The sequence below is a fragment of the Brachybacterium vulturis genome (assembly GCF_043641765.1).
Taxonomy (GTDB): domain Bacteria; phylum Actinomycetota; class Actinomycetes; order Actinomycetales; family Dermabacteraceae; genus Brachybacterium; species Brachybacterium vulturis_A.
On sequence record NZ_JBHZRO010000001.1, the window covers coordinates 56,247 to 166,372 of the forward strand.

At 72.0% G+C, this 110,126-nt stretch carries 106 protein-coding genes and 1 pseudogene (1 of these 107 only partly in view); 62 read left to right on the plus strand and 45 right to left on the minus strand.

Going from position 1 to position 110,126, the window contains the following annotated elements:
• The 3 genes from ACHUEU_RS00245 to ACHUEU_RS00255 form a co-directional block, all read right to left on the minus strand.
• Positions 1–1,568, minus strand: the beginning of a protein-coding gene (locus tag ACHUEU_RS00245) for a S41 family peptidase (protein ID WP_394213856.1). Its footprint begins 1,975 nt before the window's first position; the window shows 1,568 of its 3,543 coding nt (coding positions 1–1,568); the start codon lies at positions 1,566–1,568; its stop codon lies beyond the left edge, outside the window.
• Between the two features lie 61 nt (positions 1,569–1,629).
• Positions 1,630–2,349, minus strand: coding sequence for a hypothetical protein (locus tag ACHUEU_RS00250; protein WP_394213857.1), 720 nt, complete (start codon positions 2,347–2,349; stop codon positions 1,630–1,632).
• Complete coding sequence (locus ACHUEU_RS00255; protein WP_394213858.1) at positions 2,346–3,311, minus strand: hypothetical protein; 966 nt, start codon at positions 3,309–3,311, stop codon at positions 2,346–2,348. Before ACHUEU_RS00255 ends, ACHUEU_RS00250 begins: the two co-directional genes overlap by 4 nt.
• Positions 3,312–3,640: 329 nt before the next feature.
• On the opposite strand from ACHUEU_RS00255, the gene ACHUEU_RS00260 reads away from it, so the two are divergent.
• The 3 genes from ACHUEU_RS00260 (at position 3,641) to ACHUEU_RS00270 (ending at position 7,133) form a co-directional block, all read left to right on the plus strand.
• A complete protein-coding gene (locus tag ACHUEU_RS00260) occupies positions 3,641–4,993 on the plus strand; it encodes an MFS transporter (RefSeq protein WP_394213859.1) in 1,353 nt (450 codons plus the stop codon).
• A 59-nt stretch (positions 4,994–5,052) separates the two neighbouring features.
• Positions 5,053–6,168, plus strand: a complete 1,116-nt coding sequence (locus ACHUEU_RS00265; RefSeq protein ID WP_394213860.1) for an NAD(P)-dependent alcohol dehydrogenase — start codon at positions 5,053–5,055, stop codon at positions 6,166–6,168.
• A 77-nt stretch (positions 6,169–6,245) separates the two neighbouring features.
• On the plus strand, positions 6,246–7,133 hold the full coding sequence (locus tag ACHUEU_RS00270; RefSeq protein WP_394213861.1) for an AraC family transcriptional regulator: 888 nt from the start codon (positions 6,246–6,248) through the stop codon (positions 7,131–7,133).
• A 319-nt stretch (positions 7,134–7,452) separates the two neighbouring features.
• Here the strand turns inward: ACHUEU_RS00270 and ACHUEU_RS00275 are convergent, their stop codons facing one another.
• The 4 genes from ACHUEU_RS00275 to ACHUEU_RS00290 form a co-directional block, all read right to left on the minus strand.
• Positions 7,453–9,099 carry an ABC transporter permease gene (locus ACHUEU_RS00275; protein WP_394213862.1) on the minus strand — a complete coding sequence of 549 codons (1,647 nt, stop codon included), beginning with the start codon at positions 9,097–9,099 and terminating at the stop codon, positions 7,453–7,455.
• A complete protein-coding gene (locus ACHUEU_RS00280) occupies positions 9,096–10,079 on the minus strand; it encodes an ABC transporter ATP-binding protein (RefSeq protein WP_394213863.1) in 984 nt (327 codons plus the stop codon). Before ACHUEU_RS00280 ends, ACHUEU_RS00275 begins: the two co-directional genes overlap by 4 nt.
• Positions 10,080–10,085: 6 nt before the next feature.
• Positions 10,086–10,763 (minus strand): TetR/AcrR family transcriptional regulator, encoded by a 678-nt coding sequence (locus tag ACHUEU_RS00285; protein ID WP_394213864.1) that lies wholly within the window; start codon positions 10,761–10,763, stop codon positions 10,086–10,088.
• Between the two features lie 159 nt (positions 10,764–10,922).
• Positions 10,923–11,990: an LLM class flavin-dependent oxidoreductase gene (locus ACHUEU_RS00290; protein WP_394213865.1), complete on the minus strand. Its 1,068-nt coding sequence runs from the start codon at positions 11,988–11,990 to the stop codon at positions 10,923–10,925.
• A 276-nt stretch (positions 11,991–12,266) separates the two neighbouring features.
• Here ACHUEU_RS00290 and ACHUEU_RS00295 point away from each other — a divergent pair, with 276 nt between their 5' ends.
• Positions 12,267–13,964 carry a BCCT family transporter gene (locus ACHUEU_RS00295; protein WP_394213866.1) on the plus strand — a complete coding sequence of 566 codons (1,698 nt, stop codon included), beginning with the start codon at positions 12,267–12,269 and terminating at the stop codon, positions 13,962–13,964.
• A gap of 125 nt (positions 13,965–14,089) precedes the next feature.
• On the opposite strand, the gene ACHUEU_RS00300 is transcribed toward ACHUEU_RS00295, so the two are convergent.
• On the minus strand, positions 14,090–14,611 hold the full coding sequence (locus ACHUEU_RS00300) for a ferritin (protein ID WP_394213867.1): 522 nt from the start codon (positions 14,609–14,611) through the stop codon (positions 14,090–14,092).
• Positions 14,612–14,811: 200 nt separating this feature from the next.
• On the opposite strand from ACHUEU_RS00300, the gene ACHUEU_RS00305 reads away from it, so the two are divergent.
• The 3 genes from ACHUEU_RS00305 (at position 14,812) to ACHUEU_RS00315 (ending at position 18,698) form a co-directional block, all read left to right on the plus strand.
• The gene (locus ACHUEU_RS00305) at positions 14,812–15,552 is read left to right on the plus strand and encodes a glycerophosphodiester phosphodiesterase (RefSeq protein ID WP_394213868.1); all 741 of its coding nucleotides are present in this window, start codon (positions 14,812–14,814) and stop codon (positions 15,550–15,552) included.
• Between the two features lie 301 nt (positions 15,553–15,853).
• Positions 15,854–17,197 (plus strand): NADP-specific glutamate dehydrogenase, encoded by a 1,344-nt coding sequence (gene gdhA / locus ACHUEU_RS00310; RefSeq protein ID WP_394213869.1) that lies wholly within the window; start codon positions 15,854–15,856, stop codon positions 17,195–17,197.
• 154 nt (positions 17,198–17,351) lie between these two features.
• The gene (locus ACHUEU_RS00315; protein WP_394213870.1) at positions 17,352–18,698 is read left to right on the plus strand and encodes a hypothetical protein; all 1,347 of its coding nucleotides are present in this window, start codon (positions 17,352–17,354) and stop codon (positions 18,696–18,698) included.
• 17 nt (positions 18,699–18,715) lie between these two features.
• Here ACHUEU_RS00315 and ACHUEU_RS00320 read toward each other — a convergent pair whose 3' ends face one another.
• Positions 18,716–19,504, minus strand: a complete 789-nt coding sequence (locus ACHUEU_RS00320) for a fructosamine kinase family protein (protein ID WP_394213871.1) — start codon at positions 19,502–19,504, stop codon at positions 18,716–18,718.
• Positions 19,505–19,595: 91 nt separating this feature from the next.
• Positions 19,596–20,687: a phosphotransferase family protein gene (locus ACHUEU_RS00325; protein WP_394213872.1), complete on the minus strand. Its 1,092-nt coding sequence runs from the start codon at positions 20,685–20,687 to the stop codon at positions 19,596–19,598.
• Positions 20,688–20,861: 174 nt separating this feature from the next.
• Here ACHUEU_RS00325 and ACHUEU_RS00330 point away from each other — a divergent pair, with 174 nt between their 5' ends.
• Entirely contained in the window at positions 20,862–21,821 is a 960-nt protein-coding gene (locus tag ACHUEU_RS00330; RefSeq protein WP_394213873.1) for a sulfite exporter TauE/SafE family protein, read from the plus strand.
• A gap of 189 nt (positions 21,822–22,010) precedes the next feature.
• Here the strand turns inward: ACHUEU_RS00330 and hutG are convergent, their stop codons facing one another.
• Positions 22,011–23,033: a formimidoylglutamase gene (gene hutG, locus ACHUEU_RS00335; protein WP_394213874.1), complete on the minus strand. Its 1,023-nt coding sequence runs from the start codon at positions 23,031–23,033 to the stop codon at positions 22,011–22,013.
• 120 nt (positions 23,034–23,153) lie between these two features.
• Between hutG and ACHUEU_RS00340 the strand changes: the two genes are divergently transcribed.
• A complete protein-coding gene (locus ACHUEU_RS00340) occupies positions 23,154–23,927 on the plus strand; it encodes an IclR family transcriptional regulator (RefSeq protein ID WP_394213875.1) in 774 nt (257 codons plus the stop codon).
• Positions 23,928–23,943: 16 nt separating this feature from the next.
• On the opposite strand, the gene ACHUEU_RS00345 is transcribed toward ACHUEU_RS00340, so the two are convergent.
• From ACHUEU_RS00345 to ACHUEU_RS00355, 3 genes are all read right to left on the minus strand, one after another.
• The gene (locus ACHUEU_RS00345; RefSeq protein ID WP_394213876.1) at positions 23,944–24,411 is read right to left on the minus strand and encodes a DoxX family protein; all 468 of its coding nucleotides are present in this window, start codon (positions 24,409–24,411) and stop codon (positions 23,944–23,946) included.
• A complete protein-coding gene (locus ACHUEU_RS00350; protein WP_394213877.1) occupies positions 24,404–24,826 on the minus strand; it encodes an organic hydroperoxide resistance protein in 423 nt (140 codons plus the stop codon). The genes ACHUEU_RS00345 and ACHUEU_RS00350 overlap by 8 nt, the downstream gene beginning before the upstream one ends.
• A gap of 63 nt (positions 24,827–24,889) precedes the next feature.
• On the minus strand, positions 24,890–25,330 hold the full coding sequence (locus tag ACHUEU_RS00355; RefSeq protein WP_394213878.1) for a MarR family winged helix-turn-helix transcriptional regulator: 441 nt from the start codon (positions 25,328–25,330) through the stop codon (positions 24,890–24,892).
• Between the two features lie 209 nt (positions 25,331–25,539).
• Here ACHUEU_RS00355 and ACHUEU_RS00360 point away from each other — a divergent pair.
• The 3 genes and pseudogenes from ACHUEU_RS00360 to hutU form a co-directional block, all read left to right on the plus strand.
• Positions 25,540–26,835 (plus strand): annotated as a pseudogene (locus tag ACHUEU_RS00360) (flavin-containing monooxygenase); the annotation flags it as partial.
• A gap of 110 nt (positions 26,836–26,945) precedes the next feature.
• On the plus strand, positions 26,946–27,803 hold the full coding sequence (locus ACHUEU_RS00365) for an SDR family NAD(P)-dependent oxidoreductase (RefSeq protein WP_394213880.1): 858 nt from the start codon (positions 26,946–26,948) through the stop codon (positions 27,801–27,803).
• A gap of 107 nt (positions 27,804–27,910) precedes the next feature.
• Positions 27,911–29,593 carry a urocanate hydratase gene (gene hutU, locus ACHUEU_RS00370; protein ID WP_394213881.1) on the plus strand — a complete coding sequence of 561 codons (1,683 nt, stop codon included), beginning with the start codon at positions 27,911–27,913 and terminating at the stop codon, positions 29,591–29,593.
• Positions 29,594–29,612: 19 nt separating this feature from the next.
• On the opposite strand, the gene ACHUEU_RS00375 is transcribed toward hutU, so the two are convergent.
• Positions 29,613–30,119: a hypothetical protein gene (locus ACHUEU_RS00375; RefSeq protein WP_394213882.1), complete on the minus strand. Its 507-nt coding sequence runs from the start codon at positions 30,117–30,119 to the stop codon at positions 29,613–29,615.
• Between the two features lie 163 nt (positions 30,120–30,282).
• On the opposite strand from ACHUEU_RS00375, the gene ACHUEU_RS00380 reads away from it, so the two are divergent.
• The 8 genes from ACHUEU_RS00380 (at position 30,283) to ACHUEU_RS00415 (ending at position 38,823) form a co-directional block, all read left to right on the plus strand.
• Positions 30,283–30,588 (plus strand): hypothetical protein, encoded by a 306-nt coding sequence (locus tag ACHUEU_RS00380; protein ID WP_394213883.1) that lies wholly within the window; start codon positions 30,283–30,285, stop codon positions 30,586–30,588.
• A complete protein-coding gene (locus tag ACHUEU_RS00385; protein ID WP_394213884.1) occupies positions 30,585–31,637 on the plus strand; it encodes a C2 family cysteine protease in 1,053 nt (350 codons plus the stop codon). Before ACHUEU_RS00380 ends, ACHUEU_RS00385 begins: the two co-directional genes overlap by 4 nt.
• A 96-nt stretch (positions 31,638–31,733) precedes the next feature.
• Complete coding sequence (locus tag ACHUEU_RS00390) at positions 31,734–33,026, plus strand: amidohydrolase family protein (RefSeq protein WP_394213885.1); 1,293 nt, start codon at positions 31,734–31,736, stop codon at positions 33,024–33,026.
• Between the two features lie 57 nt (positions 33,027–33,083).
• Complete coding sequence (locus ACHUEU_RS00395) at positions 33,084–34,457, plus strand: YjiH family protein (protein WP_394213886.1); 1,374 nt, start codon at positions 33,084–33,086, stop codon at positions 34,455–34,457.
• A gap of 54 nt (positions 34,458–34,511) precedes the next feature.
• On the plus strand, positions 34,512–36,053 hold the full coding sequence (hutH, locus tag ACHUEU_RS00400) for a histidine ammonia-lyase (protein WP_394213887.1): 1,542 nt from the start codon (positions 34,512–34,514) through the stop codon (positions 36,051–36,053).
• 70 nt (positions 36,054–36,123) lie between these two features.
• Entirely contained in the window at positions 36,124–37,317 is a 1,194-nt protein-coding gene (locus ACHUEU_RS00405; RefSeq protein ID WP_394213889.1) for a M4 family metallopeptidase, read from the plus strand.
• 157 nt (positions 37,318–37,474) lie between these two features.
• Positions 37,475–38,494, plus strand: coding sequence for a TerC family protein (locus tag ACHUEU_RS00410; protein ID WP_394213890.1), 1,020 nt, complete (start codon positions 37,475–37,477; stop codon positions 38,492–38,494).
• Positions 38,495–38,634: 140 nt separating this feature from the next.
• Entirely contained in the window at positions 38,635–38,823 is a 189-nt protein-coding gene (locus tag ACHUEU_RS00415) for a hypothetical protein (protein WP_394213891.1), read from the plus strand.
• A gap of 30 nt (positions 38,824–38,853) precedes the next feature.
• On the opposite strand, the gene ACHUEU_RS00420 is transcribed toward ACHUEU_RS00415, so the two are convergent.
• The 5 genes from ACHUEU_RS00420 to ACHUEU_RS00440 all read right to left on the minus strand — a co-directional run bounded on the left by ACHUEU_RS00420 (position 38,854) and on the right by ACHUEU_RS00440 (position 43,673).
• Positions 38,854–39,648: an SDR family oxidoreductase gene (locus tag ACHUEU_RS00420; protein ID WP_394213892.1), complete on the minus strand. Its 795-nt coding sequence runs from the start codon at positions 39,646–39,648 to the stop codon at positions 38,854–38,856.
• A gap of 58 nt (positions 39,649–39,706) precedes the next feature.
• Complete coding sequence (locus ACHUEU_RS00425; protein ID WP_394213893.1) at positions 39,707–40,270, minus strand: DUF488 domain-containing protein; 564 nt, start codon at positions 40,268–40,270, stop codon at positions 39,707–39,709.
• Positions 40,267–40,497, minus strand: coding sequence for a hypothetical protein (locus ACHUEU_RS00430; protein ID WP_394213894.1), 231 nt, complete (start codon positions 40,495–40,497; stop codon positions 40,267–40,269). The genes ACHUEU_RS00425 and ACHUEU_RS00430 overlap by 4 nt, the downstream gene beginning before the upstream one ends.
• The gene (locus tag ACHUEU_RS00435) at positions 40,484–42,052 is read right to left on the minus strand and encodes an isochorismatase family protein (protein WP_394213895.1); all 1,569 of its coding nucleotides are present in this window, start codon (positions 42,050–42,052) and stop codon (positions 40,484–40,486) included. Before ACHUEU_RS00435 ends, ACHUEU_RS00430 begins: the two co-directional genes overlap by 14 nt.
• Positions 42,053–42,164: 112 nt before the next feature.
• Complete coding sequence (locus ACHUEU_RS00440) at positions 42,165–43,673, minus strand: purine-cytosine permease family protein (RefSeq protein ID WP_394213897.1); 1,509 nt, start codon at positions 43,671–43,673, stop codon at positions 42,165–42,167.
• 306 nt (positions 43,674–43,979) lie between these two features.
• On the opposite strand from ACHUEU_RS00440, the gene ACHUEU_RS00445 reads away from it, so the two are divergent.
• Complete coding sequence (locus ACHUEU_RS00445; RefSeq protein ID WP_394213898.1) at positions 43,980–44,396, plus strand: hypothetical protein; 417 nt, start codon at positions 43,980–43,982, stop codon at positions 44,394–44,396.
• A 48-nt stretch (positions 44,397–44,444) separates the two neighbouring features.
• On the opposite strand, the gene ACHUEU_RS00450 is transcribed toward ACHUEU_RS00445, so the two are convergent.
• A complete protein-coding gene (locus ACHUEU_RS00450) occupies positions 44,445–45,308 on the minus strand; it encodes a hypothetical protein (protein WP_394213899.1) in 864 nt (287 codons plus the stop codon).
• A 106-nt stretch (positions 45,309–45,414) separates the two neighbouring features.
• Positions 45,415–46,155, minus strand: coding sequence for a hypothetical protein (locus tag ACHUEU_RS00455; RefSeq protein WP_394213900.1), 741 nt, complete (start codon positions 46,153–46,155; stop codon positions 45,415–45,417).
• Positions 46,156–46,400: 245 nt separating this feature from the next.
• On the opposite strand from ACHUEU_RS00455, the gene ACHUEU_RS00460 reads away from it, so the two are divergent.
• Entirely contained in the window at positions 46,401–46,925 is a 525-nt protein-coding gene (locus tag ACHUEU_RS00460) for a PH domain-containing protein (RefSeq protein WP_394213901.1), read from the plus strand.
• A 277-nt stretch (positions 46,926–47,202) separates the two neighbouring features.
• On the plus strand, positions 47,203–47,514 hold the full coding sequence (locus ACHUEU_RS00465) for a 2TM domain-containing protein (protein ID WP_394213902.1): 312 nt from the start codon (positions 47,203–47,205) through the stop codon (positions 47,512–47,514).
• Between the two features lie 51 nt (positions 47,515–47,565).
• Here ACHUEU_RS00465 and ACHUEU_RS00470 read toward each other — a convergent pair whose 3' ends face one another.
• Entirely contained in the window at positions 47,566–48,849 is a 1,284-nt protein-coding gene (locus ACHUEU_RS00470) for an RNA polymerase sigma factor (protein ID WP_394213903.1), read from the minus strand.
• Positions 48,846–49,196 (minus strand): YciI family protein, encoded by a 351-nt coding sequence (locus ACHUEU_RS00475; RefSeq protein ID WP_394213904.1) that lies wholly within the window; start codon positions 49,194–49,196, stop codon positions 48,846–48,848. Before ACHUEU_RS00475 ends, ACHUEU_RS00470 begins: the two co-directional genes overlap by 4 nt.
• Before the next feature lie 262 nt (positions 49,197–49,458).
• On the opposite strand from ACHUEU_RS00475, the gene ACHUEU_RS00480 reads away from it, so the two are divergent.
• The 4 genes from ACHUEU_RS00480 to ACHUEU_RS00495 all read left to right on the plus strand — a co-directional run bounded on the left by ACHUEU_RS00480 (position 49,459) and on the right by ACHUEU_RS00495 (position 53,537).
• A complete protein-coding gene (locus ACHUEU_RS00480; protein WP_394213905.1) occupies positions 49,459–50,463 on the plus strand; it encodes a siderophore ABC transporter substrate-binding protein in 1,005 nt (334 codons plus the stop codon).
• 140 nt (positions 50,464–50,603) lie between these two features.
• Positions 50,604–51,605 carry an ABC transporter permease gene (locus ACHUEU_RS00485; RefSeq protein WP_394213906.1) on the plus strand — a complete coding sequence of 334 codons (1,002 nt, stop codon included), beginning with the start codon at positions 50,604–50,606 and terminating at the stop codon, positions 51,603–51,605.
• Positions 51,598–52,785, plus strand: coding sequence for an iron chelate uptake ABC transporter family permease subunit (locus ACHUEU_RS00490; RefSeq protein WP_394213907.1), 1,188 nt, complete (start codon positions 51,598–51,600; stop codon positions 52,783–52,785). The genes ACHUEU_RS00485 and ACHUEU_RS00490 overlap by 8 nt, the downstream gene beginning before the upstream one ends.
• Positions 52,782–53,537 carry an iron ABC transporter ATP-binding protein gene (locus ACHUEU_RS00495; protein ID WP_394213908.1) on the plus strand — a complete coding sequence of 252 codons (756 nt, stop codon included), beginning with the start codon at positions 52,782–52,784 and terminating at the stop codon, positions 53,535–53,537. The genes ACHUEU_RS00490 and ACHUEU_RS00495 overlap by 4 nt, the downstream gene beginning before the upstream one ends.
• Before the next feature lie 42 nt (positions 53,538–53,579).
• Here ACHUEU_RS00495 and ACHUEU_RS00500 read toward each other — a convergent pair whose 3' ends face one another.
• Positions 53,580–54,428 carry an aldo/keto reductase gene (locus ACHUEU_RS00500; protein WP_394213909.1) on the minus strand — a complete coding sequence of 283 codons (849 nt, stop codon included), beginning with the start codon at positions 54,426–54,428 and terminating at the stop codon, positions 53,580–53,582.
• A gap of 113 nt (positions 54,429–54,541) precedes the next feature.
• On the opposite strand from ACHUEU_RS00500, the gene ACHUEU_RS00505 reads away from it, so the two are divergent.
• The 13 genes from ACHUEU_RS00505 to ACHUEU_RS00565 all read left to right on the plus strand — a co-directional run bounded on the left by ACHUEU_RS00505 (position 54,542) and on the right by ACHUEU_RS00565 (position 71,005).
• Complete coding sequence (locus ACHUEU_RS00505) at positions 54,542–56,176, plus strand: DHA2 family efflux MFS transporter permease subunit (protein ID WP_394213910.1); 1,635 nt, start codon at positions 54,542–54,544, stop codon at positions 56,174–56,176.
• Positions 56,177–56,263: 87 nt separating this feature from the next.
• A complete protein-coding gene (locus ACHUEU_RS00510; RefSeq protein ID WP_394213911.1) occupies positions 56,264–57,841 on the plus strand; it encodes an LssY C-terminal domain-containing protein in 1,578 nt (525 codons plus the stop codon).
• A 138-nt stretch (positions 57,842–57,979) separates the two neighbouring features.
• On the plus strand, positions 57,980–59,431 hold the full coding sequence (locus tag ACHUEU_RS00515) for an APC family permease (protein ID WP_394213912.1): 1,452 nt from the start codon (positions 57,980–57,982) through the stop codon (positions 59,429–59,431).
• A 50-nt stretch (positions 59,432–59,481) separates the two neighbouring features.
• Entirely contained in the window at positions 59,482–59,892 is a 411-nt protein-coding gene (locus ACHUEU_RS00520; protein WP_394213913.1) for a universal stress protein, read from the plus strand.
• Positions 59,893–60,073: 181 nt separating this feature from the next.
• Positions 60,074–63,199 (plus strand): DUF4040 family protein, encoded by a 3,126-nt coding sequence (locus ACHUEU_RS00525; protein ID WP_394213914.1) that lies wholly within the window; start codon positions 60,074–60,076, stop codon positions 63,197–63,199.
• Positions 63,196–63,528, plus strand: a complete 333-nt coding sequence (locus ACHUEU_RS00530) for a sodium:proton antiporter (RefSeq protein WP_394213915.1) — start codon at positions 63,196–63,198, stop codon at positions 63,526–63,528. Before ACHUEU_RS00525 ends, ACHUEU_RS00530 begins: the two co-directional genes overlap by 4 nt.
• Positions 63,525–65,063, plus strand: a complete 1,539-nt coding sequence (locus ACHUEU_RS00535; RefSeq protein WP_394213916.1) for a proton-conducting transporter transmembrane domain-containing protein — start codon at positions 63,525–63,527, stop codon at positions 65,061–65,063. The genes ACHUEU_RS00530 and ACHUEU_RS00535 overlap by 4 nt, the downstream gene beginning before the upstream one ends.
• Complete coding sequence (locus tag ACHUEU_RS00540) at positions 65,063–65,560, plus strand: Na+/H+ antiporter subunit E (protein WP_394213917.1); 498 nt, start codon at positions 65,063–65,065, stop codon at positions 65,558–65,560. Before ACHUEU_RS00535 ends, ACHUEU_RS00540 begins: the two co-directional genes overlap by 1 nt.
• Positions 65,557–65,817 carry a monovalent cation/H+ antiporter complex subunit F gene (locus ACHUEU_RS00545; protein WP_394213918.1) on the plus strand — a complete coding sequence of 87 codons (261 nt, stop codon included), beginning with the start codon at positions 65,557–65,559 and terminating at the stop codon, positions 65,815–65,817. Before ACHUEU_RS00540 ends, ACHUEU_RS00545 begins: the two co-directional genes overlap by 4 nt.
• Positions 65,814–66,209 carry a cation:proton antiporter gene (locus tag ACHUEU_RS00550; protein WP_394213919.1) on the plus strand — a complete coding sequence of 132 codons (396 nt, stop codon included), beginning with the start codon at positions 65,814–65,816 and terminating at the stop codon, positions 66,207–66,209. The genes ACHUEU_RS00545 and ACHUEU_RS00550 overlap by 4 nt, the downstream gene beginning before the upstream one ends.
• Positions 66,210–66,329: 120 nt before the next feature.
• Positions 66,330–68,504: a dipeptidyl-peptidase 5 gene (locus ACHUEU_RS00555; RefSeq protein WP_394213920.1), complete on the plus strand. Its 2,175-nt coding sequence runs from the start codon at positions 66,330–66,332 to the stop codon at positions 68,502–68,504.
• Positions 68,505–68,569: 65 nt separating this feature from the next.
• Positions 68,570–69,085, plus strand: a complete 516-nt coding sequence (locus ACHUEU_RS00560; protein WP_394213921.1) for a hypothetical protein — start codon at positions 68,570–68,572, stop codon at positions 69,083–69,085.
• A 114-nt stretch (positions 69,086–69,199) separates the two neighbouring features.
• A complete protein-coding gene (locus tag ACHUEU_RS00565; protein ID WP_394213922.1) occupies positions 69,200–71,005 on the plus strand; it encodes a serine hydrolase domain-containing protein in 1,806 nt (601 codons plus the stop codon).
• An 8-nt stretch (positions 71,006–71,013) separates the two neighbouring features.
• Here ACHUEU_RS00565 and ACHUEU_RS00570 read toward each other — a convergent pair whose 3' ends face one another.
• A complete protein-coding gene (locus ACHUEU_RS00570; protein ID WP_394213923.1) occupies positions 71,014–71,505 on the minus strand; it encodes a glutathione peroxidase in 492 nt (163 codons plus the stop codon).
• Positions 71,506–71,641: 136 nt separating this feature from the next.
• Between ACHUEU_RS00570 and ACHUEU_RS00575 the strand changes: the two genes are divergently transcribed.
• The 3 genes from ACHUEU_RS00575 (at position 71,642) to ACHUEU_RS00585 (ending at position 75,174) form a co-directional block, all read left to right on the plus strand.
• On the plus strand, positions 71,642–73,318 hold the full coding sequence (locus ACHUEU_RS00575; RefSeq protein ID WP_394213924.1) for an HNH endonuclease: 1,677 nt from the start codon (positions 71,642–71,644) through the stop codon (positions 73,316–73,318).
• A 99-nt stretch (positions 73,319–73,417) separates the two neighbouring features.
• A complete protein-coding gene (locus tag ACHUEU_RS00580; protein ID WP_394213925.1) occupies positions 73,418–74,155 on the plus strand; it encodes a glutamine amidotransferase in 738 nt (245 codons plus the stop codon).
• A gap of 134 nt (positions 74,156–74,289) precedes the next feature.
• Entirely contained in the window at positions 74,290–75,174 is an 885-nt protein-coding gene (locus tag ACHUEU_RS00585) for a glycoside hydrolase family 25 protein (protein WP_394213926.1), read from the plus strand.
• Positions 75,175–75,199: 25 nt separating this feature from the next.
• On the opposite strand, the gene pdxH is transcribed toward ACHUEU_RS00585, so the two are convergent.
• The 6 genes from pdxH to ACHUEU_RS00615 all read right to left on the minus strand — a co-directional run bounded on the left by pdxH (position 75,200) and on the right by ACHUEU_RS00615 (position 80,883).
• Positions 75,200–75,910, minus strand: coding sequence for a pyridoxamine 5'-phosphate oxidase (gene pdxH, locus ACHUEU_RS00590; protein WP_394213927.1), 711 nt, complete (start codon positions 75,908–75,910; stop codon positions 75,200–75,202).
• Positions 75,911–76,011: 101 nt separating this feature from the next.
• A complete protein-coding gene (locus ACHUEU_RS00595; protein ID WP_394213928.1) occupies positions 76,012–76,362 on the minus strand; it encodes a transcriptional regulator in 351 nt (116 codons plus the stop codon).
• Positions 76,359–76,865, minus strand: a complete 507-nt coding sequence (locus ACHUEU_RS00600; RefSeq protein WP_394213929.1) for a hypothetical protein — start codon at positions 76,863–76,865, stop codon at positions 76,359–76,361. Before ACHUEU_RS00600 ends, ACHUEU_RS00595 begins: the two co-directional genes overlap by 4 nt.
• Before the next feature lie 366 nt (positions 76,866–77,231).
• Positions 77,232–77,765, minus strand: coding sequence for a GNAT family N-acetyltransferase (locus ACHUEU_RS00605; RefSeq protein WP_394213931.1), 534 nt, complete (start codon positions 77,763–77,765; stop codon positions 77,232–77,234).
• Positions 77,766–77,857: 92 nt separating this feature from the next.
• The gene (locus ACHUEU_RS00610; RefSeq protein WP_394213932.1) at positions 77,858–79,375 is read right to left on the minus strand and encodes a GntP family permease; all 1,518 of its coding nucleotides are present in this window, start codon (positions 79,373–79,375) and stop codon (positions 77,858–77,860) included.
• 290 nt (positions 79,376–79,665) lie between these two features.
• Entirely contained in the window at positions 79,666–80,883 is a 1,218-nt protein-coding gene (locus ACHUEU_RS00615; protein ID WP_394213933.1) for a PucR family transcriptional regulator, read from the minus strand.
• Between the two features lie 146 nt (positions 80,884–81,029).
• On the opposite strand from ACHUEU_RS00615, the gene ACHUEU_RS00620 reads away from it, so the two are divergent.
• The 3 genes from ACHUEU_RS00620 (at position 81,030) to ACHUEU_RS00630 (ending at position 84,500) form a co-directional block, all read left to right on the plus strand.
• Positions 81,030–82,247: an acetyl-CoA C-acetyltransferase gene (locus ACHUEU_RS00620; protein WP_394213934.1), complete on the plus strand. Its 1,218-nt coding sequence runs from the start codon at positions 81,030–81,032 to the stop codon at positions 82,245–82,247.
• Entirely contained in the window at positions 82,247–83,590 is a 1,344-nt protein-coding gene (locus tag ACHUEU_RS00625; RefSeq protein WP_394213935.1) for an acyl-CoA dehydrogenase family protein, read from the plus strand. The genes ACHUEU_RS00620 and ACHUEU_RS00625 overlap by 1 nt, the downstream gene beginning before the upstream one ends.
• Before the next feature lie 295 nt (positions 83,591–83,885).
• Positions 83,886–84,500 carry a 3'-5' exonuclease family protein gene (locus ACHUEU_RS00630; protein WP_394213936.1) on the plus strand — a complete coding sequence of 205 codons (615 nt, stop codon included), beginning with the start codon at positions 83,886–83,888 and terminating at the stop codon, positions 84,498–84,500.
• A gap of 17 nt (positions 84,501–84,517) precedes the next feature.
• Here ACHUEU_RS00630 and ACHUEU_RS00635 read toward each other — a convergent pair whose 3' ends face one another.
• The 7 genes from ACHUEU_RS00635 to ACHUEU_RS00665 all read right to left on the minus strand — a co-directional run bounded on the left by ACHUEU_RS00635 (position 84,518) and on the right by ACHUEU_RS00665 (position 88,705).
• Entirely contained in the window at positions 84,518–85,339 is an 822-nt protein-coding gene (locus ACHUEU_RS00635) for a hypothetical protein (RefSeq protein WP_394213937.1), read from the minus strand.
• Complete coding sequence (locus ACHUEU_RS00640; RefSeq protein WP_394213938.1) at positions 85,317–86,294, minus strand: hypothetical protein; 978 nt, start codon at positions 86,292–86,294, stop codon at positions 85,317–85,319. Before ACHUEU_RS00640 ends, ACHUEU_RS00635 begins: the two co-directional genes overlap by 23 nt.
• A gap of 309 nt (positions 86,295–86,603) precedes the next feature.
• On the minus strand, positions 86,604–86,777 hold the full coding sequence (locus ACHUEU_RS00645; protein ID WP_394213939.1) for a COG4315 family predicted lipoprotein: 174 nt from the start codon (positions 86,775–86,777) through the stop codon (positions 86,604–86,606).
• A gap of 39 nt (positions 86,778–86,816) precedes the next feature.
• Positions 86,817–87,002 (minus strand): hypothetical protein, encoded by a 186-nt coding sequence (locus tag ACHUEU_RS00650; RefSeq protein ID WP_394213940.1) that lies wholly within the window; start codon positions 87,000–87,002, stop codon positions 86,817–86,819.
• A 152-nt stretch (positions 87,003–87,154) separates the two neighbouring features.
• The gene (locus tag ACHUEU_RS00655) at positions 87,155–87,514 is read right to left on the minus strand and encodes a hypothetical protein (protein ID WP_394213941.1); all 360 of its coding nucleotides are present in this window, start codon (positions 87,512–87,514) and stop codon (positions 87,155–87,157) included.
• A 79-nt stretch (positions 87,515–87,593) separates the two neighbouring features.
• Complete coding sequence (locus ACHUEU_RS00660) at positions 87,594–88,358, minus strand: CDP-alcohol phosphatidyltransferase family protein (RefSeq protein WP_394213942.1); 765 nt, start codon at positions 88,356–88,358, stop codon at positions 87,594–87,596.
• Positions 88,359–88,420: 62 nt separating this feature from the next.
• Entirely contained in the window at positions 88,421–88,705 is a 285-nt protein-coding gene (locus ACHUEU_RS00665; RefSeq protein WP_394213943.1) for an antibiotic biosynthesis monooxygenase family protein, read from the minus strand.
• A gap of 175 nt (positions 88,706–88,880) precedes the next feature.
• Here ACHUEU_RS00665 and ACHUEU_RS00670 point away from each other — a divergent pair, with 175 nt between their 5' ends.
• A complete protein-coding gene (locus ACHUEU_RS00670) occupies positions 88,881–90,242 on the plus strand; it encodes a DUF2254 domain-containing protein (RefSeq protein ID WP_394213944.1) in 1,362 nt (453 codons plus the stop codon).
• Complete coding sequence (locus ACHUEU_RS00675) at positions 90,239–91,084, plus strand: mechanosensitive ion channel family protein (protein WP_394213945.1); 846 nt, start codon at positions 90,239–90,241, stop codon at positions 91,082–91,084. Before ACHUEU_RS00670 ends, ACHUEU_RS00675 begins: the two co-directional genes overlap by 4 nt.
• Before the next feature lie 11 nt (positions 91,085–91,095).
• Here the strand turns inward: ACHUEU_RS00675 and ACHUEU_RS00680 are convergent, their stop codons facing one another.
• Positions 91,096–92,235, minus strand: coding sequence for a PLP-dependent cysteine synthase family protein (locus tag ACHUEU_RS00680; protein WP_394213946.1), 1,140 nt, complete (start codon positions 92,233–92,235; stop codon positions 91,096–91,098).
• 26 nt (positions 92,236–92,261) lie between these two features.
• Complete coding sequence (locus tag ACHUEU_RS00685) at positions 92,262–92,966, minus strand: GNAT family N-acetyltransferase (protein ID WP_394214106.1); 705 nt, start codon at positions 92,964–92,966, stop codon at positions 92,262–92,264.
• A gap of 217 nt (positions 92,967–93,183) precedes the next feature.
• On the opposite strand from ACHUEU_RS00685, the gene ACHUEU_RS00690 reads away from it, so the two are divergent.
• From ACHUEU_RS00690 to ACHUEU_RS00700, 3 genes are all read left to right on the plus strand, one after another.
• On the plus strand, positions 93,184–93,537 hold the full coding sequence (locus tag ACHUEU_RS00690) for a hypothetical protein (RefSeq protein ID WP_394213947.1): 354 nt from the start codon (positions 93,184–93,186) through the stop codon (positions 93,535–93,537).
• Between the two features lie 125 nt (positions 93,538–93,662).
• Positions 93,663–94,610, plus strand: a complete 948-nt coding sequence (locus ACHUEU_RS00695; RefSeq protein ID WP_394213948.1) for a hypothetical protein — start codon at positions 93,663–93,665, stop codon at positions 94,608–94,610.
• 167 nt (positions 94,611–94,777) lie between these two features.
• A complete protein-coding gene (locus ACHUEU_RS00700; protein WP_394213949.1) occupies positions 94,778–96,982 on the plus strand; it encodes a 3-hydroxyacyl-CoA dehydrogenase NAD-binding domain-containing protein in 2,205 nt (734 codons plus the stop codon).
• Between the two features lie 113 nt (positions 96,983–97,095).
• On the opposite strand, the gene ACHUEU_RS00705 is transcribed toward ACHUEU_RS00700, so the two are convergent.
• The gene (locus tag ACHUEU_RS00705; RefSeq protein ID WP_394213950.1) at positions 97,096–98,328 is read right to left on the minus strand and encodes an aminotransferase class I/II-fold pyridoxal phosphate-dependent enzyme; all 1,233 of its coding nucleotides are present in this window, start codon (positions 98,326–98,328) and stop codon (positions 97,096–97,098) included.
• 105 nt (positions 98,329–98,433) lie between these two features.
• On the opposite strand from ACHUEU_RS00705, the gene ACHUEU_RS00710 reads away from it, so the two are divergent.
• A complete protein-coding gene (locus ACHUEU_RS00710; RefSeq protein WP_394213951.1) occupies positions 98,434–98,955 on the plus strand; it encodes an O-acetyl-ADP-ribose deacetylase in 522 nt (173 codons plus the stop codon).
• Between the two features lie 248 nt (positions 98,956–99,203).
• Here ACHUEU_RS00710 and ACHUEU_RS00715 read toward each other — a convergent pair whose 3' ends face one another.
• Positions 99,204–99,725 (minus strand): GtrA family protein, encoded by a 522-nt coding sequence (locus ACHUEU_RS00715; protein ID WP_394213952.1) that lies wholly within the window; start codon positions 99,723–99,725, stop codon positions 99,204–99,206.
• Between the two features lie 236 nt (positions 99,726–99,961).
• Here ACHUEU_RS00715 and ACHUEU_RS00720 point away from each other — a divergent pair, with 236 nt between their 5' ends.
• The 6 genes from ACHUEU_RS00720 to ACHUEU_RS00745 all read left to right on the plus strand — a co-directional run bounded on the left by ACHUEU_RS00720 (position 99,962) and on the right by ACHUEU_RS00745 (position 104,710).
• A complete protein-coding gene (locus tag ACHUEU_RS00720) occupies positions 99,962–100,762 on the plus strand; it encodes a hydroxymethylpyrimidine/phosphomethylpyrimidine kinase (protein WP_394213953.1) in 801 nt (266 codons plus the stop codon).
• Positions 100,763–100,959: 197 nt separating this feature from the next.
• Positions 100,960–101,832, plus strand: a complete 873-nt coding sequence (locus ACHUEU_RS00725; RefSeq protein ID WP_394213954.1) for an ABC transporter ATP-binding protein — start codon at positions 100,960–100,962, stop codon at positions 101,830–101,832.
• Positions 101,829–102,479 (plus strand): ABC transporter permease, encoded by a 651-nt coding sequence (locus tag ACHUEU_RS00730; RefSeq protein WP_394213955.1) that lies wholly within the window; start codon positions 101,829–101,831, stop codon positions 102,477–102,479. Before ACHUEU_RS00725 ends, ACHUEU_RS00730 begins: the two co-directional genes overlap by 4 nt.
• Positions 102,476–103,147 (plus strand): ABC transporter permease, encoded by a 672-nt coding sequence (locus ACHUEU_RS00735; protein WP_394213956.1) that lies wholly within the window; start codon positions 102,476–102,478, stop codon positions 103,145–103,147. The genes ACHUEU_RS00730 and ACHUEU_RS00735 overlap by 4 nt, the downstream gene beginning before the upstream one ends.
• Before the next feature lie 38 nt (positions 103,148–103,185).
• Positions 103,186–104,130 carry an ABC transporter substrate-binding protein gene (locus ACHUEU_RS00740; protein ID WP_394213957.1) on the plus strand — a complete coding sequence of 315 codons (945 nt, stop codon included), beginning with the start codon at positions 103,186–103,188 and terminating at the stop codon, positions 104,128–104,130.
• 91 nt (positions 104,131–104,221) lie between these two features.
• Positions 104,222–104,710, plus strand: a complete 489-nt coding sequence (locus tag ACHUEU_RS00745) for an SRPBCC family protein (RefSeq protein WP_394213958.1) — start codon at positions 104,222–104,224, stop codon at positions 104,708–104,710.
• A gap of 82 nt (positions 104,711–104,792) precedes the next feature.
• Here the strand turns inward: ACHUEU_RS00745 and ACHUEU_RS00750 are convergent, their stop codons facing one another.
• On the minus strand, positions 104,793–105,407 hold the full coding sequence (locus tag ACHUEU_RS00750; RefSeq protein WP_394213959.1) for a dihydrofolate reductase family protein: 615 nt from the start codon (positions 105,405–105,407) through the stop codon (positions 104,793–104,795).
• A gap of 130 nt (positions 105,408–105,537) precedes the next feature.
• Between ACHUEU_RS00750 and ACHUEU_RS00755 the strand changes: the two genes are divergently transcribed.
• The 4 genes from ACHUEU_RS00755 to ACHUEU_RS00770 all read left to right on the plus strand — a co-directional run bounded on the left by ACHUEU_RS00755 (position 105,538) and on the right by ACHUEU_RS00770 (position 108,885).
• Positions 105,538–106,041 (plus strand): SRPBCC family protein, encoded by a 504-nt coding sequence (locus tag ACHUEU_RS00755; RefSeq protein WP_394213960.1) that lies wholly within the window; start codon positions 105,538–105,540, stop codon positions 106,039–106,041.
• Positions 106,042–106,097: 56 nt separating this feature from the next.
• A complete protein-coding gene (gene fdhD, locus ACHUEU_RS00760) occupies positions 106,098–106,970 on the plus strand; it encodes a formate dehydrogenase accessory sulfurtransferase FdhD (protein ID WP_394213961.1) in 873 nt (290 codons plus the stop codon).
• A 266-nt stretch (positions 106,971–107,236) separates the two neighbouring features.
• Positions 107,237–108,319, plus strand: a complete 1,083-nt coding sequence (locus ACHUEU_RS00765; protein ID WP_394213962.1) for a hypothetical protein — start codon at positions 107,237–107,239, stop codon at positions 108,317–108,319.
• A gap of 98 nt (positions 108,320–108,417) precedes the next feature.
• Positions 108,418–108,885 (plus strand): ASCH domain-containing protein, encoded by a 468-nt coding sequence (locus ACHUEU_RS00770; protein WP_394213963.1) that lies wholly within the window; start codon positions 108,418–108,420, stop codon positions 108,883–108,885.
• 240 nt (positions 108,886–109,125) lie between these two features.
• On the opposite strand, the gene ACHUEU_RS00775 is transcribed toward ACHUEU_RS00770, so the two are convergent.
• Entirely contained in the window at positions 109,126–110,085 is a 960-nt protein-coding gene (locus ACHUEU_RS00775) for a sugar-binding transcriptional regulator (RefSeq protein WP_394213964.1), read from the minus strand.
• Between the last annotated feature and the right edge of the window lie 41 nt (positions 110,086–110,126).

A 110,126-nucleotide genomic window follows, 5' to 3' on the forward strand; every position in this document is an offset into this window, starting at 1 on the left:
CCGGTGGGCTCCTGGTCCTCGGTGTCCGAGATCATCAGGCGGCTGAGCTGCCAGGAGTTGGGCTCGGCCCACACCAGCCAGCGACCGTCCGGCGACCAGGCGAGGTCCCGCACCTCGCCGCCGGCGGAGCGGCCCACCTCGCGCACGTGGTCGAGGCGCGGCGCGGGGACCGCGTGCTCGGCGTCCTGCTCCCAGGCGGAGGCTGCGGCCTCCTTCGCCGACGGCTGATGGGAGGTCCTCGCAGGATCCTCGAGGCCCCGCAGCGTCACCAGGCGCACCACGTTGTCGTGCGTGGTCAGCGCGACCTTGGAGCCGTCGGGGGAGGCGATCGCGTGCAGGATGCGACCCACCTCGCCGAGGTCGAGCCGGATCTCCTCGCCGCCGCCGTCCAGCCGTGCGAGGGCCAGCACGTCGGAGCCGACGCCGCCGGACTCGCGGTCGCCGAGCGCCTCCGCGTCGGAGACGAACAGGGCGAAGTCGGAACGGCCCAGCGGGTGCGCCTCCCGCAGCCGCAGCCCGCAGGCCCCGGCGAGCAGACGGGAGGGGCCGCCGCGGTGGGTGAGGGCGTGGACGCTGCCCCGCCATTCGACGACGCTCGCCCGGGCGTCATGGAGCGGGCGCATGGCCAGCACGTTCTTGGTCGCCGGTGCGGGGCGCGGCAGCCGTGCGGCGCCGACGCCGGAGACCAGGATCTCGACCTCGCGCGGACTCGCCCCCAGGGAGTCCATCGCGAACACGCGGCCGCGGGAGCTGAAGACGATGGTGGAGCCGTCGGTCGCCGGTTCGCGCAGATAGCCCTGCGCGGAGGTCAGCGAGGTGTGCGCGCGCAGGTCCGAGCCGTCCCGTGCCACCGACCAGAGGTTCGCGGAGGCGCGATCGTTCCGGGCCGCATCGGGGCCCGGGGTGTCCGAGGCGAACAGCAGCCGGTCCCCGTACCAGGCGATCCGCAGCTTCGAGGCGAGGATCTCGTCCAGCAGCGGCTCCCAGGAGCGCTCGGCATGAGCCTCGGCAGGGGCGTCCAGCGGCACCTCCTGGCGGGAGATCCACAGCTTCACCGCGGTGCCGCCCTGGTAATGCTTCCAGGAGGCCTGGTCACGGCGCCACGGGGTGGAGACCACGGTGGTGCCGGAGGGATGGATCGCGGCCTCGCCGCTGCGCCCCAGCGGCAGCAGCTCAGCGGTGCCCTCGAGGTCGATCGCCCACAGCTGGGCATCCCGCGCGATCGGGGCGCCGAAGCTGCTGGTGGCGAGGATCCGGCCGTCCGGCAGCCAGCCGGCGACCTTCGTGGAGGGGCGGCCCCAGGCGGTGAGCCGACGCGGGGCGGTGTCGCCCTCGGTGGGGATCACCCACACCTCCGGGCCGCCGGAGGTGCGGGAGGTGAACGCGACCTGGGTGCCGTCGGGGGAGAAGCGCGGGTAGGCGACGGGGGCGCCCTCATCGGTCAGCCGCCAGGCGCGCCCGCCGGCCAGCGGGGCCAGCCAGACATCGTTCGCGGCGGTGAAGGTCAGGAGATCTCCGCGGACATCGGGATGGCGGAGATAGGCGGCATGGGCAGGCGTCATCGGCATGCGTCCAACCCTACGCGCGGCGAGGGCCGGCTCACACCGATCTCTCGGGGCCTGCGGCAGGTCAGCCGAGCGCGTCGGTGATGATCGAGTTCGCCCGGTGCAGGGAGACGGCCAGGTCCGCGCGGGTGACGACGGAGCCCCCGTCCGCGGACCGGGGCGGCGGGACCTCGGCCGAGGCGTCCCAGGTGACGCCGACCCCGGCCAGGGCAGGGCGCAGCAGCGCCGTGAGCATCATCGCCGTGCCGTCCCAGGTGATGGGCTCCTCCGGACGCACCCGCAGCTCGGCGTCCCCCCACAGCGCACCGCGACCGTGCAGCCACAGCACGGCGGTGACCCGGGCCGGCTCCGCACCGAGATCCGTGAACAGGGCGGGGATGCTCCGGAGGTCCACGGCCGGGGCGCCCGCCAGACGGTGCAGCGCGACGGCCGCCTCACCGCGGGTCACCTCCACCTGCGGGAAGTAGCCGGCGGGGGAGAGGGCGGGCTGCACCCCGGTCTCGTCCGCCCAGCGCATCGCCTCGGCGCCGGGATCCTCCGCGGCGACATCGAGGAAAGGGGCGGCGGGGCCACCGGCGCGCAGCCGGGCTCCGGCACCGACGGCGCCGCCGACGGCCGCTGCGGCGCCGACCAGCAGCACCGCACGACGGCCGGTGCGGTGCAGGCTCGACGGTCGCGGAGTCGTCGATCCGGGCGCGGCCTCCGCCGAGGGGGCGGAGGTGGTCCGGGGCGCCGGGGCGCCGGGACGACCGGCGCGCAGATGCGGGGCGGCAGGTCGTCTCACAGCCACCTCAGCTCCCGCATCCGATGCACGATCGCCCAGCTCACGGCCAGGTTCCCCCAGCCGTTGAGGTGGATCTCGTCCGGCGCCCGCAGGCCGTCCGGCACGATCCGCCGGGCGAGCGCCTCGTGGGTGGTGGCCTGCTCGAGCAGGCGCAGCGGCGCGAGCGGCGGGCAGCGGAGGCCGTCCTCGGAGGTGAGCAGGCCGCCCAGGTCCAGGAAATGGTCCCCGTAGCGGCGCTGCTGCTCCTCGTTGACGGCGTCGACGGCGTCCGCGGTGGCGGAGCCCACGGGGTCGTGCGGGGTGGGCCACTGCCCGAGCACCAGCGTGTCCCGTGCAGGATCCGCGGCGGCGTCCCACATCCGCTGCGTGTCCTCGAGCACCCCGGGCACGTCCAGGATGTTGTTCTTACCCATCCACAGCACCTGACGGGACCCTGTGGCGACCAGGGCGAGCGCGGAGCGGAACCGACCGGCGGCGAGCGGGCGCGCGGCGTCGTCGGGGAGGAACATCCAGCTCTCGCCGCTGCCGTCGAGCACACCGCGCACTCCCCCCAGATCACCGGGGATCCGGAGGGGCCCGGCGGGGGAGAGTTCGGAGTCGAGAGCGACCGGCACCGCTCCGGTCCCGGGGGCGGGATCGCCGAGCAATCGCAGCTCGGGGGCGTCCAGGCCGCGCATCAGCAGGGTGTGGCGGGAGCGGGTGGCGCCGACGCCGTAGCCGTGCACCACGGCGGGGGCGGCCGCCAGGGCGAGGTGCTCGTGGATCCGCACCGCCACCGGGGTCGCCGCGGCGCCGCCCTCGGAGCTCATCGAGGAGGAGCCCCACAGGGTCAGCGGGCGGGCGTCGGGCCGGGGGGCGAGCAGGTGGCGGGCGGCCTCGGTGCCGGGGGCGGAGGGGGACCCTCCCGCAGGACGGGGGACGGCAGGCGCGGCCGGGGCGGCGGCGGGCTGCGGCGCGGGCATCGTGGTCCTTCACGGTGGTGCGGAACGAGCGCGTCGTCCGGCGCCCACGATTTCTTACTCTACGGGAACCCGGTGGTGCGGACCAGGGCTCACGGCGTGATCTGCGGGGGAGCTCCCCTCGCACCGATGCCATTCTGCGCGAATCTCATGGCCGCTGCGATGCGCACTGCAGGAAAGTATCGGTTCCTGGGCGTATTCGGGCTGGATCTGCGAGGAGCACGGCTGGGACTCTGGCTCCAGCCGGACATTCCGTTCGGTCCCGTCAGCGGCTCCGAGCCGCCGTCCGCTCGATCCGCCGCACGAGATCACGGCGAGCACGAAGGAGTGCAATGGTTCTGGGAATGCCGCGAAAGCTGGTCTTCGGCTACATCGCGCTCGCCATCTTCATGGCCGGGGACGGCTTCGAGCTCACCTTCCTCTCCCGGTACTTGGTGACCGCGCACGGGTTCACCCCGCAGCAGGCCGGGCTGTGCTTCACGGTCTACGGCCTCGTGGTCGCGATCTCCGCCTGGACCACCGGGGTGCTGGCCGAGACCTTCGGCCCCAAGCGGCTGATGCTGCTGGGCGGCATCCTCTGGATCGCCCTGCACGCCCTGTTCCTCTCCGTCGGGATCACCGACCCGGTTCTCGCCGTCGCCACCTACGGCCTGCGGGGCATCGCCTATCCGCTGTTCATGTACTCGTTCGTGGTGCTCATCGCCGAATCGACCGAGCCCGGCCGGCTGGCGAGCGCGATGGGATGGTTCTGGGCGGCCTTCTCCGTGGGGCTGGGCACGCTCGGGGCCTTCATCCCGTCGATGACGATCCCCGCGATCGGCGAGCTCGCGACGTTGTGGATGGCGCCCGCATTCGTCGGCACCGGAACCCTCATCTGCCTGTTCCTCGTGCCCGGCGCCCCGAAGGGCGCCCTGTCCGAGCAGGTGCTCACCCGGCAGGAGAGGACGCGCGAGCTGCTGCGCGGCGTGACGATCCTCGCGGAGAGGCCGCAGATCTCCCTCGCCGTCGTGATCCGGGTCCTGTGCAACCTCACCCTGTACGGGTTCCCGCTGATGATGCCGCTGTACCTGACCGGCGTGTACCCCGACTCCCAGGAGTGGTTCACCCAGGCGCAGTGGATCCGCCTGTGGGCGGTCATCTCCGCGATCCAGATCCTCACCAACATCCTCTGGGGCCGACTCGGCGATCGCTTCGGCTGGATGCGCCAGATGCGCTGGTTCGGCTTCGTGGGGATGGCGGCGGCGACCCTCGGCTTCGGCTACTTCCCTCACCTCTTCGGCAGCAATCTGGTGATGATGTACGTCGCCGGAGTGCTCTTCTCGATCTCCGTGACGGCCTTCGTGCCGATGGGCGCGATCTTCCCGGCCCTGGCTCCCGAGCACCGCGGCGCGGCGATCTCCGCGCACAACCTGGCGTCGGGGCTGACCACCTTCCTCGGCCCGGCGGTCATCACCGTCTTCCAGCCGCTGCTCGGGTCGCTCGGCGTGATCTGGGTGTACGCGGTGCTCATGCTGCTGGGCACGGTGACCACCGTCGTCATCCGACCCCCGCAGCCCGGCATCACCGATGCCGCCGGCCGCCCGCTGAGTCGCGCGGAGAGGGCAGGTGCTCGCGCCGCGGCCGCCGCCTCCGCCGCGTCCGGTACCGGTGCGGAGGAGGAGCCCCGGCTCGTTCCCGCGTCCTGACCCTGCGCCCCGACCTTCTCCATGCCCAGCCCGTACCGCCCCGACGAAAGGTGCGTCCCATGACCGACGCGACACCGACCACCGCCGCGAGCCCCGCCGCGGACCCGGCGAGCCCGAACGGCGCCATGCGGGCCGTCGTCCTGCAGGAGCCGGGGCGCATCACGATCGAGGACGTCCCGCGGCCGGGTGAGCCAGGACCCGGTGAGGTGCGCATCGCGATGCACACCGTCGGCATCTGCGGCTCCGACGTGCACTACTACACCCACGGGGCGATCGGCGACTTCGTCCTCGAGGCGCCGATGATCCTCGGCCACGAAGGCTCCGGCACCGTCATCGCCGTCGGCGAGGGGGTCGCGCACCTCGCCCCCGGGGACCGCGTGTGCATGGAGCCGGGCATCCCGGACGCCCGCTCCCGTGCCGCCCGCGAGGGCATGTACAACGTCGATCCCGCGGTCCGCTTCTGGGCCACCCCGCCGTACGACGGCTGCCTCGCCGAGGAGGTCGTCCACCCGGCCGAGTACACCTACGCCCTGCCCGAGGCCCTCTCCTTCGCGGAGGGTGCGCTCATCGAGCCGTTCGCGGTCGGCATGCAGGCGGCGACCAAGGCCCGTCTCCGGCCCGGCGACATCGCCGCCGTGGTGGGCTGCGGAACGATCGGCATCATGACCGCGATCGCCGCGCTGAACGGCGGCGCCTCCCGGGTCTACGTCTCCGATCTCGCCCCCGAGAAGCTTGCCCTGATCGACGGGATCTCCGGGCTGATCCCGGTCGACGCCTCGCGGGAGGACCTGGGTGAGCGCGTCCGGCAGGACACCGGGGGCTGGGGCCCGCAGGCCGTCTTCGAGGCCTCGGGAGCGGCCGGCTCCTACGCGTCGATCTGGGACGTGCCCGCTCCGGGCGGTGTGCTCGTCGTGGTCGGCATGCCCGCGCGCCCGGTCAGCTTCGACACCACCAAGGCACAGGTGCGCGAGCTGCGCATCGAGACGGTGTTCCGCTACGCGAACGTCTACCAGAAGGCCGTGGACCTCGCCGCCGGGGAGGGCGTGGACCTGGGACGCTTCGTCACGCAGACGTTCCCGGTCGAGGAGGCGGTCGCGGTGTTCGAACGAGGCGCGCAGGGGCGGCCGACGGACACCAAGCTCCAGCTCACCTTCGCGGACATCGCCGCCGGATGAGGTCGCGTCCCCCCGGCGACGTCCCGGGAGCGGACTACAGTGGTCCTGTCCCCGTGATGCCTCCGGGAGGAGGGCAGATGGCCGCCTCGGCCGATCTCGTGGAGTCCGTCCGCGAACTCGTGCTGATGGACTCGGCGAGTGCTCTGCGCTGGTTCCAGCACGACTACCCTCATCCGCTCGCGCGCTGGCACCACCATCCCGAGATCGAGATCCACCTCATCACCGGCTCGTCCGGAACGGCGCAGATCGGCAGCGCGGCCCGGGCCTTCGGTCCTGGCGCCCTGTACCTGATCGGCTCCGAGCTGCCGCACAACTGGGTCTCCTCGGTCCAGGACGGCGAGACCGTGCCCGGACGTGACCTGCTGATCCAGGCCGATCCCGAGCTGCTCATCCGGCTCGCGGAGCTGGTGCCGGACCTGAACCGGATCCCGCCCCTGCTCGCCACGGCGCGGTACGGGATCCAGTACGCGGGGGCCACCCGCGAACGCGCGGTGCAGGTCCTCGGGGACATCCGCGACCGGCGCGGGGCGATGCGGTTCGCGGGCCTGCTCGAGCTGTTGGACCTGCTGGCCGGAGCGCCGGCGCACGAACGCGAGGTGCTCTCGGAACAGCTCATCGACACACCGCTGGGCACCGACGACTCCGAGATCTTCCACTGCGCGGTGACCTACCTCCACGAGCATCTGGGCGAGCGCGTCCAGCTGGCCGACGTCGCCCACGAGATCCAGATGAGCGAGACCCACGTCTCGCGCCTCTTCTCGCGGGCGACGGGGGTGGGGTTCGCCCGCACCGTGATCCGGCTGCGGGTCTCCGAGGCCTGCCGCCTCCTGCTGCGCACCGATCTGCCGGTGGCAGACGTCTGCTTCCGCGCGGGGTTCACCAACCTGTCGAACTTCAACCGTCGCTTCCGGGAGGAGACGGGCATGACGCCGCGGGCGTACCGGGCCGCGCAGCTGATCGAGTAGCCGACCCGGCCCCGACCCCCGGAGGGGCCTCGCCGCACTGCACGCTCAGCGCCAGTCGTCGTCGACCAGCACCGGGAGTGGTCCGACAGTCGCCGACCGCGGGACTCCCGATCGACCTCGACGTGCTGCGCGGTGCGGGCGGGCGGGGCGTGGCCAGGTGGTGGTCGAGGCGCCAGCCGGCGTCATCGGCGAACGAGCGTCCTGGCCAGGACCACCATCAGTGCGGGCGATGTTCAGGTCCCCCATCAGCAGGAACTCCCGGCCCGCTGCCGCGGCGGCGCGACGGGTGCGGGTGAGGTGACGGGTCCGGCATCGCAGTTCAGGTCACGTTCAGCTGGCGGCGCCGCAGTCCGAGCAGCCCGATCACCACCGCGGCCACGGCGACCGCGGTGACCACCAGGAACGGCGTCAGAGCGAACTCCTCCACCGGCACGGCGGCGAGGTGGTGGAGCGGGGAGAGGCTCCGGAGCCAGTCCGGCAGGTCCAGGAGCGCGGCGAAGAGCTCCACGACGCCCAGCACCGCCACGGCGACCCAGCCCAGCGCCGCCATCAGGCGCGGCAACCAGCCGAACAGGGCTGTGCACAGCCCGAGCACGCACAGCGCGGCCGGTGCCACGGCCAGGTGGGCGAGCAGGACCTCGCCCAGCAGGTCCCCGTCGCCGGTCACCAGTGCCGTGGCGAGTCCGGTACCCAGACCGGTGACCGTCGCGAGCAGCAGGATCCCCACGGCGATGACCAGGACGTGCGAGGCGCTCCAGACGACGCGGCTCACCGGGGTGGCCAGCACGGCGTCGGCGCGACCGGAGCCCTCCTCGGCGCGGAGGGTCTGCATCGCGTACACGGCGTAGGCGGCGGCGAAGATGATCACGAACGAGCCGAGGAAGGCCGTGTAGCCCTGCACCAGCGCCTCGGTGCCGAAGATGGCACTGAGCTCATCGGGCATCCCGTCGCCGGCATCGATCATCGCCTGGGTGAAGGCCCCGTCGATGATGCCGAGCAGGAGGATCGCGGTCCCCCAGCCCAGGAGCCCTCCGCACTGCAATCGGGCGGCGAGACCCGTCGGAGTGCCGAGCCAGGGGTGGGCATGGGCCCTCCCGGGACGGGTGGCGACGAAGCTGGCGCTGAAGTCGCGGCGTCGCTGCAGCTCGAACGCGAGGGCCACGGCGGCCAGGGCCAGGGCCGCGGACAGCACCAGCGGAGCCCATCGGTCGTGGACGTACGGAGCGGTCTGCGCCGCCCAGCCGAGCGGTGAGACCCACGACAGCGCACTCCCGCCCACCGCGACCATGTCGCCCAGGGCACGCAGCAGGAAGGCGACGCCGAGAACCGCCCCGGCCATCCCGGAGGCGGCGCGGGAGAACTCGCTGAGCTGCGAGGTCACCGCCGCCACTCCGGCGAAGACCATCCCGGTCAGGCTGGTGGCGAGACCGGCCAGGAGCGAGCCGGGCACCGCATATCCCACGGCGACCGCGAGGACCGCCACCACGGGGGCCACCACGGCGTTCGCGAGCAGGGCGACGGCGAGCGCCGCGGTGAGGGCGGTGTGCCGGCCGGTGACATTCGCCCGGATCAGCTCGGCGCGCCCGGACTGCTCCTCGCCGCGGGTGTGCCGAGTGATCAGGAAGATGTTCATCAGGGCGGACAGGAGGAAGAGGTACGGCATGTAGCCGGCGGCGAAGAACCGCTCATAGGTGGGGGCGTCCAGTCCGAAGGCCGGGCCGGTGAACATCCGTCCCACCGGCTGCGCGAGCATCACGGTGAGGTTCCCCAGATCCTCTTCCTGCGGCGCGAGCTGCGGCAGGGCGGCACCGATGTAGACCACCAGCAGACCGTGGCCCGCGATCCAGGCGGGCAGGCGGATCCGGTCCCGACGCAGCACGAGCCGGATCAGAGTGCGCAGGCCGGAGAGCGAGGAGGCGGCACCGTCGCCGGTGCTCGGGGCGGCGCGGTGCGTGGGGGCGGTCATCGGGCCACCTCGCGGTGGGGAGCCGTCTTGGCGCTGTGCACCGCGGTGTCTTCCACCGATCCCCCGTCGGTCGTTCCGCCGCGCGCGTCCGCGTCGTCCCCGTAGTGCCGCATCAGCAGCTGCTCGAGCGTCGGCGGGTGCGCCACCAGTGACCGCACCCCGAGCGGGGCCAGTGCCCGGACCACGCCGTCGACCCGGTCGCCGTCGACCTGGAAGGAGACGGTGCCGTCCTTCGTGGAGAGGTCATGGATCCCGTCGAGCCGCTCCAGCGCGGCCGCCGACTGCTCCAGCTCGGCGACGAAGGTGGTGCGGGTCATATGGCGCAGCTGCGAGAGGGAGCCCGTCTCGACGATCTGTCCCTGGCGGACGATGGAGAGCCGGTCGGCCAGCGCCTCCACCTGCGCGAGGATGTGGCTGGAGAGCAGCACCGTCCGTCCGGCGTCCTTCACCTCACGGATCGCCTGCTGGAACACCACTTCCATCAGCGGGTCCAGCCCGGCGGTCGGCTCGTCCAGCAGGAGCAGCTCCACCTCGGAGGCGAGCGCCGAGATCAGCGCCACCTTCTGCCGGTTGCCCTTGGAGTAGGTGCGGGCCTTCTTGGAGGGATCCAGGTCGAAGCGCTCGCACAGCTCGTCGCGCTTGCGCCGGTCCAAGCGGCCGCGCAGGCGCGCCAGCAGGTCGATCGCCTCGCCTCCGGTGAGGGTGGGCCACAGCTCCACGTCACCGGGAACGTAGGCGAGTCGTCGGTGCAGGGTGACCGCGTCACGCCACGGATCGCCGCCCAGCAGGCGGACGGTGCCGCCGTCGGCGTGCAGCAGTCCCAGCAGCACGCGCATGGTGGTGGATTTGCCGGCCCCGTTCGGGCCCAGGAAGCCGTGCACTTCGCCGGGGGCGACCTCGAGGTCGAGGCCGTCCAGCGCGCGGGTGCGGCCGAAGTGCTTGCGCAGACCCTGCGCGGAGATCACGGGTGCGGTAGTCATGGGCGATCAGCGCTCCTCGTCGGGGTGGGTCGGGGGTGCTCCCGGGCTTTCCGGGAGCATGGAGAGCAGCCCGTCGAGGCTGTGCTCGGCCACCAGGCCCTGGGAATAGAGCTCGATGGCCGGGTGGAGGTAGCGGCTCAGCTCCGCCGGGGAGGTGCTGCCGGACAGGAAGTCGACACCGAGCAGGCGGGCGACGTGCTCGTGAAGTGTCAGTGCGCCGAGGGACCAGATCAGAAGCAGGGCAGCACGGTCCCGAGGCGTCGCGCTGGGCAGGATCAGCCCGGAGCGCTCACCGAGCGCCAGGTACTCCACAGCGTCCTCGAGCATGTCGTCGACCAGCCCCGCGGTGCTCTCCCCGCCCTCGGTCAGCGCGCGCGTGAGATAGCGCAGCAGGTGAGGCGCCTCCTGCAGCCGGCGCATGGCGGGGAAGGGGTCGACGCCCTGCGGGCCGTCGACCACCTCCTCCTTCCGTGAGCGCACGAGATGCGCCACGTGTCGGTCGCAGGCCGTGCGGAGGCCCGCCTTGGACTTGAAGTGGTGGACGATCAACGCCTGGGAGACCCGGGCCTCGGCCGCGATGGACTTCAACGTCGTCGCGCGGAATCCGTGCGCGCCGAAGAGCCAGATCGCGGATTCGCGGATCCGGTCGATGCTGCTGACATCCTCGTCCCCGGTGGACTGCATGACACCCCTCCGCGCTGACTGACTGTTCAGTCAATCTAGGGCTGACTGAGCGGTCAGTCAAGGGGGGTGGAGCGTGGGGTGCGGGTGCGGTCGTGACCGCCCTGGTCCGCAGGGGCGGCGTGCCGAGGTGGCAGCGGGGATGCGATCGGGCCTGCGGGGTCAGGCCACCGGATCGCCCTGCACGGGGCCCTCGGTATTGGCCTGCCAACCCAGCGCCGGGGCGACATGCGTCGCGAAGCTCTCCAGGATGCGCAGGTTCAGCTCGACCCCGGCCTGCGAGGGGATGGTGAGCATCAGGGTGTCGGCGGCGTGCACGGCGGCGTCGGCCTGCAGCTGTTCGATGAGCCGGTCCGGTGCGCCGACGTAGGTGCGGCCGAAGGTCGAGCGGTGCCCGTCGATGATGCCGATCTGGTCGGCGTCCTCGCCCGGTCGCATCCCGAACAGCATGCGGTCCTGCTCGGTGACGATCGGGAACACGCTGCGGGAGACGGAGACGCGCGGTGCGTGCGTGTGCCCGGCCGCGCGGAAGGCGGCGCGGTAGCGCTCGATCTGCTCGGCCTGGAGATCGCCGAAAGCCGCGCCCGTGGCTTCGGTGAGCAGGGTCGAGCTCATGAGGTTCAGGCCCTGCCGGCCCGTGCTCTCGGCGGTCTCGCGGGAGCCCGCGCCCCACCAGATCCGACGGATCAGCTCGGGGGAGTGGGGCTCGATGCGCAGATCGGATCCTGGCGCGGCGTTCGACATGTAAGGCCGCTCCGCCGCGCGGGCCATGCCCTCGCCCTGGATGGCCTGCAGGAAGACCGCGAACTTCTCACGGGCGATGTCCGCACCGCGCGGATCGGTCGATCCGGTGTAGCCGAAGGCCTCCCAGCCGCGGTCCGCGGGTTCGGGGCTGCCGCGGGAGACCCCGAGGGCCACCCGGCCGTCGGCGATGTGGTCCAGGGCCGCGGCCTCCTCGGCAAAGTACAGAGGGTTCTCGTAGCGCATGTCGATCACACCTGTGCCCACCTCGATCCGCTGCGTGCGCGCGGCGACCGCCGAGAGCAGCGGCATCGGGGAGGCGGACTGCTGGGCGAAGTGGTGGACCCGGAAGTAGGCGCCGTTCACGCCCAGCTCATCGGCGCCGACGGAGATGTCGATCGCGTCGTGGAGCATCTGGCGGGCGCTGAGACCGCCCTGGGCAGGGCGGCCGCCGTAGTGGCCGAAGCTGAGGAATCCGAAGGCTCGCATGGACCTATCCTAGATCATAGTTGAAGATTCCACTAGGGAGCGGCTCCCGCTGCCGCCCCCGCCGACGCTCGAGCGCGAGTGTTCAGCGGACCGGGACGAGACCTGCACCCCATTGTGCGGGTGGGCGCCCGCCGCGAGGTGCTCCGCCCCGTAGGGTGGAGCGCTCTGTAAGCGATCCCCGCCGTGCTCCCCTCGGCATGCTGGCCGCCACAGCCCCCTCTTCTCTCGCTGCCTGCCTCCATGCCGTCGCAGCACCCTCACGGAACGGACCGCGCCATGTCGCCGGACGCCCCTGCCACCCCTGTCCCCGCTGATCCCGGTGACGACCCCCGATCGCGCCGCACCCGACGTGAGACCGAGCGCTTCCCGAGCGCCCCACACCTGCCGGGCGGCTCCCCGGGCGGGGTCTTCCGGGTGGCCGTGGCGCTCATCGCCGCCCTCCTCGTCGCCGCCGGGTTCTGGCCGGCGCAGATGAGTTCTGCCGCCGGCGCGGCGACGCACTGGGTGACCACCATCGGCGGCTGGTCGCTGCTGCTGATCCCGCTGTGCCTGATCGGACTGCTCCTGGTGCTGGCCTGCACCCGCTTCGGCGCCATCCGCCTCGGCCCTGATGATTCGCGGCCCGAGTACCCCACCTTCGCCTGGATCGCGATGCTGCTGGGCGCGGTGATGGGCATCGGATTGGTCACCTATGGCGTGGCCGAGCCGATCGCCCACCTGTTCACCCCGCCGCACGGCCTCACCGAGCCCGGCAGCGAGGACGCCGTGGTCGATGCTCTGCGCTTCACCTTCCTGGACTTCGGACTGCACGCCTGGGCGGTGTTCGCCACCTTCGGCCTGGCGATCGGCTACTCCACCCACCGCCTCGGCAACAAGGGGCTGGTCTCGCCGATCCTGCGACCGCTGATCGGGCGCCACGCCGATGGCCTGGTGGGCAAGGCGATCGACGTGCTGGTCATCCTCTCCACACTGTTCGGTACCACGACCTCGCTGGGACTCGGAGCCGCCCAGATCAGCCAGGGGCTGAGCCGGATGGCCGGCCTCGACCTCACCGGCACCGGGGTGCAGCTCCTCGTCATCGCGCTGGTCACCGTGCTGTTCACCGCCTCGGCGATGAGCGGGATCGGGCGCGGGATCCGCTACCTGAGCCAGACCACGATGGTGATCGCCGCAGCCCTGCTGCTGTTCGTCCTGGCCACCGGCCCCACCAGCTGGCTGATCAACCTCTTCCTCCGCTCGCTCGGCGGGTACGCCGGCGGCTTCCTCGAGATCAGTCTGATGCTGCCCACGGACGGTGCGGACCTGGAATGGATGCAGGCCTGGACCTACTTCATGATGGCCTGGTGGATCTCCTGGGGCGCCTTCGTGGGGATCTTCCTGGCCCGCATCTCGCGCGGTCGCACCATTCGGCAGTTCGCGCTGGTCGTGCTCGGTGTGCCGAGCCTGATCTTCTCCGCCTGGTTCACCGTGTTCGGCGGATCGGCGATGTTCATGGATCTCGAGCGCGACGCCGGGATCGGCGAGGCCGCGAGCGAGAACGTCAACACTGCCTTCTTCGCCCTGCTCGATCAGCTGCCGCTGAGCGGACTCACCTCGACGGTGGCGGTGGCCCTGGTGATCATGTACTTCGTGACCAGCGCGGACTCGAACACCTACGTGCTCTCGGTGATCTCCTCCGACGGGCGCATGAACCCGAGCCGTCCGCTGCTGGGCATGTGGGGTCTGCTCACCGGCGCCACGGCCTCGGTGCTGCTCTACGCCGGTGGCCTGGAGGCGCTGCAGACGGCCGTGATGCTCTCGGCGGCGCCGTTCATCTTCGTCATCCTCGCGCTGGCGATCTCGCTGGTGATGATGCTGCGTCGTGATCCGCTGATCCGGGACGGCGCGACGGGCCGCCGGTCCGTCCCGGTCGCGGAGGAGGCCGGCGCGGCCGGCGAGGCCGACCCGGCCCCGCAGCCCACCCTGGGGCGGTGAGCATCGGGGGCTGTGCGGAGCGGCTCGACCCGAGCGCTGTTCTGCACGGAACGCGGCACGCGCCACCCGGATCGGGGACGCGTGCCTCTGCGCGGGGCGCTCACAGGGCGTCCGCTGCCGAGTGCTCAGCTGCCGTCGGCCTCGGTGGTCTCCGCCGGGCGCGAGCCCAGCTCGGAGTCCAGGCGCAGCAGACCCGCGCCGTCGTCACCGATCAGCTTCACGCGGCCGATGATCTCCGAGACGGTCGCCTCCTCCTCGATCTGCTCGTCCACGAACCAGTTCAGCAGCGGCCGGGCGTCGTAGTCGCCTTCCTTGTCGGCGCTGCGGTACAGCTCGCGGATCGACTCGGAGACCTTCTCCTCGTGGGCGAGCGCCGCCTCGAAGATCTCCAGCACCGAGAGGCCGGGCTTCACGCCGGGAGCCTCGATGGCACCGATCGTGGCGTGGTTGCCGCGGTCGGAGGTGTGCTGGATGAACTTGTTGGCGTGGACGATCTCCTCGTCGGCCTGGTGGCGGAGCCATCCGGCGATGCCGGGGAGATCCTGCTCATCGGCCTCGATGGCCAGCTGGCGGTAGGTGATCGACGCGGCGAACTCGAGCGTGATCTGCTCCTGGAACTTCTTCTCAAGGTCATTGCTCATCTTCATGGCCTCGACCATAGTCCTCTCCGACACCCTTGTCACGTATGGAAAGGCTCGCCTGACCTGCGAAGATGCACTTCGGGCAGGCTTGCCTGGCCGGCGCTGGGAGGGATCGGTCGAGGAGACTCGTGTCGGTGCTCGCGAATCCGGGGTGCGCACCGCCATGCTGGAGGTCCTGGGTGATGTCCATCTGAGCAGGAGAACCCATGTCCGAGCAGTCCGTCCCGTCATCCTCGCAGCGTCCCGCCCTCGTCGGCCATCGCGGCGCCTCCGCCCACGCGCCGGAGAACACCCTCGCCGCCTTCCGTCGGGCCCTCGAGGACGGGGCGCAGCTGCTGGAGTGCGATGTGCACCTGAGCGCCGACGGCGAGGTGGTGGTGATGCATGACGAGACCATCGATCGCACCGCCGCGGCGGATTCGCCCCTGCGCACCGGGGCGATCGGCGATCTCACCCGGGCCGAGCTCGGCACCGTCCTGCTGGAGGGTGGGGAGCGCATCCCTTCGCTGGCCGCGCTGCTCGCGATGACCACGGCCCCGGTGTTCATCGAGGTCAAGGTCGCCGCCGCCGCGAAGGCCGTCGCCGAACTGCTGCAGAGACTGCCCGCCGGCACCCCGGCCGCCGACTCCACGGTCATCTCCTTCCATGCCGAGGCGCTCGCCGAGATCCGCCGCGCCACCGACACCCCGGTGTCCTACCTGGTCGAGCAGGTCGACGAGCAGGCGATCGAGACCGCCCGCGAGCTCGGGGCGGCGGGGATCGGGCCCTCGATCGACGGGCTCAGCCTGCGCGCGGCGGCAGCCGTGCACGAGGCCGGGATGACGGTGAACCCCTGGACGGTCAACACCGCCGCCCAGCTCGAGGTGGCCCTCGCCTGCGGCGTGGACACGCTCACCACCGACGACCCCGCCTGGCTGCAGCGCGAGCTGGACGTGCGTCTGGGGTGACGGCGTCGCGCGGCACGTCCGTCGCGAACCCTCGCGAGGCGGGCGCCGGACCCGCGGCCCCTGAGCCGCCCCGCCGCGGTCCGCTCCGGCGCCCGCCCGCTGACGCCACGGCTGTGACCTGCGCGACAGGCCCCTCGTGGACATCGCCGCAGGTGCATGGCCGGACACCGCCCTGCATGCTCACGCATCGAACGTCCCGTGCTCCCGCGGGAGCGCCCCGCGTACTCTGGTCCGCGCCATGACCTCCGTTTCCGCGGAGGCCCCCGTGACTCGGGGCCCCGGGCCCCCTGAAAGGACCGCGATGCTCGACTCGACGCTCCAGGCGACCTACGACCAGGTTCTCCACCGCAACCCCGGAGAACCCGAGTTCCACCAGGCTGTCCGGGAGGTGTTCGAGTCGCTGGAGGCCATCCAGGATCGTCATCCCGAGTACCAGGACCACAGCATCCTGATGCGTCTGTGCGAGCCGGAGCGCCAGATCATCTTCCGCGTCCCGTGGGTCGACGACCAGGGCTCCGTGCAGATCAACCGCGGCTACCGCGTCGAGTACAACTCCGCGCTCGGCCCCTACAAGGGCGGCCTGCGATTCCACCCCTCGGTGAACGTCGGCATCGTGAAGTTCCTCGGCTTCGAGCAGATCTTCAAGAACTCCCTCACCGGCCTGCCCATCGGCGGCGGCAAGGGCGGCTCCGACTTCGATCCGCACGGTCGCAGCGACGGCGAGGTCATGCGCTTCTGTCAGTCCTTCATGACCGAGCTGCACCGCCACATGGGTGAGTACACCGATGTCCCCGCCGGCGACATCGGGGTGGGCGCCCGCGAGATCGGCTATCTCTTCGGTCAGTACAAGCGCCTGACCAACCGCTACGAGGCCGGCGTGCTCACCGGCAAGGGCCTGGACTGGGGCGGCTCCCTGGTGCGCAAGGAGGCCACCGGCTACGGCGCGGCCATCTTCGCCGACGAGATGCTCAGGGCCCGCGGCTCCTCCGTCGACGGCCGTCGCGTGGCCGTCTCCGGCTCCGGCAACGTCGCGCTGTATGCGATCGAGAAGGTCGCGCAGCTCGGCGGCATCCCGGTCACCGCCTCGGACTCCTCCGGCTACGTCGTGGACGAGAACGGGATCGACCTCGCCCTGCTGCAGCAGATCAAGGAGGTCGAGCGCGGCCGCATCCACGAGTACGCCGAGCGTCGCGGCGCTGGAGCCCGCTTCGTCAACGGTGGCAGCATCTGGGACGTCCCGGTGGACATCGCACTGCCCGGCGCCACCCAGAACGAGCTCGACATCGAGGCGGCGCGCACCCTGGTCAAGAACGGGGTGCTGGCCGTGTCCGAGGGCGCGAACATGCCCTGCACCCCGGAGGCCGTCTCCGTCTTCCGCGCCGCCGATGTCGCCTTCGGCCCCGGCAAGGCCGCGAACGCCGGCGGTGTGGCCACCAGCGCGCTCGAGATGCAGCAGAACGCCAGCCGGGATGCCTGGAGCTTCGAGCACACCGAGCAGCGGCTCACCGAGATCATGAAGGGCATCCACGCCCGCTGCCTGGAGACCGCCGACGAGGTCGGGCGGCCCGGTGACTACGTGGTCGGCGCGAACGTGGCGGGCTTCCGCAAGGTGGCCGACGCGATGATCGCCTTCGGCGTGATCTGAGTCGACGGCGTCGCGCCGGTGACGACCGGTGCGCGTGCGAGGGCCCTTCCGGGTCGCTGTTCCGCCCGCCGGGCGAGGACGGTCCGGAGGGGCCCTCGTCGTGCGCACCTGGCCGTTGGTGAGAAACGTTCTCAACAGCTGCTAGTCTTTCCGCATGATTCAGATGAGAACCATTGTCATGAAGCGGCGTGCCGCCGTGCTCCTCGGTGCGGGTCTGCTCGCGCTCTCGGGCTGCGGCGGCTCGACGGGCGGCGCGCCCGGCGACTCCTCGGACGGCGGCGGCGAGGCCGCCCCGGCCTCCGATCGCACCGAGGTCGGCGCGCTGACCCCGCGCATCGTGCTCGCCCACGAGGGCGGGGTGACCACGCTCGACTCGGCCGACGGGGCGACCCTCGGCAGCGCCGACCTCGACGGCTATGTGCGCCTGAACCCCGCGGGCGACGGCCGCCACGTCGCCGTCAGCGCGGCCGACGCGATCACCATGTACGACACCGGGCTGCTCGCCGAGGGCCACGGCGACCACTTCCACTACTACGTGCAGGACCCCGCCCTCACCGACCTCTCCCTCCCCGCCCCGCACCCCGGGCGCGTGGTCCCTCATGGCGACCGCACCGCGCTGTTCGCCGACGGCACCGGGGCGATCACGATCATCGACCCCGCGGCCCTCGGGGAGGGCGAGCTCGAGGTGCTCGAGGAGACGACCACGGAGGCGCCGCATCACGGGGTGGCGGTGCCGCTCACCGATGGCGGCCTGCTGATCACCCAGGGCACCGCGGAGGCGCGCAGCACCGTCCAGGTGCGCGACGCCGAAGGGAACCTCACCGCCGAGACCACCGACTGCCCCGGCGTGCACGGCGAGGCCGCCGCCCGGCCCACCGAGTCCGGGGACGTGATCACCCTGGGCTGCGAGAACGGTGCCGTGATCTACCGCGACGGAGAGTTCCACGAGGTCGAGAGCGAGGGCAGCTACCAGCGCTCCGGCACCCAGAAGGGGCTCGAGAGCTCACCGATCGTGCTCGCGGATCACAAGGTCCAGGCCGATCCCGCCGGCGGGAAGGAGCGCCCCACCGAGATCGCGCTGATCGACACCCGGGACGACTCGATGCAGCTCGTCGACCTGGGCTCGGAGTACTGGTTCCGCTCCCTGGACCGCGGCCCGGACGGCGAGGCCCTGGTGCTGACCACCGACGGCGAGCTGAACATCCTGGACCCCGGGACCGGCGGGATGCTCCACGAGGTCCCGGTGACAGGGGAGTGGACCGAACCCGAGCAGTGGCAGCAGGCCGCCCCGATGATGGCCGTCGCCGACGGCACCGCCTTCGTCGTCGACCCGCAGGCGAAGACCCTCTCCATGGTCGACATCGCCGGCGGGGAGATCTACCGTGAGCTCGAGCTGCCCGTCGTCCCGCACGAGATCCAGGTGACCACCGGGACTGCCTCCGGTGAGTACGAGGTGGTTCCCGGGGTCGACGAGCCCGCGGACGAGGGCCACGACCACTGAGCGGTGCCCGCGCGGCCTCAGAACCCCAACTGATCGGCGCGGTCGATGATCGCCTCCGCAGTGGCGATGGTCTGGTCCACGTACGCCTCGCCGAACAGGCGCACGTGCCCGAGCAGACCGAAGAACAGGTGGGCGGGGAGATCCTGCTGCCAGTCCCCGGGCAGCGGGTGCTCGGCCTCGTAGCCCTCGAAGATCTCGTCCAGGAACGGCGCCCCGAACAGGGAGAGCATCGCGAGGTCCTCGAGCCGGTGCCCGCCGTGGGCGGCAGGGTCGATGAGGGTCGCGCCGTCCGCGGTCCACAGCAGGTTGCCGGACCAGAGGTCTCCGTGGACGCGGGCCGGCTCCTCCTCACCCTGTCCGCTGACGCCGTCGAAGGCGCCGTCGGCGATGATGTCGATCGCCTCGTCCACGGTGTCGTGGCCGTCGGCGCCCAGGGTGCGGGTGACGTTGTCGGCCAGCGGCCGCAGCCGATCATCGGCCCAGTACCCGGCGAAGTCCGCGTTCGGCGTGTTCGGGACGGCGAAGGGGCTCTCCAGCGGTCCGAACCAGGCGCCGTCGGCCGGGGTCCAGCCGAAGGAGGGGGCCCCCGCGTCGTGCAGCCGGGCCAGCCCTCTGCCGAGCTCGCGCGCGGCCTCCGCGGTCGGCGCGACGGCCTCCAGCAGCCTCAGGCGCAGGACCTTCTTCTCCTCCTCGAGCACCTCGACCACGGGGACGACCTGCGGTTCTGCGAGCCATCGGAGTCCAGCGGCCTCGGCCGCGATGTACCCCGTGGGGGCGCTGTCGGCATTCTTCACGAAGTCGTTCATGGGCCCACCGTACGCAGAGTCTGCGCGGGCGGTGCCACTTGCCGTGTCGTGCGGCACGGTCCGGTGCCCGGACGGGGTGCGGTCGCGGGCCTCAGGAGTCGACGCCGAGGGCGGCGGCCAGGGTCTCCCGCAGCACCGGCAGCACCCGCCGATGCGAGGCGCCGGTGGCGGCGCGGGAGGCGACGTGCACCAGCATCGCGGAGCGCTCATAGGCGGTCCACGCCCGCATCCGCTCCCGCAGCGAGGCGATATCGGCCACCGAGTCCGGCACCTCGCCGTGCACGCCGCGCGCCTGCACGTAGAGGTCGACGAATCCCACCACCTGCTGTTCGGTCATCGGGACGTACCAGGGGCCGCCGTGGACGGTGCCGCCGAGGGAGGAGAGGTCCCGGGCGGGGTCGTCCCCCTGGGCCCACTCGAAGTCGATGAACCGCACCCCGGGCCGGGCGGTCCCGGCACCCCGCCCGTCCCACATGATGTTGGTCGCGCACAGATCCCCGTGGGCGAGCACGAAGCCGTCCAGCCGCCGGATCTGCTCCTCCACCGATGCCACCGCCTCGAGGGCGGCCTCCAGCAGCGCGGACAGGCCGTGGTCCCGGATCGCCCTCCCGTGCAGCGCCTGCCAGGAGGCGACCTCGCCCTCGACCTCCGGCAGCAGGCGCTGCGGTCCGGCCAGCACGGCCGCCCACGGCTCCGGGCCCGCGCTCACCGCACCGCGGCCCGGGGCGGGGACCGCATGCAGCCGGGCCAGGTGCTCGGCGTGGGAGCGCAGATGCGCCTCGGTCCAGGCACCCGGCGCGACCGCGGTGCCGGGGACCTCCGTGGTCACCACATAGGGGTGCCCCAGCGCACTGGTCCCCGCCTCGGCATGGACCGCGATCGGTGCCGGGCCCACCCCCGGCGGGAGCATGCTCAGGGCGGCGATCTCCCGGTCGAGGTCCTGGTGCAGCTCGTCCGGGGCGACGTGCGGGATCCGCACGATCAGCGGCGCATGCTCGGCGGGGGTCACCCGCCAGGCGGCGAAGCGCTCGCCGACCCCCGCGAGCTCGACCCGGACCGGTCCGGAGAGCATCGCGGGCGGGACCAGAGCGCCGGTGCGCCAGACGGCCGCCAGCTGCTCGCCCATCGCGGGCGAGACAGGATCCAGCAGCGCCGGGGGCCGATCGGGCCGGTGCGGGGCCATCGTCGCTCCTGTCCGTGGGGGCTCCGATCCTATCGAGCGGCCGCTGCCGCCGCGGCACCCGCGGGCTCGGTACGATCGTCCGGCGCCCCCACCGGTGCCTCCGGGCGCGGGGCACGCCCCGGGCCTCTGCGCCCGGCCGCCCTGCCCGGCCGCCCCGCTGATGAAGGACACCCCATGGATCTCGTACTGCTCGCCATCGTCGTGGGCATCGGCGTGGGGATCGTGGTGGGCGCCCTCGGCGCGGGCGGAGGCATCCTCGCGGTGCCCGTGCTGGTGTTCCTGCTCGGGATGCCCGTCCACTCTGCGACCGCATCCAGCCTGGTCATCGTGCTGATCACGGCCTTGGCGAGCCTGCCGCACCACGCCCGCCGGAAGAACGTCGACTGGCGCAACGGCCTCGTGTTCGCGGGAGTGTCCGTGGTGGGGGCGGTGGGCGGCTCCCGTCTCTCCGCGCTGGTGCCCTCGCAGCTGCTGCTGACCCTGTTCGGGGTGATGCTGGTGGGAGTGGCGGTCGCGATGCTGCGCCGCGCCCTGCGCACGCGCGCCGCGGAGCGGACCGAGGCCGAGCAGGCGCTCGCCGAGGGAGCCGCCGCGCACGACCCCTCTGCGCACGACCCCGCCGGCCAGGAGGACGCCGAGCCCGTCGCCACCCACGACGACCCGGTGCTCGACCAGCCCGGACCCGACATGGTCGACGGGGCCGACGGGATTCGCCGCCATCACGGCGAGCCCGAGATCCCGCTCTCGCCCGCGGCTCCCGCCGCACCGCGCCTGCCGCTGGTGATCGGTACCGCGACCCTCACCGGGTTCCTCACCGGCTTCTTCGGCGTGGGCGGCGGCTTCATCGTGGTTCCGATGCTGGTGATCGCGCTGGGCCTGGCGATGCGCCGTGCCTCGGGCACCAGCCTGCTGGTCATGGTGGTCGCCACCGCCGCCAGCCTGTTGGCCCGGGTGGGCACCGACGTGCAGGTGGACTGGGTGACCACGCTGATCTTCGCGGCCGGCTCCGCCGTCGGCGGCATGCTCGGCGGCCCGCTCTCGGCGACGGCGCGACCCTCCACGCTCACGCTGGCGTTCTCCGCCCTGCTCGGGGGAGTGGCCGCGGTGACGCTGGTCCAGACGCTGCTGCTCTGAGGGCGCGCTCGGCCTGGGGCGTGAGCTGGGCGGCGCCGGTCCGGGGGCGTGTCGCGGACGGGCTCATGGCGAGGCGAGGTGGCGATACTGCCAGCTCCCGTCACCCACGGCCTGTGCGTGACACCACCGAGCGGCGACGATGCTGTCCGGATCGGGACTGCGGCCCAGCGAGCCCGTCCGGCCACCGGCTCAGCGGGCGGCGCCAGCCATCGGGTGCTCGGAGCCGGCCACCCGGCGCACCGCCTCGTCGATGAGGCGGGCGGCGGCGCGGGCGGTGCGGCCGTCGAGGTCCAGCGACGGGTTCAGCTCCACCACGTCCAGCAGGGCGAGCTTCCCGCTGCCGGCCGCGGCCCGCACCGCCGCGGCGATCAGCGGCAGCGGCACCCCGTAGGCGGCCGGTGCCGAGACTCCCGGGGCGGTCGCGGCGGGCAGCACGTCGAGGTCGATGGTCAGGTAGAGGACGTCCAGCTCCGCGGCGAACTCCTCGACGAAGCGGGTGATGCCCGCGGCGCCCGCGTCGAGGCACTGCTCATCGGTCCACCACCGCACCCCGAGCTGCTCGGCCGTCGCGAACAGCGCCCCGGTGTTCGAGGGCTCCGCGATCCCGAGCACGGCGTAGCGCAGCTGCCGGCCCACCTTCTGCTCGGCCGCGGCCATCTGGGCGAAGGGGGTGCCGGAGGTGGGGCGCGGCTCCTCGCGCAGGTCGAAGTGGGCGTCGAGGTTCAGCACCCCCCAGCGCTGCCCCGCTCGGGGCCCGAGCCCGGAGCCCACCAGCCCGAGATAGGAGGACCAGGCCGTCTCGTGGCCGCCGCCCAGCACCACCGCCAGGCGGGAGCCGACCCGATCCAGGGCGGCGGAGGTCAGCGCCGCCGCGGCTGCCTGCCCGCCCTCGAGATCCTCGCCCACGGTCTCCGCATCGCCCAGGTCGTGCAGACCCACCTCGCCGCGGCCGAGCGGGCCGTGCAGGGCCAGCGGTGAGAGGGCACGCCGCAGCGCCGCGGGCCCGTCGGCCGCCCCGATCCGGCCGCGATTGCGACGCACGCCCTCCTCGGAACGGAAGCCGAGCAGGGTCACGTGGTCGGAGGCGGGATCCGCTGCGGGGTCCCCCGGATCGGCGATCATCTGCACCGCCTGGTGCCAGCGTGCGTGCTGCGGGCCGTCGCCGTCGTGCCGTCCGGTCCAGGCGGCGCTGCTGTCGGGAGAGTTCGGCATCGGAGCTCCTCGTCGGGGCGCGAAGGGGTGAGTTCGCCCATCATGGCACCCGGCCCTCGCGGCCGGGCCCGGCGACCGACCGAGCGCGTGCGGATCGGGACAGTGGCATCCTTGTGCGTCATGACGTCCCCGAAGGCCCCGGCGGCCGATGCGACGCTGCGGCTGCTCACCTTCCTCGCCTCGCGCCGCTCGCCGGTCCCCGCCGCGCGGATCGCCGAGCAGCTCGCCCTGCCGCGATCGCGCACCTATGACCTGCTCACCACCCTCGTGCAGCACGGATATGTGATGCATCTGGAGCAGGAGCGGCTGTACGGGCTGGGGCCCGCGGCGCAGGAGCTCTCCGGCGCCTACCTGCGCCAGGAGCCGCTGGCCCGGATCGGGCGGCGCGTGATCGAGGCGATGGTCGACGAGGTCGGCGAGTCGGGTCATCTCGCGGTGCTGCACGGCAGGGACGTGCTCTACGTGATCGAGGAACGGGCTCGGAACCGGCCCAGCCTGGTCACCGACGTCGGCGTGCGGATCTCCGCTCACCTCACCGCGAGCGGCCGCGCGATCCTCGCCGCGCTCCCGCCGGCCCAGCTGCGTGCACTGTTCGGCACCCGGGAGGACTTCAGCTCCCGCACCGCGGCCCCCGGACCAGAGGGTCCACGAGCGCTGCGGGAGCTGCTGGCCCAGGTGCGCCGCGACGGCATCGCGCACGAGTCCGGCGAGGTGAGCGAGGAGATGGCGTCCGTCGCGGCGGTGGTGCGCGACCACGCCGGCTGGCCGGCTGCCGCTGTCGCTCTGACCTTCGTCGAGGCGCAGGTCGGACCGGCCCAGCGGGAAGGCCTCGCGGTGGCGGCGCGGGCAGCGGCCGACGAGGTCACCCGCCGCCTGCTGGGCCGCCGCCACTGAGCTGCGGCGCCCCGGGTCAGCCGCGGTCGCGCCGCCGCGGCGACCGATCCCGCCAGGCCCCGGTGGACCACAGCGCGAGCCCGACCAGACCGGGCTGGAACCACAGCCGCAGGAAGCGCTTGGTGTCCGTGTCCAGTCCGAACCCGTCCCGGGCGTGGACCCACTGGGCGATATTGCCGGGGAAGATCGCGACGAAGAACAGGGCCGCGGCCCAGCCGAGCGGGATCCGCCGACGAGCCAGCAGCGCCAGCGCGCTGCCCAGCGTGATCTCGGCGATGCCGGAGGCGACCACGGTGGTCTCCTCGCTGAACGGCACGAAGTTCGGCACCTGGGCGCCGAACTCCTCACGGGCGACGGTCAGATGGCTGATCCCGGCGAAGGTGAGCATCCCGCCGAGCGCGATCCGCGCCAGGGTGCGGGGGAGGGAGGTGGGCGCCGCCGGTCCGAGCAGCCGGGCCCGGTGGTCCGGAGAGCGCTCAGTCATCGGACACCTGCACGGTGACATCGATGTTGCCGCGGGTGGCGTTGGAGTACGGGCACACGTGGTGGGCTGCGTCGGCCAGCTCCTGGGCCTGCTCCGGCGGCAGGCCGGGCAGGATCACTTCGAGCTCCACGGCGAGCTGGAATCCGCCCTCGCCGTTGGTGCCGATCTGCACGCGGCCACCGACGCTGGAATCCTGGATCGAGATCGTGCGCTGGCGCGCGACGTTCTGCAGGGCGGAGTGGAAGCAGGCGGCGTACCCGGCGGCGAAGAGCTGTTCGGGGTTGGTGCCGTCCCCGGATCCCCCCAGCTCCTTCGGGGGTGCCAGGGTGAGATCGAGGGTGCCGTCGGCCGTGGTGACACGGCCGTCACGGCCGGCGCCGGTCGAGAGAGCTTCTGCGGTGTACAGGGCGTCCATGGGGTCTGCCTTTCAGTGCTGGGCGCCTCGGCGCCCGGGGAGAGTCCTTCGGGGTCGGTGGAGTCAGGCCGTCGTCGGCGGCCTCTCCTCCATCGTGGTCGCGAGTCGGCGCAGAGTGCCGATCAGCTCACGGGCCGCCGCCTCGTCCGGTAGGCCGGTGGCCTGCGCGATTGCTCCGGGGACGTGCCCGAGCTCGCGACGCAGCGAGGCTGCCTGTGCACTCGGGGTGACGGTGACCACCCGGTGGTCGGCACCGTCGCGGGTGCGGGTGATGAGCTCCTTCTGCTCCATCCGCCGCAGCAGTGGGGAGAGCGTGCCGGAATCCAGCTGCAGCTGCTCTCCCAGCTCGCGCACGGAGTGCGGGCCGTCGGTCCACAGCACCACCAGCACCAGGTACTGCAGGTAGGTGAGCTCCCACGGGGCGAGGAGCTCCGCGTACGCCCGGGTGGTCGCACGGGCTGCCGCGTAGAGGGAGAAGCACACCATGTGGTCGACGATCGCCATCGGGAAAGTATTGCGCACAATTCAGTTGTGCACAACTGGTACGGCCATCTCGGTCGATCGTCCGTCTGGCATCCCGGACGCGACCGGCATGCAGGGGCGGGCGGCGTCCCGGCGATCCGGCGACGCGCGGGTCACTGCTCTGGCACGATGAGGCCATGCCATATCGGGTCACTCGGCGAGCACTCGCCCCCGCCGTCACCACGCCCCCCATGGTCGATCCCGCGCTGCCCCGGGTGGCGGTGATCGGGGCCGGTTCCAGCGGGCTCGCCGCGACCAAGACGCTGCGCCTCGCGGGAGCGCCCGTGGTGTGCTTCGAGCAGGGTCCGCGAGTGGGCGGGAACTGGGTGCTGGACAACCCCAACGGGGTCTCCGCCTGCTACGAGACGCTCGAGATCAACACCTCGACCTCCCGCATGGCCTTCTCCGACTTCCCGATGCCCGCGGAGTACCCGCCCTACGCGCGGCACGACCAGGTCGCCGCTTACTTCGAGCAGTACGTGGAGCACTTCGGGCTCCGGGACGCGATCGAGTTCGACACCCGCGTGGTCGCCGTCGAGCGCGCCCCGCATGCCGCCGCCACCCTCGCAGAGGACCTCCCCGCGGACGGCTGGCGGGGGAGCGTCGAGGGGCCCCGGGGGCGCCGCACCGAGGAGGTCGCGGCGGTGATCGTCGCCAACGGCCACCACTGGGACCCGCAGTGGCCCGAACCCGCCTACCCCGGGGAGTTCGCCGGGGAGCAGATCCACTCCCACGACTACCGCGGCGCGGCGCAGCTCGAGGGCCGCGACGTGGTGGTGGTCGGCGCCGGCAACTCGGCGATGGACATCGCCTCGGCGGCCGCCCGCACCGCCCGCTCGGCTGCGATCTCGCAGCGCCGCGGCCAGTGGGTGATCCCCAAGTTCACCGCCGGGATCCCGTCCGACCTGATCACCGCCCCGGGCTGGGCCCCCTGGGCGCTGACGCGCGCCCGGCTGCGGATCGGGGCGCTGTTCGGCGGCAGCCTCGCCCCCTTCGGGCTGCCCCGCCCGCAGCACGCACCGGGCCAGTCCCATCCGGTGCAGTCCGAGGAGATCCGTGACGTGCTGCGCTCGGGCCGCCTCATCCCGCACCCCGGCATCCGCCGCCTGGCCGCGGACCGCGTGCACTTCACCGACGGCACCAGCGCCCCGGCCGACCTCATCGTGTGGGCCACCGGCTACCGGGTGAGCTTCCCCTTCCTGGACCGCGCCCTGCTCGCCGCCCCCGGCAACGACCTGCCGCTCTTCCACCGGGCCGTGCACCCCGACCTGCCGGGGCTGTTCTTCGCCGGCCTGCTGCAGCCGATCGGCGCGGTGATGCCGCTGGCCGAGGCGCAGTCGCGCTGGATCGCCCGGATCCTGCGCGGCGAGTACGCCTTCCCGCCCGAACCGGAGCTGCGCGCTCGGATGCGGCGCACGCACGAGCAGAACCGTCGACGGTTCTACGCCTCGCCCCGCCACACCATGGAGGTCGACTTCGACCGCTTCCTGTGGGAGCTGCGCGGGGAGATGCGGCGCGGCGGCCGACGGGCTCGGGCCGGGGGTCCGGACCGGGCCGCGCGGCGGGCCGATGCGGGCGCGCGCACCGGAGCGCGCGCATGCCCGGGAGCCTCCCCGCCGGTGCGGCGGTGGTCACCGGCGCCGGGCGCGGACTGGGTCGCGAGATCGCGGTGCGGCTCGCCCTGGCCGGCTGCGCCGCGCACGTCACCGACCTGGTCGGCGACCTCGCCTGCGCCACCGCGGCGGAGATCAACGCCGCAGGCCCCGCGATCCTCGCCGAAGGCCACGCCCTGGACGTGCGCGACCAGGACGCCTGCCGGGCGCTGGCCGGCCGGGTCGACGCGGCGGACCCGCAGGGTCTGGCGATCTGGGTGAACAACGCCGGGGTGCTCGCCACCGGTCCCGTCTGGAGCCAGGACGATGCCACCCGACGCCTGATGATGGAGGTCAACGCGCTCGGCGCGATGCACGGCACCATCGCCGCTCTCGAGCGGATGCGCCCCGCCGGCCGCGGCCGCATCCTGAACATCGCCTCGCTGGCCGGGCTGGCCCCGGTGCCGGGGGAGGGGATCTACGCCACCTCCAAGCACGCCGTGGTGGGGCTCAGCACCTCCGCGCTCATCGACCTGCGCCTGGCCGGGGTGAAGCATGTGCACGTCAGCTGCCTGTGCCCGGACGGCATGTGGACTCCGATGCTCTTCGACCGGCTCGAGGACCCGGACGCCTCGATGTCCTTCTCCGGGGTGCTGCTGCGGACCGAGGAGATCGCCGCCCGCGCGCTGCGGATCCTCGCCCGTCCCCGCGCCGTCACCGCGGTCCCCGCCTGGCGCGGCGTGCAGGCGCGGGCCTTCGGTCTGGTGCCGGGCCTCGCCGCCCGGTCGGCACCGCTGGTGGTGGGACTCAGCCGCGTTCAGCAGAAGCTGGTCGCGCGCCGCCTGCGCCGACGCACTCCCTGACGGCAGTCCGGTATACCGGACAGCATTGGCCGCTATCCTCTCGACCGCCGGTGACGTCGGTGATGTGCTGGGACGACCCCAGCAGCCCCCGACCCCAGGAGCCAGAGATGTCCCTCCCCGGAGCCCGCCCCGTCCGCGCCGCCCGCGGCACCACCCTCAGCGCGAAGTCCTGGCAGACGGAGGCCCCGCTGCGCATGCTGATGAACAACCTCGACCCCGAGGTCGCCGAGCGCCCGGACGACCTCGTCGTCTACGGCGGGACCGGGCGTGCCGCCCGCTCCTGGGAGGCCTTCGACGCGATCGTGGAGACCTTGCAGGACCTCGAGGACGACGAGACCCTGCTGGTCCAGTCCGGCAAGCCGGTCGGCGTGCTGCGCACCCACGAATGGGCGCCCCGCGTGCTGCTGGCCAACTCCAACCTCGTCGGCGACTGGGCGACCTGGCCCGAGTTCCGCAGGCTCGAGGCCGAGGGCCTGATGATGTACGGCCAGATGACCGCCGGGTCCTGGATCTACATCGCCACGCAGGGCATCCTGCAGGGCACCTACGAGACCTTCGCGGCCGTCGCCGCCAAGCGCTTCGGCGGGACCCTGGCCGGCACCATCACGCTGACCGGCGGCTGCGGCGGCATGGGCGGCGCCCAGCCGCTGGCCGTGACCCTCAATGACGGCGTCTGCCTGATCGTGGAGGTGGACCGTGCCCGCCTCGAGCGTCGCGTCGCCAAGCGCTACTGCCACGAGATCGCCGAGGGCCTCGATGATGCGATCGCCCGTGCCAACGCCGCCAAGGCCGAGAAGAAGGGCCTCTCGATCGGCATCGTCGGCAACGCGGCGGATGTCTTCCCCGCTCTGCTCGAGCGTCATAAGGCCGGTGACCTGCACATCGATGTGGTCACCGACCAGACCAGCGCCCACGACCCGCTGAGCTATCTGCCCACCGAGGTCACCGTCGAGGACTGGCAGCGCGAGGCCGCGGCCGACGAGGAGGGCTTCACGAAGAAGTCCCGCGAGGCGATGGCCCGCCAGGTCCAGGCCATGGTCGAGTTCCAGGATGCCGGCGCCGAGGTGTTCGACTACGGCAACTCGATCCGCGACGAGGCCCGCCACGCCGGTTACGACCGCGCCTTCGAGTTCCCCGGCTTCGTGCCGGCCTACATCCGCCCCCTGTTCTGCGAGGGCCTCGGCCCGTTCCGCTGGGTGGCGCTGTCCGGTGATCCCGAGGACATCGCGGTCACCGACGCGGCGCTGAAGGAGCTCTTCCCCGAGAACGAGCACCTGCACCGCTGGCTCGACGCCGCGGACGAGTTCGTCGAGTTCGAGGGCCTGCCCGCCCGCATCTGCTGGCTCGGCTACGGCGAGCGCCACCAGGCCGGGATGCTCTTCAACGACCTGGTCCGCGACGGGAAGGTCAAGGCCCCGATCGTCATCGGTCGCGACCATCTCGACTCCGGCTCCGTCGCCTCTCCGTACCGGGAGACCGAGTCCATGCTCGACGGTTCCGACGCGATCGCCGACTGGCCGCTGCTGAACGCGCTGACTTCCACCTCCTCCGGTGCCAGCTGGGTCTCGATCCATCACGGCGGCGGCGTGGGCATCGGCCGCTCGATCCACGCCGGTCAGGTGGGCCTGGCCGACGGCACGGACCTGGCCCGGCAGAAGCTCGAGCGCCTGCTGACCAACGATCCCGCCATGGGCGTGATCCGCCACGTCGATGCCGGCTACTCCCGCGCCGACGAGGTCGCCCACGAGCGCGGGGTGCGCGTCCCGATGACCCCGGTGCGCCGGGACTGATCCCCGGGGGACCGCCGGTTCACTCCACGACGACGGTGATCTCCACCGGGGCGACGGGGGCATCGAGGGTGCCCTTGCTCTGATCACAGTCCTCGGCGATCTCGGTGCGGGTGCAGTACAGCACCCGCACCGTGCTGGTCCCGGGCTGCTGGCCGGTCAGCTCCACGGCGTAGGGCATCGACGCCCCGGGGGCGTCCTGACCGTCCTCGGTGCCGAACACCTCCTCGTCCATGACGACGCTCGCCTCGGCGACGGTGGCGTCCGTCTGCGAGATGACGCCCCAGTCGTCCCCGACGCCCTGGCTGCCCTCGCCGAGGGAGACCTGTGCGGTCTCGCCGACGGCGAGCTGCACCTCCGTGGTCCCCTGCACGAGCAGTGCGGGGTCGTCGCCGGAGCCGCCACCGAGCACTCCGCAGCCCGCGAGCAGCGCGGCACCGACGAGAAGGGTCAGTGCTCGCGCCGCGCGTCGTCGTGCCGGATCGGTGGTTGCGGTCGCCGTGGCGCCGTGGGAGGTCCTGAGGGTCATCGCGGCTCCTGAGTTCGCCCGGACGGTGATCGATGGCCACAGTGTTCCAGAGGGCGGAGCGCGCGGCGCGTCGCTCCGACGGGGAGCACTGCCCATCGACGGGACGGCTCTGCCGCGACAGACTCGTCCCACGACAGCTGGACGATGAGGTGAGGGGCGGACCATGGCGACCGAGGAGCAGGTGGCGATAGCGCTGGGGGCGGTGACGCCCTGGCGGGATCTGCAGCTCGCGATCAAGGGGTTCTCGGGGGAGACGGGGGAGTCCTACGCCAAGGTGATCGTCCGCAACGGCGACGACTCGCAGCTGGTGCGGATCGAGCTCGGCCAGACCGCCGAGGTGGGGGACGGCGTGAGCCTCCGCCTGGACGAGGTGCCGCCGCCGTCGCGACCGGAGGACGGACCCGCTCCGACGGGCCGGGGACGGGTGCTGGTCACCGTCCGCGCCGCCGATGAGGGCGGCGCGCGATGATCCGGCTCGGAGCCGACACCGAGATGGTCCGCGCACACGCGCAGGCCATGCGCACCGGCACGGGTGCGCTGCGCGAGAGGATCTCCGCGCTCGGCTCCGCGATCCGCTCCGTCGCCTGGACCGGAAGCGACGCCGAGGAGTTCCGTGCCACGGCGGGGACGCGGCTCGCCGAGGCCACGACGCTGCTGGACGGCATCGATCGTCGCAGCGACGAGCTGCTCGAGCACGCGGTCGAGCAGGATCGGGTCTCCTCGGCCGACGGGCTCGGTAGTGGGGGCGACGGCCCCGAGGGCCCCGACGGCGATCAGGCGGGGACGGTGAAGGACCCGGGCGATGCGGAGGGCACCGATCCGGCGCACGAGGACATCCCCGAGGACGACGAGGCGCTCGACCCCGACGACTCCGCCCAGGGCAGCATCGGCGACTGCTATCTGCTGTCCTCCCTGCAGTCCCTCGCCCAGCGCGATCCGGACTTCCTGCGCCAGCACGTGGAGGAGGTCGAGCCGGGCCTCTACGAGGTCACGATGTTCGACGAGGACGGCGAGGCGATCGTCTATCAGGTCGAGTCCGTCCAGGAGGGCGGGGTGCGCGGTGCCGAGGGCGACCAGTCCGTCTACAGCCTCTACGAGCGCGCCTATGCGATGCATCTGGACGCCCGGGGCGTCGACATCGACGGCGGGTTCCCCGAGGACGCGATGGAGACCCTCACCGGTCAGGGCGCCGATGCCTACGATTCCCTCAGCATCGATGAGCTCGCCGAACAGCTCGACCGCGGCCATCTCGTCAACGCCGACACCGGCGGGATCGACGATCCCGGCCATGACCAGATCGTCGGCAACCATGCTTACACGGTGTCCTCCGTGGACACAGAGGCGGGCACCGTCACGGTGACCAACCCGTGGGCCGCGGGGGATCCGAACGCCCCGAAGAACGTGACGCTGAGTTACGAGAAGTACCGGGAGAGCTTCGGTCGCACCACTGTCGGCCGCACCGCGGAGAAGGGCGTGTTCGAGGGCATCGGCATCGGTGACGGGATCGGGTGGCTCTGACGGGTCGCCTCGACCCGCCGAGCATCGTCCGGCATCCCGGACAGAGGACCGGCAGGGCCTCTGGGCGAGCGTGATCCCAGCCCGTAGCCTCGGGCCATGACGAGCACCCTGATCTCCGGCATCAGCGAGCTGTGGACCCTCGATCCCGCTCTGGACGACGCGGCGGAACCGCACGCCGTCACCGATGAGCAGGTGCGGCGAGACGCCGCCCTGGTCATCGAGGACGGACGGATCGCCTGGAGCGGCCCCGCCGCCGAGGCCCCCGCTGCCGATGAGGCCGTCGACCTCGGCGGTCGGGCCGTCCTGCCCGGCTGGGTCGACTCCCACTCCCACCTGGTCTTCGACGGCGACCGTGCCGCCGAGTTCGAGGCCCGGATGGCCGGTCAGTCCTACTCGGCCGGTGGCATCGGCGTCACCACCGACGCCACCCGCTCCGCCTCCGACGAGGACCTTCGCGAGCTGGTCCGCGGCCGGATCGCGGAGGCGGTCGCCGGGGGCACCACGACACTGGAGACGAAGACCGGCTACGGGCTCACCGTCGAGCACGAGCTGCAGGCCGCGCAGCTGCTGTCGGCGCTCATCGCGGACCGCGAGCTCGACGAGGCGACCTTCCTCGGCGCCCACCTGGTGCCGCGCGAGTACGACGGTCAGGATGGTCGGCCCGGCGCCGATGACTACGTCGACCTGGTCTCCGGCGAGATGCTCGCCGCCGTCGCCCCGCACGTGCGCTGGATCGACGTCTTCTGCGAAGCGGGCGCCTTCGACCCCGAGCAGTCGGAGCAGGTGCTGCGCGCCGGCGCCGCCGCCGGCCTCGGCCTGCGGGTGCACGGCAACCAGCTGGGCCGCTCCGGCGGCGTCGCGCTGGCTGCAGAGCTCGGGGCCGCGAGCGTGGACCACGTGAACCACCTCGATGCCTCCGAGATCGACGCCCTCGCCGCGACCGCGGCTCGCGCCACCGCGCCGGGTGACCGGCCCGGACACCTGGCCGTGGACGCCGGGCCGACGGTCGCCACCGCGCTGCCGGCCTGCGACCTCTCCACCCGTGCCCCGCTGGCCCCGGCCCGGGACCTGCTGGACGCCGGCGCCGCCCTCGCGATCGCCTCCAACTGCAACCCCGGCACCAGCTTCACCAGCGCGATGAGCTTCTGCGTCACCACCGCCGTGCTGCAGATGCACCTCTCGCTGTCCGAGGCGGTCCGTGCCGCCACCCGCGGCGGGGCGCTGGCCCTGCGCCGCACCGACGTCGGCCACCTCGGGATCGGCGCCCGCGCCGACCTGCACGTGCTCGACGCCCCCGCCGCCATCCATCTCGCCTATCGGCCCGGCATGCCGCTCACCCACCGGGTGTGGCGCCGCGGCGTCGAGCAGTCCCCGACAGCAAAGGCCTGACCCTCTTCCGCCGCCGCCTCGTCCCACCCCCGCAGTCCTGACCAGAGGAGACCGTCGATGACGACGTCCGACGCTGCCCACGACCCCGGATTCGACGGCGCCGCCGCGCGCCGCAACACCACCGGCATCGAGATCCGTCCGCTGCCCGGGAACCGCTGGCGGTTCTTCGTCTTCAGCGCGATCGGCCTGGCGATGTTCTTCGGCTCCGTCGAGATCGGTGGGGAAACCACGATCCTGGTGGACCATGCGCTGACCTTCGTGAGGTGGGTGCTGGGACCGGCCGTGCCCTGGGTGGTGGTCTCCCTGGTGCTGCTGGGGACCGCGCGCCCCTTCGTCACCGGCAGCTGGAGGCAGTCCACGCTGCGCACCGTCTTCGCACTGCTGAACGTTATTGGCCTGGCGGTCGCGGTCTGCGCGGCGGCCGGCTTCTACCCGGGCCCCCTCGGCAACCCGGACATCGGTCCCTTCCTGTGGGAGAAGCTGGGGATCCCGGTGGGGATGCTCGTCCCCATCGGCGCCGTGTTCCTGGCGCTGCTGATCAACTACGGGCTGATGGAGTTCATCGGCGTGCTGGTGCAGCCGATCATGCGCCCGGTGTGGAAGGTGCCCGGCCGCGCCGCGGTCGATGCCGTCGCCTCCTTCGTCGGCTCCTACTCGCTGGCGCTGCTGATCACCGACCGCGTCTACCGCGAGGGCCGCTACACCGGCAAGGAGGCCTCGATCATCGCGACCGGCTTCTCCACCGTCTCGGCGACCTTCATGGTGATCGTGGCCAGCACCCTGGACCTGATGCATCACTGGACGCTGTACTTCTTCCTCACCCTGGCCGTCACCTTCGCGGTCACCGCGATCACGGTGAGGATCCCGCCGCTGAGCCGGGTGCCGGACGTGCCCTACGAGGGCGTCGAGCATTCTCCGGAGCCGGGCTCCCGCGGGAACCGTCTCCGGCAGGCCTGGGACGAGGCGATGCGTGCGCTGGCGAGCGCCCCCGGCATCGGGCGCGGCACCTGGGCCACCTTCAAGGACGGCGTGCTGATGGCCGCGGCGATCGTCCCCTCGATCCTCTCCGTCGGCCTGATCGGATTGCTGCTGGCCACCTATACGCCGGTCTTCGACGTGATCGGCTGGCTGTTCGTGCCGGTCGCGTACCTCGTGCAGCTGCCCGATCCGGCCCTGGCGGGCAAGGCGGTCTCGGTGGGCATCGCGGAGATGTTCCTGCCCGCCACCGTGGTCGCCGGCCACGAGTCCGAGGTGCTGCGCCTCACGGTCGGCGTCACCGCAGTCTCCCAGATCGTGTTCTTCTCCGCGCTGGTCCCCTCGATCCTGGCCACCCGCATTCCCATCTCCGTGGTGCACATGGTGGTGCTGTGGTTCCTTCGGGTGGTGCTGACCCTCCTGATCGCCGCCCCGCTGGCCCACCTGCTGCTGTAGCCGGCCACCGGCACTGTCCCTCCTCGTCGACCCCGAACCCCGGAAAGGTCCCTCATGATCAGCCCCATCACCCTCTCCAGCTCCGGCCTGACCCCGGCCGACGTCCTCGCCGTCGCCCGCCATCGGGCACACGTCGAGCTCGACCCCGCCGCTCGGGATCAGGTCGCCGCGGTGCGCGCGCACATCGATGCGCTCGCCGCCGGGGACACCCCCGTCTACGGCGTCTCCACCGGGTTCGGCGCCCTCGCGGACACCGCGATCCCGCCCAGCATGCGCCACGCCCTGCAGCGCTCCCTGATCCGCTCCCACGCGGCCGGGGCCGGCCCGGAGGTGGAGGCCGAGGTGGTGCGCGCCCTGATGCTGCTGCGCGCCCGCACCCTCGCCTCCGGCCGCACCGGGGTGCGACCCGTCGTGGTCGAGACGATCCTCGCACTGCTGAACGCCCAGATCACCCCGATCGTCCACGAGTACGGCTCCCTGGGCTGCTCCGGCGACCTCGCCCCGCTCTCGCACTGCGCGATCGTGCTGATGGGCGAGGGTCGCGCCCGCGACCGCGAGGACGTGGAGCGGCCCGTGCCGGAGCTGCTCGCCGAGGCCGGGATCGAACCCGTGCTGCTCGAGGAGAAGGAGGGGCTCGCGCTGATCAACGGCACCGACGGCATGCTCGGCATGCTGCTGATGGCGATCGCCGACCTCGACGACCTGGTGCGCACCGCCGATCTCACCACCGCCCTGTCCGTGCAGGGCCTGCGCGGGCGTGACAGCGTGTTCCGGCCCGAGCTGCACGCCCCGCTGCGCCCGCATCCGGGCCAGGCGGCCTCGGCCGCGAACATCCTCGCCCTGCTCGCGGAGTCGCCGATCATCGCCGACGTCGCCGCCGAGGGCTCCCGCGTGCAGGACGCCTACTCGCTGCGCTGCGCGCCGCAGGTCGCCGGCGGCGTGCGCGACACCATCGAGCACGCCCGCACGGTCGCCGAGCGCGAGCTCGCCGCCGCGATCGACAACCCCGTCGTGCTCGAGGACGGCACCGTCACCTCCAACGGCAACTTCCACGGCGCGCCCGTCGGCTACGTGCTCGACTTCCTCGCCGTGGTCTCCGCGGACCTCGCCTCGATCGCCGAGCGCCGCACCGACCGGATGCTGGACAAGACCCGCTCCCACGGGCTGCCGCCGTTCCTGGCCGATGACCCCGGCGTGGACTCCGGCTTCATGATCGCCCAGTACACCCAGGCCGGCCTGGTCTCGGACATGAAGCGCCTCGCGGTGCCGGCGAGCGTGGACTCCATCCCCTCCTCCGCGATGCAGGAGGACCACGTCTCGATGGGGTGGCACGCCGCCCGCAAGCTGCGCACCAGCGTGGAGAATCTGCGCCGCGTGCTCGCGATCGAGCTGCTCACCGCCGCCCACGCGATCGACCTGCGGGGCCCGCTGGCCCCCTCGGCCCCGAGCGCCGCCGCGATCGCCGTGCTGCGCCGCACCGTCGAGGGTCCGGGCCCGGACCGCTTCCTGGCCCCGGACATCGCCGAGGCCGAGGCGCGGCTGCGGGACCGAACCGTGCTGGCCGCCGTCGAGGAGGTCACGGGCCGGCTCGCCTGAGCGCGGGAGGCGGGGTGTGCGCCGGGCGCGCGGGGTTCCGCTCGTCGGCGCCCGGAGCCATGCTGGGCCCATGAGCAACGACGCCCGGACCCGTGACCGCCAGATCCTCCGCGCCCCGCACCCGGTCTGCGGGATCATCCCCCCGCACCTGCTGCGGCAGATCGCCCGTGCGGGCGAGGACACGCAGGCCACCGCCGCCGAGCGGACCCTTGCGGCAGGGCGGCGCGTGGCCGGGAACCGGGAGGTCCGGGCGGCGCGCTCCCGGCGCACCGGCCCCCCGAACGCAGGGGCCGGACTGATCCCGCCGCACCTGCGGCAGCGCCTGGCCGGAGTGCCGAGCGCCGCCGGGCAGGCCGTGCCGGAGGCGACAAGCGAGGCCGTCCTCCGCCGCAGCATCCACGACGCCCGGCACGGCACGGCCCTGCCGGGCGTCCTGGTGCGCGAGGAGGGGCAGGCCTCGGGCGGGGACGAGTCCGTGGACGAGGCCTACGACGGCCTCGGCGCCACCTGGGAGCTGTTCGACCGGGCCTTCTCCCGCAACTCGCTCGACGACGAGGGCATGGAGCTGATCGCCACCGTGCATTACGGCGAGGACTTCCAGAACGCCTTCTGGGACGGCGAGCAGATGATCTTCGGCGACGGCGACGGGGTGTACTTCCGGTCCTTCACCAATGCGGTGGACGTGATCGGGCACGAGCTCACCCACGGGGTCGTCCAGTTCACCGCCGGACTGATCTACGTCGCCCAGCCCGGCGCACTGCACGAGTCGATCGCGGACAGCTTCGGGGCGATGGTGAAGCAGCGGCTGCGGGGCCAGAGCGCGCAGGACGCCGACTGGCTGATCGGCGAGGGTCTGTTCACCGACCGGGTCCAGGGTGTCGCGCTGCGCTCGATGAAGGCGCCCGGCACCGCCTACGACGACCCGGTGCTGGGGAAGGATCCGCAGCCCGCCTCGATGGCGGACTTTGCCGACCTCCCGCACGACGCCGAGAACGACAACGGCGGCGTGCATATCAACTCCGGGATCCCCAACCGTGCGTTCTACCTGGCCGCGACCGGGATCGGCGGTGCGTCGTGGGAGGGCGCGGGCCCGCTCTGGTACCAGGCGCTGACTCGCCCCGGACTGCCCAAGGACGCCGACTTCGCGACCTTCGCGACCGCGACCCTCGAGGTCGCCGCGACTGTCCACGGCGAGGGCTCCCCGCAGCATGTGGCCGTTGTGGATGCCTGGCGGAGCGTCGGCGTCATCGGCGCGCGGACCTGAGCGAGGGGAGCCGGGCCTGCTGGTGGCCCCGCTCGCTGTGACGATGGCCGCTCCCCAGGTTTCCGGGATCCTCGCCTAGTACTCTGACACCGGTCCGCCCGCACCGGCACGTCCCGGCAGCACGGGGAGATCGTCCCCGCCACCCGAAGGAAATCGCATGGGTCAGCTCAACCTGGGCTTCGAGATCGCGGCACTCGCCGTGCTCGTGGTCATCCTCCTCGTCGACCTCCTGATGGTCCTGAAGCGCCCGCACCTGCCGTCGCTGAAGGAATGTGCGATGTGGATCGGGTTCTACGTGAGCCTGGCTCTGGTGTTCGCGGTGGTGCTCTTCTTCGTGGGCGGTATGGCGCCGGCCTCGGAGTTCGTCACCGGCTGGCTGCTCGAGTACTCGCTGAGCATCGACAACCTCTTCGTCTTCATCGTGATCATGACGAAGTTCTCGGTGCCGAAGAAGTACCAGCAGGAAGTGCTGATGGTGGGCATCATCATCGCGCTCATCGCCCGTGCCCTGTTCATCGTCGCGGGGGCTGTGCTGATCAACAACTTCGCCTGGATCTTCTACATCTTCGGCATCTTCCTGCTGTGGACCGCCTGGAAACAGGCCACCGAGGAGGAGGACGACGGCTCGGACTCGCTCATCATGCGGACGGTGCGGAGAATGCTGCCCGTCTCCGACAGCTTCGACGGGAACAAGCTGCGCACGGTCGTGAACGGGAAGACCCTGTTCACCCCGATGCTGCTGGTGTTCATCACCATCGGCCTGACCGACGTCATGTTCGCGCTGGACTCGATCCCGGCGATCTTCGCGGTCACCCGCAATCCCTTCCTGGTGTTCACCGCGAACCTGTTCGCCCTGATGGGTCTGCGCCAGCTGTACTTCCTGCTGGGCGGGTTGCTGGAGCGCCTGGCCTACCTGCACTACGGCATCGCCGCGATCCTCGGCTTCATCGGCATCAAGCTGATGATCCACGCGATCCACGAGGCCCCGCTCGAGTTCATCCCCGGCTTCTCGGCGCTGGAGAAGATCCCCGAGGTGCCGATCTGGCTGTCTCTGACCGTCATCGTGGTGTCGATGGGGGTCGCGGTCCTCGCCTCCCTGTTCTTCGCACCGAAGACCTCCACGCCGGTCCGGGGCGGGACCGGCGCCGATCCGGAGCACACCGACTCCGAGCACTGAGCGCTCACGGGGCGTGCAGTCGGCGCCAAGCCCCGGCGCCGGTCGTCGCCGGTGCGTGGCACCCGTGCGCGGCGTACAGTCGTGCGCAGGGACCGGTCCGCCCCCGCGGCACCGGGAGGAAGCGACGCGAGGAGCCTGCGGTGGATGCGGAGGTCGACCCGGACCGGACCGCCGGTGAGGCGGTCTGCTGGATCGATCAGCTGTGCCCGGAGTGCGGCGCGATGCCGGAGGGCGCCGGGGCGCAGGACCCGAGCGTGCCGTGCTGGCGCTGCGGCGCCGTCCGCTCCCAGGCCACCGGGGACGGCCCCGTCGGCTCCGGGGAGGTCTGAGCCTCGGTCCCGATACCGGAGCGGCGGGCCTCACCCCGCCGGGGTCGCGAAGCCGCCGTTGGACAGCAGCAGCTGCCCGCGGATCCAGGCGCCCTGCGCGGAGAGCAGGAACCGCACCAGGTCCGCGACCGTGCCCGGGCCGCCGAGCTCCCCTCCCGGGGTCTGCGCCGCACAGGCCTCCCGCACCGTCTCGTCCATCCAGCCGGTGTCGATCGGGCCGGGGTTGATCACGTTGGTGCGGATCCCGCGGTCCGCGAGCTCATGGGTGCCGGCCAGGACCAGGCGGTCCAGCGCTCCCTTGGTGGCGCCGTAGGGGAGATTGTGCGCGGTGTGGTCGCTGGTCAGCGCCAGCATCGCACCGCCCGGGGTGTCCGTGCCGGGTTCGACCTGCTCCGCGAAGGCCTGCAGCAGCAGCCAGGTGGCCCGCACATTGACCGCGTAGTGGCGGTCGAAGCTCTCCGCCGTGGTGTCCAGGATCGAGGAGTCCACGGACTCGCAGTGGCAGGTCACGAGCGCCCCCAGCGGGCCCAGCGCCTCGCGGGCGGCGGTGATGAGCGAGGGCGGCACGGCGGGGTCCTCGAGGTCGCCGGGCAGCAGCTCCACCCGGCGCCCACCGGCGCGCAGCTCCTCGGCGAGCAGCTCGACGTCGGCATCCTCGCCGAGCACCCGCCGGTCGTAGGGGGCGTGGAAGTTCAGGGCCAGGTCATAACCGTCCTCGGCGAGGCCGCGGGCGATCGCCGCGCCGATCCCGCGCCGACGGCCCACGCCGGTGAGCAGGACGGTGCGGGGCTGGGCGGCTGCGGGATGCGGAGCGGGGGAGGCCATGGGAGCGACGCTAGGATCGCTCCTTCGCGCGGGCAAGCGGTTTTGCGGGCCTCGCTGGTCAGGACTCATCAGGCAGGTCCCACACCACGTGCTCGTCCTCGCCGAGGCGGGCACCGTCGCTGGGCTCGTGCGGTCGCTGCTGCCCCGAGTGCATGAGGTCGGCGACGTCCACCCCGTGCTCGAGCAGCATCACGTCCGCGATCAGCCGGCGATGACAGCGCCACCACACGGCCTCCGAGCACATCACGGCGGTGCGCCCGCGTGAGAGATCGTCCCGCAGCTCGGCGATCCCGGCGCGGAACTCCTCGCTGCGGGTCCAGCCGGCGTAGGCGCGGAACTGCGCCACCCGCCACCAGGTGTCGGGGGAGGCGGCATCCTCCTCCTTGGTGAGGCGGCGCCGCCCGCCCAGCCGCTCGTCCCAGCGGTAGTCGATCCCGGCCGCGGTGCAGATCTCCTCGACGGCGCCGCGCGCCGCCGCGTCGTTCGTGCGGGACCCGGGGTAGCGGCGCACATCCACCAGCTGGGTGATCCCGGCCCCGGTGAGCAGCGCGGCGAGCTCCTCCCGTTCCAGCCGGCCGTGGCCCACGGTGAGCAGCGCGCCGGTCGCCTCGGTGGTGGTCATGACGTGGAGGTGAACAGCTGCAGGGCTCTCGGCTCGAACAGCTCGAGCTTCCCGCAGCTCGTGCAGGAGAGCACGGCGGCCTCCGGGCTGAACCCGTCCATGCCGAACAGGCTCGCGGTGCTGCTGCTCATCACGATGCGGCGGGTCCAGAACCATCCCTGACCACAGTGCGTACAGGTCACTGTGCGTTCGCCCGCGACCGCCCAGACGGGCTCAGTGGTCGCCATCGTCCCTCCTCTCGGTCGTCCTGGTCAGGACATCCGCGCTCGTCCGCAGCTCGACCTGCGGCGGGAACAGGCTCATGGTGTGCAGGGCCGCGGCGCCGTTCTCCGGGCTCGAGGCCGCACAGGCATCGGTGACCACGGTGAGGCGCGCCCCGGCGTCGGCCGCGGCGAGGACGGTGGTGAGCACGCAGCAGTCGGTCGAGACCCCCGCGACCAGCAGCTGCGGGGCGGGGCCGACGATCCCCGCGAGCTGCGGCCCCCACTTCCCGAAGGTGGGCTCGTCCACGGTGGGGTGGGCGGTGAGCGCGGCGGCGCCGTCGACCAGCTGGTACAGCGGATCCGCGGCGGGGACGTCCGCGAACGGCCAGGCCCGGAAGTACTCGCCCCAGGCGGTGCTGCGATCCGCCGTGGGCAGCCAGCGGCTGAGCAGGGTCCGCTCGGGGCCGACCTGCGCGGCGAGCTCCTGGATCCGCGGCCAGCTCTGCTCCCAGAACGGTGAGGCCCAGTCCGAGTCGGGGGCGGCGAAGATCCGCTGCGGGTCGACGATCAGCAGCCAGGGCGCCCGGCGGGGGGCGGGCTCAGGGGGCATGGGCGGGATCCTCTCGGGGTGGTGCTCGATGCGCGACGAGCTCGACGTGGGGCCAGGGTAGACGGCCGGTCGCCGCGGCCGCAGGGACCCGAGCACCGCGGGAGCGACCGCGGAGCCGGCTCCGGCCAGGCACAGCACGCCACCGAGCGCGGCGAGCGGCGGTGGCACCTCGCTCAGCAGCAGCCAGGCCATCACCACGGTGAGGGCGGGTACCAGGAGGGAGGAGGAGCTGAGCAGCCCGGCACCGGTGTGGGTCAGGGCGTATCCCCACAGCAGGAACGCGAGGGCGGTCGGGAACAGCCCGAGGTAGACGACGCCGAGGATCGCGCCGAGCGGAGCGGCTCCCACCTCAGCTACGAGGGTTGGGGCGAAGGGCAGACAGGCCACGGCACCGGCCACCACCCCGATCACTGTCATCGAGGTGGAGTCGACATGGGCGAGCAGGAGCTTCTGCACGAGCACGCTGCCGGCGTAGAGCAGCGCCGCCACCAGCCCCAGCACGACGCCCACCCCCGAGAGCCCCCCGGTGGAGGCACCGACGGAGATCAGCACGATGCCGCTGAAGGCGACCAGCACCCCGGCCAGCAGCCGCACGGAGAGCCCCTCTCCGAGCAGCAGGCCCGACGTGACCGCCACGATCAGCGGGGCCAGGTTCACCAGCATCGCCGCCGTGGCCGCATCGAGGAAGAGCTCGGCGGCGTTGAGCACCACGAGATAGGCCGCGAACCAGGCGATCCCCCAGCCGGCCACCGCTGCCCACAGCCGCGGGCTCCGGGGTGCCCGCACCCGGCCCAGGAGGAGGAGGGGCAGCAGCGCGATCGAGGCGGCGCTCACCCGCAGGAGCGTCATCGCGCCGGGGGAGAAGTCATTGCCTGCGACCCGGATGACCAGGAAGGACGAGGCCCACATGAGCATCACCCCGAGCGCTGCGAGCCAGGGCAGGGCCGGGTGGGACGGCGAAGGACGCATGAGGACATCATGAGGCCTGCCGGCCGGGTGTGGCGTCTCCTGCGCACCCCGGACGACCCGCGACTGCTGTCCGGAGCTCGAGGCTCGGTGCCTCAGCCCCGCCCGAGGCTCCTCAGCGCTGCTCCTGTGCCCGGATCCTCCCGCGCCGGGCGAACCAGGTCACCGCGAAGCCGAGCACCAGCGCCAGCAGCACTCCGATGTTGGAGTACGCCCAGTTGCCCTCCCAGTAGGAGCCGGCCGGGTCGTCCACGAAGGTGCCCAGGCCCAGCGGCTGGAGCAGGTAGCCCTGCCAGTTGTTCCAGGGAGCGGCCTCGGTGAAGGAGTTGACCACCAGGCCCCAGCCCAGGACCGAGGCGACCACCATGGTGAGGATCGAGGTCCAGTCGAAGGCCCCGTAGCGGCCGGCCGGATCGAACAGGGCCTTCTCGTCGTAGTCCGTGCGGCGGCTGAGGATGTCGGCGATGAGGATGCCGGCCCAGGCCGCGATCGGCACGCCGAGGGTGATCAGGAAGCTCTGGAACGGACCGATGAAGCTGGTGGCGAAGAACGCCACCCAGATCGTGCCGGCGGTGAGGATCAGCCCGTCGACCGCGGCGGCCGCCGGGCGCGGGATGTTGATGCCGAGGCTGATCAGGGTGAGACCGGAGGAGTAGATGCCCAGCACCGCGCCGGAGACCAGGGTCAGCACCGCCACGATCCAGAAGGGGATCAGCGCCCACAGCGGCAGGATCGTGATCAGGGCGCCGATCGGGTCGTTCTCGATGGCGCCGGCGAGGCCCTGGTCGGAACCGGCCAGCAGCAGGCCGAAGATCACCAGCACCACCGGCGCGGCGGCACCGCCGACGGTGTTCCACAGCACGATCGAGCCGTCGGAGGCGGTGCGCTGCTGGTATCGCGACCAGTCCGCCGCGATGTTGATCCAGCCCAGCCCGAAACCGGTCATCACCATCACCAGCGCGCCGATCATCGCCTGCGGGGAGCCGTGCGGCATCGAGACCACCGCGGCCCAGTCGATGTGGGGGATCGTGAGGACCATGAACAGGATCGTCATCGCGCCGGTCGCCCAGGTCAGGATCGACTGCAGCTTCATGATGGTGTGATAGCCCAGCACGCTGGCGCCCACGATCAGGGCCGCGATGACGATCGTGGCGATCACGGTCACCGTCTGCCCCGAGGCGACACCCAGCACGTCGAAGACGGTCGCGGTGGCCAGCACCGCGGAGATCGCCAGCGACGTCTCCCAGCCGATCGAGGTCAGCCAGGAGACGATCCCGGGCACCTTCTGACCGTGCACCCCGAAGGCCGCGCGGGAGAGCACCATCGTGGGCGCGCTGCCGCGCTTGCCCGCGATCGCGACCAGCCCGCACAGCAGGAAGCTGATGATGATGCCGATGACCGCCACCACCGTCGCCTGCACGAAGCTGATGCCGAAGCCCAGCAGGTAGGAGCCGTAGCTCATCCCGAACACGGAGACGTTCGCGGCGAACCAGGGCCAGACCAGGTCCCGGGGCTTCGCGGTGCGTTCGGACTCCGCGATGATCTCGATGCCGGTGGTCTCGATGACCCCGGCACCGCCGACGGGAGCGGCGGGTGAGGAAGAGGTGCGATCAGGGGATGTCATGGCTGCTCCGGGGGAGGAGGGCCGGGGGACGCCGGCCGAGGGCAGGGGCACGTGTGCTCTGCAGTCTCCCACGGGTGTGAGCAGATCAGGGGTGAGCGTGCGGGCCCGTACCCGTGGCCGGGGAGAGTGCGCCTGCGCCGCGCACGAGGATCGCGATCGCCATGGACACCACGGGGCCGCCGCGGCGGGCAGCAGTGCAGTGGAGAGCCGCCAGCCGTCGTGCCGGTATCGTCGTCAGGGTCGACAGCCGTTCCGTCGTGCTTTATAGTTGAAAACGCAACCAGATTCTTCTGAAAGGTTCTCGCGATGTCCCTCAGCACCGCCATCCTCCGCGCCGTCCCCGGCGCGTTCATCCTCAACTCCGGTATCGGCAAGCTCGGCATGCCCGCCGAGATGGCCGAGGGCCTGCAGGGCATGGCCGCCCAGGGCGTGCCGCCGCTGGGCAAGCTGACCCCCGAGCAGTTCGCGAAGTTCCTCAGCTACGGCGAGATCGCCGTCGGTGCCTCCCTGCTGCTGCCCTTCGTGCCCACCCGGGTCGCGGGACTGGGCCTGGCCGCGTTCTCCGGCTCGATGCTGTCGATGTATCTGCGCACCCCGCACATGACCGAGGCCGACGGGGTGCGCCCCACCCAGGACGGCACCCCGGTCGCCAAGGACAGCTGGCTGCTCGCGATCGCGACGGCGCTGCTGCTGTCCCAGGGCGAGAAGTCCGCCAAGGGCTGACCCCGCGGCCCACGGGCAGCCGATCGGGAGATCCGCCCGGGCGGTCCCTCAGCTGCCGGGGGTCGCCTCCGCCTCGTCCTCGGCGGAGCGGGGGATCAGCACGTCGATCACGTCGAGCAGGGTCTGCGAGGACACCTCGGAGATCTGCAGCTCGTCGCTCGGTGAGGTCTCCGTGTCGAGGGGTCCGTGGTCCAGCACCCGCACCCGGTCGGAGGTGGTGACCACTGTGGCCTGGCGGCCGGCCCCCTCCGCGACAGCGGTGAGCACGGAGACCGCACGGGCGTCGTCCACCTCGATGCTCCGGGTGACCTCGGCCGCGATGACGGTCTCGGGTTCGCCGTCCTCCCCGGCCGCCTCGAACGGGTCCACGAACCGTCGGATCCGATCGGGCACCGAGCCCAGCTCCGGCACGCTGAAGTGGTGGAAGCCGTCGATCGAGAGGTACTCCTCCAGCACGCCTCCCCGGGGGAACAGGTAGTGGGCCAGGGTGGTCGAGCCGCCGTTCAGCGTGCGGCTCGTGGTGACCATCGCGTCCGGGATGCGTCGCAGGGTGACCACGCCCGCCAGCCGACGATCCAGCTGCATCGCACGTCGCGGGGCGTCACCGGGGCCGGAGACCAGCTCGCCCTCGTCCTCGACGCTCTCACCCCCCGGTCGGACCAGCCCACGGGCGGTCAGGGACCGCAGTGCGGCGGCGGCCGAGGACGTCCGTTCGACGACCTCCTGGTCGAGGTAGGGGCTGCCCAGGGGTTCGAGGGCGGAGGCGCCGTCCAGGCCCATGATCTCCTCATCGGTGAGGATCAGCAGCACGCTCGGCTCGGGCTCCGTGGTCGCGAGCACCTCCATCGCACCGAGCATGTCGCGCTGGGTGATGGTGGGCTCGGCCGAGGGGGACTGGGCGGTGGTGCTCATGCGGGGTCGACTCCCTGGATATCGATGGGCCGGCCGGGCCTCGTGGTGTGCCGGCGAGCGGTCTCAGCTTCTCACGGCCGAGGTCGGTGGAAGCGGGGTGGGACGGTCACCAGGGCAGCGCGTCGGCGAGCCCGTCGACCGCGTCGGAGATGCCGTCGCTGACGGAGTCGATGACATCGCCGGCGGTGTCGGCGACCGCCCCGGCGGTGTCGCCGACGACATCGGTGGTCGCATCCCAGGCGTCCGACGCCGTGGCGGAGATCGCGTCCCAGTTGTCGTAGACCAGCTTGCCGATGTCGGCCAGGGCCGCGCCGCCGGAGATGATCGCCCCGGCCGCGGCGATCGGGCCACCGATGACGGCACCGACGCCGGTCGCGGACATGGCACCTCCCGCGAGCATCAGACCGCCACCGAAGGCACTGGCGCCGCCGGTGACCGCGCTGAAGGTGTCCCCGCTCTGGATGCCCTCGATCAGCTGGCCACCGCCGAAGACGAGGTCCAGCCCCGGCAGGGCCCTGCCGACGAACGGCGCCACGTCGTCGAGGAAGGGCGCCGCTTTCGAGGCCCATCCCGCGGCGTCGTCGACGACGCCGAAGAAGTTCCGGGTGCCGGCACCGGTGGGGACGGGGAATGGGAGCTCCCCGACCAGCTTGCTCATCAGGCCGCTGAACTCGGTGCCCCGATGGAAGACGGCCCCGGTGAGGTCCTGCCCGTAGCTCCACGTCCCGGCGGCGAGCTGGACGATGTCCTCGGCGCCGTCGATGACGTCGGTGGAGCGGTCGATGACCCGCAGGATGTCCCAGACGTCCTTGCCATCGCTGAACGCATTCTGCAGTGCGGTGTACACCTCGAGACCACCGGTGACGCGATCCCACCAGGAGGTCCCGGAATTCGCGCCGCGCTGGGAAGCGCCGCCGCCTTCGACGCCCGCCCGGCGCCAGGTCTCGGCCCGCGTCCATCGACCGACCCCACCGTAGTGATGCGCCGGCGATCCGGCGATGGGGAGAACTCCCCACGGGACAGGAGCCGCTGCTCGGAAGGCGACGCCCGGGGACGTGGCAGACGCGCCGGCAGGCAACGTAGGGTCGTGCCATGGATGGGAAGAAGCGGGACCAGCTGCGAGCCGCCGCCGAGCTGCAGAGATCCCTCCGGAAGACCCACGGGGACGATGCCGAGGCGGTGCTCGCTCAGCACCTCGCAGAGAACTCTTCCCAGAGCCGGGCGGAGACGACATACCGCGAGGCGATGGCCAAGAACCGGGGCCTGCGCTTCCGCGCGGCGGACGCGAACCTGCCGCAGCAGGTGCTCCATCCCGACGAGACCGTGTACGAGGTCGCGGTCGGGGCGCTGCGCTCGGACACCTTCCCGCTGCTGATCGTCACCGACCATCGGGTGCTGCAGGTGATGGACCGCCTGCGCGGCTGGACGGTCCTCCACGAGGCCCCGGCGGCGAGCATCAGGGGAGCCGAGCTCGAGAAGCGCCTGATCTCCGGGCGGCTGCGGGTCCATGTGCGCGACGGCAAGGACATCTCCATGAAGGTCAGCGAGCAGGATCGGACGGAGGAGGTCGCGGCGCTCCTGCGCCATCTGGCCGCGGGAGGCGCGCCGCCGCGCTGAGGCCGTGGACGACCGCCGTGCGGTCGCTCCTGGTCCCACGGGTCCCACGGGCGCGCCCCGCCGCGCGTCGTGCCATGTGAGAGCACAGTGCACTCCGCGGCGCACCTGCGCACGGGCCATCGCCTGCTGGACGGCGGCATCCCCGACGCCGGCCCACGCCTGGGATGAGGGCATGACGAGTGTCCGGGGGATCGATGACAGTCGTCACGGGGCCGCTCACCAGGGAGCTTCTAGTGTCGTGAGGACACCAGGAACCGCAGCCACCGGAGGATCCGAGATGCAGTCATCGTTCGAGAACACAGGGATGTCGCAGGGGAGCAGCCCCGACCCCGAGACCGAGCTGCGTCGCCGCGCCCTGGGGAACCTGCAGGCCCGGCGCGGCCTCGTGGTCCAGCTGGCCGTCTACCTGCTCATCAACGGGATCCTGTTCTGGACCTGGGGGAGCAATGGCTTCGGCTTCCCCTGGCCGCTGTTCGTACTGGTCTTCTGGGGGATCGGCCTGTTCTGGCAGGCATGGTCGCTGTTCGGCCCGGGCGAGAGCGAGGACCGGGTCCGCAAGGAGATGGACCGGCTGCGCGGAGCGCGCTGAGCCGTTGCCCGTCATGGCCCGCCGCCGGGCGGGGCTCATCCTCTGCGCCTCTCACTCCCCGTGCCGGGCGAGCCGCCGCTCGATGAACCGCCGTTCCGCGGTACCCCCCACCAGGTCGAGCGCCCGGTGCCAGGCGGCCGCGGCCTCCTCCGTCCGCCCCAGCTCCTCGCGGAACAGCGCCAGCGCGACGTGGAAGGGATGGTGGCGCCGCAGCCCCGGCTCCTCGGCCAGCTGCTCCAGCAGGGCGAGACCGTCCGCCGGTGTCTGTGCCCGTCCTGCCGCGATGGCACGATTCATCCGCACCACCGGATCGTCCCCGCGGGCGAGCAGCAGATCATAGAGCGCCACGATCTGGGGCCAGTCGGTGTCCTCGAAGCGGGAGGACTCGGCGTGGACCGCGGCGATCGCGGCCTGGATCGTGAAACGGCCGGCGTCCGAGCGAGCAGCGGCGGCCTGCGCCAGCGGGAGCCCCTCGGCGATCAGCTCCTCGTCCCAGCGGGATCGGTCCTGGTCCTCGAGGGGGACGGGGACCCCCTCGGCGTCTTCGCGCGCAGGGGAGCGCGCCTCGGTGAGCAGCATCAGCGCGAGCAGTCCCTGCGCCTCGGCGGAGGGCAGCAGGCGGTGCAGGATCCGGGCCAGCCGGATCGCCTCCGCCGTCAGCTCCCGACGGAGCAGGCTGTCCCCACTGGTCGCCGAGTACCCCGCGGTGAAGATCAGGGAGATCGCGGTCAGCACCAGGGGCAGCCTGCGCTCGCGCTCGCCCGGATCGGCCGGGACCGCCAGCGGGATCCGGGCGGCGGCGATCCGCTTCTTCGCGCGGGTGATCCGTGCCTGCAGGGTGGGGGTCGGCAGCAGCAGCGCCTGGGCGACCTCCGCCGTGCTCAGCGAGCCCACGAAGCGCAGCATCAGCGCGATCCTGTCCGCCGGGGCGATCCCCGGATGGCAGCAGCCCATGAGCATCGCCAGCCGGTCGTCGGGCAGGTCCTCGCCGGAGGGTGCACCCTCATCAGCGGGTGGGGCGAGGGCGGGTCCGTGCTGGAGGTGCAGCTCGGCGAGGCGCCGGGCGTAGGTGGCGTCGCGCCGCACCCGGTCCAGGGCGGAGCGGGTCGCCACGGTGGTGAGCCAGGCCGGCGGGCTGCGCGGCACCCCCTGCGCGGGCCAGGTGCGCAGGGCGGCCTCCATCGCCTCCTGGGCGGCGTCCTCGGCGAGGTCGAGATCGCCGAAGCGGCGCACGAGGGTGGCCAGCAGGCGGCTGTGCTCCTCCCGGTGCACCCGGGACAGCACGTCATCCGTCGGCCGTTCCTCGGGCGTCGCCTCCGGGGTCACCCCGCTCACATCTCCAGCAGCGGCCGGATCTCGATGCGGCCCCCGATCGCGCCCGGGCACTTCGCGGCCCACGCCAGGGCGTCGTCGAGCGAATCGACCTCGATCACGATGGTGCCGCCCACGAACTCCCGGCTCTCCGCGTAGGGCCCGGCGGTGATCACCGGCTCGGCCTCCCGCGAGGCCTTGCTCAGGCTGGTCCCCTCCTCCGGGTCGGTGAGGGCGAAGCCGCCGGCCAGCACCCCCGCTTCCTGGAGCGCCGCGTCGAAGGCGATGAACTCCTCGGGGCCGGGGCCCTCCTCGGTCTCCCCGCAGCGCTCGTCGGCCAGGTTTCCCATCAGCAGCAGGACGTACTTCATGGTGACTCCTCCGGTGGTGCCTCGACCGGGCCGAGCGGCCCGGACACCACTATGACGAATGCGCGGGGGACGGATCGACAGCCGCCGACAATCTTCCGCCCGCCGGCGGCTGTGATCAGGTCCACAGCGTCCGAGGGGTGAAATCAGGCCAATAAAGCAAGTCCCGAGTGGCGAAAACCGCTCAGGGAAGGCTAGCCTCAGTAGAGACCCTGCAGGGCATCCCGCGCGGAGATGCCCGGAGCCTTCCCGAGAGAGCTATTCCATGACGCCCTTCACCCGCCGCCACTTCGGCGCCCTGTCCACCGCCGGCGCCGTCGGTCTCGTCCTGACCGCCTGCGGCGGCTCCTCCGACGCGACCGGCGCCGGAGCGGCCGACGAGGTCGCGGCCGAGGGCACCGTCGAGGTCGAGGACAACAACGGCACCCAGACCGTCGAGATCCCGCCGGCCTCCGTGGTCGCGACCGACAACCGCACCTTCGAGACGCTCGCCGACTGGGGCGTCAGCCTCACCGCCGCCGCGCGTGCGCTGATGCCGACGACCAACCCGCTCAAGGATGACGAGTCGATCATCGACCTTGGCATCCACCGCGAGCCCGACCTCGAGGCCGTGGTCGCCGCCGAGCCCACCCTCATCGTCAACGGACAGCGGTTCGCCCAGTACCACGACGACTTCGTCCGGCTCGCCCCCGAGGCCACGATCCTCGAGCTGGACCCGCGCGAGGGCGAGCCCTTCGCCGACGAGCTCAAGCGCCAGGTGGGCGTGCTGGGCCAGGTCTTCGGCAAGGAGACCGAGGCCGAGCAGCTCGGCACCGACCTCGACGCCGCCATGGAGCGCGTGCGCTCCGCCTATGACGGCGCCTCCACCGTCATGGCCGTCACCACCTCCGGCGGGGACATCGGTTTCATCGCGCCCGGCATGGGCCGCACCCTGGGCTGGGCCTTCGAGGCTCTCGGGCTGGTCCCCGCGCTCGAGATCGAGGGAGCCGGCGACGACCACCAGGGCGATGACATCTCCGTCGAGGCCATCGCCGAGGCGAACCCCGACTGGATCCTGGTCATGGACCGCGATGCGGCGATCTCCGCCGACGACCCGGAGTACACCCCGGCCAACGAGATCCTCGACTCCTCCGAGGCGCTCTCCGGGGTCACGGCGGTCGCGGAGGACAACATCGTGTACATGCCGGCGGACACGTACACCAACGAGTCGATCCAGACCTACACCGAGTTCTTCACCGCCCTCGCCGACGCCCTCGAGGCCAAGGCCTGAGCCACGAACACCGTCGCTGACCTCCGCACGGCGGGCGGGACCCCTCCGGTCCGGCCCGCCGCGCCGTGCGTCTCCGCAGTCCCCGCCGGGCCCGCGCCCGCGGGGGCCGCGGCGGGCGCCTGCTTCCCCCAGGAGATCTGATGCCCAGTCCTTCCCTCGCCACCGGGGCGCCGCCGCTGCGGCGCCGCGGGCGCGAGCGTCTGATCGACGGCAAGCTCGTGCTCGGCATCGTGGTGGTCGCACTGCTGCTGGTCGCCTCCCTGTTCACCGGTGTCTATGACATCTTCGGCGCCGAGGACGGGGCCGAGATGTTCGCGATCACCCGCATCCCGCGCACCGTGGCCCTGGTCCTCTCCGGTGCCGCGATGGCGATGTGCGGGCTGATCATGCAGCTGATGACCCAGAACCGCTTCGTGGAGCCGACCACCACCGGCACCACCGAATGGGCCGGGCTGGGACTGATCCTGGTGATGGTGATGATCCCGGACGCCGGGCTGCTGACCCGGATGACGGTCGCGATCATCTTCTCCTTCGTCGGCACCCTGGTGTTCTTCCTGTTCCTGCGGAAGGTCACCCTGCGCAGCTCCCTCATCGTGCCGATCATCGGCATCATGCTGGGCGCCGTCGTCGGTGCCGTCTCCACCTTCGTGGCGCTCCAGTTCGACGCCCTGCAGAATCTCGGCGTGTGGTTCGCCGGCTCCTTCACCTCGGTGCTGCGAGGCAGCTACGAGGTGCTGTGGATCGTGCTGCTGGTGGGGATCGCCGTGTTCTGGGTCGCCGATCGGCTCACCGTCATCGGTCTGGGCGAGGACGTCGCCACCAACGTCGGCGTGAACTACCAACGGGTGCTGCTGCTGGGCACCGGACTGGTCGCCATCGCCACCGGGGTGGTCACCGTGGTGGTCGGCAACCTGCCGTTCCTGGGGCTCATCGTGCCCAACGTGATCTCGATGATCCGCGGCGACGACCTGCGCTCGAACCTGCCCTGGGTGTGCCTGCTCGGCATCGCGATCGTCACCGTCTGCGACCTCATCGGCCGCATCGTCATCATGCCCTTCGAGGTGCCGGTCTCCCTGATCCTCGGGATCGTCGGCGCCGTCGTGTTCATCACCCTCCTGCTCAGGCAGCGTCGACATGGCTGAGCGCACCCCCGTCCCCCCGTCCGCGGTGCGCCGCCCCGACGCGGCGCACCCCCTCGCCGGCCAGCTCACCGAGCGCCGGCTGGAGGCCGTCGCCGAGGAGTCGATCAGCCCCGGCATCAGCACTGCCCCCGCCGACCTGGTCGAGGATCTCGAGGTCATCGGCGCCCCCCGTCGTACCCGCAGCAGCTCCGGCGCCTTCCCCGATGCCCGCTCCCGCCGGCGCTACCGGCTCGTGCTGGTCCTCCTGATCGTGCTGGCCCTCGGGTTCGGCGCCGGTCTGCTCGCGGTCGACAACCCGATGCCGACGGGCTCGCGCGGCTTCTGGCTGATCGCCGAGATGCGCGCGACCTCGCTGGTGGTGATGGCCGTGGTCGCGTTCTGCCAGGCGGTCGCGACGATCACCTTCATGACCGTCACCGGCAACCGCATCATCACGCCCTCGATCATGGGCTTCGAATCGCTCTACACCGTGATCCAGACCGGGGCCGTGTACCTGCTGGGTGTGGCCGGGGTGGTCGCCCTGCAGGGCACCGGCCAGTTCCTGCTGCAGGTCGCGGTGATGGTGGGGTTCTCGGTGCTGCTGTACGGCTGGCTGCTGCGCGGCCGGTACGCGAACATCCAGGTGATGCTGCTGGTGGGCATCATCATCGGCGGCGGCATGGGTGCGGTCTCCACCTTCATGCAGCGACTGCTCACCCCGAGCGAGTTCGACGTGCTCACCGCGCGACTGTTCGGATCGGTGCAGAACGCCAGCGCCGAGTACCTGCCCTTCGCGATCCCGCTGGTCCTCGGCGCAGGCGTGCTGATCTGGCTGAACGCCCGCCAGCTCAACGTCATCTCGCTCGGTCGGGACGTGTGCATCAACGTCGGCGTCGACCATGGGCGCCAGACCATCTACATGCTCGTGCTGGTCTCGATCCTGATGGCGGTCTCCACCGCCCTCGTCGGCCCCATGACCTTCTTCGGCTTCCTGGTCGCGACGCTGACCTTCCAGCTCGCCGGCACCCATGACCACCGCCTGCTGCTGCCGGTCGGCGTGCTGACCGGCTTCGTGGTCCTGGCCGGCGCGTACTTCGTCATGAACCATCTCTTCGCCGCGCAGGGCGTCGTGTCCATCATCATCGAACTCGTGGGAGGAAGCGTGTTCCTCCTCGTCATCATGCGGAGGGGGCGCCTGTGATCACCATCGACGCCGTGCGGAAGCAGTACTCGGAGACGGTCGCGATCGGCCCGGTCACGGTCGACGTCCCCTCGGGGGGAGTGACCGCCCTGGTGGGCCCCAACGGAGCCGGGAAATCGACCCTGCTGACCATGGTGGGTCGCCTGCTGGGGATCGACGAGGGCGCCATCGAGGTGGCCGGCTACGACATCGCCTCGACGGCCTCGAAGGATCTCGCGAAGATCCTCTCGGTGCTGCGCCAGGAGAACCACTTCATCACCCGCCTCACCGTGCGGCAGCTGGTGGGCTTCGGGCGCTTCCCCTATTCCAAGGGCCGCCTGACCCGGCTGGACGAGCACAAGATCTCCGAGGCCATCGACTTCCTGCACCTCGACGAGCTCGAGGACCGCTACCTCGATCAGCTCTCGGGCGGGCAGCGCCAGCGCGCCTACGTCGCGATGGTGCTGGCCCAGGACACCGAGTACGTGCTGCTGGACGAGCCGCTGAACAACCTCGACATGCGCCACAGCGTGCAGATGATGGGACGGCTGCGTGATGCGGCCCGCGAGCTGGGCCGCACCATCGTGGTGGTCCTGCACGACATCAACTTCGCGGCGCACTATGCGGATCACATCATCGCCATGAAGAACGGCGGGGTGGTCGAGGCCGGTCCGGTCGGCGAGATCATGAACGGCGAGGTGCTCACCCGGGTGTTCGACACCCCGGTGCAGGTCATCGACGGGCCGACAGGGCCGCTCGCGGTCTACTACTGAGCCGCGAGCTCTGCTGCTGAGCCGCGAGGCGGCCCGGCCGGGTCAGGCGGTCTTGGTCGCCGGGTCCGCACCGCCGCGGCCGTCGGGGCGGTCCAGCTGATCGATCGCCGCGACCTCCGCGGCGGTGAGCCGCAGCTCGGCGGCGGCGAGATTCTCCACGATCCGTGAGGGCGTCACGGACTTCGGGATGGTGACGATGCCGTGGGCGAGGTGCCAGGCCAGCACCACCTGGGCGGGGCTCGCGCCATGCGCCTCGGCGATGCCGGTGACCACGGTGTTCTCCAGCAGGTCGGACTTGCCCTGGCCCAGCGGGCCCCAGGCCTCGGTGAGGATCCCGTGCCGCTCGTGGACCTCGCGCAGCTCACGCTGCTGGAAGTAGGGGTGCAGCTCGATCTGGTGGATCGCGGGGACCACGCCGGTGGCCTCGATGATCTCCTCGAGCTGCGCCGTCGGGTGGTTGGAGACGCCGATCGTGCGGACCAGACCGCGCTTCTGCAGCTCGATCAGGGCCTTCCAGGCCTCGACGTACTGACCCTGGCCGGGCACCGCCCAGTGCACCAGGTACAGATCCACGTACTCCAGGCCGAGCCGTGCGAGGGAGGCCTCGCAGGCGGCGATCGCGTCCTCGAAGCGGTGGGCGTCGTTCCACAGCTTGGTGGTGACGAAGAGGTCCTCGCGGGCGATCCCGGAGGCCGTGATCGCACGGCCCACGCCCTCCTCGTTGCCGTAGATCGTCGCGGTGTCGATATGGCGGTAGCCGGCCTCGAGGGCCTGGGCGGTGACGTCGGCGGCGACCTCGTCCGCGACCTTGAAGACGCCGTAGCCGAGCTGGGGGATGGTGCGACCGTCGGAGAACGACAGGTGCGGAACTGCGGATGATGCGGAGGACATGGAGGACCTTCCTGACTGGGGGACACCGCCACCCTAGGCCCGGGACCCGACCGAATGCGATCTCCCCCGGTGCGACGGATGCGGATGGTGACGCGATGTCATAAAATGTGGTCATGAAGACCTCGCGCCCCTCGCGCGGCGGAGCGACGACCCCGGCCGCCCCCTCGACCCCGAGCGATCCCTCCACCGACCCCCGCCGGTGGAAGGCGCTCGGCGTCCTGGCGACCGGTCTCGCCCTGATCGTCATCGATGGCTCGATCGTTGCGGTCTCGCTGCCCACGATTATCGCCGACCTCGGCCTCGACCTCACCGATGCTCAGTGGGTCTCCACCAGCTATGCCGTGGTCCTCTCCGCGCTGCTGCTGGTCAGCGGGCGGGTCGGGGACCGCATCGGACGGCGTCGGCTGTTCCTGGCCGGCGTCGCGCTGTTCGTGGTCGCCTCGGTGCTCGCGGCGCTGGCCGCGGGAGCGGGCTCCCTGATCGGGGCCCGCCTGCTGCAGGGCGTCGGCGGCGCGCTGATCCTGCCCTCCACCCTCTCCACCGTCAACGCGACCTTCCGCGGAGCGGAGCGCGCTGCGGCCTTCGGGGTGTGGGGTGCGGTGATGGCCGGCGCCGCCGCCCTCGGCCCGCTGCTCGGAGGCTGGCTGACCAGCTCGTTCTCCTGGCCGTGGATCTTCCTGGTCAACGTGCCGATCGGGATTCTGGTCCTCGCCGGCACCCTGGCGTGGGTGGGGGAGACCCGGGATGCGCCGCGGGTGACCGGCGGTCGGCGTGATCTCGACGTGCTCGGCACCCTGCTCAGCGCGCTGGCCCTCGGCTCCCTGGTGTTCGCGATCATCGAGGCGACCACGCTGGGCTGGTTCACGGAGCAGGCCCCGCTGGTGCTCGGATCGCACACCCTCCACGGCCCCGGCCCGCTCTCCCCGGTCCCCGTGCTGCTGCTGGTCGGCATCGCCGCGCTGGCGGCCTTCCTGCTGGTCGAGCGGCGCCGCGCGGCGGCCGGTCGCGAGGTGCTGCTGGACCTGACGCTGTTCCGGCTGCCCGCCTTCGCCTGGGGCAACATCACTGCCGGCACCGTCGCCGTCGGGGAGTTCGCACTGCTGTTCGTGCTGCCCCTGTACCTGGTGAACGTCCTGGCCCTGGGCACGCTCCAGGCGGGTCTGGTGCTCGCCGCGATGGCCGGGGGTGCCTTCCTCTCCGGCACCGCCGCCCGGCACCTGGCCGGGGCGATCGGTGCCCCGGGCACGGTGCTGGTGGGGCTCGGTCTGGAGGTGCTCGGGGTCGGCGTGCTCGCCGCGCTCCTCGGCCCGGACACCCCCCTGGCCCTGCTCGTGGCGGTCCTCGTCGTCTACGGACTGGGTCTCGGCCTCGCCTCCGCACAGCTGACCTCCACCGTGCTCGCCCCCGTGCCGCAGGAGCAGTCGGGGCAGGGCTCGGCCACCCAGTCCACGGTCCGCCAGCTGGGCACGGCTCTGGGCACCGCCATCTCCGGGGCCATGCTCGCCGCCGGGCTCGCGGCCCGCAGCGACACCCTCACCGGGGAGGCGGCCCGGTACGGACCGGCGCTGACCGACTCTGCCGGCTCGATCCTCCCGCAGCTGCGAGCCCAGCATGCGGCCCCGGGCACCCTCGACCAGCTCGGCACCGTCTTCGCCGACGGCGCCCGCCTGGCCATGGTGGGCTCCGCCGGGTTCCTGCTGCTGGGGCTGCTCGGCGCGCTCGCGGTGTGGCGGGCGGCTCGGCGCTGAGCAGGTGGCCCGCCGGATCGGTGACCGGACCGGGAGCGACGGCCCCTACGATTGCCGCATGACAGTGCCGAGCCCGGAGCGTGCGAGGTGACGCCGACGCGCGAGGGCCACCTGGTGCCGCTGCGCCGTCCCGTCCCGCAGGAGCCGCCCGCCTACGACCACGTGCGCGGACGCACCGCGCCGGGGCCGCGGTTCGAGCTCTACTCCCTGCTGGACACCCTGTTCATCGCCGCAGGCGTGGTGGTCTCGATCTGGCTCGCCCTGCTGTACCTGGTCGAGGGGTTCTCGCTCACCCCGATCCGGCTGCTGTACCTGCTGGGCTTCTGGGTGCTGCTGACCTACATCACCCTGCCGCGCCTGCACCAGCTGATGACGTGGATCTACCTGCCGGACTACTTCTTCGGTCGCACCCGCACCACCGAGGGCGTGCTCTCGGACCCGATCAACCTCGCCTTCGACGGCTCCGAACGCGATCTGCACGTCACGATGCGCCGGGCCGGCTGGGTGCTCGCGGAGGAGCGGACCCTCGCCTCGGCGTGGGCGATGGTGCGCTCGACCCTGCTGCGCCGCTCCTACCCGGCGGCACCCGTCTCGAACCTCTACCTGATGGGCCGCCGCCACGACTTCACCTACCAGCAGGAGGTCGGGGGCACGACCACCAAGCGCCACCATGTGCGGTTCTGGCGGGTGCCGCCCGATTTCGTGCTGCCGGGCGGGTATCGGGCGGACTGGCTGGCCGCGGGGACCTACGACCGCGCCGTCGGCTTCTCCTTCTTCACCCTGCAGATCACCCATCGGATCGACGAGAACATCGACGCCGAGCGCGACTTCGTGATCGACACCGTCCGTTTCGTCGATCCGCAGATCGAGGCGGAGGTGATCAGGGAGTTCTCCACCTCCTATCACCATCGCAACGGCCAGGGCGACCGCATCCGCACCGACGGCGATCTGCCGGTGCTCGATGTGGCCGGGGCGAGCTCCCGCTCCGACGGCGCCACTGCGCTGATGCTCCCCCGGCACCGGCCGACGGGGACCTCGGTGATGAAGTCCCGTGCCCGGGCGACGCTGGCGGCCGCCCGGCGCAGCCGCACCCCGGCCTCGCCCGCCGACCTCGCCGAGGAGCTGACCGTCCAGTGGCAGGACACGGTCGACGACGTCCACCAGCTCATCGCGCGCGCCGCGGACCACCACCTGCCGCCGCCCACGGTGGTCTTCACCGGGGTGCTGGTGATGGTGCAGGCCGCCCTGGTGATCGCGCAGTGGAGCGCCCGGCTGCTCGGGGTGGACCTCGCGGCCCTGAACCCGGACGCCGCGCTGGTGCTCTCGACCGGCGACGGGATGCTCGGGGCGACGGCCTTCGCGGTGGCGCTGCTCCTGCTGCAGGTCGGGGTGCTGCGCCGCAGCCGGTGGTCGCGGATCGCCCTGATGGCGCTGTTCACCATCGACGCCTTCGCCGCGCTCGCACTCGCCACCTCCATGTCCGGCGACGTCGCGCATTCGCTGCTGGTGGGCGCGGGAGCCTCCGCGCTCGGCGTGATGGCGATCAGCTCCGACGCCTCCCGCCAATGGGTGCAGACCCTGCGACTGGACCTCCGCAGCGCCGAGGCCGCCGCGGAGCCGACGTCGACGCCGGTCCCGAGCGCGCACCCGACGAGCAGGACATGACGTCCCGCCCGTCTCTGTGAGGGGGGTCACCGGGGGTAGAGTGCCCTCACCGTCGCGCCGAGTTCTCGCGCCGGTGGCCCGGCCAGCGGCCTCGTCGCCGCCGCCGGCGCGTTCCCGCCCCTTCTCTGGGAGGACCCCATGAGCGACTCACCCGCTCCAGCATCCGCCGCTGCCGACCCGGGGGCCTCGGGCGATGACCAGCCGGCGCTGAAGCAGGCGATCACCCCCAAGCTGCTGCTGCTGTTCATCGTCGGCGACATCCTGGGCACCGGCGTCTACTCGCTGACCGGCAAGGTCGCCGGCGAGGTCGGCGGTGCGGGCTGGATCCCGATCATCGTCGCCTTCGCCATCGCGATGGTGTCCGCGCTCTCGTACGTCGAGATGGTCACCAAGTACCCGCAGGCCGCCGGGGCCGCCCTGTACGTGCACAAGGCCTTCGGCATCCACTTCCTGACCTTCATGGTCACCTTCGCGGTGCTCTCCTCGGGTATCACCTCGGCCTCGACCAGCGCGATCTTCCTCTCCGAGAACGTGCTCAAGGCCTTCGCCCTGGAGGAGTCGCTGGGCGGTGCCGCTCAGCCGGTCGCCACCGGTATCGCGCTCGCGTTCCTGCTGCTGGTGGCGCTGATCAACCTGCGCGGCGTCGCCGAATCCGTCACCGCGAACGTGGTGCTCACGTTCATCGAGCTGACGGGCCTCTCGCTGGTGATCGTGGTCGGCTTCTACGCTCTCGGGCGCGGCCAGGCGGACCTCTCGCGCGTGATCCTCTTCGAGACCCAGGACGACAAGAGCTTCTTCATCGCCGTCATCGGCGGGACCGCGCTCGCGTTCTTCTCGATGGTCGGCTTCGAGGACTCCGTGAACATGGCCGAGGAGACGGTGGACCCGGTCAAGAACTTCCCCCGCGCCCTCATCGGCGGCCTGTCGATCACCGGCGTGATCTACGTGCTGATCTCGGTGCTCGCGGTCGCAGTGGTGCCGATCGGGCAGCTCACCGAGTCCACCACCCCGCTGCTCGAGGTGGTCAAGGTGGGCGCGCCGGCCATCCCCATCGACACCATCTTCGCGTTCATCTCGATCTTCGCGGTGGCCAACACCGTGCTCATCAACATGATGATGGCCTCGCGCCTGCTGTACGGCATGGCCAAGCAGGGCGTGCTGCCCGGCTTCCTCAAGGGCGTCCTGCGCGGCCGCCGCACCCCGTGGTCCGGCATCGTCTTCTCGACGGCTCTTGCCTTCGCGCTCGTGCTCTCGGTGCGCTACGTGCTCGCCGAGGAGACGATCGCCGCGCTCGGAGGCACCACCGCACTGCTGCTGCTGGCGGTGTTCGGATTGGTGAACGTCTCCGTGCTGGTGCTGCGCAAGGACACCGTCGATGTGCGGCACTTCCGCACCCCGACGGTGCTGCCGGTGATCGGTGCGATCACGTCCTTCGCCCTGATCACCCCGATCGCGCAGCCGCTGCAGAACTACGTGATCGCCGGCGGTCTGCTCGGGATCGGCCTGCTGCTGTTCGTCGTCACCTGGTTCTACAACAGTGCGGTGCGGGCCCGGCGCACCCGCTTCCGTCACCCCGACGATCTCGGCTGACCCGGCGACCCGGGCGCCCGCCCCACCGTCCAGCCCCCGAGGGAGAGATCATGACCACCGTTCTGCTGGCCTACGTCCCCAGCGCCACCAGCGAGGCCGCCTTCGACTTCGCCGTGCAGGAGGCGCATCGCCGAGGCAGCTCCCTGCTCGTCCTCGCCTCCGAGCGGGCACCCGATCCGCGCAAGGTGCGCGAGGTCGCCGACCAGCGACCGCTCCAGGAGCGCCTGGCGGAGACCGGTCTCGAGTTCGAGCTGCGCACCGTGCCCGGACGCGATGATCCTGCGGACGACATCCTCGATGCCGTCGAGCAGGACGACGTGGGCCTCGTGGTGCTCGGGATCCGCCGGCGCACCCCGATCGGGAAGATCCTGCTGGGGTCCACCTCGCAGCGGGTCGCGATCGAGTCCCCGGTGCCGGTGGTGCTGGTCAAGCCCGCGGGTTTCGTGCCGCCGGCGCGGTGACGTCCACCACGTGGAGCCGGCGCCGAGCGGTCCGTGACGGGCCGAGGAGGCTTGTTCCACTCGCGCGTGCGCGCGAGTCCCCCCCGCCGCGCAGGGGCGGGCCTGAGTTGGGAGGGCCGGGAGAACTCGCTAGAATCCCCGGCATGACCCGCCGCGACGCCCCCGACCGCCTCGGGCCGGGGTGCTGACGGTGTCAGTGCTGTGGACCCTGCTGATCCTGGTCGCGACCGTCGCGCTCACCCCGGTCCTGGACCGGGCCCTCGGCCGCTCCGCCTGCTGGGTCCTCGCCGGGCTGTACCTCGTGGCCACGGCGGCGCTGGTCCCCGCGGCAGCCGCCGTCCTCGGCGGGACCCGCGATGACTCGCTGACCACGTTCTCGGTCCCCTGGGCCGGGCAGTGGGGCATCGACGTCGCGCTCAAGGCGGACGGCATCGGCATCGTCTTCGCGATGATCGCCCTGGTCATCGGTGCGGTGGTGCTCGCGTACTCGGCCCGCTATCTCGACCCGGGACGTCAGCTCAGCTTCTCGCTGGTGATGGCGGTGTTCACGCTGTCGATGGTGGTGCTGGTCCTGGCCGACGATCTGGTGCTGCTGTTCGTGGCCTGGGAACTCACCTCGATCGCCTCCTTCCTGCTGATCGCCCGCTCCGGCCGCGGGGGGCAGGCGGCCTCGATGCGCACGCTGCTGATCACCTTCCTCGGCGGTCTCGCGCTGCTGGCCGCGGTCGCGCTGATGGTGCTGCGCCTGGGCACCTCCTCGGTGAGCGAGGCGCTCGCCGCCGACGTCTGGACGACGGACCCCGCCTTCACCACCCTGATCGCGGTGCTGGTCGCCCTCGCGGCCTGCACGAAATCCGCGCAGTTCCCCTTCCACGTGTGGCTGCCGGACGCCATGGCCGCGGCGACCCCGGTCTCCGCCTACCTCCACGCCGCCGCCGTCGTGAAGGCGGGGATCTTCCTGCTGCTGCGCTTCAGCCCGGCGTTCCACGACGTGCTCGCCTGGAACGTCCTGCTGATCACCGCCGGGCTCGTCACCGCCTTCGTCGGCGGAGTCCTGGCCCTGCAGCAGCCCGATCTCAAGAAGCTCATGGCCTATTCGACGGTCAGCCAGCTGGGCCTGATCGTCACCCTGATCGGGGTGGGCACCGAGGTCGCGATCCTGGCGGCGGTGCTGCACACCATCGCCCACGCCCTGTTCAAGTCCGGGCTGTTCATGATGGTCGGGGTGATCGACCACGCCGTCCACACCCGGGAGCTGCGCCGGATGCCGGCCCTGGCCCGCGCCCTGCCGGGCTCCTTCGTGGTCACCCTGCTGGGCTGCATGTCCATGGCGGGGCTGCCGCCGATGCTCGGCTTCGCCTCCAAGGAGTCGCTGCTGACCGGTGCCCTGTCCGTCGAGGGCGGCGCCTGGGCGGGCTGGGTGGTCGCCCTCGGCATCGCCGGTGCCAGCGTCCTGACCTTCGCCTACTGCGCGAAGATCGTGCTGGGCGCCTTCATCGACGGTCGTGACGAGGAGGCGCTGGCGCGGGAGGACGCCGCCGCGGACGGTGCTGGCGCCGCGGCGGCGGGCGCAGAGCCGGCGGGCACCGCACCGGGCGGCACCGACCCGGGCGGTATCGATGCGACGGGCGCGACCGTCCGCGCCGCCGATGCGCACCGCCCCGGGGCGCTGCTGCTGTGGCCGGCGGCGCTGCCGATCCTGGCGGGCCTGCCCCTGGCACTCTTCGTCGGCGTGCTGGACACCCCGGTCGGCCGGGCGGTGGAGGCGGCCCTCGGCGGGGAGCGCCATCCCCACCTCGCGCTGTGGCACGGCCTCACCCCGGAGCTGGGCATCACGGTGGCCGTGATCGTGGCCGGCACCCTGATCGCCCTGGGCCGGCGCCGCCTGCTGCCCCTGCTCGAGGCCCACCCCTTCCCGATCGACGGGGCCCGCGCCCTGACCGCGGTGGACGCGCTGGCCGAACGCCTCGCCCGGGTGCTGGTGCGACCGATCGCCTCGGACGAGCCGATGCGCCACCTGGGCGCGGTCCTGGTGTCCTTCGCGGCCCTCGTCCTCGGCGCCCTGGTGGTGCTGGGGGGCGGACTGCCGCCGCTGACCGAGGGCATGAACCAGCCGCTCGACGTCGTGCTGCTGGTGCTGATGACCGCTGCCGTGATCACCCTGTGCACGCGCCGGGACCGGCTCGGCGCCGCCGTGACGCTCTCCGCGATCGGCATCCTCGCCACGGTGCAGATCCTGGTGCTGGGCGCTCCGGACGTCGCCCTGACCCAGCTGCTGGTAGAAGCGCTGACGATCATCATCATCATGCTCGTGCTGCAGCGGCTGCCGCGGGGCTTCCTCGCCACCGCACGGCCCCGGCGGCGCGGCGCCCTCGTGGTCGCCGTGCTGATGGGCCTCGCCAGCGGCGCCGGGATGTTCCTGTTCATGGGCCGGCGCGGCCGCAGCGACGTCGCGGAGTACTACATCGCGCACGCCGAGGAGATCACCGGCGGGCACAACATCGTCAACGTGATCCTGGTGGAGTTCCGTGCCCTGGACACCCTCGGCGAGCTGTCCGTGCTGGGGATGGCCGGGGTCGCGATCGTCGCGCTGATCTCCAGCGTGCGCCACCGGTTCATCGACCCCGCGGACGCCTCGGACATCGTGGACGCCGAGGAGGCGGCCGAGGAGGCGCACACCCCGGCCCTGCGCGAGGAGGGGACCTCGGCGCACCGCGCGATCCGCTCCGCCTGGGGCAATGCGGCGGCCCTGCAGCTCATGGTGCGGGTCACCGCCCCGATCCTCGTGATCATCTCGGCCGTGCTGTTCCTGCGCGGGCACAACGCCCCGGGAGGCGGTTTCATCGCCGCGCTGGTCGGTGCCGCGATCGTGGCCCTGCTGTATCTGTCCACCTCGCAGGACCGACAGATCGGCCCGCCGCGGCTGCCGCTGACCCTCATCGGCGGAGGCGTCGCCACCGCGCTCGGCGCCGGGTTCCTGGGCTTCCTGCGCAGCGGCTTCCTCGAGCCGCTGCACGGCGAGGTGCTCGGCGTGGCGCTCACCTCCGCGATGATCTTCGACCTCGGCGTCTACCTGGCCGTGCTGGGCCTGGTGATGATCGCCGTGAACCTGCTGGGGGTCAGCGCGACCGACGACACGCCGCCCGGGGAGGGCACCCGTGAGCGCACCGACGAGACGGTCGAGGGCGAGCTCCCCGGACCGCTGGAGACCACCCGCGGGGAACCCGCCCCCCGCCGCCGCCGGGTCGGGGTGGCCACCGCGCACCTCGACTCCGGCATCGAGCCGAAGGAGGCGGGCCGCCGATGATCCTCAGCCTGACCGTGGCCGTCCTCGTGACCGGCGGTGTCTACCTCCTGCTCCAGCGCAACATGGTGCGCGCCGTCTTCGGCATCACGCTGCTCAGCCATGCGGCGAACTTCGTGCTGCTGGCGGCCGGAGTCCCCGGATGGCGCGCCGAACCGCTCACCGATGTCTCGGCGCGCGCCGAGATGGCGGACCCGCTGCCGCAGGCCTTCGTCCTGACGGCCATCGTCATCACCATGGCGGTCACCATCTTCATGCTGACCCTGGCCGTCATCGGGCGAGACGACGACATGTCCCAGCACCCGAGGACCGGGGAGCCCCGAGACCAATGATCCCTGTCGTCGATCCCGCACTGCTGCCGCTGTTCGTCGTGGTCCCCCTGCTGGGGGCCGCGCTGCTGGTGCTCGTCCGGCGGGCCGTGGTCGAGCACGTGCTGCTGCTCGGGGTCCCCGTGCTGCTCGGGGGCGCAGCCCTGTGGCTGCTGCTGTTCCACCGGTCGGTGCCGGTGATCTCCCATGCGGTGGGAGGGTTCTCCGACGTCCTGGCGATCCCCTTCGTCTCCGACTCGGCCAGTGCGGTGATGCTGCTGGTCACGGCCCTGTCCACGCTTGCGGCGAGCGTGTTCCTGCTGCTGACGGGCGAGTCCCGCTTCCGCTTCGTGCCCCCGCTGGTGCTGCTGCTGACCGCCGGCGTCAACGGCGCCCTGCTCACCGGCGACCTGTTCAACCTGTTCGTGTGGGTCGAGGTCATGCTGATGCCCTCCTACGCGCTGATCGCGGTGACCGGCAGCTGGCGCCGGCTCGGCATCGGCCGGCTGTTCGTCCTGGTCAATCTGCTCACCTCGACGATCCTCGTGATCGGTGTGGGCTTCGTGTACGGGACCGCGGGCACCGTGAACCTCGCCGAGCTGGCCGGGGCGGGCAGCGAGGATCCCCGGACCGCGGCCGCGCTCGCCGTGGTGCTGCTGGCCCTCGCGGTCAAGGGCGGCATGGTGCCGGTGCACTCCTGGCTGCCGCGCGCCTACCCGGCGACCTCGGCCGGGATCATGGGCCTGTTCTCCGCCCTGCACACCAAGGTGGCGCTGTACGCGATGTTCCGCATCGTCTCGGTGACCTTCTCCGAGGGCATGCCGTTCCTCGCGGTGTTCGCGGTGCTGGTGATCGCGACCATCCTCCTCGGTGCGTTCTCCACCGCCGCCTCCTCCCGCCTGCGCACCGCGATGGGGCACCAGATGGTGGCCGGCGTCGGCCACATCCTGCTGGGGCTGGTGCTGCTGACCCAGCTCTCGCTCACGGCGGGTCTGCTCTACCTGGTCCACCATGTGGTGACGATGTCGGCCCTGCTGCTGACCACGGGCGCGATCGAGCACACCTACGGATCCGGCCGCCTCGAGCACCTCTCCGGGCTGGCCCGGCGCGATCCGTGGGTCATCGCGATCCTCGCCCTGGGCCTGTTCAGCCTCGTGGGGCTGCCGCCGACGTCCGGCCTGTGGGGCAAGATCGGGCTGCTCGGAGCCTCCGCCGAGCAGATCCCGACCGGCGACGTCGTCCTCGGCTGGGCCGCGATCATCGCGGTGCTGGCCGCGTCCGTGGGATCCCTGCTGGGACTGCAGCGGCTGTGGCGCGGGGTCGCCTGGGGCGAGGACATGACCACCTACCGGCCCGATGACGCACGGACCGGACGCGGCGCCGAGGTGACGCTGCCGGCGGAGGTGCGGGTACCGTGGCGGCTCGCGCTGCCGGGCGCGTCGATGATGGCGCTGTCGCTGGCGATGTTCCTGGGCATCGGACTGGTGCTGCCGTTCTTCGACGCCGCCGCGGCCGGGCTGCTCGACGTCGACGCCTATGTGGAAGCGGTGAAGGGCTGATGCAGCGCCTGTGGTACTCGATCAGCTACGTGCTGTGGATGCTCGGGGAGATCATCAAGGGATCCCTCGACGTCGCCCGCGGCGTCTACAGCCGCCGCACCCTCAGCTCGCCCGCGATCGTGGAGTACCCGCTGCGGGGCACGACCGACGTCGAGATCGTCGCCATGGCCTCCTCGATCACGATCACCCCCGGCACCCTCGTGGTCGGCACCGCCCACGGCACCCTGGAGGAAGGGCCCAGCCTGTTCGTGCACGCGCTGTTCGCCGAGTCCCGTGAGCAGGTCGTCGCCGACCTCACCGAGATGGAGAACCGACTGCTGCGCGCCACGCGAGGGCCGAAGGGGGCGGACGCGGCCCGCCGGCCGCCCCGCAGCGGAGTCGTCGACGTGCGCTACGTCGACGGTCGCAGGGCCCGTCACGTCCGGGAGGACGACGGACGAGATGCGCGCAGGTCACCCGGGCCGCCGCGCCCCGCAGAGCCGGAGGAGGAGCGATGAGCGTCGTGCTGTGGATGACCGTCGTGCTGCTGGCGGCGACGATCCTGGTGGGCTTGTTCCGGATCGCGACCGCGCCCGATCCGGCCAGTCGCGCGGTCGTCGGCGACCTCGTCTTCTTCTCCGCCATCGGGGTGATCGTCCTGGTGGGTCTGTTCAAGGAGTCGGCGGCCGCGGTGGACGCGGCGCTGATCGCCTCGGTGCTCGGGATCCTCGCCACCGTGGCGCTCGCTCGGATCCTCACCAGGGGGCGTCGATGATGGCCGTGCTCGACGTCGCGCTGACGGTGCTGATCTCCGTGCTCCTGCTCGGGGGCGGGTTCTGGATGCTCACCGCGGCCCTGTCGATGTTCCATGCCCGGGACGCGCTGTCCCGGATCAATGTGCTCTCCCCGGCGACGGGCCTGGGCCTGCCGATGATCGTGGTCGGTGCGTTCCTGCAGCACGCCCGCACCGACGGGTTCGCACTCGATCTGCTGCTGAAGACGGCCATCACCGTCGTCGCGCTGGTCATCGTCTCGTCGGTGGCCTCGAACGTCCTCTCCCGCGCCGCGTACTCCTCGGGGAACCCGGTCGATCCGCGGACCGCCCCGCAGGACCTCGGGCGGGCACCGGGCGAGGGGGAGCAGACGCCCCACAGCGAGGACCGCTGACGGCCTGATGACCGAGCCCCCGGCGGCGGGGCGGTCCTGGTGCGCCCGCGCCGCGCCGTGCCGGGTTCGGCTCTCGGGGTCCGCGACCCGCGGAGCGCCCCCAGTGCATACCCTGTCCCCATGGTGACGACACTGCCGTACGGTTCCTGGCCCTCGCCCCTGACCGCCGAGCTGCTCGCGACGGGCGGCATCCGGCTCGGTGCCCCGCGCCCGGTCGGTCAGGCCGTGTGGTGGACGGAGGGCATCTCCACCGAGGGGGGACGCCAGGCGATCCTCCGCACCGCCGGTCCGGTCGCCGTGCCGGGAGCCGGTGGCGATGCGGCCGACGGTGCGGACGCCGCCGAACCGGTCACCGTGCTGCCCGCCCCCTACAACGCCCGTTCCCGCGTGCACGAGTACGGCGGAGCCAGCTGGATGGTCGTGCCCGGGACCGCGGACGAGGCGACCGGTCGGCCACCGCTGGTCGTCTTCGTGAACTTCGAGGACCAGCGCGTCTTCGCCCTGCGCGAGGGGGAGCAGCCGCTCCCACTGACTCCCATCGGCCGCGAGGTCGAGGCCGCGCACGGCCCCTCCCTGCGCTGGGCCGACCCCACCCCGGTCACCCTCGCCGACGGCACCGCCGAGGTGTGGTGGATCTGCGAGGACCACACCGGCGGCGAGGACGGGCCCCGCACCGGGGCCGACGGCGCACCGCATATCGAGCGGTACGTGGCCGCGGTGCCGCTGGACGGCTCGGCCGCCGAGGATCCCGCCGCCCTGCGCCGGGTCACCCCCTCGGCCCGCTTCGTCGCGCACCCGCGGCTCAGCCCCGATGGCACGCAGGTGGCCTGGCTCAGCTGGGAGCACCCGCAGATGCCCTGGGACAGCACGCAGCTGCACGTCGCGCCGCTGATGAGCGGCAGCGTCGGGCAGGGCGAGATCATCGCCGGCGGCGAGGACGAGTCGGTGCTGCAGCCCGAATGGCTCGACGACCAGCGCCTCATGTTCGTCTCCGACGCCTCCGGCTGGTGGAATCCCTGGGTCTGGTCGGCCGGCGGGGGTGCGCACCAGGTCCTCGCGCTGGACCAGGAGTTCGCCGCCCCGATGTGGGCGCTGGGCAGCAGCTGGTACCAGGTGCTGGATCCCGACCGGGCGCTGGTGCAGCACGGCCGTGCCGCGACCTCGCTGTCCCTGCTGCGGATCAGCACCGGGCAGCTCGCTCCGCTGGACTGCCCGCTCACGGACATCAGCGCCGCCCACCGGCGCGAGGACGGTCTGCTGGTGCTCGCCGGCGCCTCGCCCACGCAGTTCGCGGCGATCCATCTCGCGCGTCTCGACCTCGGGGATGACGCGGTGCCGGCGGTCGGTGCGGACGATGCGTCGGCCGCCGCCCCCGGAGCCGATGCCGCCACCGTCCCGTCGGCCCCGACGCTGTCACCGCTGACCCTGCTGCGCTCCTCGCGCAGCGACGCCCCGGATCCGGGGCTGCTGCCCGAGGGCGAGAGCATCGAGGTGCCGCTGCCGGACGGCGGCGTCGTCCACGCGATCGTGCACCGTCCCCGCCAGCAGGGTCTCGCGGGCCGGGAGGGGGAACTGCCGCCGTTCATCGCGCAGGTCCACGGCGGACCCACCGCCCATGTCTCGCCCGTGCTCTCGCTGCCGGTCGCCTACTACACCTCCCGCGGCCTCGGCGTGGTGGTGGTGAACTACGGCGGCTCCTCCGGCTACGGCCGCGCCTACCGCAACCGTCTGCGCGGGCAGTGGGGCGTGGTCGACGTGCAGGACACCGTCGCTGTGATGGAGCACCTGGTCGCCGAGGGCATCGCGGACGGGAACCGGCTCGCGATCGAGGGCGGCAGCGCCGGCGGCTGGACCACGCTCGCCTGCCTGACCCGCACCGACACCTTCGCCGCGGGCGTCTCCAGCTTCGGGGTCGCCGAGCTCGAGACGTTCCGCAGCGACACCCACGATTTCGAGTCCCGCTACCTCGACGGCCTGGTGGGCCCCTACCCCCAGCGGCGCGACCTGTATGTCGAGCGCGCCCCGCTCAGCCATGTCGACGAGCTCGAGGTCCCGGTGCTGCTGCTCCAGGGCGACGAGGACCGGATCGTCCCGCCCAGCCAGTCCGAGCTGTTCCGCGACGCGCTCGCCGCCAAGGGCATCCCGCACGCCTACCTGCTGTTCGAGGGGGAGCAGCACGGCTTCCGCAAGGCGGAGAGCATCATCCGGGCCGCCGAGGCCTCGCTGTCGTTCTACGGGCAGGTGCTGGGCTTCAGCCCGGCGTGCGTCCCGGTGCTCGAGCTGCAGCGGGACTGAACCATGGTGATCCGGGGGACGCACCGGATCGGGGAGGGGAGACGATGACGAGCACGATGAGGCAGGTGCCTGCCCAGAGGCAGCCGTTGCGGCCCGCGATCGCGCTGGCGATCATCTCGCTGCTGACGGTCCTGATGGCGGTGGTGGGCATCGCGCTGGTGACCGTCCTGGCCGAGATCGGGTTCTTCGAGGACGCGGAGTGGGGCCGGGAGCTGCTGGATGGTCAGGACTTCGTGGTCCGGCTCATCGTGGTGATGCTCCTGAGCTTCGCGGTCATCGCGGTCACCCTCGGCCTGAAGCTGGCCGCCGCGATCCTCGGGATCATCGTGGTGATCAAGGGCGACGGGAAGCTGCGGATCGGCGCGAGCCTGCTGCTGGCCGTGGCGCTGACGGGACTGTTCTTCTCGTTCTCCGTGGACGGTTCGATGCTCTCCGGCACCTTCGACAGCGTCCTCTCCGTCCTGGCGACCCTGGCCCAGCTGGTCCAGTGGGGCGTGTCCGTGGCCGGCATCGTGATCCTGGGGCTGGGTATCCGTGAGGTGCGCCGGGCGCGGGCGGGGTACGCGCTCGATCAGCGCTGACGCTCCCCGCTGTGACGCTTGCCACTGCGGGCCGTCCTGATGAGATTGGTCGGCGGTGTGCCGGCAGTCCCCGTCCCGGGCCCGGCCGGGCGCCGCCGGACGCGAAGGAGCCCCATGGACCACCGCATGTCCCGTCGGACCGGACTGACCGCCGGCGCTCTCGCCGCCGCGGGCGTCGTCGGCCTCCCCGCCGCTGATGCGAAGGGAGGCTCGGGAGGGCATGAGGACGATCCGGCCCCGGACCGGAGCCGAGGCGAGCCCCACCGCCACCCCTGGGATCGCAAGGGCTCGGGGAAGACCCTGCGGGACGCGCGCCCGGGCGCCGTCGGCCTCGACGCCGAGGTGCTGGAGCAGCTGCCGGGCATCATCCGCGACGGCCTCGAGCACGATCCGCCCCGCTTCGCGGGAGCGTCCCTGCTGGTCGCCTCCCGGGCGGGGATCGCCTATGAGCACGCCGACGGGTACGCGCTGCGGTGGCAGGACGCCACCACCGAGCTGCCGGAGGGGGAGAGGATCCCCGCCAGCAGCGAGACGATCTACGACCTCGCCTCGATCTCGAAGATCTTCACCGCGACCGCCGTGATGCAGCACCTCGAGCAGGGGCTGCTGGGACTCGAGGACCGGGTCGCCGACCATCTGCCGCGATTCGCCGAGAACGGGAAGAGCGAGGTCACCGTCCAGCAGCTGCTCACCCACGTCAGCGGTCTGCCGGCCTGGATCGATCTCTACTCCGCGCGTCCGGACGTCCCCTCCCGGATCGAGGCGGTGCTCACCGCGCCCCTGCGGACCTCGCCCGGCTCGATGTACACCTACAGCGACCTGGGACTGATCACGCTGGGCCTGATCGTCGAGAAGCTCTCCGGGACAGGGCTGGACGACTACGTGCGCGAGCACATCACCGCCCCGCTGGGGATGACCGAGACGATGTACAACCCGCCCGCGGAGCTGAGGGACCGGATCGCCGCGACCGAGCACCTGGACCACCACGGGTACCTTGTGCACGGCCATGTCCACGACGAGAACGCGTACTCGCTCGGCGGGGTCGCCGGGCATGCGGGGGTGTTCTCCACGGCCCGGGACCTGGCGGTCCTCGCCCAGATGTTCCTGGGCGGCGGCCGCTACGGCGAGGCGCGGATCCTTCAGGCCGGCACCGTGCAGGGCATGTTCACCGACCGCATCGCCGAGGTGACCGGGGTGGGCGGCGCTCGTCGCGGCCTGGGTCCGGAGCTCGCGGCCTGGTACTACCACGCCGGTCTGACCAGCCCCTACAGCGGGGTGCACACCGGTTTCACCGGCACCTCACTGGTGATCGACCCGCTCACCGACACCATCGTCATCCTGCTGACCAACTCCGTGCACCCCACCCGGGAGTGGTCCAGCACCTCCGTCACCCGCCGCGAGGTCTCCACCTGCGTCGCCCACGCTCTCGGGGTGGTCCCGGAGAAGATCCGCGGGGGCTGGCATGCGGGCGATGCGGATGCGAGCAGTGCGACGCTGAGCCTCGCGGTGGATCTCGAGTCGAGCGCCGCAGAACTGCGCGTGGACCTGTTCGCCCACCTCGAGACCGCCTACGACATCCTCACCGTCGAGGCCTCAGCGGACCAGGGAGGGACCTGGCTGCCGCTCCCCGGCCGCCTCGAGGCGACGCACGAGGAGTCGGTCGAGGTGCCGGACGGGCAGATCACCGGCTGGGGACGCCGCGCGGCGTGGGACACCACGTTCACGCTCACCGACGGCGGCACGCCGCTGGTCGGCGAGGTGCAGATCCGCCTGCGCCTGAGAACGGACCGTTCCACGCGCGGGCTCGGTGCCTGGGTGGGGCGGCTGCGCGTGCTCGATGCGGGCCACGAGCTGTTCGACTCGGACCGTTCCGATGACCGTCGGGAGATCCTCGCCGAGGGCTGGGTGCGCGGCGACTGAGAGCCGGCTCAGCCCCGCTCGGCCAGCAGCGCCCCGATGTCGTCGGCGAGGTCCGCCGGCTCGGTGGCCGGCGCGTACCGGCGCTGCACCGTGCCGTCGGGGCCGAGCAGGAACTTCGCGAAGTTCCACTCGATGTCGCCGGCCGGGACCTGATCGCCGTGCGCGCCGGTGAGCCACTGGAACAGCGGGTGGGCGTCCTGGCCGTTGACCTCCACCTTCGAGAACATCGAGAAGGTGACGCCGTAGTTCACCTGGCAGAACTCGGAGATCTCCGCCTCGGTGCCGGGCTCCTGGTGCATGAACTGGTCGCAGGGGAAGCCGAGCACCGTCAGCCCCTGGTCGCCGAAGCGCTCGTGCAGCGTCTGCAGGCCCGCGTACTGCGGCGTGAGCCCGCACTTGCTGGCGGTGTTGACCACCAGCACCACAGAGCCCAGGTGGTCCGCGAGCGGCTGATCCTGGCCGGTGATGGTGGTGGCGGTGAAGTCGGCGAGAGTCGTCATGGCTCCCATTGTGGTCCCTGCGGCGGGGTGGGGCCTGCGTGGTCTGCGAGCGCCGACCGTTCCTCCCCAGCACTGCTCGATCCACATTTCTGCATGCTCCCTTCCCTGGACTCCCACCTGCGAGAACGATGGAGCCATGACCAGCTCACCGCACGCTGCCGGCCCGGAGGGAGAGTTCTCCGCTCAGGCGCTCCTGGACGGCCTGCGGGCACAGGGACCCGCCGCGCTCGCCGCGGCGCTCGGGGATCTGGCCCATCTCCTGCAGGAGATCGCAGGGGACCCCGGGGAGGCGTTCGAGATCGCGGGCAGGGCCCGAGGCGAGGTCACGGACCTGCTGGGCAATCTCCAGGCCTGCGCCTCCGCGATGGATGCGCTCGAGGCGCGCTCGGTGATCGCGCTGCGGGACATCACCCGCCGCGACCGGCACGTCGAGGCCCGGGACCGGGCGGCGCACGAGACCGGTGCGGACCCGTCGCAGACCACCGTCCATGACGAGGCCGACGGTGCGACGAAGGACGACCTCTCGCTCATCACCCGCCGCTCACCGCACATGGCCGGTCGCACTCTGGCCTCCGCGCAGCGGCTCATCGAGGTGCTGCCGCGGATGCTGGATGCGCTGCGCACGGGGAAGATCAGCAGTGATGTCGCCTATACCGTGGCCGGCGCCGCCTCCGGGCTCGCCCCGGATCTCGCGCGCGAGGTGGATCGCCGGCTCGCTGAACGGCTGCCGGAGCTCGACGGTGCGGGCACCCGTCGCTTCGCGGACGCGGTGGCGACCATCGCGGGCGAGCTCGACCCCGAGGGAGCCGCCCTCCGCCACCGCCGCGCGCTCACGGAGCGTCATGTGACGATGCGACCCGGCCAGCACGGCATGGCCACGCTGTCCGCCCGGCTCTCCGCGATCGATGCCGCCCGGATCCACAAACGCTTCTCGCTCGCGGCCGAACGGCGCCGCGCCGAGGGGGCACGGGAGGGCCACGGCGCCCTCATGGCCGACGCCTTCACCGACACCCTGCTCGGGCGCGACGAGGGCGCGGACCCCGGAACCCTCGACATCGGTCTGATCATCACCGACCGCGCCCTGTTCCGGCCCGATGCCGGGGACACCGCCCACCTCGAGGGGTACGGGGCCGTGCCCGCCGAGGCGGTACGGGCACAGCTGCGGGCCGCGACCGCCGAGCCCGCCGACCCGGCCGATGACCCCTACGGCCCCGACGGTCCTGCCGTCCGCGCCGAGCTCCGCCGACTCTATGCCCACCCGACCTCCGATGAGCTGGTCGCGATGGACTCGACCGCTCGCGCTTTCCCGCCCGCCCTGCGACGGTTCCTCACCTGGCGCGACACCACCTGCCGCGGACCGCACTGCAACGCCGCCATCCGGCAGAGCGACCACATCGAGCCGGTCTCCCGCGGCGGCCCCACCAGCGTGGACAACGGGCAGGGACTGTGTGCGCACTGCAACAAGAAGGAGACCAGCGCCGCGAACGTGGCGCGGGTCGATGGCCCGGACGGGTCCGGTCACCGCGTCGAATGGACCGGTCACTCCGGCGTCAGCCGGATCACCACCCCGACCCCGCTGCGCTGGCCGCGGCGGCCTGAGCGCGAGCGCGCGCCCGCTGCACCGCCTGCCGAGGACCCCGCAGCCGAACCGGGGGTGGTCGTCGGGGCCACGACGCCTCAGGCGCGAGTCGAAGCGGCCCCGACCGGTGAGGAGAGGGACAGCGACGCACCCGATGCGGGTCGAGCCCGGCGAGTTCGGCCATCCGGTCGGCGAAGGGACCGGGCCGATTCCGCAGACGAGCCGGATCATTGAGCACGTGCTGCAGCACGTCGTAGTGCGGATCGCCGATATACGGCCGCCTGAGCAGACGACGGGCGGAACCTCCCGGCCGGGGCCGTTAGCATCACCCTCGTGAAACCGTTCGTGCAGATCGCCACCCGCCCCGAGGACGATGTCGCCCTCACCGAACGCGCCGCCGTGCTCGACTTCACCGGACTCGCGGAGGACGAGCTGCTCTGGGCGCGCCTGGACCGCGACCCGTTCCCCGAGCTGGGGGCCGAGGAGATCTCCGGGATCATCCTGTGCGGCAGCCCCTTCACGGTCTCCGATGCGGTCCGGACCAAGTCCGCGGCGCAGCTCCGGGCCGAGACGGAGATCTTCCGGGTCCTCGACCAGGTGATCGCCGACGACATCCCCTTCCTCGGTGCCTGCTACGGCATCGGCACCCTCGGCACCCACCAGGGCGCCCTGATCGACAAGGTCCACGGAGAGCCGCTCGGTGCCGTGGAGGTCACGCTCACCGAGGCCGGACAGCAGGACCCGCTGATCCGGGAGGCGGGGCTGCCGGAGACCTTCACCGGGCTGGTCGGGCACAAGGAGGCGGTCAACACCCTGCCGGCGCATGCCACGGTCCTCGCCTCCGGGAGGACCTCGCCGGTGCAGATGTTCCGCGTGGGCGCCCGGCAGTACGCGACCCAGTTCCATCCCGAGCTGGACATCCCCTCGATCATCGAGCGCGCCCGTGCCTATCGCGACCACGGCTACTTCTCGCCCGACGAGATGGAGGACGTCTTCGCAGCCCTGCGCGGGGAGAACGCCGACCATCCGCCCCGCCTGCTGCGCGCCTTCGCGACCCTGTTCGCCCGCTGACGCGGCGGGCCCACCGGCCGGCGCCGAGCGGTCGGCGGACCGTCGCGGTGCGGCACTGCTGACGTGGACGGCTGTTCACCCGTGCCCGGCACGGCGTCCCCCGTCGGCGCCGCCGGCTCGGGTACCGTCCCAGCGTGCCCCGATTCACACCTGAGCAGGTCCGTCGACGCCAGCTCGTCGTGGGCGCGTTCGCCCTCGTGCTGCTGCTGGTGGTCGGCGGCTGCACCGCCACGGTGATCGGTGCGCTGCGCGGCGGGGCCGACGGGCAGGCGCTCAGTGATCCGGAGCCTTTCCAGGCCGATGACGCGGCGATGTCGGTGGCCCTCTCCTCGGCCGACGCCGCGGTGCTCGCGAACCTGCCCGACGGGGCCCGGCTCATGCCCGGCGAGGTGATGGGCGTCGACGTCTCCAGCCACCAGCAGGACATCGACTGGGGGCAGGTCAGCGCGGACGGAGTCGGCTTCGCGTACGTCAAGGCCACCGAGGGCGCCGGTTTCACCGATACGCACTTCCGCAGGAACTGGGACGGGGCCCGCGCCGCCGGCATCACGCCCGGGGCCTACCACTACTTCACCCTCTGCTCCTCCGGCACGGAGCAGGCCGAGGACTTCCTGGCGGCAGCACCGCCGGACGATTCCGCCCTGCCACCAGCGCTGGATCTCGAGTTCGACGGCGCCTGCGAGGAGCTGCCCGGGGCGAGCGCGGTCCAGGCCGAGATCGACGCCTTCACCGCCGTGGTGGAGGAGGCCTGGGGGCGTCGCCTGGTCATCTACTCCTCCTCCGAGTGGCGACGCCGATACGGCCTGCCGGTCACCGACTCCCGCCCGGACTGGCTCTTCGCCGCCGGGAACCGACCGGCCCAGGAGGACTGGGCGGTGTGGCAGCTGCGCTTCGACGGCACCGTCGCCGGGATCGACGGCCCGGTCGACATCGACGTGGCCCGGATCGAGACGCTGCGCGAGCACGCCACCATCCCCGAGGGCGAGGGCGCGCTCGTGCATGCTGACGAGGTGGGGTGAGGGCAGTGCCGCACCGCTGCGCGCCTCAGGGCTGCAGCCGGTGCCGCTCCCAGCCGGCGCCGGCGCGCACCGTGTAGAGGATCCGGTCGTGGAACCGATGCGGGCGCCCCTGCCAGAACTCCAGCGACTCCGGCCGCACCCGCAGCCCGCCCCAGAACGGGGGGCGCGCCACCGGAGCATCCTGGAACCGTGTCTCGACCTCCGCATACTGCGCCTCCAGTGACTCGCGCGAGGCGATGGGGCGGGACTGGTGGGAGGCCCAGGCCCCCAGCTGGGAGCCGCGCGGACGCTGCCCCCAGTAGGCGTCGGACTCCGCAGCGGAGACGGGTTCGACCGTCCCCTCGATCCGCACCTGGCGCTGCAGCGGGTACCAGGGCAGCAGCAGCGCCGCCCGTGGCGTGGTCCGGACCTCGCGGCCCTTGTCCGAGTCCAGATTCGTGAAGACCACGAAACCGTCCTGGTCATGGTTCTTCAGCAGCACGGTGCGGGAGCGGGGCCGAGCGGCGCCGTCGGCGTCGATCGCGACCGTGGAGAGCACCACGGCCGACGGTTCGGGCAGGTCCGCGTGCGCGTCCCGATGGGCGAAGGCCTCCGCCAGCCAGATGTCGAACAGTGCCAGCGGGTCCACCGGGGCGTCATCCGGCAGCGACCCGGCGAGATAGTCGGTGCGCTCACCGGCCAGCCGCCGCACGGAAGCGGCGGCGCCGTCGATCGGGAAGGGGGACGTCCTCGTCATAGCGCCGATCCTAGGGCCCCGCCCGGGCCTGTGCAGCAGGTTCCGGCCCGGGCGAGGGGTCAGGTGCCGGGCAGCTGGGGCAGGGCAGCCCGGCCGAGCGATCAGCCGGGCAGCCTCGGATCGCCCTCGGCGATCACGCGCAGTGCGGCCAGGTGCGCGGAGAGCGCCGTGCGTCCGGCGGCGGTGAGCGAGACCCAGGTCAACCGCCGGGCATCGTTCCGGGCCGGGGAGAACTCCTTGCGCAGCGTCACCACGCCGGCATCGGCCAGCAGCCTGAGGTGCTTCGAGAGGTTCGCGTCCTTCAGCGCCAGGGTGTCGCGCAGCACCGCGAACTCGACCTCGTCCACCGGGCGCAGCAGACCGCAGATCCGCAGCCGCACCGGGGCGTGGATGAGCTCGTGGAACGCCGGGGCGGGCTCTGCCCCTGCGCGCGGGGAGGAGGGCCCGCTCATCGCGGCTCGGAGGGGCGGATGGGGTGGGCGACCTCGGAGCGCAGCACTGCGTCGTACTTCCGCCCCAGCATCACGGTAGCGACGAAGCCGACGGCGGCGGGCAGCGGCACCCACCACTGCGGGAGCGAGACGATCTTCAGCAGCACGCCGGAGCTCATCAGCAGCGTCAGCACCGCCAGTATCAGCAGCAGCATGCGCCGGCTGCGCGGGCCCGCGGGCCGGGTCATGGAAACCCTGTAGCGGCTGGTGTAGGACCCCATCAGGAAGGGGATCCAGAGGACGACCAGCACGATCACGGTGATCGAGGCGACCTTCGGCAGGGACTGGGCGCCGATCGCCGCCGCCACCAGACCGCCGAGGATGAGGTGATACCACCATGGCGAGACCAGCCGTTCGGCGAGTTTCGAGGCGCCGGCGTCCAGGGCGTTCAGCGCAGCTTGCGCCTCCTCGGAGGTGGGCGGTGGCGCAGCGGCGCCGAGCCTGCCCGACGAGTTGGTTTCCATGGCGAAAAGTCTATTGGGGGCGTCACGGCCTGGCAAGTGATCCGGTGGGGAGGAGATGGTGACGCCCACGACGATGTGCGCCGGAGGCCCGCAGCCTGGTCGAGAGCGGAGCCCACCTGTCCGGACGCTCCGCCGGGCACCGGACCGGCTCCGCGGGCGGTGCCGGCAGCTGCAGCGTGCTGGGATCCTGGCCGCGGTCGGCGGTGGCACGGGTACGGCTGGTGGCGATGGTCGCGTCTCTCATGGCCCCACCTTCCGCCGCGGCGCATCGGCGCCACATCCGTCGGCGGGAGCGGGGCGGTCAGGCCGTGGGGTGATCAGCGGGAGCCCGCCCTCCGCCCGGGGTGTCGCTGCCTCGGCAGCCGCTCACCGCACCATGCGGATGTCCCGCAGGCTGCCGAGATGCTCCTCCACCCGGGTGGCGCCGTCGGGCGTGAAGCCGGCCTTCTCGTAGAAGCGCCGTGCGCGGGGGTTGTCCGCCGTGACCCGGACGCTCGCGGGCCCGCCCTCGAGGATCGCCTCGGTCAGCGCCTGGGCGAGGCCGGTGCCGAGCCAGTTCTCGTCGAGATGGAGCAGGGACAGCTCACGGGATCGTGCCGGCTGCGTTTCGCACGGAGGCCAGGAGGCGGCCAGCCCGACCACGGCGCCCTCTCCGTCGCGGCCCACCCGGTAGACGCCCTCGTCGGCCTCACGGGTGCCGGGCGTGAGCCAGCTGGTCCAGTGCGCGATCCGGCGATCGATCGCCTCCTGCCCGAACCACTGCTCCCCCTCGAGCAGGTGCGAGTAGGCGATCTCCCAGCCGCGCACGTGGACCCGGGCCAGAGCCGGGACGTCGACGAGGGTGGGGACATCGATCGTGAAGGCGGGGTCGCTCGGGAGGGCGGAATCGGCAGCAGTCACGCGCACCACCTCAATGCGGTGGGGTGCCCGCGGCGCCGTCCGCAGGGGGCGGCAGCCCCGTCGAGAAGTGAGCCCCTGCTCCGGTCCCGAGGTCAGAAGGAGCCGACCGCCGAGACCAGGGCGAGCAGCGCGATCACGGTGATCACCGGCGCGACGATGGTGACCATGGCGAGGTCCTTGTAGGACTGGCGATGCGTCATCCCGCAGACCAGCAGCAGCGTGACCACCGCGCCGGAATGGGGCAGGGTGTCCAGGCCGCCGGCGGCGATCGCGGTGAGGCGGTGCATCGCCTCCAGGCTGACGCCCTGGTCGATCGCCATCGTGCGCAGCTGCTCGCCGAAGGCGTTCAGCGCGATCGTCATGCCCCCGGAGGAGGAGCCGGTGATCGCCGCGGTGACCGACGTGGAGACCACCGAGGTGACCAGGGCGTTCCCGCCCATGCCGAAGACCGCGTCGCGGATCACCGTGAAGCCCGCGACAGAGGCGATGACCGCGCCGTACCCGACCTCGGAGGCCGTGGAGAAGATCGGCAGCATCGATCCCTTCACGCCCTCGACGAAGGAGGAGCGCAGCTCGCCGAAGCGGCTCAGGTGCAGCGCGACCACGGTGAGCACCGCGGCGAAGAGGGCCAGGATCACGGCCCAGATGCCGGCGCGGGTGTCCAGGTCGATCCCGCCGTACTTCTCCTCGGAGAGGTATCCCCAGTCCATCGCCGGAAAGATCACCAGGGTGCAGCCGAAGTTCACCACGAACACCACCAGCAGCGGCAGGAAGGGCACCCAGCGGTTCGTCGGGGTGAACGTCGCCGTCGCGGTCATCGTCGCGGCGGAGCCGGCCTCGTCAGCCGGGCCGCTGCCCGGGGAGTCGGTGGCCAGGGCCGTCCTCCGCGGGGTGGCGGGAGAGGTCTCGGCGTCGGACCAGGTGCTCGAGCCGGTGCCGGAACCGCCGCGACCGAGTGCTCGCTGCAGGATGCCCACGCGGGCCGCGGACGTGCTGCCACGGCCTGACCTCGCGCCGCCCCCGCGGGGGCGCTCGGGGGACGCGAAGTGCTCACCGGAGGCGATCAGCGTCTTGCGGCGGTACTCGAGCCACGTCAGGCCCAGGCCGAAGATCAGCACCGTGCCGATCAGGCCGAGGCCGGGCGCGGCGTAGGTGCTGGTGCCGAAGAACTGGCCGGGGATGATGTTCTGGATCTGCGGAGTGCCCGGCAGTGCCGTCATGGTGAAGGTGAAGATGCCCAGCGCGATCGTCGCAGGGATCAGTCGCTGGGGGATGTCGGCGACCCGGAACAGCTCGCGGGCCAGCGGGAACATCACGAAGGCGACGACGAACAGGCTGATGCCGCCGTAGGTCATGAGGGCGGAGGTGATGACGGTCGCGGCCATCGCGCCGCGCACGCCGATCGCCCCGGAGACGGTGCGCGCGATGGACTCGGCGAAGCCGGTGACCGTCATCAGCACGCCGAAGGTGGCGCCCAGCAGGAAGACGGGGAAATAGCTGCCGATGTAGCCGGCCATCGCCGGCATGAAGACCTCGGTGTAGGAGGCGAGGATCGGAGCGCCGGAGAGCAGCAGGGCGAGGGCGGCGCAGAGCGGAGCGGCGATGATCACGGGGACGCCGCGGTAGGCGAGCGCGATCAGCAGCGCGAGGGACAGGATGATGCCGATGATCCCCAGGACCGTGGGTGACTCCTCGTGAGGCGGGGGAGACCGCCGTCCTCGGTGACGGCGGTGCGCGGGACGAGCCCCGGTGGGGGCTCACGACCTGCCGATGGGGGAGCGTCGAGCTCGCTGCCGAGGCATCATTGCAGGCTGGAAGAACCCTGACATGTCCTCGGTCGGACCTGCCTCGTCGCAGCGACCAACGCCCTGTCGCCCGTTTCGTAGCCGGTGACGAAGAGCTACGGGTGCTCGGGGCCGTGCGGCGCCGCGGAGTCGGCGGTCAGCGCCCAGCTCACCTCGATGAGATGCTCCGGATCGTGCAGGTCGGCGCCGGTCAGCTCCTGGAACCGCTTGAGCCGGTAGCGCAGGGTGTTCACGTGCACCGGGATCGATGCGGCGGCTCGCGGGATGCTCAGCCCGTGCGCCAGGTAGGCGCGGACGGTCTCGAACAGGAACTGCCCGAACTCGCCCTCGGCCTTCAGCGGCTGAAGGTGTCGGCGGCGCAGCAGCGCAGTGGTCTCGGGGCTCGCGGTGATGCCCATCCGCCAGGAGAGCGTGGCGAGGTCGGCGACGCCCCGGTGGCCCACCCGCAGCGCGGTCTCCAGCACCCGCGTCGCCGCGGCGAAGGACTCCGGCAGGTTCTCCAGGGTGCCGACGGGGCCGAGCGCGAGCGTCGTGCCCGCCGGCTCCACCCCGGGCTCCGGGGCGCCGATCACCACCCCCACCTCGGTGGTGCCGTGCGGCGTGCTCAGTGCCGTGACGCCGGCGCGCTCGGCCCAGTCCTGGATCCGTCGGTCGACGTCGACGCAGTGGTCGTGCCGGGGTGCGGCCAGTGCCCGCACCCCCTGGTCGTCGACGCCGTAGGCCGCGGCCCCGCTGCGCAGCTCGGTGCGGGGCAGCCCGGTCATCACGGCGTCGATGATCCAGCGGGAGCGGCGGCCGGAGTCGGCGACGGCCTCGGCGAGGGACCGCTCCTGATGGGCGATCACCGCGCGGGTGGAGAACGCGTCACCGAGGGACCACAGCAGGTTCGCCCCGGCGAGCACCTCCTCGGCGGGCATCCCGTGCTCCGGGGCCAGCCGCTGCAGACGCCCCAGGATCACCGTCATGCACAGCCGGAACCCTGCCAGCACGCTGCCGAGCGGCACCCCCTGCCCCATCCGTTCGAGCGCGAGCTCCTCCGCTTCGTCGATCTGCGTCGCATCGGGGGCGGCACCCCGGCGGAGGGTGCGGATGCTGAGGCCGATGTTGCGCCGGATCGAGGCCTCGAGCGAGGTCGGTGGGACCTCGTCGTAGCCCGGCAGGGCCTCCCGGATCGCGCTGGTGGTCTCCGCGACCAGCGCCGCGTCGTCCTCGAGGGCGTCGAGGATCCGATGCAGGGGTTCGCCGTCGGCGGGCGGAGGCGTCATCGGGTTCCTCGCCCGTCCGTGGTGGGTGCGGGAGCGGGGGTCGGCCATGCCTCGAGCCTATCGGCGGGTCCCACCGACGGCCCCGCTTCCCCCGAGGTACCTGCAACCCGTAGTATCAAGAACGCCGGGTTGCGTGCATCCCGCCACCCCCGGCCGGCAACCGCCCCAGACATCGCCGTCGAAGGAGAATCCTCGTGCCCGAGGCCGTCATCGTCGCCACCGCCCGCTCACCCATCGGCCGTGCCCGCAAGGGATCGCTGAAGGACATCCGCCCCGACGACCTCGTGGGCCAGATGATCCAGGCGGCCCTGGACCAGGTGCCGCAGCTGGACCCGACCACGATCGACGATCTGCAGCTGGGCTGCGCGATCCCCGAGGGCCAGCAGGGCGGGAATCTCGCCCGCACGGTCGCGGTCCGCCTCGGCCTGGACGCGGTTCCCGGCGCGACCGTCACCCGCTTCTGCGCCTCCTCCATCCAGACCACGCGTGCCGCCTTCCACGCGATCGCCTCCGGGGAGGCCCGTGCGGTGATCTCCGCCGGGGTGGAATCGATCTCGGCCAGCACCGGCATGCTGATGGAGGAGGACTCCCGCGACCCGCTGTTCCAGGAGGCCTGGGAGCGCACCGCGCAGCGCGCCGCCCGCGAGATCCCCGCGCCCTGGCACGACCCGCGCGAGGACGGCGAGCTGCCCGACGCCTACATCGCCATGGGTCAGACCGCAGAGAACGTCGCCGAGCTGCGCGGCATCTCCCGCGCCGCCCAGGACGAGTACGGGGTGCGCTCCCAGAACCGGGCCGAGGCCGCGATCGCCTCCGGTTTCTTCGCGCGGGACATCACCCCCGTGACCCTGCCCGACGGCACCGTGATCGACGCCGACGACTCCCCGCGCGCCGGCGTCACCCTCGAGGCCGTCGGCTCCCTCGACCCCGTCTTCCGGCCCGAGGGCACCGTCACCGCCGGCAACTGCTGCCCGCTGAACGACGGCGCCGCAGCACTCGTGGTGATGGAGGCGGAGTACGCGAAGGAGCTCGGCATCACCCCGCTCGCCCGCGTGATCGCCACCGGCGTCTCCGGGATCAGCCCCGAGATCATGGGGCTGGGCCCGGTGGAGGCGACCCGCAAGGCGCTCGCGCTCGCCGACATGAGCATCGAGGACATCGACCTGGTCGAGTTCAACGAGGCCTTCGCCGCCCAGGTGATCCCCGCCGCCGAGGACCTCGGCATCGACCACGACACGCTCAACGTGCACGGCGGAGCGATCGCGCTCGGCCACCCCTGGGGCTCCACCGGCGCCCGCATGACCACCACCCTGCTGCACGGCCTGCAGGAGCGCGAAGGCCGCTTCGGCCTGGCGACCCTGTGCGTCGGCGGCGGCCAGGGCATGGCCCTCATCATCGAAAGGATCTCCTGATGACCAGCAACGACACCAGCAGCTGGGACGCCCCCGCTCCCGGCCACATCTCCCTCGGCGGCAACCCCGGCAGCCCCGCTGACGCCCGCCCCGACTCGGTCGCCACCGACCGCGCGGTCGTCGCCGCGCCCGACGCCTCCGCCGCGACCCCCGCGGAGCTGCTGCCCGCCGCCGCCGACCACTACTCCCTGTTCCAGGACGTCTCCGGCGAGGATCTGCAGGCCTGGGCGGACGCCCGCTCGCTGGCCGCCGAGGTGCTGCCACGGATCAACGACTGGTGGGACCGCGGTGAGTACCCGATCGAACTGATCGCCCGGCTGGGCGAGCTGGACCTGCTCACCGACGGCCTCGACGTGCCCGGCCACCGCACCCTCACCCCGCTCGCGACCGGACTGGTGAACATGGAGCTCTCCCGCATCGACGGGAGCGTCGGCACCATGGTGGGCGTCCAGGGCGGCCTCGCCCTGCGCTCGATCATGCTGCTGGGCTCGGCGGAGCAGAAGCAGCGCTGGGCCGAGCCGCTGGCCACCGGCGTCGAGCACGGCGCCTTCGCCCTCACCGAGCCCGACCACGGCTCCGACTCCGTCTCGCTGGAGACCGTCGCCCGCCGCGACGGCGAGGACTGGGTGCTCTCGGGCCAGAAGCGCTGGATCGGCAACGGCGTCGGCTGCCACGTCTCGGTGGTGTGGGCACGGGTCGAGGACGAATCCCAGCCCGCGCTGCACGGCCAGGTCAGCGGGTTCCTCGTGGACCAGTCCCTGCCCGGCTACGAGGCCGAGGTGATCCGCGGCAAGGTCGCGCTGCGCGCCATCCACCAGGCCCACATCACGCTGCACGACGTGCGGGTGCCGCTGGATCAGCGCCTGCCCGGTGCCCGCTCCTTCAAGGACACCTCCACGATCCTGTTCGCCACCCGCGCCGGCGTCGCCTGGGGCGCGCTCGGCCACGCCCTGGCCTGCTATGAGGCTGCGCTCGAGCACGCCCAGCACCGCATCCAGTTCGGCCGCCCGCTGGCCAAGGCGCAGAACATCCAGGTGCGACTGGCGTCGATGCTGCAGACGCTGACCTCGATGCAGCTGCACTGCGTGCGCCTCGCCGAGCTCGAGACCGCCGGCACCATCCGCCCCGAGCAGGCCTCGCTCGCGAAGGTGCACAACACCCGCGCCGCCCGCGAGATCGCCACCGACGCCCGCGACATGCTGGGCGGCTCCGGGATCCTGCTGGAGAACCGTGTGGTGCGTCACCGCAGCGACCTCGAGGCCCTGCACACCTACGAGGGCACCGACACCATGCAGTCGCTCATCGTGGGCCGGTCGATCACGGGGGTCAGCGCCTTCGCGTGAGACGAACGCCGGACAGGGCAGCTTGGAGAGGGCGGCACTGCCCGGCGTGGTTTCAATGAGTACGATGTCAATTCTTCAATGCGCGGCACAGACCGTCTGCAGCATGCTGGGGAGGGCGTCATTGCACTGTTCGAGGAACGCCCTCGCACGAGGGAGTCCTGACCTGTTCCCGTCTGTCATCCCTTCTCAGAGCTCGCCCAATACTCCGCACGATGGGGCGTGAGAGCTCGAACATGTCGGAGCAGCATTCGACTGTGGAGGAACGATGGACCGGGCATGGCTCTACGCTGGCGCCATGTCCATACGTGTGTTGGAGGATCTCACCCCTGAACTTGCCGGGCTCTTTCGGGAGTCGGGCCGCTTCGCGGTGGACACCGAGACTTCAGGCCTCGACTGGCGCGTCGACCGCTTGGAGATCTGCCAGCTCTACTCGCCGCGGACAGGCTCGGTGATCGTGCGCAATTCGGGTCATCGACCCGAGCGCCTTGCCTCGGTCCTGGAGTCCTCGACGGTGCAGTCTGTCTTCCACTTCGCCCCCTTTGACCTGAGGTTTCTCGAGAAGGCATGGGGGACACGGGCGAGCGCCGTCCGGTGCACGAAGACTGCGTCCCGAGTGGCCGATTCGGAACTGCCGAACGCAGAACACAGCTTGAAGCCGCTCCTTCAGCGCCGTCTCGGGATCCAACTGGACAAGGGCGCGGTGCGGACGAGCAACTGGGGTGCGGTCGAGCTGAGTGCACAACAGATCGAGTACGCGATCGGCGATGTGCGTCACCTTCTCGACCTGCATGATGACATCACGCCGCACCTCTCACCGGATCAGACGGCCCTTTACGAGGCCATGTGTGAATACCTGCCGAGTGATGCGCACCGCGAGATCATCGGAGTACCGAATCCGCTTGTTCACTGACAGGTACCGGCCGCAGATCAGCGCCGGTGTGGCTCCCACGCGCCCGTGACGTCGAACATGAAGCCGGGAGGAGCCTCTGCCACCAGGTCCACCACGAGGCGAACATGCGGTGGGGCCGACGGACCGGCGATGCGCGCCACCGTCGTGCGTATCGGCCGACCGCCTCCCATGAGCTCACGAAGACCCGTGGCCAACAGACGCGGGACCCATCCGACAGGAACTCGATCTGCCACGATGAGAACTGCATCGGCATCCTCGGGATTTCCTTGCTCCGGGAGCAGGCGAAGCTCCTCGCCGGTGCGCAGGGCCCCGAGGGCACGTTCATGGGCCGCAGGTGACACCTCGAGAGGCATCTCGTCGACGATGCGGGTGGTCCCGTTCGGGATGTAACGGATCCCGTTCGTGAGGAAACGCGTGTGCACCCGGCCCTCGGCGACTACCGGGAGCTGCATGAACTGCAGGGTGTCGCCGGCTCGTCGACCACCGGAGTGCACGATCTGCTCCCAGGGGGTGGCGTCCTCCGGAGCGATGCCGAGATTCTGCATCGCAGAGCCGAAGTCCGGGCGGCTCGGTGACATCGTGCGTTGTCGGAACAGTGTGGGCATGCGCGTGCTGCGATACGACTCACCGTCGAGGGGGAGGCCTGGGAGGGGACGGAAATCTGGAATGCAATGAGCATGCCTCGTGTACGAGAAGCCGTACGTCTCGCCATCGAACGAGAACCGACCGATGGGGTGGATCCGCCGGGTCTCCCGGTGCTGCCAGAGAACGAGGAGGTCGTGGACGGCAGATTCCGCCGTGGCGCGTCGAGGGCGATCAGCGGTGCTGGCCAAGCTCATGACGGATCCTCTCCATGTTCAGTTCCAGAAGTGTGATGACAAATCTAGTCGTCTGCTCCGACATCTCAGGGATCCCGTCCCGTAGCAGAGGGTCGATGATCGGGGTGAGGTCGATCTCGTCGATGCGGTGAAGCCAGTGGTCTCGAGCGATACCGGACGCGAGCGTCAGTGCGTCCGCGGCCAGTGCCGAGAGTTTCCTCGGCCGCCGGTCATGCTCGAACCGGCCTGCAGCCCCTTTGCGCGCCCATGCGTGGAGCGATTGCGGGTCCGAGAGGCGCATAGCTGTCTTCTCAGCGGTCTCGGCAAAGCCAAGGCTACTGGAATGATCGTATGACGGGCAGAGCCTGGGTGCCACGCTCATGAGCTGTGGCCTGAGCACTGCCCAGTTTTGCTCGTGCCGGTCCTGATTGGCGACGAGCGCGTCGAACAGCAGGTAACCCGCGAAGATGTCGAACGCATCCATCTCGCTGGGGCCAGCGAAACCGGGCGGTGCGCCGCTTCCTCCGAGCGCCCTGCGTATGTTCTCGAGGGAGTGCCCAGGGCGTTTCACACCGGGCCGCTGCGGATCGTGCGCAGGCTCGCCCTCCAGATGTGGAATGTAGTCGGTGACCTCCCTGCAGTCCTCCAGCACCAGGTGGCCACTGAAGAGATCGAACTGCAGAGCGCGGACATCTCTGCTCAGCGATCCGCGACGCCCCTCGCGTAAGCAGAGCCTGGTGATGGCAACGGGGACTCCGAGATGCAGGCCGACCTGGGTCGCGACGATCTCGGCCCAGTCCTCTCCCTGCTCACGACCGGCGTGGAGAGTGGTGTTCTTGTGCAGCCAGCGAGTCGTTCCATCCCGAGCATCGATGAGCCAGGTCGTCTCGTGGGAACCGGTCTGCTCTTGGTCGAGGACCGGCCATGAGGTGACATCGAGGCGCTCCCAGAATTGTGTCGGCTCGTGGTCAGTCATGATCCCACCACCTCCGGTGCTCTTTCCCCCACCTCGAGCCCTTCCGTCGCCTCCATCCTCAGAACCTCATCCGATGCCGATGCCGATGCCGATGCCGATGCCGTGTCGAGACGCGGTAGCAGCGTGAGCGGCGATACCACGTCCCGGAACCAGTGCATCTTTACTGTAAGGGAGGGGTGCGGCACGTGGCGGTGATCTCCGGAGCCCGATGGCGAACCCTCGAACAATGCGAGGTGACGCTGCGAGGGACGCCTCGAGCTCCGTTCGCCCACCTGCGGCGAGCTGGTCCTGACCGCACCGCCGCTGCACTCACACGCGGATCACCTCGTCCCCCGGTGAGAGGACGCACCACACGTCGTTGACGCCCTGCCCGGCGGCGTCCCCGGGCTCTTCATCGCCGACGAAGTAGTAGAGCGGCCAATCGTCGAGGGTGAGATGGGGCTGCCCGGGGACGCCGGTGATGCTGCCGAGTTCGCTGGTCACCACCGTCATCTCCGCAGCGCCGTCGCCAGGGACGGGGGGTCAGTTCTCCGCGAACTGATCCGTGTCGGTCCAGGTGGCCGAATTCTGCTCGTCCTGGTCGAACTGGTAGACGGTCATGGCCTCGCCGTCGCCGTCGCCCTCGCCGCTCCCATCGCCGGAGCAGGCACTCAGGGCGGGCCGGGTGAGGGAGCGGGCCACCAGCCCGCGGGTCGTTGCTGGCCTCATGAATGTGCCTTCCTGCGCCGGCGGGGTCATCGGCGGCCCGTGAGTGGTCCCGTCGACGGATGTTCTGCTTCGAGCACGAGACCGGGCCGTCGGTGGTTCACCGCGGGGCGGCGGCCATCCGCGGAGCCCGTCAGGCCCGGGACGGGAGCTGGTCAGGGCGCGTCGACCCGCGCAGTGAGCACGGTGGCACTGGCCGGATCGACCACCGACACGGCGGCGCTGGCAATGGCGGGAGTGGTGCCGCTGACCACCACGGCCGGGAAGCGACTCGCCGAGACGGTGGCGCTGCTGCCCGTGGTCCAGTAGCACGAGCGGCTCGGGGCGTAGCTGATCACCTGGTCGATCGCGCTTGCCGTCGTGGTCGTGGTCCAGTGGGCCTGGTTCCGGTGGGGTGCGGGGATGCTGCGGGCGGCGTAGCCCCCGCAGGCGGGCCGCGTCCTGACCGGGGTGCTCGCGGTGGCGGTGGCGGTGGTGGTGATCGCGGCCGGGAGCATCGTGCTGGTGGTGCTCACCGAGCATTCGGGGGCGAATGCGGTCCGGAGTGGCCTTGCGTGAGATCCGGGACCAATGCCGGGGCCCGCGCGGCACCGCTCACCGGCGGGAGGAATCCTCCCGCGCGGCCGCCTCGGCGCGCTCGAGCGCGAGGACGTCCCGTCCGAACGAGACGATCAGCAGTGCGAGCGCGGTGGCCACGATCCCGGCGGCGACCCCGCCGGGGATCGCCGGCACCACCGCCGTGAGCAGGGCGAGGCCCTGGAACCCGCCGACCATTCGCCGGAACTGGCTGAAGTCCAGCTCACGGCGCAGTGCGGGCCGTGCGGCGGAGGCCGCGACGTAGGCGTAGCGCATCAGCCCGATTGCGAGCGCCCAGGGCCCGACCACGGTGGCCGCGAGCACCGAGAGCACCAGGATCAGAGCGGCGTCGGCCTCCATGTCGACGCGGGCCCCGACCGGGCCGGCGATGCCCGTGCGCCGGGCGAGGGGGCCGTCGAGCGCGTCGGTCGCGAGCGCGGCCGCGACGAGGATCGCGAGCGGCCAGGAGCGCCCGGACAGCTCACCGCCGAGGGCGAGCACGGCCGCGGTGGCGAGCGCACCGGCGGCCAGGTGCCGCAGCAGCGTCAGCAGATCCGCGCCGGTCACCCCGCCGGGGGCGCGCGGGCGCAGCGTCGCTGCGGTGACCAGGGCCGGTGCCGGTGCGCAGAGGAGTGCGAGGGCGGCGAGCGGCGCGGAGACCGGCGTGGCGAGCAGCAGGATCCCGATCGCGGCAGCCAGCTGGCCGAGCACGAGCAGCACCAGCACCGTCCCCACACGTCGCAGACGTCGTGGTGCCGCGCTGCAGGGCAGCGTCGTCGTCATCGGGCGAGCATACTGCGCAGCGGTCGCGTCCCCTCAGCTCGCCCAGCGCCGGCGTGCCGGTTTCAGTCCAGCTCGACGAGCTCGAACTCGAGCATGCCGTCGGCCCGGCTGACGCTCGCGGAGGGGTCCCGCGGCGTCCGCTGCGCAGCCCAGGCCCGGAAGCTCTCGTCGTCGGCCCAGCGAGTGATCACGAAGTAGCGGTCCTCGCCCGCGACCGGCCGGAGCAGCTCGAATCCCTCGAAACCGGGAGCCTGGTCGACGGAGTGCTTGCGCGCTGCGAAGCGCTTCTCGAGCTCTGCGTGCTGTCCCTCGGGAAGGGCGAGCCGGTTGATCTTGATGACTGTCATCGGGTCCTCTCGGCGATGTCCTGATCGGTGCGGGTCGCCTCGATCCTCCTGTACTGCCGGCGCCGCCTGCGGGACCATCGGCCCAGGCGGCGGGCGGTAGCATCCCCAGCGTCTACGATCGACTCCGACACGGGCCCCGCGCCCTGCTTCGGCGTCCGATGCACCAGGAGAGCGAATGGAACAGGGACGGTCCGCCGCACGTGCCCGGGGCCGCGCCCCGGGCGTGAAGAGGCAGTCCAGGTGGGACCGGCTGTGGAGCCCGTTCTGGGCGATCCCCGTGGCGTGCTCGGTCGCGGCCGTGGTGCTGGGCGTGGGGCTGCCCCAGGCGGAGGAGGCCCTCGACGTCACCGTGCCCTACGTGTTCCAGGGCGGGCCCGACGGGGCCCGCGGGCTGCTCGCCACCATCGCCACCGGGATGATCTCGATGACCGGCCTGGTCTTCTCGATCACGATGGTGGTCCTGCAGCTGGCCAGCAGCCAGTTCACGCCACGGGTGCTGGGCGGATTCCTGGAGAGCCGCATCACCCAGGTCACGCTGGGTGTGTTCATCGCCAGTTTCGTGTTCGCGCTGACCGTCACGCGTTCGGTGCGCGGAGACTACGGCGACGCCGGCGAGTTCGTCCCCAAGGCGTCCGTGACGCTGGCGTTCCTGCTGGTGCTGGCGAGTGTGGGCTGCTTCCTCGCGTTCATCCACCACATCACCACCTCCATCCAGGTCTCCCACGTGATCTCCCGCATCGGCGACCGTGCGCTGGCGCTCGCCGAGACGCTGTACCCGGGGACCGACGACGGCGAAAGGGCAGGCCTCGGCCCCACCTGGTCACCCGATCCCGGGACGCCCCGGGCGGCGGTCTCCACCGAGGACCGGCACGGGATGATCACCCAGGTGGACTACGGACGCCTGGTGGAGCTTGCACGGGAGCTCGACGCGGTGGTGCTCATCGACCGCGAGGTGGGGCAGTTCCTCGCCGAAGGGCAGCACCTGTTCCGCGTCTGGGGAACCGAGCAGCTCGCGGAGGCCGACCGCGCGAGGCTGTGGAGCACGATCACCCTCGCCGCGGAGCGGCAGCTGCTCCAGGACGTCGGCTTCGGGATCCGGCAGCTGGTCGACATCGCCGAGCGGGCGCTGTCGCCCGGCATCAACGACCCCACCACCGCGGTCAAGGTCCTCGACGAGCTGCACCGGGTGCTGCGCCACCTGGTGCGCCGCGAATCGCCCAGCCCGTACATCGCCGACGAGGACGGCCGGGTGCGGGTCGTGCACCGACCGCAGTCGATCGAGGGCCACCTGTCCCTCGCGGTCGACGAGATCAGCCTGTACGGGAAGGACACCCTGCAGATCCCCCGACGGCTGACGGTGATGCTCGAGGATCTCCTGGACGTGGCCCTGGACCGCTACCGACCCTTGCTCGAGCAGGCCCTCGAGCAGCTGGAGACGCCGAGGGGCCGCCCCGCCCCCGATCCCCAGGAGGACCGCGGAGACCGCAAGGAGGGCGGGGATCGTCCCGTGCCGCGAGACCCGGAGGTGAGGGCATGAACGGCGTGGAGCTGCCGCCGCTGACCTGGGCCGGGGTGAGCATCGGCCTGGTGGTCCTCGTCGCCGGGCTGCTCGCCTCCCTGCTGGTGCGTGCCGTGGTGCGGCTGGTGCTGCGCTGGACCGGTCGCGGCCCCTCGGCCTCCACGGTCTTCTCCCGTCTGGCCGGCTGGGTGATCGCGCTGCTGTCCGTGCTGGCGGCCCTCACCATCGTCTTCCCGAGCGTCAAGCCGGTGGACATCCTCGGCGGAGTCGGCGTGGTCTCGATCGCCGCCGGCATCGCGTTCCAGACGGTGCTGGGCAACATGTTCGCCGGCATCGTGCTCCTGGCCCGGGACCGCTACCGCATCGGTGATCAGATCGCGGTCCAGGAGCACCGGGGCACGATCGTGGCGATGGCATTGACCTCCACCTCGCTGCGCACCTTCGACGGTCGCCTGGTGCTGATCCCGAACGCCGTGCTGCACTCGCACGTGGTCACGGTCCAGACGGGTTTCGAACGGGTGCGGACCAGCGTCCACCTCGACGTCGACGACTCGGTGGACCTGCGGCGGGCATGCCGCCTCGCCACTGAGACGATGCTCGCGGTGCCGCAGGTCCTCGACCAGCCGGCCCCGCAGGCACTGCTCACCGAGGTGGGGACGACCACGGTGCGGATCGAGCTGCGGTTCTGGTCCGGCGCGACACAGCTGGAGACCCGGGAGACCATCCACGAGGTGATCGCCGAGGTGCTGGCGGCGTTCTCCCAGCAGGAGGTCGCCACCGGCTCGGACGTGGTCGTGATCGAAGCCGGGGACCGGCTGGCAGGGCTCCTGGGCGAGGACGGGACGCCGTCGGAGCGCTGACCCGAGCGGGGTCAGAGCGGGGTCGGAGACCGCGGGAGCCCTCCGGTCACCGGCAGCAGCCGGGCGAGGGCATCCTGCCACGGACCCAGCTCCCAGCCCTGCGCCGCGACCCAGTCGTCGTCGAAGTAGGTGTCGGAGTAGCGATCCCCGGGATCACACAGCAGGGTCAGCACCGAACCGGCCTCGCCATGCTCACGCATCTGCGTGATCAGTCGGGCGGCGGCGACCAGGTTGGTCCCGGTCGAGGCGCCGACGCGCCGTCCCAGGTGCTCCGAGAGGTATCGGGCCGCGGCGACCGAGGCGGCGTCGGGCACGCGGATCATCCGGTCCACGACCCCGGGGACGAAGCTCGGCTCGACCTGTGGGCGGCCGATCCCCTCGATGCGCGAGCCCTGGTCGGTGGTGATCGTCGGGTCCTGCTGCACCCAGCCCTCGAAGAAGGCGGAGTTCTCGACATCGGCCACGCACAGCGAGGTGGGCAGGTTGCGGTAGCGCAGCAGCCGCCCGAAGGTCGCGCTGGTCCCGCCGGTGCCGGCGCCCACCACGATCCAGCGCGGCACCGGATGCGGCTCGAGCTCCAGCTGGGACAGGGCGCTGACGGCGATCGAGTTGTTGCCCCGCCAGTCGGTCGCGCGCTCGGCGTGGGTGAACTGATCCATGAACAGGCCGTCCTGCTCATCGGCCAACCGCTGCGCCTCCCGGCTCATCGACTCCGCACCCTCGACCACGTGGCAATGCCCGCCGGCCGCCTCGATCAGCGCGATCTTGCGGGTGCTGGTGCCGCGCGGGATCACCGCGACGAAGGGGATCCCGAGCATCCGCGCCACATGCGCCTCGCTCACCGCGGTGGAGCCCGAGGATGCCTCGATCACCGGCATACCCGGCCGCAGCTGACCGTTGACCAGCGCGAACAGGAACAGCGAGCGGGCCAGTCGATGCTTCAGGCTGCCCGAGGCGTGCGTCGACTCGTCCTTGAGGTAGAGCTGGATGTCCCAGCTCGACGGCAGGTCCACGCGCACCAGATGGGTGTCGGCGCTGCGCCTGCCATCGGCCTCCAGCCGGTGGATCCGCTCGGACACCCAGGCCCGCAGCGCATCATCGCTGCGGTCCACGTCCTCGAGCTGCTGCGGCCAGGTCACGGTCTCGTCCATGGGCAGACCGTATCGGGCGCGATCGGTCAGGGCGTGCGCACCGCCCCGAAGGAGAGCCGACGTCGCAGGGAGAAGCCGAGCCTCTCGTAGCCGCGGATCGCGCGGGTGTTGTCGGCGGAGGCGTGCAGGAGTGCCCTTTCGCCACGCTGCTGGATGTGGAAGGCGACGTCGAGGACCAGCCGGGAGGCGAGGCCCTGGCGGCGGTGCTCCTCGTCCACCGCGACGGCGCTGATCTCGGTCCAGCCGTCCGGGTGCAGGCGCTCCCCGGCCATCGCGATCAGGCGGCCGTCTCGGCGGATGCCCACGTAGCGCCCCAGCTCGTGGGTGCGGGGGAGGAAGGGGCCCGGGCGGGTGCGCTCGACCAGGGCGAGCATGTCGGTGCTGTCCGCCGCCCCCAGCTCGACGACGTCCTCGGCGGGCGCCGGCGCGAGGTGGTCGGTCTGGACCAGCTGCACGCCGGGGATCGAGAACACCGGGGTCCAGCCTTCGGGCAGCAGCGGGTCGGCATGCGAGACGCCCACCGTGGCCCCGTGCCCGAACACCTCGAGGAGCGCGTCCCACACCTCGGGGTGCTCCCAGTCCCGCACCCCGACGAAGGGCGAGACGTCCCCGGGATAGCGCAGCACGTGCTCATTGCCCTCGGCGAGGTGGCGATGGCGGCCGGTCAGCGAGGACCAGGCGGGGTTGTCCAGCACCGGGTCGGCGGCGGGCGGTCCGGGCACCTCCGACATCGTGGGGCCCCGGAGCTGATGCGGTGCAGTCGCTGTGTCGTCCATGCAGCGACCGTACCGGGGCTGCGTCGGACTGTTCGGCCCGTGGCCGCCGCTGCGGTGTCGAGACTCTCCTCGAGGGCCTGCAGGCGCTCTCCGATAGCGTGAGCCCGTGCGCCGGGACCCGGCACACATGCCACTGCTCGAAAGGATCCCGGCTCCCGCGCGCCGGTCGCCCATGACCCAGCCTCCCCCGCCCCCCGATCCCCGACGATCGCAGGCCCGTCAGCGCCCCGCACAGGATCCGCGGGAGCACGACGACCCGCGCGCAGCGGCCCCGCCGAGTGCCGCCTCCCGGGAACCGGGGCGCAGCGGGGAGCCCGGGCGCGAGCCGGATCCGGGTTCCGGGCTGCGGCGCGGTCGGAGGCCGAGCCCGTCGATCGTGGCCGGCGGACTGCTGCTGCTGGTGCTGCTGCTCGTGCTCGGCGCGTTCTTCGGGATGCGTGCGTACCTGGGGGCCGATGCCTCCGCCGTCGGGGACGCCGCCGGCCCACCGGCGCACTCGCGGGAGATGGCGCCCCCGGAGAGCTGACCGGGAGCGCCGCCGTCCACCACGGTGGCGAGATGCTGCGGCGGCGCCTGCACCTTCTCGACCTGGCGCGGGTTCAAGTCGATCTGCCAGCTCCGCTGCACCACGGCACGCCGTATGCTCGCACCATGGTGCAGGGACGGGAGAGGCCCTCCGGCTATGACTGGGAGGACGGCTCCGTCCCGGCCGAGCCGGAGCCGCTCGTGCTGCCCGATCACCAGCACGGCCCTGCGGGCGGACGCCCGGGCCGCGACGCCGATCCGGCCGTCGCGGACGTCCCCGCGGCCGACGGCGGCTCCGCAGAAGAATCGTCCTCGCCGTTCGAGACCTTCGAGGGTGCCGGCCCCTACGGCGCCCCCTCCTTCACCTACGACCCGCCGGGGGCGGAGGACGGGCCCCGTCCGCTCCGCGGCGCCCTGCCTCCCTGGGCGATCGTCGCGATCGTCCTCGTGCAGGCGGCGGCGCTGGTGGCCTCCGTCGCACTGGTCCTCGGCGGCATCGAGCGGATGACTGCTCGCGAGCCCGGAGCGCCGGTCGCGGAGCCGTCCACGGAGGAGTCGACCCCCAGCGCTCCTCCGTCGTCGGGCGCACCGGAGCGTGAGCCCGGCACCGTCACCGATTCCGCGGGCCGGGAGGTGGCCGACGGGACCGGCGGCTACGCGGATCCGGCCACCGTCGGCGAGCACACCGTCAGCTGGACCGCCTGGACCGACGGGACCCTCGGCGTCAGCGCCCTCGAGGTCGACCTCGCGGCGACCGTCCCGGGGGCCGCCGGGCAGGACGTGGTCCAGGACGGCTACCGCCTGGTGCTGGTGACCTACGAGGTGCGCTACGACGGGCCCGGGCAGCTCGCCCCGGCCGAGGAGCTGTGGCTGACCGGGGAATCGGACCGCACCTACTTCCCGGACATCGCCGAGGGCCTGGTCACCGATCCGATGAAGACTCTCCGTCCGCTGCAGGACGGGGAGGCCGCACGGTTCCGCAGCGCGTTCCTGGTCCCCGAGGCGGAGATCGACACCTTCCGCCTGGGGGTGGAGACCTTCAGCGGCGAGATCCTGTACTTCGCGACCCCCTGAGGCGCGACCCGGAGCCGCGTCGCCGCGCGGGCCGACGGTGACGGTCCGGCGGTCGTCCCCGGTGGACACCCGGCCCCGACCTGAGGCATGATCTATCTGAAACCCGCAGTATCAGGCAACTGTGGGGCGGCGCCCACCCTCGACGAAGAGATCGCGAAAGGTCACTGATGAGCAGCTACACCGAGCACGTCACTCGAGTCCTCACCGAGGATCGCGAACACCCGGGCCTGGGGACCGTGGCCGTGCTGACCTTCGCGCCGCCGGAGGGGGAGGAGCGCCGTCCCGCGACCCTCGGTCCGCGCTCGATCGAGGCCGTCACCGGTGCGCTCGCCGCCGCCCTGGACCGCGCCGATGCCGGAGAGATCCAGGCCGTCGCCATGACCGGCACCGGACGTGCCTTCCTCGCCGGCGCCGACCTGTCGATGTTCGTCGACCCCGCAGCCGTGGCGCATGTCGAGACCATGACCCGGGCCATGCACGAGCTGCAGATCCGGGTGCGCACCAGCCCCGTCCCGGTGCTCGCCCACCTCAATGCGGTCGCCCTCGGCGGCGGTCTCGAGGTCGCGCTGATGGCCGATGTGCGCACCGCCGCACCCGGCGTGCGCGGCCTCGGCACGCCCGAGACGGGCCTCGGCATCCTGCCCGGCTGGGGCGGCACCACGCTGCTGCAGTCCGTCGTGGGCGCCGAGACCGCGGTGCGGATGATCCTCGAGGATCCCGCACGCGACGCGCAGCTCGGCGCCGAACAGGCCCTCGAGGCCGGTCTGGTCGATGAGCTCGCCGCCGACCTGGACGAGGCGCTGGACCAGTTCGCCGCCCTGGTCGCCGCCCATGTCGACCTCGACGAGACCGACGCCGACGTGGTCGACCCGGCGCTCGCCGCCACCGCTGCCGACGCCCCGGCCGACGCCCCCGGCGCCTGGGCCGGGCGCGAGGCGCCGCTGCCCGGGGCGGACACCCCCGAGGCCGAGGCGCTGCTGGACGCCCTCGATGCCCCGCACCACAGCGCGGAGACCCGTCGCGCCTGGGCCTCCCGACTCGAGGCGCAGGGAGCCCCCGCAGTCGGCCGTGCGCTCGCCCTGCTGCAGGCGCTGCCCGGGTCCACCCTCCCCGAGGCCCTCGACCGCGAGGCCGCCGCACTCGAGGAGCTGGTGCGCAGCGATGCCGCCGCCGCCTCGATGTACTCCGCCGAGCTGCTGCGTCGCGGCAAGCCCGGACGCAGCCCCGTCGACGGGGCCCGCGAGATCCGCCGCGTGGGCGTGGCCGGCGCCGGCCTGATGGCCTCGCAGATCGCCGCCCAGCTGGCGCTGGGTCTGCAGGTCCCCGTGGTGATGCGTGACCTCGACACCGAGACCGCCGCCAAGGGGCTGGCCGCCGCGCGGGACGTGATCGCCCGGACCGCCGCCCGCGGAAAGCTCGACGAGGCCACCGCCGCGCAGATCGCCGAGAACCTCTCCGCGACCACGGACCTGCAGGAGCTCGCCGGCTGTGACCTCGTGCTCGAGGCGGTCCCCGAGGTGCTCGCGATCAAGCAGTCCGTCCTCGCCGAGCTCGAGGGCGTCCTGGCCGAGGACGCCCTGCTGGTCACCAACACCTCCTCGCTGTCGGTGGCGCGGATGGCGGAGGATCTCGCCCACCCCGAGCGCGTCGTGGGCCTGCACTTCTTCAACCCGGTCGCGAAGATGCCGTTGGTCGAGGTGATCCACACCGAGGCCACCGACGAGGCGACCCTCGCCACCGGTCTCGAGGTGGTGCGCCGCCTGCAGAAGTTCGCCGTGCGCAGCGCCGACGCCCCCGGCTTCATCGTCAACCGGCTGCTGTTCCGGGTGCTCGGCGCGGTCCTGGCCTCCCTCGACGCCGGCGCGGATCCGGACGAGGTCGATGCCTCGATCGACGCCCTCGGCCTGCCGATGCGCCCCTTCGCCCTGCTGGACCTGGTGGGCCTGGCGGTCGCCGACCACGTGGGCCAGGTGCTCGCCGGAGAGCTCGGCGACCGCTTCCACGCCTCCCCGGGGCTGAGCGCCATGGTCGAGAAGCAGGCCCGCTTCACCGAGCCCAGCAGGACCGCCGTGCACCCGACGGTCTCGCCGACCGTCGCCGAGGGGTTCGGGACGGACCCCTCCGGCGCCGCCGCGGCCCCGGTGGGCGATGCGCTGCTGGAGAAGGTCCAGGACGGACTGGCCGAGGAGATCGCGCTGATGCTCGAGTCGGGAGTGGTCGAGCGCCCCGAACAGGTGGACCTCGCGCTGATCCTGGGCGCCGGCTTCCCCCGCCACCGCGGCGGCGTCACCCCCTACCTCGACGCCTCCGGCGCCTCGCAACGGGTGAACGGCCGCACCTTCCACGGCGAGATGTTCACCGGCCGCGGCTGAGCCGCGGCTGAGGGGTCGCCGGGCGCAGCACGGTGCGCTGAGCGAGCGGCCCGCCCGCTCCCCGGGACATCGGCGGAGGGGACGGGCCGCTGGAGTCCGGCGCGCTGTACAGTTCAGCGCCGCGGGGTGGCCCAGGCGTCGAGCTGCTCGAGCGCCTGCTCGAGGGTGCTGCGGCTCTTGCAGAACGCCATGCGCAGGTGACCGCTCGCCTCCCCGGCGTCCCCGTCGCGGTAGAAGGCGGACAGCGGGATCGCCACCACCCCGGCCTCCGTCGGCAGGCGCTGCGCCAGCAGGTCGGCGTCGGGCTCCCCGAGCGGACCGGCATCGGCGACTGTGAAGTAGCCGGCCGCGGGCACGCTCACCCGGAAGCCGATCTCGCGCAGCCCGTCGGTGAGCAGGTCCCGGCGCTCGCGCAGCTCCGCGGCCAGGTCCTCGAAGGCGGACGACGGCATGCCGAGCCCCACCGCCACCGCGGGCTGGAAGGGGGCGCCGGAGGAGTAGGTCAGCCACTGCTTGGTCCCGATGACCGCTGTGATCAGCTCTGCCCGGGCGGTGATCCAGCCGATCTTCCAGCCGGTCACCGAGAAGGTCTTGCCCGCCGAGGAGATCGAGATGGTGCGGTCCTGCGCGCCGGGCAGCGCGGCGATCGGCTGGTGCGCGGTGCCGAAGGTGAGGTGCTCGTACACCTCGTCGGTGGCGATCAGCGCGTCGTGGCGCACCGCCTCGTCGACGATCGCCTGCAGCGCCTCCTCGCGGAGCATCAGCCCGGTGGGGTTGTGCGGGGTGTTGACCAGCACCAGGCGGGTGCGCTCGGAGAAGGCCCTGCGCAGTGCATCCGTGGAGACGTCCAGGACCAGGTCGTCCGAGGCAGTGCCGGCGTCCGTGCGGGAGGTGACCGGCACCGTGCGATGCACCCCGCCGGCCAGGGCGATGATCGCCGCGTACTGGTCGTAGAAGGGCTCCAGGGTGATCACCTCGTCGCCCGGCGCGACCAGGGCCAGGATCGTCGCCGCCAGCGCCTCGGTGGCGCCGGTGGTCACCAGCACCTCGCTCGCCGGATCCCAGTGCAGTCCGTACCAGCGGGCCTGATGCTCGGCGACCGCCTCCCGCAGCCCGGCCTCCCCGATGCCGGGCGGGTACTGGTTGTGGCCCTGGCGGATCGCCTCGATCGCGGCCTCGGCGACCGCGGTGGGCGGGGGATCGTCGGGGAAGCCCTGACCGAGGTTCAGCGCCCCGTGCGCGAGGGCGCGGGCGGACATCTGGGCGAACACGCTCGGGTGCGCCTGTCCGTCCTTCAGCAGGCCGGCAGCGGCGGCGGCACGGGTCCAGGGGCCGGTGGTCTCCATGGCGTCGAGTCTGTCAGAGACGGGCGGGGCGGGGAGGTCTACCGTGGCAGGGAGCCGTGCGGTGCGGAGCCGTGCGATGCAGAGCCGCGCAGTGAAGGAGTGTCCATGCAGATCCTCGTCCGCCCGGGGGACCTCACGCAGGAGGCCACCGACGCCCTCGTCAACGCCGCGAACTCCGGACTCCGGGGAGGTGGGGGCGTCGACGGGGCGATCCACCGCGCCGGCGGCCCCGACATCCTCGCCGCCTGTCAGCAGCTGCGCGAGACCACGCTCCCGGACGGCCTGCCCGCCGGCCACGCGGTCGCCACGACCGCCGGGAGGCTGTCGGCCCGCTGGGTGATCCACACGGTCGGCCCCGTGCACTCCTCCCGCGAGGACCGCTCGGCGATCCTCGCCTCCTGCTATCGCGAGAGCCTGCGCGTCGCCGTGGAGATCGGGGCCCGCAGCCTCGCCTTCCCGGCCATCTCCGCCGGGGTCTTTGGCTGGCCGATGAACGATGCCGCCCGGATCGCCGTGCAGACCGTGCAGGAGACGGCCGACGAGGTCGCCGGACAGATCGACACCGTCGTGTTCGTGCCCTTCGGCGACGAGGCCGAGCAGGCGTTCCGCCGCTGGACCCGGGAGTAGCCGCACCCTGCGCACCGCGCGGCCGAGCCCCGCACCGCGCACCGCGCACCGCGCACCGCGAGCCCCGCACCGCGAGCCCCGCACCGTGCGCCCGCGCCTCGCAGTGCGAAGCTGTCAGGAAATGAACCACTTCCGGGGTGGATCCGGAACGAAATCTGACGATCGGCGGACAGGGGCAGTGCGGCGGACAGGGGCAGAGCGGCGGACAGGGGCAGTGCGGCGGACAGGGGCAGTGCGGCGCAGCCGGCTCAGCGCCGGGGGAAGACGAGGCGGCCGTAGGTGACGTACCGGAAGGAGGTCGAGACCACCTGCCCGATGACGGTGCCGGAGATGTTGTCCGCCAGGACGGAGTCCAGCCCCAGCACGTAGCGCGAGAAGGCGAGGCAGCACAGCTGCAGGCCGGCAGCGATCAGGTTGACCAGGAGGAACATCATGATCGAGCGCGTGGTCTCCGGTCGCGGCCGGTCGGCGAAGGTGAGCAGGCGGTTGCCCAGGTAGGTCAGGCAGGAAGCGAGGGCGATGGTGAGCAGCTTCGCCGTCAACGGGGTGCCGTGCATCAGCCCGGCGCCCCAGCCCTGGCTCGGGCTCCAGAACACCAGCAGGTTGTACATCGCGGTGTCCAGCAGGAACACGACCCCGCCGACCAGCAGGAACAGCGTCGTGGGGCGGAGGTGCTCCTTCGCCGCCGCGGAGGTGCGTGCGCGCAGGGAGGTGCCCGTGGGGGAGGGGGCGGCAGGGGCGTCCTGCCTCGTCCGGTCCGGGGTCAGCACGCCCGGCACTGTACCCGAGGCGGTAGGATCTGGCCCCGGCCGCTGCGACGGATCGGTGCCTCCGGGCACCTGCTCCTGGGAGCGCACGGCCCGACCGCGGCGACGGGCAGGCGGGTCCCTGGAGGATCCCGGCCCTGGCAGCGTCCGGTCATCGCCGCTGCGACGGCCCCCAGGGCACCGCCCGACGGGCCGGGGAGCGCGCGGCACCGACGACGACATCTCCACGGAAGGCCCTCATGACCCACGTCGCCCTCACCATTGCCGGCTCCGAGACCACCGGAGGCGCCGGGGCCCAGACCGATCTGAAGACGTTCCACCAGCTCGGCACCTTCGGCACCGCGGCGCTGACCTGCATCGTGTCCTTCGACCCGAAGAACGACTGGGGCCACCGCTTCGTGCCGGTGGACCCGCAGGTGATCGCCGACCAGATCGAGACGACCACCGCCGTCCACGACATCGACACCGTGAAGATCGGCATGCTCGGCACCCCCGTCACCATCGACACCGTCGCCGCCTCGCTCTCCGAGCGCACCTTCACCAACGTGGTCCTGGACCCGGTGCTGATCTGCAAGGGGCAGGAGCCCGGCGCCGCGCTGGACACCGACACCGCGCTGAAGGAGAAGATCCTGCCGCTGGCCACCTTCGTCACCCCGAATCACTTCGAGGCGCTGACCCTCTCCGGGATGGAGGCGATCGAGTCGGTCGCTGACCTCGCCGAGGCTGCGCGGCGCATCCACGACACCTACGGCGTGATCGTGCTGGCCAAGGGCGGGGTCGTGCTCGAGGGCGAGGATGCGGTGGACGTGTTCTACGACGGTGAGCAGACCGTCGAGCTGCGCAGCCCCAAGATCGGGGAGCACCGCGTCTCCGGTGCCGGCTGCACCCTCGCCGCCGCCGTGACCGCCGAGCTCGCCAAGGGCGCCGCCCCGCTCGAGGCCGCCCGCGTCGCCAAGGCCGTGGTGACCAGCTCGATCGAGCACCGGCAGGAGGGCGCGACGCCCTTCGACGCGGTGTACCAGGGCGCCTACACGGCCTGAGGGCGCTCACCGGGCGGGGAGCGAGCCCTGCGCCCCGCCCGGGGTGGGATCACCGGTCACGTCGTCGCCGGATCGACGCGGAACGCGGCCGGACCGGCGGATCCGCGACGCGTGGCGTCCTCCATCCGGCCGGCGGTCTCGATAGGGTGGAACCCCGGCAGTGATCGCTCGTCGGCCCGACGTCGCTGGGAGGCCCCGTGATCGGATTCGAGAACGTCCGCAAGGAGTACCCGGGCGGGACGCTCGCGGTGCAGGACTTCAGTCTCGAGATCGCCTCCCACGAATCGGTGGTGCTGGTCGGCACGTCCGGCTCCGGCAAGACCACGCTGATGCGGATGATCAACCGCATGGTCGCTCCCACCTCCGGACGCGTCCACATCGACGGGGACGACGTGGCGGAGCTGGACCCGGTGCAGCTGCGCCGCAGCATCGGCTACGTCATGCAGGCCTCCGGCCTGCTCCCGCACCGCACCGTGCTGGACAACATCACCACCGTGCCCGTGCTGCGCGGCACCACCAAGCGCGAGGCCCGCACCCGCGCCCACGAGCTGATGGAGACCGTCGGCCTGGACGCCGCCCTCGCCGATCGCTATCCCTCCCAGCTCTCCGGCGGTCAGCAGCAGCGGGTGGGTGTGGCCCGCGGCCTCGCCGCCGACCCCAACATCCTGCTGATGGACGAGCCCTTCGGCGCCGTGGACCCGATCGTGCGCCGCGAGCTCCAGCAGGAGCTGCAGCACCTGCAGCGCGACCTGCGCAAGACGATCGTGTTCGTCACCCACGACATCGACGAGGCGTTCCTGCTCGGCGACCGGGTGGTGATCCTCAGACCCGGCGGGCTCGTCGCGCAGGTGGGCACCCCGCAGGAGATCCTCGCCGACCCCGCCGATGAGTTCGTCTCCAGCTTCGTCGGCGCGGAGCGCGGGGCTCGCACCCTGCACCTCGAACGACTCGACGGCCGTGACGTGGTGGTCGACGCCGACGGGCGGCCCGCCGGCGTGCTCGCGGCGAGCGGCGCCCGCTCGGCCGGGGACGGCGCGGCCGACGGTCCGATGCGGGAGCGGTCCTCGTGACCTGGGTGCTCGAGAACCTCGACGTCATCGCGGGGTACACCGGCGCGCACCTGCTGCAGGCCCTGCCCCCGATCCTGGTGGCCTTCCTGCTCTCGCTGCCGCTGGCCAAGCTCGCGAACTCCCGCGGCTGGCTGCGCACCTCGGTCACCACCACCTCCTCGCTGATGTACGCGATCCCGTCGCTGCCGCTGTTCGTGCTGCTGCCGGGGCTGATCGGCACCGGTGTGCGGAGTCCGGCGAACATCATCATCGCCCTGTCGCTGTACGGGCTCGCGCTGATGGTCCCGACCGCCTCGGACGCCTTCCGCTCGGTGAGCCGTGACGTGCTCGGCTCCGCCACCGCGCAGGGCTACGCGTCGCGGGCGCGCTTCGTCCAGGTCGAGCTGCCGCTGGCCGGTCCCGCGCTGCTGGCCGGGGTGCGGGTGGTCGCGGTGAGCACCATCTCGCTGGTCACCGTGGGCGGCGTGCTCGGAGTGCCCAGCCTGGGCATGCTGTTCGTGGACGGGGTGCGTCGCGGGATCGCCGCCGAGATCGCGGCCGGGATCGTCGCGACCGTTCTGCTCGCGCTGCTCACCGACGCCCTCCTGGTGCTGCTGGGCCGTGCCATGATGCCCTGGGCCCGTCGGCAGGAGGTGGTCAGCTCATGACCGGCAGCCCCTTCCTGGACTCCCTGCGCTGGCTCGGAGACCCCGCCCACTGGACGGGCACCGACGGCATCCCGCTGCGCACCCTCGAGCACCTCGGCTACACCGCCCTCGGCGTGCTGGTCGCGGCGCTGCTGGCCGTGCCCGTCGGGCTGTACGTCGGCCATTCGGGACGATTCAAGGGCATTGCCGTCGCGGCCGCCGGCGCCGCCCGCGCCCTGCCCACCCTGGGCCTGGTGACCCTGTTCGCGCTGCTGGTGGGCATCGGTCTCACCGCCCCGCTGCTGTCCTTCGTGATCCTGGCGATCCCGTCCCTGCTGGCCGGGGCCTACTCCGCCGTCGAATCCGCGGACCCCGCCACCGTCGACGCCGCCCGCGCCCAGGGCATGACCGAAGGGCAGATCCTCACCCGGGTGGAGATCCCGCTGGGCATGCCGCTGCTGGTCGGCGGGTTCCGCGGGGCGACCGTCCAGGTGGTGGCCACCGCCATGCTCGCCGCCTATGTGGGCAGCGGCGGCCTGGGTCGCTATATCTTCCAGGGGCTGGGCTCCCAGAACTACCCGCAGATGATCGCCGGTTCGCTGCTGGTGATCGCGCTCGCCCTGATCCTGGACCTGTCGCTGCTGTTCGCGCAGCGACTGACCGTACCGCGCGGGGCGCGAGCCTCGTGACCTGTCCCCTCGACACCTCGTACTCAAGGAGATCTTCCATGACCGTCCACAGCACCCGTCGTCACCTGCTCGGCGCGCTCGGCGCCGGCTCCCTCGCTCTGGGCGCCGCGGCCTGCGGCAGCTCCGACCCCTTCGACGAGGGGGGCGAGGCGGGAGGCGGCGCCTCCGACGGCGGCTCCGGCGGCGGCACCCTCGTGATCGGCTCTCAGGCCTACTACTCCAACGAGATCATCGCCGAGCTGTGCGCCCAGGTCCTCGAGGCCGAGGGATTCACCGTGGACCGGCAGTACCAGATCGGTCAGCGCGAGGTGTACATGCCCGAGCTCGAGAGCGGGTCCCTGGACCTGCTGCCCGAGTACCTCGGCAACCTGCTCCAGTACTACGTCTCCGAGGCGCCGGCCGCCAGTCCTGAGGAGATCCACGGCGCGCTCGCCGAGGCCCTGCCCGCAGGACTGCGCGTGCTCGACTACGCCGAGGCCTCCGACCAGGACTCCTACACCACCACCTCCGATTTCGCCTCCACCCACTCGCTCACCACGATCGGGGACCTGGCCGGCGTCGACGAGGAGCTGAAGATCGCCGCGAACAGCGAGTTCGAGGTGCGTCCCTACGGCCCTGAGGGCGCGCAGGAGATCTACGGCGTGGACATCTCCGTGGTGCCCGTGGAGGACTCCGGCGGCCCGCTCACCGTGCAGGCGCTGCTCGACGGCGACGTGCAGCTCGCCGACATCTACACCGCGAACCCCGCCATCGCCGAGAACGATCTGGTGGTGCTCGAGGATCCGGAGTCGATGATCCTCCCGCAGAACGTGGTGCCCGTGGTCACGGAGAAGATCGACGAGACCGCCGCGGCCGTGATCAACGGCGTGATCGCCCAGCTCAGCGCCGACGATCTGGTGGAGCTGAACCGCCAGAGCGTCGTGGACCAGGCCAGCAGCGCGGATATTGCCGAGGGCTGGCTGACCGAGAAGGGGCTGCTGTGACCGGCGCCGTCGATCAGCTCTGACCAGCGGTGGTGACCGGACGGTCGGGCTGCGGATGACATCTCGGGCAAGGAGCGGGAGGGTGGGAGGCATGAACAGCAGCCAGACCCACCTGACCGTCACCCGCACCATCGACGTCCCCGCGAAGGACCTGTTCGACCTGCTCACGCTGCCGGCCCGGCACCACGAGTTCGACGGCTCCGGCATGGTGCGCAATGCCGACGACACCGAGCGCATCGACAAGGTCGGCGAGAAGTTCGTGATGAACATGCACCACCAGGGCAGGGGCGACGACTACCGCACCCACAACTTCGTCACCGCCTACGACGAGAACAAGATGATCGGCTGGCAGCCGGCCAACGAGGCGGAGGACGGCACCGCGCCGACCGAGCCGCTGGGCTGGGAGTGGCTCTACGAGCTCAAGCCCCGGGGCGCGGGCTCCACCGAGGTGTCCCTGACCTACGACTGGTCCAAGGTCACCGACCCGAAGCTGCTGGAGCACGTCGGCTTCCCGATGATCCCGCAGGAGGACCTCGAGCAGTCGCTGAACCTGCTCGCCGCGGCGGTCACCCAGCCCTGAGCATCGGCTCGGCTCGGCTCGGCGCGCTCAGGCGTCGGCCGTGCCTCGGGCGGCGGCCGAGCCTCGGGCGGCGGCTGAAGGCTCAGGTGCCGGCCGGGCCTCGAGCACCGGCCGAGGCGGCCTCCCGGCGCACGTCGTAGACGGCCATCCGCACGCCGTTGGAGAAGTCCGCGGAGCGCACCAGCTCCAGGCGCTGCGCCGGGGCGTCGGCCGCGAACAGCCGTTTCCCGGCGCACAGCAGGACCGGGAACGTGAGCAGGTGGTAGCGATCCACCAGATCCGCGGCGACGAGCGACTGCACGAGGCGGGCCGAGCGGTGCACCAGCAGCGGCCCGCCCTCGGAGCGTTTGAGCGCTCGCACCTCCTCCAGGTCGCGCAGCAGATGGCAGCTCTCCCAGCCCGTCCCCGAGACCCGCTCCGCGGAGAGCGTCGTGGAGACGACATGCTTGGGCATGCGGTTGTAGAGGCGGAACTCCTCGTCCATCCCCGGCCAGACGGGCGCGAACTCCTCGAAGCTCACCCGGCCCAGCAGCAGCGCCCCGGCCTCCTCCTGCTCGGTCTGTTTGATCTCGTACGCCGCGGGCACGAACTCGAGACCCTGGAACGTCCAGCCGGCCTGCGGGTGGCCCCCGCCGCCGGGTGCCTCCATCACGCCGTCCAGGGTGAGGAACTCGGTGACGATGAGCTGACGGGACATGGATCCCCCTCGGAGCGGGGCCGTGGTGGCGGACCGCGCGCTGGGCATGCGGTCGCCCGTAGGCACGAAGTCTGTCAGGATTCCCTCCAGATGGTGATGAGGCCGCAGCCCGACCACGAGGAGCTCAGTCATGGCAGACGCATCCGTTCTCCCCGCCGACAGTCCGGTTCCCGACGAGATCGTCCGCAGCGCGTTGATCCACGCCGCTGCCGAGAAGGTGTTCGCGATCATCAGCGAGCCGGGATGGTTCATCAACGATGGCGAGTACCGCGAGCACAAGGTCACTCGCCAGGGTGCGATCACCCAGGTGGTCGACCCGGTGCACGGCAGCTTCCAGCTCGCCATCGAGGTGCGCGAGCCGCCGAACCGGATCCGGTTCCGCTGGTTGGGCGGCGGCCTCGGCGCGATCTCCGACGCCCCGAACAACACCGTCGAGTTCATCATCGACCCCGCCGGGACGGCGAAGCGCAATCTGGTGCGGCTCACCGTGCGCGAGCGCGGCTTCGCGAAGCTGGGTCTGGACGAGGCCGTGCGTCGTCGCAACTTCGAGGAGAACTACCGCGGCTGGGAGCAGCAGCTGCGGGTGGCCCGGGAGCTCGCCGAGGGTGGCCCGCGGCAGACCGACCAGCAGTGAGGAGCGCTCACCGTCCGTCCCCGCCGCACCGCAGGTGAGCGGGCTACCCTCGAGGGATGGGCAGGGTTACCGAGGCGAGACGGATCCGCACCGTCCGGGTGCGTGAGGGCAGGCTGTACGCGGGCCGCAAGGGCGACCGCGTCGCGGTCGAGGAACCGCTGGACATCCGCCTGAACGGGCAGCAGCTCTCGCTGACCATGCGCACCCCCGGCCACGATGTGGAGCTGATCCACGGCTTCCTGCACGGCGAGGGCCTGATCGCCCACCGCGAGGACATCCGCGAGGCCCGCTACTGCGACGGGGCCGTGATCGATGACGGGACCGGCTTCGCGCAGAACACCTTCAACGTCATGGACTTCACGACCTCCCGCCCGCAGCTGCTGCCGCTGGTGAACCGGCATTTCTCCGCCGGCTCGGCCTGCGGGGTGTGCGGCGCCGAGAGCATCGACGCGGTGCGCCGGAAGTCCCGCCACGTGCTGGCGAGGGACTGGCAGATCGACCCCCGCCGCATCCTCGCCGCCGCCCGCGGCCTCGGCGAGAAGCAGGCGGTGTTCGCCCGCACCGGCGGAGTGCACGCCGCGGCGCTCGTCGACCTCTCCGGGAACCTGCTGGTGGTGCGCGAGGACGTGGGCCGCCACAATGCGGTCGACAAGGTGATCGGCTGGGCCCTGCTCGAGGAGCGGCTCCCGCTGCGTGACTGCTTCCTGCTGGTCTCCTCCCGTGCCAGCTTCGAGATCGCCCAGAAGGCCTGCATGGCCGGGATCCCCCTGCTGGCCTGCGTCTCCGCGGCGAGCTCTCTGGCCATCGAGACCGCCGAGGAGTTCGGGCAGACCCTGCTCGGATTCACGCGCGCCGCCGAGGACGGCGATGGGCGGATGAACGTCTACACCCACCCCGAACGGCTGGACCTCGCCGCGGCGGAGGGCTGAGGACGCCGCGGCGCAGGCCGCTGCGGGGCGGCGCTGCGTGGGGCGCGGCTGGGTAGGCCGCGGTGCGGCGGCGCTGCGCGTGCGGCACCGTGGATTGTCAGGGTCCGTTCCGATGCGGACAGGGATCTGGTTCAGAACCTGACGATCCCCGGCCGTGGGTGCTGGCTCTCGAGCGGGCGCCGGGAACCGTTCCTCCCCAGGGCGTGCGCGTCCACCGACGACCGCGGCGCGGGCTGCTGTTCCGTGAGTGCGCCTACCGTCGGTCCATGGCCCGAGACCTCACGCGCTTCCACGGTGCACTGCTCCATCGTGCGGAGTGGATGCGCCACGGTCTGCATCCGCGGGACCTCGCCTCGGACCGGTTCACCACCGTCTTCCCCGGCTACCTGACGCTCACCGACCATCCGGCATCGTTCAACGGGCTGGCATGGGTCCTGCAGAACATGGTGCGCCCGGGATGCGTGCTCAGCCACACGACAGCCGCCCTGCTGTGGGGCGTACCCCTGCCGTGGCGCCTCGAGGAGGGCGTGGGGATGCTCCGTCGGCCGGAGCCCGGAGGCGCGGTCGGCGACCCCCTCATCCCGTCCGTGCGGCCGGGCCTCACGCTCGGTGACGAGACGTCGCTGCCGCTGCTCCATTGCCGGGTCGCTCCGAGGGCGAGCTCGAGCGTCGGGCGAGGGGTCATCGTGCACAGGCATCGAGGAGGAGCCACCGCTCGACGCGGCAGGCTCATCGTCTCCTCGCAGGCGGAGACGCTGCGCGAGCTCGCCACATTGCTGCCCGTCTGGGATGTGGTCGCCGCTGTCGAGGCCGTCATCGGTCCCGACGCCGCCCATCCCGGAGAGACTCTCGCCTCCCTGCGGGCCGAGGTGGAGGCCCGCCCAGGTGCCGCCGGGACGGCCCGCATCCGGCGAGCGCTCGAGCTGGCGCGGGAGGGCGTGCGCTCCCCGGGCGAGTCCGTGATGCGCCTGATCCTCATGGCCGCCGGCTTCCCGGAACCGACTCCGAATCTCCCGGTGCAGGACCCTCGCACGGGAAAGGTCCGGTACATCGACCTGGCCTGGACATCCATCGGGTTCGGGCTCGAGTACGACGGTGACGGCCACCGCGCGACGAAGGAGCAGTGGCGCGAGGACGAGACGCGTCGGGACGAGCTCGCCTCGCAGGGCTGGACCTTGGCGCGGTCGAACGGAGACGACCTGCGCCGACCGCTGCGGATGCTCCTGCGACTGCAACGATCCTCGGGGGAGCGCGGCCTGCGAGTGCCGACCGAGCAGCGCATCCGCCGCACGGCGCGACAACTCGCTGCGGACCAGCCCTCACTCCGCCTGGACAGGCAGCGATCCTGAGCAGGCGCACGTCGAGACCGAGGAGCGGCATCCGGGAGCGCCCGGGGACGGGACCGTCGCCGCACTGTGCGCGATCACCCGACGGGTACTCTCCGATGGTGAGCACTGCCGAGAGCGCCGACTTCTGGTCCCATGTCCGCCGCCAGGTCCCGGATCTGCCCGCCGCGGTCCCCGAGGCCTGGGCGTTCGGGGCCATCCCGGAGCATGCCGACGGGCTGCTCGCCCTGGTGCTCGCGGGCACCAAGACGGCGACCGCGTCATCCCTCGGCGACTACGACGAGGGTGCCGAGCCGCTCCCGGCCGCCGGTGATCTCTCGATCATCCTCGACGGTGCGGGCCGCCCACGGGCAGTGCTCGAGGTGACCTCGCTCCAGATCGTGCCCTTCGACCAGGTCAGCGAGGCTCACGCACGCGCGGAGGGAGAGGACGACAGAACCCTCCAGTCCTGGCGACGCATCCATGAGCAATTCTGGCGTGAGCATTCCGCCCGGGGCTTCGCACCGGACATGCAGGTGGTCTGCGAGAACTTCCGGGTCGTGTTCCCGGCGGTGCCCCGGAACGGCTGAGGCCCCGCGAGGAGCGGGCTGAGCAGGTCACGCGCTCACTTCACGGAGGCGGCACGGACGGCGCGCCGTCCGGACGATGCGCGGTCCGGCGGCGCGGAGCCCGGAAGGAAGGAATTGTCAGGATCCGTGCCAGATCCGGCTGCGAAACGGTTCAGAACCTGACAATCCCGGTGCGGTGCGGTGCGGTGCGGTGCGGTGCGGTCCGGTCTGGTCCGGCCCAGCCCGGTGCGGTGCGCCCGCTCAGCGCAGCGCGACCAGGCTCCGGGCGGTCACCTCGTCGACGACCACGTCGGTCGCCACCCCGGCCCGCAGTGCGGCGCGCAGCGGGAGCGCCTTGCGGGAGCCCGAGACCACCAGCAGCCGTCGCGGGATCCGCAGCAGCCGGTCCGGGGCGGTGCCGGAGCCGCGCTGGTTCATCGCGATATCGCGGTAGGTGCCGTCGGCCCGCAGGAACACCGTGCACACGTCCCCGACGGCGCCGTCGGCCCGCAGCGAGCTCAGATCCTCGCGGGTCAGGTAGTTGTGGGTGTAGACGTGGCTGGGGACCTCCGCGTCGAAGGCGCCCACGCTGAACACGGCCACCGTGGCCTCGCGCTGCGTGGCCAGGACCCGCTGCACCGAGCGCTCGCGCCACATCGCCTCCCGCGTCGCGGGGAAGTCGAAGAAGGCCGGCACCGGGAACTGGTGCACCGTCGCGTCCCACCGCGTGGCTGCCCGGGCGAGCATCGTGGCGATGTAGGTCAGGCCCGAGCCCTCGGTGTTGATGGCGCCGTTGAGCTGCACGATCCGCAGCCCGGGCACCGGTCGGGAACGGACCGTGCCGAGCAGCGCCGCCATCGTGGTGCCCCAGGCGATCCCGAGCGTGGTGCCGGGCTCGAGCATCTCATCGAGCAGGACGCCGCCGGCCTCGGTGACCGTCCGCAGGCGTTCCCGCTGGTCATCGCCGGGGACGGAGGGCACCACGTGCACCTGTACGCCGTACTGCCGGGAGATGCGACGGGCCAGCTCCTCGACCCGCTGCGCCTCCGGCGGCCGCAGGGAGATCGTCACCAGCTCGGCCTCGCGGGCGTCCCGCAGCATCCGCGAGACCGTCGACCGGGAGACGTGCAGCTCGCCGGCGATGGATTGCATGGTCCGCTCCTCGCCGTAGTACATCCGTGCAACCGCATAGAGCCCTTCGAGCCGGGAATCGCGAGTCATGCCCACCAGTCTTGCACGTTCGTGCATCGGGCTTGCGGACA

Excerpts from the sequence above, each read along its gene's own strand:
- ACHUEU_RS00330 (WP_394213873.1), top strand. The coding sequence starts at position 20,862 with ATGGATCTCGTACTGCTCGCCATCGTCGTGGGCATCGGCGTGGGGATC.
- ACHUEU_RS00425 (WP_394213893.1), bottom strand. The coding sequence starts at position 40,270 with ATGACCACCACCGAGGCGACCGGCGCGCTGCTCACCGTGGGCCACGGC.
- pdxH (WP_394213927.1), bottom strand. The coding sequence starts at position 75,910 with ATGACGAGGACGTCCCCCTTCCCGATCGACGGCGCCGCCGCTTCCGTG.
- ACHUEU_RS00705 (WP_394213950.1), bottom strand. The coding sequence starts at position 98,328 with ATGGAGACCACCGGCCCCTGGACCCGTGCCGCCGCCGCTGCCGGCCTG.
- ACHUEU_RS00765 (WP_394213962.1), top strand. The coding sequence starts at position 107,237 with ATGGCCCGAGACCTCACGCGCTTCCACGGTGCACTGCTCCATCGTGCG.
- ACHUEU_RS00445 (WP_394213898.1), top strand. The coding sequence starts at position 43,980 with ATGTCCCTCAGCACCGCCATCCTCCGCGCCGTCCCCGGCGCGTTCATC.
- ACHUEU_RS00710 (WP_394213951.1), top strand. The coding sequence starts at position 98,434 with ATGCAGATCCTCGTCCGCCCGGGGGACCTCACGCAGGAGGCCACCGAC.
- ACHUEU_RS00745 (WP_394213958.1), top strand. The coding sequence starts at position 104,222 with ATGAACAGCAGCCAGACCCACCTGACCGTCACCCGCACCATCGACGTC.
- ACHUEU_RS00275 (WP_394213862.1), bottom strand. The coding sequence starts at position 9,099 with ATGACCGCCCCCACGCACCGCGCCGCCCCGAGCACCGGCGACGGTGCC.
- ACHUEU_RS00460 (WP_394213901.1), top strand. The coding sequence starts at position 46,401 with ATGGATGGGAAGAAGCGGGACCAGCTGCGAGCCGCCGCCGAGCTGCAG.
- ACHUEU_RS00640 (WP_394213938.1), bottom strand. The coding sequence starts at position 86,294 with ATGACTGACCACGAGCCGACACAATTCTGGGAGCGCCTCGATGTCACC.
- fdhD (WP_394213961.1), top strand. The coding sequence starts at position 106,098 with ATGGGCAGGGTTACCGAGGCGAGACGGATCCGCACCGTCCGGGTGCGT.
- ACHUEU_RS00720 (WP_394213953.1), top strand. The coding sequence starts at position 99,962 with ATGACCCACGTCGCCCTCACCATTGCCGGCTCCGAGACCACCGGAGGC.
- ACHUEU_RS00500 (WP_394213909.1), bottom strand. The coding sequence starts at position 54,428 with ATGTCCTCCGCATCATCCGCAGTTCCGCACCTGTCGTTCTCCGACGGT.
- ACHUEU_RS00650 (WP_394213940.1), bottom strand. The coding sequence starts at position 87,002 with ATGAGGCCAGCAACGACCCGCGGGCTGGTGGCCCGCTCCCTCACCCGG.
- hutH (WP_394213887.1), top strand. The coding sequence starts at position 34,512 with ATGATCAGCCCCATCACCCTCTCCAGCTCCGGCCTGACCCCGGCCGAC.
- ACHUEU_RS00625 (WP_394213935.1), top strand. The coding sequence starts at position 82,247 with ATGACCAGCAACGACACCAGCAGCTGGGACGCCCCCGCTCCCGGCCAC.
- ACHUEU_RS00325 (WP_394213872.1), bottom strand. The coding sequence starts at position 20,687 with ATGGCCCCGCACCGGCCCGATCGGCCCCCGGCGCTGCTGGATCCTGTC.
- ACHUEU_RS00440 (WP_394213897.1), bottom strand. The coding sequence starts at position 43,673 with ATGACATCCCCTGATCGCACCTCTTCCTCACCCGCCGCTCCCGTCGGC.
- ACHUEU_RS00465 (WP_394213902.1), top strand. The coding sequence starts at position 47,203 with ATGCAGTCATCGTTCGAGAACACAGGGATGTCGCAGGGGAGCAGCCCC.
- ACHUEU_RS00390 (WP_394213885.1), top strand. The coding sequence starts at position 31,734 with ATGACGAGCACCCTGATCTCCGGCATCAGCGAGCTGTGGACCCTCGAT.
- ACHUEU_RS00300 (WP_394213867.1), bottom strand. The coding sequence starts at position 14,611 with ATGAAGATGAGCAATGACCTTGAGAAGAAGTTCCAGGAGCAGATCACG.
- ACHUEU_RS00550 (WP_394213919.1), top strand. The coding sequence starts at position 65,814 with ATGATGGCCGTGCTCGACGTCGCGCTGACGGTGCTGATCTCCGTGCTC.
- ACHUEU_RS00750 (WP_394213959.1), bottom strand. The coding sequence starts at position 105,407 with ATGTCCCGTCAGCTCATCGTCACCGAGTTCCTCACCCTGGACGGCGTG.
- ACHUEU_RS00385 (WP_394213884.1), top strand. The coding sequence starts at position 30,585 with ATGATCCGGCTCGGAGCCGACACCGAGATGGTCCGCGCACACGCGCAG.
- ACHUEU_RS00575 (WP_394213924.1), top strand. The coding sequence starts at position 71,642 with ATGACCAGCTCACCGCACGCTGCCGGCCCGGAGGGAGAGTTCTCCGCT.
- ACHUEU_RS00395 (WP_394213886.1), top strand. The coding sequence starts at position 33,084 with ATGACGACGTCCGACGCTGCCCACGACCCCGGATTCGACGGCGCCGCC.
- ACHUEU_RS00295 (WP_394213866.1), top strand. The coding sequence starts at position 12,267 with ATGTCGCCGGACGCCCCTGCCACCCCTGTCCCCGCTGATCCCGGTGAC.
- ACHUEU_RS00305 (WP_394213868.1), top strand. The coding sequence starts at position 14,812 with ATGTCCGAGCAGTCCGTCCCGTCATCCTCGCAGCGTCCCGCCCTCGTC.
- ACHUEU_RS00365 (WP_394213880.1), top strand. The coding sequence starts at position 26,946 with ATGCCCGGGAGCCTCCCCGCCGGTGCGGCGGTGGTCACCGGCGCCGGG.
- ACHUEU_RS00290 (WP_394213865.1), bottom strand. The coding sequence starts at position 11,990 with ATGCGAGCCTTCGGATTCCTCAGCTTCGGCCACTACGGCGGCCGCCCT.
- ACHUEU_RS00405 (WP_394213889.1), top strand. The coding sequence starts at position 36,124 with ATGAGCAACGACGCCCGGACCCGTGACCGCCAGATCCTCCGCGCCCCG.
- ACHUEU_RS00675 (WP_394213945.1), top strand. The coding sequence starts at position 90,239 with ATGAACGGCGTGGAGCTGCCGCCGCTGACCTGGGCCGGGGTGAGCATC.
- ACHUEU_RS00355 (WP_394213878.1), bottom strand. The coding sequence starts at position 25,330 with ATGGCGATCGTCGACCACATGGTGTGCTTCTCCCTCTACGCGGCAGCC.
- ACHUEU_RS00435 (WP_394213895.1), bottom strand. The coding sequence starts at position 42,052 with ATGCGTCCTTCGCCGTCCCACCCGGCCCTGCCCTGGCTCGCAGCGCTC.
- ACHUEU_RS00270 (WP_394213861.1), top strand. The coding sequence starts at position 6,246 with ATGGCCGCCTCGGCCGATCTCGTGGAGTCCGTCCGCGAACTCGTGCTG.
- ACHUEU_RS00535 (WP_394213916.1), top strand. The coding sequence starts at position 63,525 with ATGATCCCTGTCGTCGATCCCGCACTGCTGCCGCTGTTCGTCGTGGTC.
- ACHUEU_RS00570 (WP_394213923.1), bottom strand. The coding sequence starts at position 71,505 with ATGACGACTCTCGCCGACTTCACCGCCACCACCATCACCGGCCAGGAT.
- ACHUEU_RS00630 (WP_394213936.1), top strand. The coding sequence starts at position 83,886 with ATGTCCATACGTGTGTTGGAGGATCTCACCCCTGAACTTGCCGGGCTC.
- ACHUEU_RS00565 (WP_394213922.1), top strand. The coding sequence starts at position 69,200 with ATGGACCACCGCATGTCCCGTCGGACCGGACTGACCGCCGGCGCTCTC.
- ACHUEU_RS00685 (WP_394214106.1), bottom strand. The coding sequence starts at position 92,966 with ATGTCGGAGGTGCCCGGACCGCCCGCCGCCGACCCGGTGCTGGACAAC.
- ACHUEU_RS00475 (WP_394213904.1), bottom strand. The coding sequence starts at position 49,196 with ATGAAGTACGTCCTGCTGCTGATGGGAAACCTGGCCGACGAGCGCTGC.
- ACHUEU_RS00555 (WP_394213920.1), top strand. The coding sequence starts at position 66,330 with ATGGTGACGACACTGCCGTACGGTTCCTGGCCCTCGCCCCTGACCGCC.
- ACHUEU_RS00255 (WP_394213858.1), bottom strand. The coding sequence starts at position 3,311 with ATGCCCGCGCCGCAGCCCGCCGCCGCCCCGGCCGCGCCTGCCGTCCCC.
- ACHUEU_RS00670 (WP_394213944.1), top strand. The coding sequence starts at position 88,881 with ATGGAACAGGGACGGTCCGCCGCACGTGCCCGGGGCCGCGCCCCGGGC.
- ACHUEU_RS00530 (WP_394213915.1), top strand. The coding sequence starts at position 63,196 with ATGATCCTCAGCCTGACCGTGGCCGTCCTCGTGACCGGCGGTGTCTAC.
- ACHUEU_RS00540 (WP_394213917.1), top strand. The coding sequence starts at position 65,063 with ATGCAGCGCCTGTGGTACTCGATCAGCTACGTGCTGTGGATGCTCGGG.
- ACHUEU_RS00490 (WP_394213907.1), top strand. The coding sequence starts at position 51,598 with ATGGCTGAGCGCACCCCCGTCCCCCCGTCCGCGGTGCGCCGCCCCGAC.
- ACHUEU_RS00345 (WP_394213876.1), bottom strand. The coding sequence starts at position 24,411 with ATGACTGAGCGCTCTCCGGACCACCGGGCCCGGCTGCTCGGACCGGCG.
- ACHUEU_RS00420 (WP_394213892.1), bottom strand. The coding sequence starts at position 39,648 with ATGGCCTCCCCCGCTCCGCATCCCGCAGCCGCCCAGCCCCGCACCGTC.
- ACHUEU_RS00485 (WP_394213906.1), top strand. The coding sequence starts at position 50,604 with ATGCCCAGTCCTTCCCTCGCCACCGGGGCGCCGCCGCTGCGGCGCCGC.
- ACHUEU_RS00480 (WP_394213905.1), top strand. The coding sequence starts at position 49,459 with ATGACGCCCTTCACCCGCCGCCACTTCGGCGCCCTGTCCACCGCCGGC.
- ACHUEU_RS00280 (WP_394213863.1), bottom strand. The coding sequence starts at position 10,079 with ATGACTACCGCACCCGTGATCTCCGCGCAGGGTCTGCGCAAGCACTTC.
- ACHUEU_RS00545 (WP_394213918.1), top strand. The coding sequence starts at position 65,557 with ATGAGCGTCGTGCTGTGGATGACCGTCGTGCTGCTGGCGGCGACGATC.
- ACHUEU_RS00665 (WP_394213943.1), bottom strand. The coding sequence starts at position 88,705 with ATGACAGTCATCAAGATCAACCGGCTCGCCCTTCCCGAGGGACAGCAC.
- ACHUEU_RS00350 (WP_394213877.1), bottom strand. The coding sequence starts at position 24,826 with ATGGACGCCCTGTACACCGCAGAAGCTCTCTCGACCGGCGCCGGCCGT.
- ACHUEU_RS00375 (WP_394213882.1), bottom strand. The coding sequence starts at position 30,119 with ATGACCCTCAGGACCTCCCACGGCGCCACGGCGACCGCAACCACCGAT.
- ACHUEU_RS00515 (WP_394213912.1), top strand. The coding sequence starts at position 57,980 with ATGAGCGACTCACCCGCTCCAGCATCCGCCGCTGCCGACCCGGGGGCC.
- ACHUEU_RS00635 (WP_394213937.1), bottom strand. The coding sequence starts at position 85,339 with ATGAGCTTGGCCAGCACCGCTGATCGCCCTCGACGCGCCACGGCGGAA.
- ACHUEU_RS00775 (WP_394213964.1), bottom strand. The coding sequence starts at position 110,085 with ATGACTCGCGATTCCCGGCTCGAAGGGCTCTATGCGGTTGCACGGATG.
- ACHUEU_RS00735 (WP_394213956.1), top strand. The coding sequence starts at position 102,476 with ATGACCGGCAGCCCCTTCCTGGACTCCCTGCGCTGGCTCGGAGACCCC.
- ACHUEU_RS00740 (WP_394213957.1), top strand. The coding sequence starts at position 103,186 with ATGACCGTCCACAGCACCCGTCGTCACCTGCTCGGCGCGCTCGGCGCC.
- gdhA (WP_394213869.1), top strand. The coding sequence starts at position 15,854 with ATGCTCGACTCGACGCTCCAGGCGACCTACGACCAGGTTCTCCACCGC.
- ACHUEU_RS00595 (WP_394213928.1), bottom strand. The coding sequence starts at position 76,362 with ATGAGCGGGCCCTCCTCCCCGCGCGCAGGGGCAGAGCCCGCCCCGGCG.
- ACHUEU_RS00520 (WP_394213913.1), top strand. The coding sequence starts at position 59,482 with ATGACCACCGTTCTGCTGGCCTACGTCCCCAGCGCCACCAGCGAGGCC.
- ACHUEU_RS00340 (WP_394213875.1), top strand. The coding sequence starts at position 23,154 with ATGACGTCCCCGAAGGCCCCGGCGGCCGATGCGACGCTGCGGCTGCTC.
- ACHUEU_RS00380 (WP_394213883.1), top strand. The coding sequence starts at position 30,283 with ATGGCGACCGAGGAGCAGGTGGCGATAGCGCTGGGGGCGGTGACGCCC.
- ACHUEU_RS00285 (WP_394213864.1), bottom strand. The coding sequence starts at position 10,763 with ATGCAGTCCACCGGGGACGAGGATGTCAGCAGCATCGACCGGATCCGC.
- ACHUEU_RS00410 (WP_394213890.1), top strand. The coding sequence starts at position 37,475 with ATGGGTCAGCTCAACCTGGGCTTCGAGATCGCGGCACTCGCCGTGCTC.
- ACHUEU_RS00690 (WP_394213947.1), top strand. The coding sequence starts at position 93,184 with ATGACCCAGCCTCCCCCGCCCCCCGATCCCCGACGATCGCAGGCCCGT.
- ACHUEU_RS00600 (WP_394213929.1), bottom strand. The coding sequence starts at position 76,865 with ATGGAAACCAACTCGTCGGGCAGGCTCGGCGCCGCTGCGCCACCGCCC.
- hutU (WP_394213881.1), top strand. The coding sequence starts at position 27,911 with ATGTCCCTCCCCGGAGCCCGCCCCGTCCGCGCCGCCCGCGGCACCACC.
- ACHUEU_RS00260 (WP_394213859.1), top strand. The coding sequence starts at position 3,641 with ATGGTTCTGGGAATGCCGCGAAAGCTGGTCTTCGGCTACATCGCGCTC.
- ACHUEU_RS00505 (WP_394213910.1), top strand. The coding sequence starts at position 54,542 with ATGAAGACCTCGCGCCCCTCGCGCGGCGGAGCGACGACCCCGGCCGCC.
- ACHUEU_RS00430 (WP_394213894.1), bottom strand. The coding sequence starts at position 40,497 with ATGGCGACCACTGAGCCCGTCTGGGCGGTCGCGGGCGAACGCACAGTG.
- ACHUEU_RS00700 (WP_394213949.1), top strand. The coding sequence starts at position 94,778 with ATGAGCAGCTACACCGAGCACGTCACTCGAGTCCTCACCGAGGATCGC.
- hutG (WP_394213874.1), bottom strand. The coding sequence starts at position 23,033 with ATGCCGAACTCTCCCGACAGCAGCGCCGCCTGGACCGGACGGCACGAC.
- ACHUEU_RS00680 (WP_394213946.1), bottom strand. The coding sequence starts at position 92,235 with ATGGACGAGACCGTGACCTGGCCGCAGCAGCTCGAGGACGTGGACCGC.
- ACHUEU_RS00755 (WP_394213960.1), top strand. The coding sequence starts at position 105,538 with ATGGCAGACGCATCCGTTCTCCCCGCCGACAGTCCGGTTCCCGACGAG.
- ACHUEU_RS00315 (WP_394213870.1), top strand. The coding sequence starts at position 17,352 with ATGATTCAGATGAGAACCATTGTCATGAAGCGGCGTGCCGCCGTGCTC.
- ACHUEU_RS00695 (WP_394213948.1), top strand. The coding sequence starts at position 93,663 with ATGGTGCAGGGACGGGAGAGGCCCTCCGGCTATGACTGGGAGGACGGC.
- ACHUEU_RS00660 (WP_394213942.1), bottom strand. The coding sequence starts at position 88,358 with ATGACGACGACGCTGCCCTGCAGCGCGGCACCACGACGTCTGCGACGT.
- ACHUEU_RS00450 (WP_394213899.1), bottom strand. The coding sequence starts at position 45,308 with ATGAGCACCACCGCCCAGTCCCCCTCGGCCGAGCCCACCATCACCCAG.
- ACHUEU_RS00320 (WP_394213871.1), bottom strand. The coding sequence starts at position 19,504 with ATGAACGACTTCGTGAAGAATGCCGACAGCGCCCCCACGGGGTACATC.
- ACHUEU_RS00615 (WP_394213933.1), bottom strand. The coding sequence starts at position 80,883 with ATGGCCGACCCCCGCTCCCGCACCCACCACGGACGGGCGAGGAACCCG.
- ACHUEU_RS00265 (WP_394213860.1), top strand. The coding sequence starts at position 5,053 with ATGACCGACGCGACACCGACCACCGCCGCGAGCCCCGCCGCGGACCCG.